The sequence below is a fragment of the Rhizobium anhuiense bv. trifolii genome (genome assembly GCF_024346605.1).
GTDB classification, from domain to species: Bacteria; Pseudomonadota; Alphaproteobacteria; order Rhizobiales; family Rhizobiaceae; genus Rhizobium; species Rhizobium anhuiense.
In genome coordinates this window covers 170919-283227 of sequence record NZ_CP098801.1, presented here as the reverse complement: position 1 = coordinate 283227, position 112309 = coordinate 170919, and the positions used below count along the sequence as shown (strand labels likewise).

117 protein-coding genes and 7 pseudogenes (2 of these 124 only partly in view) are annotated in these 112309 nt (G+C 57.4%); 49 read left to right on the top strand and 75 right to left on the bottom strand.

Going from position 1 to position 112309, the window contains the following annotated elements; translation table 11 throughout:
• Positions 1 to 91, bottom strand: partial view of an MFS transporter gene (locus NE851_RS01375; protein ID WP_097596197.1) — the start only. Its footprint begins 1184 nt before the window's first position; only the first 91 of its 1275 coding nucleotides appear in the window; the start codon lies at positions 89 to 91; its stop codon lies off the left edge, out of view.
• A gap of 80 nt (positions 92 to 171) precedes the next feature.
• The gene (locus NE851_RS01370; protein ID WP_254955834.1) at positions 172 to 981 is read right to left on the bottom strand and encodes a putative hydro-lyase; all 810 of its coding nucleotides are present in this window, start codon (positions 979 to 981) and stop codon (positions 172 to 174) included.
• 106 nt (positions 982 to 1087) lie between these two features.
• Here NE851_RS01370 and NE851_RS01365 point away from each other — a divergent pair, with 106 nt between their 5' ends.
• From NE851_RS01365 to serA, 3 genes are all read left to right on the top strand, one after another.
• The gene (locus NE851_RS01365; protein ID WP_097596156.1) at positions 1088 to 1990 is read left to right on the top strand and encodes a LysR family transcriptional regulator; all 903 of its coding nucleotides are present in this window, start codon (positions 1088 to 1090) and stop codon (positions 1988 to 1990) included.
• A 284-nt stretch (positions 1991 to 2274) separates the two neighbouring features.
• A complete protein-coding gene (locus tag NE851_RS01360) occupies positions 2275 to 3891 on the top strand; it encodes a putative bifunctional diguanylate cyclase/phosphodiesterase (protein ID WP_254955830.1) in 1617 nt (538 codons plus the stop codon).
• Positions 3892 to 4282: 391 nt separating this feature from the next.
• Positions 4283 to 5521 carry a phosphoglycerate dehydrogenase gene (gene serA, locus NE851_RS01355; RefSeq protein WP_254955828.1) on the top strand — a complete coding sequence of 413 codons (1239 nt, stop codon included), beginning with the start codon at positions 4283 to 4285 and terminating at the stop codon, positions 5519 to 5521.
• 69 nt (positions 5522 to 5590) lie between these two features.
• Here the strand turns inward: serA and NE851_RS01350 are convergent, their stop codons facing one another.
• Positions 5591 to 6364 carry an SDR family oxidoreductase gene (locus tag NE851_RS01350; RefSeq protein WP_254955826.1) on the bottom strand — a complete coding sequence of 258 codons (774 nt, stop codon included), beginning with the start codon at positions 6362 to 6364 and terminating at the stop codon, positions 5591 to 5593.
• An 88-nt stretch (positions 6365 to 6452) separates the two neighbouring features.
• Between NE851_RS01350 and NE851_RS01345 the strand changes: the two genes are divergently transcribed.
• Complete coding sequence (locus tag NE851_RS01345) at positions 6453 to 7088, top strand: TetR/AcrR family transcriptional regulator (protein ID WP_254955824.1); 636 nt, start codon at positions 6453 to 6455, stop codon at positions 7086 to 7088.
• A 158-nt stretch (positions 7089 to 7246) separates the two neighbouring features.
• On the opposite strand, the pseudogene NE851_RS01340 reads toward NE851_RS01345, so the two are convergent.
• Positions 7247 to 7546 (bottom strand): annotated as a pseudogene (locus tag NE851_RS01340) (response regulator); the annotation flags it as partial.
• Here NE851_RS01340 and NE851_RS01335 point away from each other — a divergent pair.
• Positions 7525 to 8408: pseudogene (locus NE851_RS01335) on the top strand (LysR family transcriptional regulator). The pseudogenes NE851_RS01340 and NE851_RS01335 sit on opposite strands and share 22 nt — an antisense overlap.
• Before the next feature lie 393 nt (positions 8409 to 8801).
• Here NE851_RS01335 and hutC (NE851_RS01330) read toward each other — a convergent pair.
• The 11 genes from hutC (NE851_RS01330) to NE851_RS01280 form a co-directional block, all read right to left on the bottom strand.
• Positions 8802 to 9518: a histidine utilization transcriptional repressor HutC gene (gene hutC, locus NE851_RS01330; protein ID WP_438270072.1), complete on the bottom strand. Its 717-nt coding sequence runs from the start codon at positions 9516 to 9518 to the stop codon at positions 8802 to 8804.
• A 33-nt stretch (positions 9519 to 9551) separates the two neighbouring features.
• A complete protein-coding gene (locus NE851_RS01325) occupies positions 9552 to 10328 on the bottom strand; it encodes an enoyl-CoA hydratase-related protein (protein WP_183909637.1) in 777 nt (258 codons plus the stop codon).
• Positions 10325 to 11239, bottom strand: coding sequence for a 3-hydroxyacyl-CoA dehydrogenase family protein (locus NE851_RS01320; RefSeq protein WP_254955819.1), 915 nt, complete (start codon positions 11237 to 11239; stop codon positions 10325 to 10327). Before NE851_RS01320 ends, NE851_RS01325 begins: the two co-directional genes overlap by 4 nt.
• A 2-nt stretch (positions 11240 to 11241) precedes the next feature.
• A complete protein-coding gene (locus NE851_RS01315; protein ID WP_254955817.1) occupies positions 11242 to 12447 on the bottom strand; it encodes a CaiB/BaiF CoA transferase family protein in 1206 nt (401 codons plus the stop codon).
• Between the two features lie 16 nt (positions 12448 to 12463).
• Positions 12464 to 14014, bottom strand: a complete 1551-nt coding sequence (locus tag NE851_RS01310; protein ID WP_254955816.1) for an HAL/PAL/TAL family ammonia-lyase — start codon at positions 14012 to 14014, stop codon at positions 12464 to 12466.
• A gap of 112 nt (positions 14015 to 14126) precedes the next feature.
• Positions 14127 to 15041 carry an ABC transporter substrate-binding protein gene (locus NE851_RS01305; protein WP_254955815.1) on the bottom strand — a complete coding sequence of 305 codons (915 nt, stop codon included), beginning with the start codon at positions 15039 to 15041 and terminating at the stop codon, positions 14127 to 14129.
• 11 nt (positions 15042 to 15052) lie between these two features.
• Positions 15053 to 15778 (bottom strand): ABC transporter permease, encoded by a 726-nt coding sequence (locus NE851_RS01300; RefSeq protein ID WP_183906513.1) that lies wholly within the window; start codon positions 15776 to 15778, stop codon positions 15053 to 15055.
• Positions 15779 to 15782: 4 nt separating this feature from the next.
• Positions 15783 to 16427, bottom strand: coding sequence for an ABC transporter permease (locus NE851_RS01295; protein WP_153368342.1), 645 nt, complete (start codon positions 16425 to 16427; stop codon positions 15783 to 15785).
• Complete coding sequence (locus tag NE851_RS01290) at positions 16417 to 17544, bottom strand: ABC transporter ATP-binding protein (RefSeq protein WP_254955811.1); 1128 nt, start codon at positions 17542 to 17544, stop codon at positions 16417 to 16419. Before NE851_RS01290 ends, NE851_RS01295 begins: the two co-directional genes overlap by 11 nt.
• A gap of 269 nt (positions 17545 to 17813) precedes the next feature.
• The gene (hutC, locus tag NE851_RS01285) at positions 17814 to 18524 is read right to left on the bottom strand and encodes a histidine utilization transcriptional repressor HutC (protein ID WP_183909647.1); all 711 of its coding nucleotides are present in this window, start codon (positions 18522 to 18524) and stop codon (positions 17814 to 17816) included.
• Between the two features lie 204 nt (positions 18525 to 18728).
• Positions 18729 to 18932, bottom strand: a complete 204-nt coding sequence (locus NE851_RS01280; RefSeq protein WP_254956350.1) for a hypothetical protein — start codon at positions 18930 to 18932, stop codon at positions 18729 to 18731.
• On the opposite strand from NE851_RS01280, the pseudogene NE851_RS01275 reads away from it, so the two are divergent.
• Positions 18914 to 19150 (top strand): annotated as a pseudogene (locus NE851_RS01275) (TetR/AcrR family transcriptional regulator); the annotation flags it as partial. The gene NE851_RS01280 and the pseudogene NE851_RS01275 sit on opposite strands and share 19 nt — an antisense overlap.
• A 207-nt stretch (positions 19151 to 19357) precedes the next feature.
• Here the strand turns inward: NE851_RS01275 and NE851_RS01270 are convergent.
• Both NE851_RS01270 and NE851_RS01265 read right to left on the bottom strand, forming a co-directional pair.
• Positions 19358 to 19933, bottom strand: coding sequence for a hypothetical protein (locus tag NE851_RS01270; protein ID WP_254955810.1), 576 nt, complete (start codon positions 19931 to 19933; stop codon positions 19358 to 19360).
• A gap of 76 nt (positions 19934 to 20009) precedes the next feature.
• Complete coding sequence (locus NE851_RS01265; RefSeq protein ID WP_183906517.1) at positions 20010 to 20885, bottom strand: ribokinase; 876 nt, start codon at positions 20883 to 20885, stop codon at positions 20010 to 20012.
• A gap of 259 nt (positions 20886 to 21144) precedes the next feature.
• Between NE851_RS01265 and NE851_RS01260 the strand changes: the two genes are divergently transcribed.
• The 3 genes from NE851_RS01260 to NE851_RS01250 all read left to right on the top strand — a co-directional run bounded on the left by NE851_RS01260 (position 21145) and on the right by NE851_RS01250 (position 25151).
• Positions 21145 to 22014, top strand: a complete 870-nt coding sequence (locus NE851_RS01260; protein WP_246721398.1) for an IclR family transcriptional regulator — start codon at positions 21145 to 21147, stop codon at positions 22012 to 22014.
• A gap of 648 nt (positions 22015 to 22662) precedes the next feature.
• A complete protein-coding gene (locus NE851_RS01255) occupies positions 22663 to 24348 on the top strand; it encodes an FG-GAP repeat domain-containing protein (protein ID WP_254955808.1) in 1686 nt (561 codons plus the stop codon).
• A complete protein-coding gene (locus NE851_RS01250) occupies positions 24345 to 25151 on the top strand; it encodes a shikimate dehydrogenase family protein (RefSeq protein ID WP_254955799.1) in 807 nt (268 codons plus the stop codon). Before NE851_RS01255 ends, NE851_RS01250 begins: the two co-directional genes overlap by 4 nt.
• Positions 25152 to 25383: 232 nt before the next feature.
• On the opposite strand, the gene NE851_RS01245 is transcribed toward NE851_RS01250, so the two are convergent.
• Together NE851_RS01245 and NE851_RS01240 are read right to left on the bottom strand one after the other, a co-directional pair.
• Positions 25384 to 26514, bottom strand: coding sequence for a Gfo/Idh/MocA family protein (locus NE851_RS01245; protein ID WP_183909672.1), 1131 nt, complete (start codon positions 26512 to 26514; stop codon positions 25384 to 25386).
• 44 nt (positions 26515 to 26558) lie between these two features.
• A complete protein-coding gene (locus NE851_RS01240; RefSeq protein WP_183906520.1) occupies positions 26559 to 27566 on the bottom strand; it encodes a Gfo/Idh/MocA family protein in 1008 nt (335 codons plus the stop codon).
• A 186-nt stretch (positions 27567 to 27752) separates the two neighbouring features.
• Between NE851_RS01240 and NE851_RS01235 the strand changes: the two genes are divergently transcribed.
• The 14 genes from NE851_RS01235 to NE851_RS01170 all read left to right on the top strand — a co-directional run bounded on the left by NE851_RS01235 (position 27753) and on the right by NE851_RS01170 (position 43254).
• Positions 27753 to 28583, top strand: a complete 831-nt coding sequence (locus tag NE851_RS01235) for an IclR family transcriptional regulator (protein WP_183909674.1) — start codon at positions 27753 to 27755, stop codon at positions 28581 to 28583.
• A 145-nt stretch (positions 28584 to 28728) separates the two neighbouring features.
• The gene (locus NE851_RS01230; protein ID WP_183906522.1) at positions 28729 to 29781 is read left to right on the top strand and encodes an ABC transporter ATP-binding protein; all 1053 of its coding nucleotides are present in this window, start codon (positions 28729 to 28731) and stop codon (positions 29779 to 29781) included.
• Between the two features lie 53 nt (positions 29782 to 29834).
• On the top strand, positions 29835 to 30776 hold the full coding sequence (locus tag NE851_RS01225) for a carbohydrate ABC transporter permease (protein ID WP_183906523.1): 942 nt from the start codon (positions 29835 to 29837) through the stop codon (positions 30774 to 30776).
• 11 nt (positions 30777 to 30787) lie between these two features.
• Positions 30788 to 31633, top strand: coding sequence for a carbohydrate ABC transporter permease (locus tag NE851_RS01220; protein ID WP_183906524.1), 846 nt, complete (start codon positions 30788 to 30790; stop codon positions 31631 to 31633).
• Between the two features lie 50 nt (positions 31634 to 31683).
• Complete coding sequence (locus NE851_RS01215) at positions 31684 to 32982, top strand: ABC transporter substrate-binding protein (protein ID WP_183909676.1); 1299 nt, start codon at positions 31684 to 31686, stop codon at positions 32980 to 32982.
• 239 nt (positions 32983 to 33221) lie between these two features.
• Positions 33222 to 34289: an aldo/keto reductase gene (locus NE851_RS01210; RefSeq protein ID WP_254955789.1), complete on the top strand. Its 1068-nt coding sequence runs from the start codon at positions 33222 to 33224 to the stop codon at positions 34287 to 34289.
• 134 nt (positions 34290 to 34423) lie between these two features.
• Positions 34424 to 35227: a sugar phosphate isomerase/epimerase family protein gene (locus NE851_RS01205; RefSeq protein WP_183906527.1), complete on the top strand. Its 804-nt coding sequence runs from the start codon at positions 34424 to 34426 to the stop codon at positions 35225 to 35227.
• Between the two features lie 4 nt (positions 35228 to 35231).
• The gene (locus tag NE851_RS01200) at positions 35232 to 36059 is read left to right on the top strand and encodes a shikimate dehydrogenase family protein (RefSeq protein WP_183906528.1); all 828 of its coding nucleotides are present in this window, start codon (positions 35232 to 35234) and stop codon (positions 36057 to 36059) included.
• Between the two features lie 29 nt (positions 36060 to 36088).
• Positions 36089 to 37021 (top strand): dihydrodipicolinate synthase family protein, encoded by a 933-nt coding sequence (locus NE851_RS01195; RefSeq protein WP_254955784.1) that lies wholly within the window; start codon positions 36089 to 36091, stop codon positions 37019 to 37021.
• Positions 37022 to 37301: 280 nt separating this feature from the next.
• Positions 37302 to 37949, top strand: a complete 648-nt coding sequence (locus NE851_RS01190) for a 2-keto-4-pentenoate hydratase (protein ID WP_254955782.1) — start codon at positions 37302 to 37304, stop codon at positions 37947 to 37949.
• Positions 37950 to 38177: 228 nt separating this feature from the next.
• Positions 38178 to 38987 carry a sugar phosphate isomerase/epimerase family protein gene (locus NE851_RS01185; protein WP_254955780.1) on the top strand — a complete coding sequence of 270 codons (810 nt, stop codon included), beginning with the start codon at positions 38178 to 38180 and terminating at the stop codon, positions 38985 to 38987.
• Positions 38988 to 39167: 180 nt separating this feature from the next.
• Positions 39168 to 39956 carry an SDR family NAD(P)-dependent oxidoreductase gene (locus NE851_RS01180; protein ID WP_254955778.1) on the top strand — a complete coding sequence of 263 codons (789 nt, stop codon included), beginning with the start codon at positions 39168 to 39170 and terminating at the stop codon, positions 39954 to 39956.
• A 612-nt stretch (positions 39957 to 40568) separates the two neighbouring features.
• Positions 40569 to 42233: an HsdM family class I SAM-dependent methyltransferase gene (locus NE851_RS01175; protein ID WP_254955776.1), complete on the top strand. Its 1665-nt coding sequence runs from the start codon at positions 40569 to 40571 to the stop codon at positions 42231 to 42233.
• Complete coding sequence (locus NE851_RS01170; RefSeq protein WP_254955774.1) at positions 42223 to 43254, top strand: hypothetical protein; 1032 nt, start codon at positions 42223 to 42225, stop codon at positions 43252 to 43254. Before NE851_RS01175 ends, NE851_RS01170 begins: the two co-directional genes overlap by 11 nt.
• A 55-nt stretch (positions 43255 to 43309) precedes the next feature.
• On the opposite strand, the gene NE851_RS01165 is transcribed toward NE851_RS01170, so the two are convergent.
• Positions 43310 to 43738 (bottom strand): DUF4259 domain-containing protein, encoded by a 429-nt coding sequence (locus NE851_RS01165; protein WP_183906535.1) that lies wholly within the window; start codon positions 43736 to 43738, stop codon positions 43310 to 43312.
• Between the two features lie 121 nt (positions 43739 to 43859).
• Positions 43860 to 44066, bottom strand: coding sequence for a GIN domain-containing protein (locus NE851_RS01160; RefSeq protein WP_254956343.1), 207 nt, complete (start codon positions 44064 to 44066; stop codon positions 43860 to 43862).
• 216 nt (positions 44067 to 44282) lie between these two features.
• Here NE851_RS01160 and NE851_RS01155 point away from each other — a divergent pair, with 216 nt between their 5' ends.
• From NE851_RS01155 to NE851_RS01145, 3 genes are all read left to right on the top strand, one after another.
• Entirely contained in the window at positions 44283 to 44570 is a 288-nt protein-coding gene (locus tag NE851_RS01155; RefSeq protein WP_254955769.1) for a hypothetical protein, read from the top strand.
• A 15-nt stretch (positions 44571 to 44585) separates the two neighbouring features.
• Positions 44586 to 44882: a hypothetical protein gene (locus tag NE851_RS01150; RefSeq protein WP_254955767.1), complete on the top strand. Its 297-nt coding sequence runs from the start codon at positions 44586 to 44588 to the stop codon at positions 44880 to 44882.
• Between the two features lie 771 nt (positions 44883 to 45653).
• On the top strand, positions 45654 to 45941 hold the full coding sequence (locus NE851_RS01145) for a hypothetical protein (RefSeq protein WP_254955765.1): 288 nt from the start codon (positions 45654 to 45656) through the stop codon (positions 45939 to 45941).
• A 233-nt stretch (positions 45942 to 46174) separates the two neighbouring features.
• On the opposite strand, the gene NE851_RS01140 is transcribed toward NE851_RS01145, so the two are convergent.
• Positions 46175 to 46696 (bottom strand): GNAT family N-acetyltransferase, encoded by a 522-nt coding sequence (locus NE851_RS01140; protein ID WP_368411024.1) that lies wholly within the window; start codon positions 46694 to 46696, stop codon positions 46175 to 46177.
• 150 nt (positions 46697 to 46846) lie between these two features.
• Here NE851_RS01140 and NE851_RS01135 point away from each other — a divergent pair, with 150 nt between their 5' ends.
• On the top strand, positions 46847 to 47458 hold the full coding sequence (locus NE851_RS01135; RefSeq protein ID WP_183845504.1) for a L,D-transpeptidase: 612 nt from the start codon (positions 46847 to 46849) through the stop codon (positions 47456 to 47458).
• 28 nt (positions 47459 to 47486) lie between these two features.
• Here the strand turns inward: NE851_RS01135 and NE851_RS35475 are convergent, their stop codons facing one another.
• The 7 genes and pseudogenes from NE851_RS35475 to NE851_RS01105 all read right to left on the bottom strand — a co-directional run bounded on the left by NE851_RS35475 (position 47487) and on the right by NE851_RS01105 (position 50482).
• Positions 47487 to 47711, bottom strand: coding sequence for an Ivy family c-type lysozyme inhibitor (locus NE851_RS35475; RefSeq protein ID WP_497007570.1), 225 nt, complete (start codon positions 47709 to 47711; stop codon positions 47487 to 47489).
• Complete coding sequence (locus NE851_RS01130; RefSeq protein WP_168333864.1) at positions 47684 to 47977, bottom strand: type II toxin-antitoxin system RelE/ParE family toxin; 294 nt, start codon at positions 47975 to 47977, stop codon at positions 47684 to 47686. Before NE851_RS01130 ends, NE851_RS35475 begins: the two co-directional genes overlap by 28 nt.
• Entirely contained in the window at positions 47974 to 48282 is a 309-nt protein-coding gene (locus NE851_RS01125; protein ID WP_168333863.1) for a type II toxin-antitoxin system RelB/DinJ family antitoxin, read from the bottom strand. Before NE851_RS01125 ends, NE851_RS01130 begins: the two co-directional genes overlap by 4 nt.
• A 385-nt stretch (positions 48283 to 48667) precedes the next feature.
• Positions 48668 to 48853, bottom strand: a pseudogene (locus NE851_RS01120) (IS110 family transposase); the annotation flags it as partial.
• Positions 48854 to 49115: 262 nt separating this feature from the next.
• Positions 49116 to 49517, bottom strand: a pseudogene (locus NE851_RS01115) (integrase core domain-containing protein); the annotation flags it as partial.
• 162 nt (positions 49518 to 49679) lie between these two features.
• The gene (locus NE851_RS01110) at positions 49680 to 50207 is read right to left on the bottom strand and encodes a GNAT family N-acetyltransferase (RefSeq protein ID WP_097596161.1); all 528 of its coding nucleotides are present in this window, start codon (positions 50205 to 50207) and stop codon (positions 49680 to 49682) included.
• Entirely contained in the window at positions 50204 to 50482 is a 279-nt protein-coding gene (locus NE851_RS01105; RefSeq protein ID WP_097596198.1) for a type II toxin-antitoxin system TacA family antitoxin, read from the bottom strand. The genes NE851_RS01110 and NE851_RS01105 overlap by 4 nt, the downstream gene beginning before the upstream one ends.
• A gap of 247 nt (positions 50483 to 50729) precedes the next feature.
• Between NE851_RS01105 and istA the strand changes: the two genes are divergently transcribed.
• Together istA and istB are read left to right on the top strand one after the other, a co-directional pair.
• The gene (gene istA / locus NE851_RS01100) at positions 50730 to 52250 is read left to right on the top strand and encodes an IS21 family transposase (RefSeq protein WP_254955750.1); all 1521 of its coding nucleotides are present in this window, start codon (positions 50730 to 50732) and stop codon (positions 52248 to 52250) included.
• Positions 52240 to 53034 (top strand): IS21-like element helper ATPase IstB, encoded by a 795-nt coding sequence (gene istB / locus NE851_RS01095; protein WP_152093828.1) that lies wholly within the window; start codon positions 52240 to 52242, stop codon positions 53032 to 53034. Before istA ends, istB begins: the two co-directional genes overlap by 11 nt.
• A 14-nt stretch (positions 53035 to 53048) precedes the next feature.
• Here the strand turns inward: istB and NE851_RS01090 are convergent, their stop codons facing one another.
• The 3 genes from NE851_RS01090 to NE851_RS01080 all read right to left on the bottom strand — a co-directional run bounded on the left by NE851_RS01090 (position 53049) and on the right by NE851_RS01080 (position 55156).
• Entirely contained in the window at positions 53049 to 53171 is a 123-nt protein-coding gene (locus tag NE851_RS01090; protein WP_254955743.1) for a hypothetical protein, read from the bottom strand.
• Between the two features lie 503 nt (positions 53172 to 53674).
• Positions 53675 to 54244 (bottom strand): toxin-activating lysine-acyltransferase, encoded by a 570-nt coding sequence (locus NE851_RS01085; RefSeq protein WP_168333861.1) that lies wholly within the window; start codon positions 54242 to 54244, stop codon positions 53675 to 53677.
• Between the two features lie 186 nt (positions 54245 to 54430).
• A complete protein-coding gene (locus tag NE851_RS01080) occupies positions 54431 to 55156 on the bottom strand; it encodes a hypothetical protein (protein WP_168333860.1) in 726 nt (241 codons plus the stop codon).
• 531 nt (positions 55157 to 55687) lie between these two features.
• On the opposite strand from NE851_RS01080, the gene NE851_RS01075 reads away from it, so the two are divergent.
• Positions 55688 to 56863: an ATP-grasp domain-containing protein gene (locus NE851_RS01075; RefSeq protein WP_168333859.1), complete on the top strand. Its 1176-nt coding sequence runs from the start codon at positions 55688 to 55690 to the stop codon at positions 56861 to 56863.
• Here NE851_RS01075 and NE851_RS01070 read toward each other — a convergent pair.
• Genes NE851_RS01070 through NE851_RS01045 form a run of 6 tightly spaced genes read right to left on the bottom strand, consistent with a single transcriptional unit; the run spans position 56848 to position 63007 of the window.
• Positions 56848 to 57837, bottom strand: a complete 990-nt coding sequence (locus tag NE851_RS01070; protein ID WP_168333858.1) for a Rieske 2Fe-2S domain-containing protein — start codon at positions 57835 to 57837, stop codon at positions 56848 to 56850. The genes NE851_RS01075 and NE851_RS01070 overlap by 16 nt on opposite strands.
• A complete protein-coding gene (locus NE851_RS01065) occupies positions 57834 to 58925 on the bottom strand; it encodes a GNAT family N-acetyltransferase (protein ID WP_254955737.1) in 1092 nt (363 codons plus the stop codon). Before NE851_RS01065 ends, NE851_RS01070 begins: the two co-directional genes overlap by 4 nt.
• A gap of 26 nt (positions 58926 to 58951) precedes the next feature.
• On the bottom strand, positions 58952 to 60223 hold the full coding sequence (locus tag NE851_RS01060) for a CoF synthetase (protein WP_183605012.1): 1272 nt from the start codon (positions 60221 to 60223) through the stop codon (positions 58952 to 58954).
• A complete protein-coding gene (locus NE851_RS01055; RefSeq protein ID WP_168333856.1) occupies positions 60220 to 61041 on the bottom strand; it encodes an MBL fold metallo-hydrolase in 822 nt (273 codons plus the stop codon). Before NE851_RS01055 ends, NE851_RS01060 begins: the two co-directional genes overlap by 4 nt.
• A complete protein-coding gene (locus tag NE851_RS01050) occupies positions 61038 to 62015 on the bottom strand; it encodes an NAD-dependent epimerase/dehydratase family protein (RefSeq protein WP_168333855.1) in 978 nt (325 codons plus the stop codon). The genes NE851_RS01055 and NE851_RS01050 overlap by 4 nt, the downstream gene beginning before the upstream one ends.
• A gap of 5 nt (positions 62016 to 62020) precedes the next feature.
• Positions 62021 to 63007 carry a 3-oxoacyl-ACP synthase III family protein gene (locus tag NE851_RS01045; protein WP_168333854.1) on the bottom strand — a complete coding sequence of 329 codons (987 nt, stop codon included), beginning with the start codon at positions 63005 to 63007 and terminating at the stop codon, positions 62021 to 62023.
• Positions 63008 to 63925: 918 nt separating this feature from the next.
• Between NE851_RS01045 and NE851_RS01040 the strand changes: the two genes are divergently transcribed.
• The 6 genes and pseudogenes from NE851_RS01040 to NE851_RS01015 form a co-directional block, all read left to right on the top strand.
• Complete coding sequence (locus NE851_RS01040) at positions 63926 to 64648, top strand: DUF2726 domain-containing protein (protein WP_168333853.1); 723 nt, start codon at positions 63926 to 63928, stop codon at positions 64646 to 64648.
• 90 nt (positions 64649 to 64738) lie between these two features.
• Positions 64739 to 65587, top strand: coding sequence for a PGN_0703 family putative restriction endonuclease (locus tag NE851_RS01035; RefSeq protein WP_246740173.1), 849 nt, complete (start codon positions 64739 to 64741; stop codon positions 65585 to 65587).
• Positions 65588 to 65621: 34 nt separating this feature from the next.
• On the top strand, positions 65622 to 65798 hold the full coding sequence (locus NE851_RS01030) for a hypothetical protein (RefSeq protein WP_168333852.1): 177 nt from the start codon (positions 65622 to 65624) through the stop codon (positions 65796 to 65798).
• A 42-nt stretch (positions 65799 to 65840) separates the two neighbouring features.
• The gene (locus NE851_RS01025; RefSeq protein ID WP_254955733.1) at positions 65841 to 66224 is read left to right on the top strand and encodes a transposase; all 384 of its coding nucleotides are present in this window, start codon (positions 65841 to 65843) and stop codon (positions 66222 to 66224) included.
• Positions 66221 to 66601 carry an IS66 family insertion sequence element accessory protein TnpB gene (tnpB, locus tag NE851_RS01020; RefSeq protein ID WP_168333850.1) on the top strand — a complete coding sequence of 127 codons (381 nt, stop codon included), beginning with the start codon at positions 66221 to 66223 and terminating at the stop codon, positions 66599 to 66601. Before NE851_RS01025 ends, tnpB begins: the two co-directional genes overlap by 4 nt.
• 69 nt (positions 66602 to 66670) lie before the next feature.
• Positions 66671 to 66742, top strand: a pseudogene (locus tag NE851_RS01015) (IS6 family transposase); the annotation flags it as partial.
• Positions 66743 to 66778: 36 nt separating this feature from the next.
• Here the strand turns inward: NE851_RS01015 and NE851_RS01010 are convergent.
• The 10 genes from NE851_RS01010 to NE851_RS00965 all read right to left on the bottom strand — a co-directional run bounded on the left by NE851_RS01010 (position 66779) and on the right by NE851_RS00965 (position 75898).
• The gene (locus NE851_RS01010; protein ID WP_168333849.1) at positions 66779 to 67204 is read right to left on the bottom strand and encodes a GlcG/HbpS family heme-binding protein; all 426 of its coding nucleotides are present in this window, start codon (positions 67202 to 67204) and stop codon (positions 66779 to 66781) included.
• A gap of 4 nt (positions 67205 to 67208) precedes the next feature.
• Positions 67209 to 68204 (bottom strand): ROK family protein, encoded by a 996-nt coding sequence (locus NE851_RS01005; RefSeq protein ID WP_254955730.1) that lies wholly within the window; start codon positions 68202 to 68204, stop codon positions 67209 to 67211.
• 14 nt (positions 68205 to 68218) lie between these two features.
• Positions 68219 to 68920, bottom strand: coding sequence for a ribulose-phosphate 3-epimerase (locus NE851_RS01000; RefSeq protein ID WP_254955728.1), 702 nt, complete (start codon positions 68918 to 68920; stop codon positions 68219 to 68221).
• 3 nt (positions 68921 to 68923) lie between these two features.
• Complete coding sequence (locus tag NE851_RS00995; protein ID WP_168333846.1) at positions 68924 to 69733, bottom strand: alpha/beta fold hydrolase; 810 nt, start codon at positions 69731 to 69733, stop codon at positions 68924 to 68926.
• Positions 69730 to 70566 (bottom strand): sugar phosphate isomerase/epimerase family protein, encoded by an 837-nt coding sequence (locus tag NE851_RS00990; RefSeq protein ID WP_168333845.1) that lies wholly within the window; start codon positions 70564 to 70566, stop codon positions 69730 to 69732. The genes NE851_RS00995 and NE851_RS00990 overlap by 4 nt, the downstream gene beginning before the upstream one ends.
• Positions 70566 to 71642 (bottom strand): Gfo/Idh/MocA family protein, encoded by a 1077-nt coding sequence (locus NE851_RS00985; RefSeq protein WP_254955725.1) that lies wholly within the window; start codon positions 71640 to 71642, stop codon positions 70566 to 70568. Before NE851_RS00985 ends, NE851_RS00990 begins: the two co-directional genes overlap by 1 nt.
• A 23-nt stretch (positions 71643 to 71665) precedes the next feature.
• The gene (locus NE851_RS00980; protein ID WP_254955724.1) at positions 71666 to 72751 is read right to left on the bottom strand and encodes an ABC transporter ATP-binding protein; all 1086 of its coding nucleotides are present in this window, start codon (positions 72749 to 72751) and stop codon (positions 71666 to 71668) included.
• Between the two features lie 5 nt (positions 72752 to 72756).
• Positions 72757 to 73638 carry a carbohydrate ABC transporter permease gene (locus tag NE851_RS00975; protein ID WP_168333842.1) on the bottom strand — a complete coding sequence of 294 codons (882 nt, stop codon included), beginning with the start codon at positions 73636 to 73638 and terminating at the stop codon, positions 72757 to 72759.
• Between the two features lie 16 nt (positions 73639 to 73654).
• A complete protein-coding gene (locus NE851_RS00970) occupies positions 73655 to 74536 on the bottom strand; it encodes a carbohydrate ABC transporter permease (protein WP_246740172.1) in 882 nt (293 codons plus the stop codon).
• A 108-nt stretch (positions 74537 to 74644) separates the two neighbouring features.
• Positions 74645 to 75898 (bottom strand): ABC transporter substrate-binding protein, encoded by a 1254-nt coding sequence (locus NE851_RS00965; protein ID WP_168333840.1) that lies wholly within the window; start codon positions 75896 to 75898, stop codon positions 74645 to 74647.
• Positions 75899 to 76023: 125 nt separating this feature from the next.
• Here NE851_RS00965 and NE851_RS00960 point away from each other — a divergent pair, with 125 nt between their 5' ends.
• From NE851_RS00960 to NE851_RS00950, 3 genes are read left to right on the top strand one after another with little or no spacing between them, the layout of a single operon-like run.
• Positions 76024 to 76395: a CidA/LrgA family protein gene (locus NE851_RS00960; RefSeq protein ID WP_254955721.1), complete on the top strand. Its 372-nt coding sequence runs from the start codon at positions 76024 to 76026 to the stop codon at positions 76393 to 76395.
• A complete protein-coding gene (locus NE851_RS00955; protein ID WP_168333838.1) occupies positions 76388 to 77086 on the top strand; it encodes an LrgB family protein in 699 nt (232 codons plus the stop codon). The genes NE851_RS00960 and NE851_RS00955 overlap by 8 nt, the downstream gene beginning before the upstream one ends.
• Positions 77087 to 77109: 23 nt before the next feature.
• Entirely contained in the window at positions 77110 to 78327 is a 1218-nt protein-coding gene (locus NE851_RS00950; RefSeq protein WP_168333837.1) for an ROK family transcriptional regulator, read from the top strand.
• Here the strand turns inward: NE851_RS00950 and NE851_RS00945 are convergent.
• From NE851_RS00945 to NE851_RS00915, 7 genes are all read right to left on the bottom strand, one after another.
• Entirely contained in the window at positions 78317 to 78979 is a 663-nt protein-coding gene (locus tag NE851_RS00945) for an HAD-IA family hydrolase (protein WP_246740171.1), read from the bottom strand. The genes NE851_RS00950 and NE851_RS00945 overlap by 11 nt on opposite strands.
• Before the next feature lie 40 nt (positions 78980 to 79019).
• Complete coding sequence (locus NE851_RS00940) at positions 79020 to 79454, bottom strand: RbsD/FucU family protein (protein WP_254955712.1); 435 nt, start codon at positions 79452 to 79454, stop codon at positions 79020 to 79022.
• 85 nt (positions 79455 to 79539) lie between these two features.
• Entirely contained in the window at positions 79540 to 80625 is a 1086-nt protein-coding gene (locus NE851_RS00935) for an ROK family protein (RefSeq protein ID WP_162692156.1), read from the bottom strand.
• Between the two features lie 210 nt (positions 80626 to 80835).
• Positions 80836 to 81606, bottom strand: coding sequence for an SDR family NAD(P)-dependent oxidoreductase (locus NE851_RS00930; protein ID WP_168333835.1), 771 nt, complete (start codon positions 81604 to 81606; stop codon positions 80836 to 80838).
• Positions 81607 to 81635: 29 nt separating this feature from the next.
• On the bottom strand, positions 81636 to 82397 hold the full coding sequence (locus NE851_RS00925) for an ATP-binding cassette domain-containing protein (RefSeq protein ID WP_065659035.1): 762 nt from the start codon (positions 82395 to 82397) through the stop codon (positions 81636 to 81638).
• Entirely contained in the window at positions 82394 to 83632 is a 1239-nt protein-coding gene (locus tag NE851_RS00920) for a sugar ABC transporter permease (RefSeq protein WP_168333834.1), read from the bottom strand. The genes NE851_RS00925 and NE851_RS00920 overlap by 4 nt, the downstream gene beginning before the upstream one ends.
• A 23-nt stretch (positions 83633 to 83655) precedes the next feature.
• Entirely contained in the window at positions 83656 to 84693 is a 1038-nt protein-coding gene (locus tag NE851_RS00915; protein WP_206115002.1) for a substrate-binding domain-containing protein, read from the bottom strand.
• 291 nt (positions 84694 to 84984) lie between these two features.
• Between NE851_RS00915 and NE851_RS00910 the strand changes: the two genes are divergently transcribed.
• Both NE851_RS00910 and NE851_RS00905 read left to right on the top strand, forming a co-directional pair.
• Entirely contained in the window at positions 84985 to 85905 is a 921-nt protein-coding gene (locus tag NE851_RS00910) for an AraC family transcriptional regulator (RefSeq protein ID WP_254955692.1), read from the top strand.
• A gap of 153 nt (positions 85906 to 86058) precedes the next feature.
• Entirely contained in the window at positions 86059 to 86811 is a 753-nt protein-coding gene (locus NE851_RS00905) for an SDR family oxidoreductase (protein ID WP_111800550.1), read from the top strand.
• Positions 86812 to 87040: 229 nt separating this feature from the next.
• On the opposite strand, the gene NE851_RS00900 is transcribed toward NE851_RS00905, so the two are convergent.
• The 6 genes from NE851_RS00900 to NE851_RS00875 all read right to left on the bottom strand — a co-directional run bounded on the left by NE851_RS00900 (position 87041) and on the right by NE851_RS00875 (position 91608).
• The gene (locus NE851_RS00900; RefSeq protein ID WP_111800549.1) at positions 87041 to 87430 is read right to left on the bottom strand and encodes a RidA family protein; all 390 of its coding nucleotides are present in this window, start codon (positions 87428 to 87430) and stop codon (positions 87041 to 87043) included.
• Between the two features lie 264 nt (positions 87431 to 87694).
• Positions 87695 to 88453, bottom strand: a complete 759-nt coding sequence (locus NE851_RS00895; protein WP_254955688.1) for an alpha/beta fold hydrolase — start codon at positions 88451 to 88453, stop codon at positions 87695 to 87697.
• A 107-nt stretch (positions 88454 to 88560) separates the two neighbouring features.
• Entirely contained in the window at positions 88561 to 89295 is a 735-nt protein-coding gene (locus NE851_RS00890; protein ID WP_438270071.1) for a L,D-transpeptidase, read from the bottom strand.
• Complete coding sequence (locus NE851_RS00885) at positions 89292 to 89822, bottom strand: VOC family protein (RefSeq protein WP_111800547.1); 531 nt, start codon at positions 89820 to 89822, stop codon at positions 89292 to 89294. Before NE851_RS00885 ends, NE851_RS00890 begins: the two co-directional genes overlap by 4 nt.
• Positions 89823 to 89887: 65 nt before the next feature.
• Positions 89888 to 90736 (bottom strand): alpha/beta fold hydrolase, encoded by an 849-nt coding sequence (locus NE851_RS00880; RefSeq protein ID WP_111800546.1) that lies wholly within the window; start codon positions 90734 to 90736, stop codon positions 89888 to 89890.
• A gap of 47 nt (positions 90737 to 90783) precedes the next feature.
• A complete protein-coding gene (locus NE851_RS00875; protein WP_254955678.1) occupies positions 90784 to 91608 on the bottom strand; it encodes an oxidoreductase in 825 nt (274 codons plus the stop codon).
• Between the two features lie 108 nt (positions 91609 to 91716).
• Here NE851_RS00875 and NE851_RS00870 point away from each other — a divergent pair, with 108 nt between their 5' ends.
• Complete coding sequence (locus NE851_RS00870; RefSeq protein WP_254955676.1) at positions 91717 to 92580, top strand: LysR family transcriptional regulator; 864 nt, start codon at positions 91717 to 91719, stop codon at positions 92578 to 92580.
• Between the two features lie 67 nt (positions 92581 to 92647).
• On the opposite strand, the gene NE851_RS00865 is transcribed toward NE851_RS00870, so the two are convergent.
• From NE851_RS00865 to NE851_RS00835, 7 genes are all read right to left on the bottom strand, one after another.
• On the bottom strand, positions 92648 to 92944 hold the full coding sequence (locus NE851_RS00865) for a chorismate mutase (RefSeq protein WP_111791012.1): 297 nt from the start codon (positions 92942 to 92944) through the stop codon (positions 92648 to 92650).
• 41 nt (positions 92945 to 92985) lie between these two features.
• Entirely contained in the window at positions 92986 to 93570 is a 585-nt protein-coding gene (locus tag NE851_RS00860; protein ID WP_254956336.1) for a DUF308 domain-containing protein, read from the bottom strand.
• Positions 93571 to 93621: 51 nt separating this feature from the next.
• Entirely contained in the window at positions 93622 to 93930 is a 309-nt protein-coding gene (locus tag NE851_RS00855; protein ID WP_254955674.1) for a hypothetical protein, read from the bottom strand.
• A 31-nt stretch (positions 93931 to 93961) separates the two neighbouring features.
• On the bottom strand, positions 93962 to 94738 hold the full coding sequence (locus tag NE851_RS00850) for a molybdopterin-binding protein (protein ID WP_254955672.1): 777 nt from the start codon (positions 94736 to 94738) through the stop codon (positions 93962 to 93964).
• The gene (locus NE851_RS00845; protein WP_254956334.1) at positions 94735 to 95589 is read right to left on the bottom strand and encodes a cytochrome b/b6 domain-containing protein; all 855 of its coding nucleotides are present in this window, start codon (positions 95587 to 95589) and stop codon (positions 94735 to 94737) included. The genes NE851_RS00850 and NE851_RS00845 overlap by 4 nt, the downstream gene beginning before the upstream one ends.
• Positions 95590 to 95698: 109 nt before the next feature.
• Positions 95699 to 96325, bottom strand: coding sequence for a hypothetical protein (locus NE851_RS00840; protein WP_254955670.1), 627 nt, complete (start codon positions 96323 to 96325; stop codon positions 95699 to 95701).
• 68 nt (positions 96326 to 96393) lie between these two features.
• A complete protein-coding gene (locus NE851_RS00835) occupies positions 96394 to 96984 on the bottom strand; it encodes a TetR/AcrR family transcriptional regulator (RefSeq protein ID WP_254955668.1) in 591 nt (196 codons plus the stop codon).
• Positions 96985 to 97030: 46 nt separating this feature from the next.
• Here NE851_RS00835 and NE851_RS00830 point away from each other — a divergent pair.
• Positions 97031 to 97398, top strand: a pseudogene (locus NE851_RS00830) (SOS response-associated peptidase family protein); the annotation flags it as partial.
• Positions 97399 to 97496: 98 nt separating this feature from the next.
• Here NE851_RS00830 and NE851_RS00825 read toward each other — a convergent pair.
• On the bottom strand, positions 97497 to 98063 hold the full coding sequence (locus NE851_RS00825) for a TetR/AcrR family transcriptional regulator (RefSeq protein WP_254955666.1): 567 nt from the start codon (positions 98061 to 98063) through the stop codon (positions 97497 to 97499).
• Positions 98064 to 98173: 110 nt separating this feature from the next.
• Between NE851_RS00825 and NE851_RS00820 the strand changes: the two genes are divergently transcribed.
• The 6 genes from NE851_RS00820 (at position 98174) to NE851_RS00795 (ending at position 107045) form a co-directional block, all read left to right on the top strand.
• Positions 98174 to 99583, top strand: coding sequence for an amidase (locus tag NE851_RS00820; RefSeq protein WP_254955664.1), 1410 nt, complete (start codon positions 98174 to 98176; stop codon positions 99581 to 99583).
• Between the two features lie 377 nt (positions 99584 to 99960).
• On the top strand, positions 99961 to 101763 hold the full coding sequence (locus NE851_RS00815) for an ATP-dependent nuclease (protein WP_254955661.1): 1803 nt from the start codon (positions 99961 to 99963) through the stop codon (positions 101761 to 101763).
• Positions 101760 to 103523, top strand: coding sequence for an ATP-dependent helicase (locus NE851_RS00810; protein WP_254955659.1), 1764 nt, complete (start codon positions 101760 to 101762; stop codon positions 103521 to 103523). Before NE851_RS00815 ends, NE851_RS00810 begins: the two co-directional genes overlap by 4 nt.
• Positions 103524 to 103573: 50 nt before the next feature.
• Positions 103574 to 104323, top strand: coding sequence for a DUF2971 domain-containing protein (locus NE851_RS00805; RefSeq protein WP_254955657.1), 750 nt, complete (start codon positions 103574 to 103576; stop codon positions 104321 to 104323).
• A 129-nt stretch (positions 104324 to 104452) separates the two neighbouring features.
• Positions 104453 to 105250: a hypothetical protein gene (locus NE851_RS00800; protein WP_254955655.1), complete on the top strand. Its 798-nt coding sequence runs from the start codon at positions 104453 to 104455 to the stop codon at positions 105248 to 105250.
• A gap of 1 nt (position 105251) precedes the next feature.
• On the top strand, positions 105252 to 107045 hold the full coding sequence (locus NE851_RS00795; RefSeq protein WP_254955653.1) for a hypothetical protein: 1794 nt from the start codon (positions 105252 to 105254) through the stop codon (positions 107043 to 107045).
• 45 nt (positions 107046 to 107090) lie between these two features.
• Here the strand turns inward: NE851_RS00795 and NE851_RS00790 are convergent, their stop codons facing one another.
• The 6 genes from NE851_RS00790 to NE851_RS00765 form a co-directional block, all read right to left on the bottom strand.
• Positions 107091 to 107630 (bottom strand): AAA family ATPase, encoded by a 540-nt coding sequence (locus tag NE851_RS00790; protein WP_254955651.1) that lies wholly within the window; start codon positions 107628 to 107630, stop codon positions 107091 to 107093.
• Entirely contained in the window at positions 107627 to 109165 is a 1539-nt protein-coding gene (locus tag NE851_RS00785; RefSeq protein ID WP_254955650.1) for a GNAT family N-acetyltransferase, read from the bottom strand. The genes NE851_RS00790 and NE851_RS00785 overlap by 4 nt, the downstream gene beginning before the upstream one ends.
• On the bottom strand, positions 109140 to 109931 hold the full coding sequence (locus NE851_RS00780) for a helix-turn-helix domain-containing protein (RefSeq protein ID WP_254955648.1): 792 nt from the start codon (positions 109929 to 109931) through the stop codon (positions 109140 to 109142). Before NE851_RS00780 ends, NE851_RS00785 begins: the two co-directional genes overlap by 26 nt.
• A gap of 187 nt (positions 109932 to 110118) precedes the next feature.
• Positions 110119 to 111270, bottom strand: coding sequence for a hypothetical protein (locus NE851_RS00775; protein WP_254955644.1), 1152 nt, complete (start codon positions 111268 to 111270; stop codon positions 110119 to 110121).
• A gap of 11 nt (positions 111271 to 111281) precedes the next feature.
• Complete coding sequence (locus tag NE851_RS00770; protein ID WP_254955642.1) at positions 111282 to 111701, bottom strand: ASCH domain-containing protein; 420 nt, start codon at positions 111699 to 111701, stop codon at positions 111282 to 111284.
• Positions 111679 to 112309, bottom strand: the 3' portion of a protein-coding gene (locus NE851_RS00765; RefSeq protein WP_254955639.1) for a GNAT family N-acetyltransferase. It continues 422 nt past the right edge of the window; only the last 631 of its 1053 coding nucleotides appear in the window; its start codon lies beyond the right edge, outside the window; the stop codon is at positions 111679 to 111681. The genes NE851_RS00770 and NE851_RS00765 overlap by 23 nt, the downstream gene beginning before the upstream one ends.

The following is a 112309-nucleotide window of genomic DNA, read 5'->3' as shown; positions in this document are numbered from 1 at the left end:
ACGCCCAGAACGTGCGTTTGCCTGGCTGCGTCAATTCACCATACCAGCTTCGCGGCTCGGCTCGCGTTGAGACGGCGTAATTGTCTGTCATGTCATTCCCCTTTTCGTTGTTGAGTTTGCCATGGCCCCGCAATTTTCCCAGTTCTTATTGGCGGAGCGTGATTGCCTCGGCTAGAAGGCGATGAGAGCCGCGTTCGGCTTATCCGTCACCAGCATGCAGCCGGGCGCATGCGTGATCGCGAACTTCGGGCGGGCGGTCTGGATGACGGCTTGCGGTGTTACCCCGCATGCCCAGAAGACCGGCATTTCGTCGGGCATGATGCGGGTCGGATCGCCGTAGTCCGGTCGGTCGAGGTTCTCGATCCCGATGGACGCCGGCAAGCCAATGTGAATGGGTGCGCCGTGGACGGCCGGCATTTTCGAAGTGATCTGGACCGCCCGGATGACCTCGGCTGGGGCGAGCGGCCGCATGGAGACGACCATCGGGCCGGAGAACGGCCCCGCGGGGACACATTCGATATTCGTCCGGTACATGGCCACGTTGTGCCCCTCGGCGACGTGGCGAAGCCCGATGCCATTTGCAATCAGCGCTTCCTCGAAGGAGAACGAACAGCCGATAGCGAAGACGACAAGATCGTCGCTCCAGAGGTCGCTGATGTCGGCAGGTTCGCCGATAAGTTCGCCACCTTCCCAGACGCGGTATCTCGGTGCGTCCGTCCGGATGTCGAGATCCAGACCCAGTTCCGGAATGCGCGGCGAGCCTTTTTCTGATATGCCGACGACCGGACATGCCTTGGGATTGCGCACGCAAAAGCGCAGGAAATCATCCGCCAGCGCGCTCGGCAGGATGGCGAGATTGGCTTGGACATAGCCGGGGGCGGTGCCGCTTGTTTCCTTGACCCAACTGCCGTTCCTGCAGGCGGTCCGCACGGCGAGCGGGTTGGAGAGATCCTGCCCCTGATGGTTCGATACTATGTTCATGGTGACACCTCGTTTCTTTGGACACGAGCATCCGCAAAAAACCAGATAATTTCAAATTGTCATTTTTCATAATTCTCGATAAATTCTATTTATCGGAGGCTGATGGATGGTGGATTTCAAGGCGCTTGAAACGGTGTTGTGGATCGCGCAGCTCGAGAGCTTCCGAGCGGCGGCTGAGAAGCTAAACACGACCCAGCCGGCTATTTCCGTTCGGGTGGCGCAGTTGGAGGAGGAACTCGGGACCCAGCTTTTCGATCGGTCCAGCCGGACATTGTCGGTCACGCCCGCTGGACGACAGGTTTTGACTTATGCCGACCGGCTCCTCCGGCTCCGGGCCGAAATGCTCCACGCGGTCGCCGACCGAACCCATCTCAGCGGCACATTCAAGCTGGGAGTAGCAGAGACAATCGTCCATACGTGGCTTCCGAGCTTTCTCGAACAGGTGAGCAGCACCTACCCCAAGCTTGCGCTGGAGATCGAGGTCGATATTTCGACAAATCTGCGCGAGCGGTTGCTCCAGCAGAAAATCGATCTGGCGTTTCTCGTCGGGCCATTGAGCGCTCCTGCCGTCATTCAACGCCAACTGTGCCGGTTTCCGGTGAGTTTTGTCGCCAGTCCGAAGATCAAGGCCGATCTCAAGGACGGTTCGCTGGAGGAGATCGCGCGTTGGCCCATCCTCACCTTCGCGCGCAACACGCAGCCCTATGTGCAGGTAACTGAACTATTTTCCAATCCCGCCCTGCCGACGCCCAGACTCTACGCGAGTTCGTCGCTCGCCACGCTGATCCGCATGGCTTTGGACAGTTTGGGCATTGCCGTTATTCCGCCGGCCATCGTCGCGCTCGAACTCAACTCGGGAAGACTGGTGGAACTCGATATCGCTCCAAGTCTTCCGGATCTTCACTTCGTTGCCGCCTGGCTTGGGACGCCCGACCGTCGCACTCTGGAAGAAGTGGTCGCAATCGCTTCCCGAGCCGTGCAACAGGCGGAGTTGGTCTCCGGTCGATAAATTGCCGACAGCAGAAGCGGAAGGGTAAAAGATGTACCGCTGAACAAACGGGAAGCCGTAATAAATTCAGATCGCGGTCCGCATTGATGAAGGGCTGGTCTCGATCAACGGTCTGAAGCCTTCGGATGGTCTGCTCGTGGCGCTCATGGTCGCGGATTGTTTTCCTTCAAAAAGCCCTCCTTAGTTGTCTTTTGACAACAGGCGAGACATGATTGAAGGGTCTGTCGCCATACTAGCAATTCCTCGTCATCCGAGGGAATGAAAGATTCCAACTGGCTGCGTCCATGCACGATCGAGCAGAATTTGTTTCCTTTTATGGAAATAGCCTGAAACTGGTCAAATGCTCAGGAAAGGTCGCCGAGGCCTACCAGAGCGTCGTAGCTTCGGGGGACGTAACTCTATGGCAGGTATATCCGGAGCTTCAAAAAACCAGCAGCAGGGCGTCTGTTGAATCCGTGCTGGCCGGCGGCCTTCCCCGCAATATTTCGATTGACCCAGGCCCGTCGAACGCCAGACGCAGTCTTCTCCTCTTCTCCACCGAACGGGGGCTTGGCGTCATCGAAACGCGAAACGGGAGTGCTCTTTCGCCGATTGAAGATTCCGATCGGGCCCTGCTTCTCCATCAAGCTCGGCATGATGCACTGACGGGACTCGCGAACCGTCGGCAGTTCAGCACCGACCTCGAGGCTAACTTACCTGTATCCGGGGTTCGCAAGCTTGCGCTCATGCAGATCGATCTCGATGACTTCAAGCCAGTCAACGACACCCTTGGTCATGGCGCCGGCGATATCGTACTCAAGATGACGGCGGAGCGGATCCAGGCCGTGCTTGGCGACGACGCGAGGGCTTACAGGCTCGCTGGCGATGAATTTGCGGTGATTCAAAACTCTGACGATCAGCCGGCTGCAGCAGAACGGCTGGCCGAATCCTTGGTCCGTGCTTTCAAAGATCCATTTACCATCGACGGGATAGCCGTGTTCGTAGGCGCAAGTGTCGGAATAGCCATTGCGCCCAGTGACGGCGACGACGGCGAACAGCTGATGAAGGCGGCCGACATCGCCCTCTATGCTGCGAAGAACGATGGTCGCGGCCGCGCAAGGACGTTCAACCGCTCGATGATGATCATGCTCGAACAGCGTGAAATGCTGCGGCGCAGTTTGCGTGTGGCCCTGCAGGAACAACAGTTCTTCATTGAGTATCAGCCTCTCGTCGAGATTGCGGAGGGGATCATCGGATTCGAGGCCCTGCTGCGCTGGCATCATCCTTATGCTGGCGTTGTTCCGCCCAGTCTTTTCATTCCCATGGCCGAAGCGGACGGACTGATGGGCGATATTGGAGCGTGGGTGCTCGAACAGGCCTGCCGCGAGGCATCGAGATGGCCCTCGCATTTCATCGTGGCGGTCAACCTCTCGCCGGCGGAGTTCCTGCTCGCCGGCTTCACCGACCGCATAACCGAAATCCTCGATGAGGTCGGGTACCCGGCCGAGAGGCTGGAGCTCGAAATAACCGAGACCGTCCTGCTCGAGCGCACGACCGACAATCTCGACATCCTCCACACTCTCGAGGTCTTGGGCATCCGGATTGCCCTCGACGACTTTGGCACCCGCTATTCATCCCTGAGCTACCTGCAAAACTTCCCATTCGACACGATCAAGATCGATAAGCACTTCATCAAGGACGTCGAAACAAACCCGAAGAGTCAGACGATCGTGCGCTTCATCATCAGCCTTGCGCATGGATTGGGGATGCAAGTCACTGCGGAGGGTGTCGAGACTATCGGCCAAGCGTCCTGGCTCCGCAGAAAACGATGCGACCGGCTGCAAGGAAGCCTCTTGGGCGCCCCGATGTCTGCGGAGGCTCTTCGTGAATTTCTGCGTCAAGCTTCGTTCGAGATGCTGTAATTCCAACAAGCCTGCTCGACGGCGAAATAGCGATGATCGACGAGCATTCGTTAGCATTGCGAGATCTCGGCCACCAATTGAGCGACTGCAACCGGTTCGTTCCTGGAGCAGATGAGAGTGGGAACCCCTTCAAGCCCAGTCCCCGTGCTGTCGCCACCCGTGCCGAATAAAGCAGCGACCACGAGAGGATATCCGCTCAAATGGAAATATATGCCGTCGAACCGGAAATGATCATCGGCGGCGATGCGGGAAAGGCATACTGCCCTCCGACGAAGTTGAGTTTGTTCTTGCGCTGCTCATCGGATGGTCGCTAAGTCACGCTGCCACAGCAGTGCGTCCTTGTGTCGGACGCTCTTCGGCCAGATAGAATTCGAGACTCCGAGGCACTTCAATGACCGAACAACTTTCTCTTCCTCGCGATCGAATTTCCGTGCTTCTGATGGAAGGGATCAGTCAGAGCGCGGTGGACTACTTCGCTTTATCCGGCTACGTCAACCTGACCTATTTGCCGAAGGCCCTGGATGACAAAGATCTCAAAAGTCATATAGCCGAGGCCCATATTGTCGGAATTCGTTCACGCACCCAACTGACCGAGGAGATTTTCAGCTCCGCCAAGAAGCTGATGGCCGTCGGTTGTTTCTCTGTGGGGACAAATCAGGTCGACCTGGATGCGGCCCGTCGACGCGGGATCCCGGTATTCAACGCCCCCTATTCGAATACGCGCTCTGTCGCCGAGCTTGTGATCGGCGAGATCATAATGCTGACCAGGCGGATTTTCCCGCGTTCGGCTTCCGCTCATGGAGGCGGATGGGACAAAACCGCAGAAGGTAGTCGTGAGGTGCGTGGGAAAACGCTGGGCATCGTGGGCTATGGCAATATCGGTTCGCAGCTAAGCGTTCTCGCCGAAAGCATGGGTATGAACGTTCGCTATTTTGATCCTTCGGACAAGCTTCGCCACGGCAATTCAGAATCGATGGCAACGCTCGGCGAGCTCCTCGAAATCTCAGATTTTGTGACGATGCATGTTCCAGAGACCAGCTCGACACAAAACATGATAACTGAAGCTGAACTGCGCAGGATGAAAAAGGGAGCCATTTTCATCAACAACGCCCGCGGAACCGTGGTGGATCTTGAAGCGCTCGCGAAGGTTTTGAAGGAAGGACATCTCGCAGGCGCGGCTGTGGACGTGTTCCCGAGGGAACCGGCATCAAACAAAGAGCGTTTTGAAACCCCGCTGCAAGGTCTGGATAATGTCATTCTGACCCCGCATATTGGAGGGTCGACCGAAGAGGCCCAAGAGCGCATTGGAAGAGAAGTCTCGAGGAAGCTTGTCGAATATTCGGACATCGGTTCGACGCTAGGCGCTGTCAACTTTCCCCAGGTTCAACTGCCGCCACGTCCAAACGGCACGCGTTTCATCCATGTTCATGAAAATCGCCCTGGCATTCTCAACAATCTGAATACGATTTTTTCGTCTCGTGGACTTAATATTGTGGGCGAGTTCCTGCAGACGCACGGCGAAACGGGTTACGTGGTTATTGAAGTCGAAGGCGTCGGCCAAACTGCAAATGACATACTTGACGCGCTCCGCCAGATCCAAGGAACGATACGGGCTCGATTGGTTTACTGACGCAGGTGGGTGCTTTGTCATATGCCACTTGGCATGCGACGCTGCAAAATGAGTGAGCCCCAGATTGGATCAGATCCGGGCACCACCTGTTGCATCGATCATTTGACCTGTCGTCCATCGTGCCTCGTTCGAGGCCAGGAACGCGATGACATCAGCGACATCCTCTGCACGGCCAACACGAGAAAAGACAGAGAGGGCTTCGGCGCCGGCGCGGGCGTCCGGTGAAGCCAGCCACTCGGCGTTCATATCCGTCTCGGTCACGCCCGGCAGCACGGCGTTCACAGTAATTCCGCGCCGTGCTAACTCAGGTGCCAGCGCCAAGGTCAGTGTCTCCAGTGCTCCCTTGGAAGCCGCATAGGCTGGATGCGTCGGTGCCGCAATTCGCGTGAAACCGGTCGAGACATTGATGATCCGGCCGCTGTCGCGAATGTTGTCCGCCGCAGCCTGGATGAGGAAGAATGGCGCCTTGTAGTTGATCGTCATTACCTCGTCGAATGCGGCCTCGCTCGTCTGCTTCAAGGGTATCGCAGGTGCAATGCCGGCATTGTTGACCAGAATGTCGAGAACGAGCGAACCCGTCTCGGCTCGCGCAGCGTCACTAAACTGCGCCCAAATACTGTCGGCGGCATCTTTGCCCTGTCGGAGATCCGCCTTCACCGCAACGGCCTTGACGCCGAGCGCCTCGATGTCGCGGACGGTTGCATTGGCCGCGTCCACATTGGCGGTGTAATGCACGCCGATCAGCGCGGCGCCCTCCCTGGCGAAGGCAAGGGCTGCGGCGCGGCCGATACCACGCGAGCTTCCGGTGATGAGGGCTATCTTGTTTGCGAGTCTCTGGGACATGGATCACTCCGTTGCGAATTTAAATAGTGATCCCTATAATAAGGGCCGAAAGATGCCTGTCAATATTTAAATAGGGGTCACTATTTTAATGCAGCAGCCAACGCGCAAACGAGGGAGACCGCGCGTGCTCGATCGTGACGTCGGGCTCGACATCGCGGCACGCCTATTCTGGGAACGCGGCTACGAGGGAACCTCGACCGCAGACCTCACCAAGGCCATGGGGATCAATCCGCCGACCCTTTACTCGACCTTCGGCTCGAAGGAGGAGTTGTATCGCCAGGCGCTCGACTTCAGCATTGCCCGTGAAAACAGCCGCCGGTCAGAAATCCTGGCATCCAATCTTCCGCTGCACAAGGCTCTGGGCCTCTACCTTTATGACATTGCTGACGGCGATACCCAGCCGGACAAGCCGGCAGGTTGCATGGTTTCGACGGCCGTCCTCCAGCACGCAGAAGAGAATGCATCCGTTGCGCGCATGACAGCGGCCTTACGCGAGGCGTCGATCCAAACCCTCAAGACCCGCTTCGACCGTGCCGTCGAGGAAGGCGAATTGCCGGCGCAAACCGATACCGATACGCTCGCGCGCTTCTATGGTGCGATTATCCAGGGTATGTCGGCCCAGGCCTGTGACGGTGCCTGCAATGCTCTGCTGAAGCGGCTGATTGACATCGCGCTAACGGCCTGGCCGGGAAAGCGTCGGACATCAGCTGAGCATACGGTTTGAAGACGCGTCATGTAGATCGGATCGGTCGGCACCTTTGGCGACGAACTCATCGATCAACGCATGCAGCCTCGGTTTGACCTCTTTCAAAATGTTTTGGCTTTCACTCATCGATTCCTCCCATTTTTTGCTCGTGTTGGGCCGACGTTACCCATTGCGTCTTAGCCGAACCGTTTTCCTGCATTCGCGTCTTCCGCCAGAACCAGACTTGCGGGCGGCGCACCGCTCTCGTCGCCTCCTACGATTGCGGAAATGTAAGTCAGGGCATTTTTCATTCCGTTCATAGTGTAAGGCTTTTCAATTGCACCAAGGGCACCGGCAAACCCTTCCGGGATCTTCTTAATATTGCCGCTGACAAAGACATATGGAATGCCCGCAGCTGCTAGTTCGCGACCCACGTCGATCCCGGTCGGGCCATCCATGAGGTGGATATCGACGAATGCGAAATCCGGCTTCGACGCGTTGCGGCTCGTTTCGAGCGGCGGCGCTCGATCTCGGCATGTCGACCACGGCCATCAGCAGCGCGGTGGGCAAGCTCGAGCGGGAGCTTGACGTGCGATTATTCAATCGCACCACGCGCAGCGTCTCGCTCACTTACGCGGGGCGCATCTTCGTCGCACAGATCAAGCCAGCACTCGAAGGCATCCAAAAAGCGATGAATACGGCGCGCTCCCAGCAGGAGACGCCGTCCGGCATCTTGCGCATCAATGCCTTCGCGACGGCAGCGCGCGAGATCATGGTGCCGCTGGTCCTGAGCTATCTGCAGCTCTATCCGCAGGTTCACATCGACCTCGTCACCGAGGGGCGGCTTGTTGACGTCGTGGCGGCCGGCTTCGATCTGGGATTGCGCAGCGAAGATCTGGTACCCAGCGACGCGATCGCCATACCGCTGGGTAAGATGCGACGCATGGCGGTTGCCGCATCTCCCGCCTTATTCGAAAACAGGGCGATCCCCCAAGTGCCGCAGGATTTGCTCTCTTACCCTTGCGTTCGCGGGCGGCTTCCCAATGGCCTAATGCTCCGATGGTGGTTCGAGAAGGGCGGTGAAGAACTGCAGCTCGACGTCGAGGGGCCGATCACTCTTGACGAAGCATCGCTGGCGCGGATCGCCGTGGCGAACGGCGTGTGGATCGGTTATTTCATGGAAACCGATGTCCGCGAAGACTTCGCAGCGGGAAGGCTCGTTCGCATTCTGGAAGACTGGACGCCGCCGCTGGTGCCGCTGTGCCTCTATTTTCCAATCGGCGCAATTCCTCCGCCGCCTTCCAAGCCTTTATCGCGCTTGCGCGCGACTACGCGGCCGGACGGCTCACGCAGCCTTGAGCCTGCTGCTGCGCGTAACATCACAGTATTCCCAAATGAGACCGCCGATTTTGCCTCCGGTGGAGGGCATTTCGCGTTTCTATCAAGACCGTTGCAAACATGACCATTCAATGCGACCAACGCATGTAAGGAAAACGACCGTTTACCTGACATCCTTAAACGCTTCCCAAAAAGCATTATCTTGGCTTGATATTGATGTCCGGCCCGCGTGCGGTAATCAACTGTCCGGAAATCGCTGTGAAGGGAAATCTGATGACGAAGCTCTTGAAAGGACTCGAACCACTGATCGCGCCTTGCATTCGCTAAGTATCTGATAATGCGCCCACTTGATACTAGCGAGACCTGGCTGCGGCGTAAGCTCTATTGTGGACCTTAGTCGGCTTGCGCGGCATGTCAACGGATCGCTTCAAGTCGATACCGACCAGCCGGAGAAACCAAGCGAGCAACCGAGATTACATTCCGGTTTGAAGTGAGGCGCACGTGGATGGACAAACACGGCTTGGTCGGAAGGATCGCAAGGAGCGTCTGTTCCCATCCCTCTGGCGAAACCGCTTTTATGGAATATTCGTTTCTGGCACCCTGCGCGGCCTCTAGGAGATAAGAAGTAGGCGTACGCTCGGTGAAATCCTGCGCGAGGTAGGCAGGAACGGCGCTTGGAAGTACGAAGCGATCTTCCAACTGCACCGGAACATTGTCTTTGTGATGCAGGATCACGGAATGAAAAACTGTGGAGCCGACCTCAACCCCGAGTTCATTGCCGATCTCGAAACTGGCTGGATTTTCAGCCAATGTGATAACATTGGCCGTATGAATTTCTCCACTCTGGCGAATATCTTCAGCAATATCGAGCATATCGAGGACCGCCGGGAAGCATTTTGGTTTGGCTACGAACGAACCGATTCCGGGTATCCGCCGCAGTACGCCTTCGCTTGCAAGTTCGTACAACGCGCGCTCAGCGGTGGTCTTGCTGACTCCATACGATACCACGAGTTGATTTTCGGACGGCACACGGTGGTGTGGCGGCCATTTTCCGGTACGGATGCACACAAGAATAAATTGTTTAACGTCCTTATAGGTTCGTAACCTTCCTGCCGGATTTGGACCGCTTATGCGGTTATCCTGCCCGCGCGGCGTTTCCACGGCTTACCGTCCCTTGAACTGCGGCCGTTCCTTTGCGGCAAAGGCACGCATCCCCTCCGCCCGGTCGTCGCTTGCCGCAATCAATGCGGACAGCGAACGCTCGTAACGAATGCCAGCGGACAGCGGAGTCTCGAAACTTTCGAGAACAGCGGCCTTGGCCATGGTGACTGCGATGGGGGCAGCTCGAGCGATACGCTCGGCGATCGCGCAGGCTAGATCGGCCACCGTCTCGCCATCGACGGCGATGCTGCTGATCAGGCCGCAGGCCCTTGCCTCCTCCGCGTCGAGCTTTCGCCCCGCCAAGACCATCTCCATCGCCATGGACTTGCCGACGGCGCGCACGAGGCGCTGGGTTCCGCCGGCGCCGGGTATGGTGCCGATTGCGGTTTCCGGAAGGCCGAGCACCGCCGTGCGATCGGCGACGACGATGTCGCAGATCAGCGCCAGCTCAAGACCGCCGCCAAGGGCATAGCTCGAGATCGCAGCGATGAGCGGCTTGGTGATGGCCGCCACCTCGTCCCATTTCTCGCTGAAGCCGCTGGTATAAAGCTCGATGGGAGTGGCGGCGGCTAGCGACCCGATATCGGCGCCGGCGGCAAAGCCGCGCTCGCTGCCGCTAATGACGATCGCCCGCACGGAGTGATCCGCCTGGCAGTCGCGCAGCGCATCGACAAGCCCGGTCAGCATCTCGATGTTAAGCGCGTTTCGCTTGGCTGGCCGGTCGAGGATGACGCGCGCGAAGCCGCGTTGCTTCTCCGTTTTGACGAGAGATGATGTCATGGCTTGCGCCTTTCCGTCAGCAGGCGGACGGTATCGTCGCGGCGCGCGATTGCAGCCGCGATCTCTTCAGCCGTCCAGTCGTAAAAGCCGTGGCCGCTCTTCGTTCCGAAAGCACCTTCCTCACACAGCCGGCGAACCAGGGAGGGGATGCCTTCGCTGCGATCGAGCGCCGGCATCAGAATGCGCGACACTTTCTCGACCGTGTCGAGACCGGCCAGATCCATCAGCCGCAGCGGCCCTGCCGCAGACCACCGCGGCGCAAGCGTCGTTTCGACCGCCCGGTCGACATCCTCGATGGAGGCGGCGCCTACTTCGACGAGATGGAGCGCCTCGCGCAGGATCGCGTATTGCAGCCGATTGACGACGAAACCCGCTATATCGGTCTTCACCTCGATCACTTCCTTGCCGATATCGGCGCAGAGCGCGCGGGCGCGTTGGACGACCTCATCCGAGGTTTTCTCGCCGCGCACGATTTCGACAAGCGGCATGACAGCCGGCGGATTGAACCAGTGAATGCCGACAACCCGCTCCGGCCAGGCAAGCCCCGCCGCGATCAGGGTGATCGGAACGCTGGAAGTATTCGTTGTCAAAAGGCAATCGACCGGCGCCATGGCTTCGATCTCGCCGAAGACGCGCTGCTTCAGCGTAACGTCTTCCGCGAGATTCTCACTGACGATGCCGGCGCCGGCAACGCAATCCTCCATCGAGGTCGTGTACGTGACCGCCGCTTCGCCAGCGATGGCGACGATCCGGCTCCGCGCCTTGTCAAGCGTCTCCGAGCTGCGGGAATAGACGGCGACGGGATAGCCTTGTGCTGCAAACACGCCGGCGATGCCGGCACCCATCGTGCCCGCGCCGAGGACGGCGACCTTCGGCCCGGTGCGGGTCTTGTCGTTGATGTCCTGCGCCATGGTCAGATGACTCCCCGCAACCGGAGATTTTCGATATCGGGGCCGGCCAACCCCAACTCATCGCTCAAGACTGCATCAGTATGTTGACCCAAGGTCGGCGCGGCATAATCCCCGCCCGAGGTAATGCCGCTGAAGCGAACCGGCTGCGGCATGACCTGGAATTCACCGGCATTGCGATGCTCCACGGTATGCAATAGCTGGCGGTGCTGCGCATGCGGCGTAGCGAGCGCCTGGGCGAGATTGTAGATCGGCGCGGCCGGGACACCCGCCTCATCGAGGAGCTGCGTCACCTCCTCCGTCGAGCGGGTACGCGTCCAAGCCTCGATGAGGGCTCGCAGCTCCTCCTGATGGCCCTGCCGATCCGGATCCGTCTTGAAGCGGGGATCCTCGGTCAGACTCGGATTGCCGAGCGCGCGCGCCAGTCGGGCAAAGAGCGCATCGTTGGCAACGGCGATGACAACATAGCCATCGATCGCCTGATAGGAATCCATCGGCGCACTGATCGGATGTGCGTTGCCGACGCGGCCGGGAGCGCCCTTGCCGCCTGTGATCTGCGACAGCGAGACCATTTGCAGGGACATGATAGAATCGAGCATGGCGACATCGACATGCTGACCCTTGCCGGTCCGATCGCGCTGAAACAGCGCCGCAAGCGCGCCCCAGGAGCCGTAGATGCCGGCGACAACATCGCCGATCGCATCGCCCACGCGGGTCGGCGGCCCATCCGGCCAGCCGGTGACGGTCATGATGCCGCCCATTGCCTGGACGACATGATCGTAGGCGGCACGGTGGGCAAGTGGCCCGTCCTGGCCGAAGCCGGAAATACTGACATAGATCAGGCGCGGATTGAGTGCTTTTACGGCCTCGTAGTCGATGCCCAAACGCGCTGTGACGCCCGGCCGGAAATTTTCGACGAGAATATCGGCCTGCTTGATCAATCCGAGCAGCAGTTCGCGGCCCTCGTCCGATTTCAGATCGAGCGTGACGCTCTTCTTGCCGCGATTGACCAGCATGAAATAGCTGCTCTCGCCGCCAACATGCGGGGAGAAGGCGCGGGAATCGTCGCCATGATCGGGGATTTCGATCTTAGTCACCGTCGCGCCGAGATCGCCGAGCATGGCCGAGCACAGAGGCCCCGCAAGCACGCGCGCCAGATCCAGCACCTTTATTCCATCGAGCGGCCGTACGGCCTGCGTTGTTTCGGTCACGGAAGTCTCCAAGCTCTTAAACGTTGACTGCGAGGGCACGGTCGACGGCCCCGGCGATGGTGCCGTTGTCGATGAGGTCGCGAACGGCCTGTAGTTCTGGGTACATGGCGCGGTCGCCGTCGCGTGGCGGAACGACATGCCGGATCGCGTCATACGCCGCACCCGTACCCCTCCCCGGCCGCAAAGGCCGGTGAAATTCCAGCCCCTGGGCGGCACAGATGAGCTCGATCGTCAGGATATCGGCGAGATTGTCGGCCGCTGCACGCGCCTGCATTGCGGCGGAGACGCCCATGCTCACATGGTCCTCCTGGCTGGCGCAGGTGCTCACCGTGTGGACCGAAGCCGGCGCCGCAAGGCTGCGATTGTCGCCGGCAATGGCAGCGGCCGCATAAGGCGGGATCATGAACCCGGAATTGGCGCCGCTCGCGCCCATGAGGAAAGGTGGCAGCTCGCTGATATGGCCATTGGTCAGGCGGTCAGACCTTGCCTGCGACATGGTGCTCACATGGGCGATTGCGATCGCCAGCACATCCAGCGCCAGCGCCGTTGGCGCGCCATGGCCGTTGCCGCCGGGCAAAGGCACGAGCTCCTCGTCTTCGATGACGAAAACGGGGTTGTCAGTCACCGAGTTGATCTCGATGGTCAGGACATCGCGGCAATAGGCGAGCGCATCGCGCACGCTGCCATGGACCTGCGGAATGCAGCGCAGGCTAAGCGCATCCTGAAGGCGATGATCGCGGTGCTTCGCCAGTACCTCGCTATCCGACAACAGGCTTCGCAGCCGGCTCGCCGTCTCGACCTGTCCAGGATGCGGCCGCATCCGCTGAAGGCGCTCGTCATAGCCGCGGCTGTTGCCTTTCAGCGCTTCCAGGCTCATGGCGCCGGCGACATCGGCAATCGCCACCAACTGCTCAGCCTGATGGACGGCGAGTGCGCCCATGCCGGTAATTTCATAGGTGCCACTGATCAGCGCATGCCCTTCTCGCGGACCGGGCGCCTTGATGGCAATGCCGGCGCGGGCCATCGCCTCACGTCCCGAAAGCAGCTCGCCTTCGTACCAGGCGCGTCCCTCGCCGAAAATGACGAGACCGATATGCGAGGTGGCGATCAGATAGCCGACCGAACCTTTCGCAGGCGACCAGGGGATGACGCCGCGGTTGAGCATCTCGCTCATGGTCTCGACAAGCCCGGCGCTGACGCCGCTGCAGCCCTGCAAGAGCGCCTTGATCATCGTCGCCATGATGGCGCGCACGGCCGGCGGATCAAGCGGCGTGCCCATGCCGCTCGCGTGGCTGAGCAGCATATTGAGCTGCGCACGGGAAATATCCTCGGGCTCAAGCTTCACGGTGTAGAGGTCGCCGACTCCCGTCGTCAGGCCATATATCGGCCTGTTTGCCTCAATGGCTTGAAGCAGAAGAGTCTGAACTTTGCTCATGCCGTCTACTGCATCGGGGCAAAGGGTCACTCTTGCTCCGGCGGCGATGTCCGCGATATCCTTGATCGTGGTCGGCGACGCGCCGAGCCGAACGGTCGTGGAGTTCTGTGAACGTTTGCTGCTGTGTGGCATTCCGGTTTCCTTGGGCGGACGCCGGCTTTCCCCGTCTGGAGACAAGCGGCCTCTCTACTTCCCTCTGTCCAGGTGACGGCGGCCGAACATGGCTCGGCCGCCGGGATATCGATTAATTCAGCTTGTTCTTCGCCAGCCAATCGCCGGCAACGGTGTCGAAGCTTTCCTGATTGGCGAGGCGGCCGTTCATCTCGATCAGGTCCTCGGTTGTCAGCGCGGCGGAGACGGCATTGAGCGTCGCGGTGACCTTGTCGCTGACCTTGCTAGTGGCGATTATCGGCAGGATGTTCTGCGCCGGGAACAGGTTCTTCGTATCCTTCAGCGCGACGAGCTTGCTCGCCTTCATCGCCGGATCGGTCGAGGTCATATCAGCGGCATGAACCTGACCATTGATCAGAGCCGAAAGGGTCAGCGGACCGGCCACGTCAAGGGTTTTGAAATCCATGAATACCAGGCCATAGACGTCCTTCAGACCGACGACGCCTTCCTTGCGCGTCTTCCATTCCGGCGGACCGCCGAGGATGAATTCGCCGGCGACCGGCTTCAGATCCTCGATCGATGTCAGGGAGTATTTCTTGGCGGTTTCTTCGGTGACGGCAAGCACGTCCGAATCCTGGGCATCGGATGCGGTCAGCATCGACACGCCCTTCGGCAGCACCTTGCCGAGCGCCTCGACGACATCCTTCGGGGCATGCGCGGTGGCGCTCTTGTCGAGATAGCTCAGCGTCGCGCCGGCATATTCGGGAAGAAGGTCGATCGAGCCGTCGAGCAGCGCCGGCATGTAGACTTCACGGCTGCCGATATTGAGCTTCGTGTCCACCTTCATGCCCTTGGCAGCGAGCGCCAGGGCATAAATCTTGGCAAGAAGCTGGCTTTCCGGGAAGTCCGCGGATCCGACGATGATCGTATCGGCATCCGAGCGTGGCGTGCTCGAGGACAAGGGGTCTTCAGCCCGCGCGAGCGGAGCGACCGTGAGAAGGGCAGAAATGGCAATAGCGCCGATTGCAAGCATGTTTCGCTTTATCATAATCGTTCTTCCTAGCTGTTCCGTTGTTTTTCGTTTGCAAGCTGGCGTCGGCTGGCGACGCCTTTCACAGTCCGGCGCGTCAAGCCGGGCGAGACTGCGATCCTGGATGCGAGGCCGAAGAACAGGTCGACGATCAGGGCGAGAACACCCACGAGAACGGCGCCAGAGGCCATCTGCATGTAGTCGTTTTGGGCGCGGCCATCGATGATGAGCCGGCCGAGGCCACCAAGCGAGACGTAGGCAGCGATTGTCGCTGTCGAAATCACCTGCAAGGCCGCACTGCGGAAGCCCGAAAAGATCAGCGGCAATGCACAGGGAAACTCGACGGTGAGCAGCAAGGCGAGTGGTCTGTATCCCATGCCTCTGGCCGCATCGACAGCCGCCGGATCCACCGAGGTGATTCCGGAATAGGCGCCCATCATGATCGGCGGCACCGCGATCAGCACCAGAACGGCGATACTCGGCACCAGATAGGCCAGGTCCGATTTGAAATAAGGCCCGACGAGAATGACGAGCAGGACGATCAGGCCGAGGCTCGGCAAGGCGCGCGTGGCGTTCGCAAGGCCGGCGATCAGGAAAGTCCCCTTGCCGGTATGCCCGACATAGAGGCCGGCAGGCAGGCCGATGAGCGCCGCGATGAAAAGCGAGATGAAACTATATTGCAGGTGCTGGGCAAGAAGGTTCGGGATGCCCTCCGAGCCCTGCCATTGCGCTGGATTGAGAAACCATTCGATCATGAGCTCACACCTTTCTCGGCCGCCAGGGCGTCAGCCAGCGATTGAGCAGGATGACGAGACCGTCGAGGACGACGGCAAGCAACAGGCAGAGCACGATGCCGGCGATCAGCGGCGTGACGAACCGAAGCTGAAGACCTTGCGTGAACAGCAGCCCGAGCTGCGGTGTCCCAATCAAGGCAGCGACGGAAACGATGCTCACATTGGAGACGAGCGCCACGCGCAGACCGGCGGCGATAACGGGCACGGCAATCGGCAGCTCGACCATGAAGAACCGCTGCAAGGGCCGGTATCCCATGGCGGTGGCGGCCTGCAGCGTATCCGGGGGCACGGCGCCGAGGCCATCGCTGACTGTGCGGACAAGCAGGGCCAGTGAATAGACCGTCAGTGCCACAACCACGTTGAGCGGATCGAGGATTTTCGTGTGCAGCACCAGAGGCAGAAGAACGAAGAGCGCGAGCGACGGAATGGTGTAGAGCAGGCCCGCGACCCCGAGGATCGCCGACTTGAACAGCCCGCTCTTATGCGCCAGCCATCCAAGCGGCAGCGAAAGAATGAGAGCGGCGATGACGGGAATAACGGAAAGACCGACATGCCACCAGAACAGGTTGGCAATATTTCCGGACTCACGTAGCAGCCAGTCAAACCGCATGGTCCGCTCCCTTCACCGAAGCCGCCGGATCTTCCGATCCATCCAGCAGCGCAACCAGATCCGCAACCCCGATGGAGCCCATCAGCTGGCCCTTGTCGTCGACGACGACACCGCGGCGGCTGGGCGAGCTCAAAGCCGCGTCGAGAAGCTGTCGTAGCGAGCCGTCAGCCGAAGCGAGCGTGCCACTGAGATTGAGGTCGCCCATCCGGACTGGTCCCTGCAGGCTTGCCGGTTCCGTCCAGCCAAGCGGCTCTCCGCGCTCGTTGGTGACAAGCAGCCATCGATCCTTGGTAGCACCTCGCGCTGCTTCCGGCGTATCGCCGAGGCGCACGGTCGGCTCGGTCTTGACAGCCAGTCGTCCATTGGCGCCGACGAAACCCAGGAAACGATAGCCTCGGTCGCGGCCGACGAAATTGGCGACGAAGGCATCGGCCGGTTTCGTCAGCAGCTCCTGCGGCGTCGCGATCTGCGCGAGCTCGCCGCCGACGCGCAGGACGGCGACCTGGTCGCCGAGCTTCAGCGCCTCGTCGATATCATGGGTGACCATGATGATGGTCTTGCCCATTTCTCGCTGAAGACGCAGGAACTCGTCCTGAAGCTGTGTGCGGACGATGGGATCGACCGCGCTGAAGGGCTCGTCCATCAGCATGAACTTGGGATTGGAGGCGAGCGCGCGCGCCACGCCGACGCGCTGCTGCTGGCCGCCCGAAAGCTGCCAGGGATAACGGTCCGCAAAGCTTTCCGAGAGACCGACACGCTCGAGCAGCTCCAGCGCGATCGCGCGGGCCTGCTTCTTCGGCGTGCCGTTCAGGCGGGCGGTCGTCGCAACATTGTCGATGATCGTCCGGTGCGGGAAGAGGCCGGCATGCTGGATGACATAGCCGATCCGACGCCGAAGCACCGCTTCGTCCATCCGCGATGTCGGTTCGTCGCCCAGCCGGATCGTACCGGAGCTCGGAGCCACGAGGCGATTGATCATGCGAAGCGATGTGGTCTTGCCACATCCGGACGGCCCGACAAGCACCGTCAATTTACCGGTCGGCGCCGTGAACGACAGTTCGTTCACCGCCACAACATCGCCGTGATAGCGCTTCGTCACATTTTCGAAAGTGATCAACCTGGCTCACCATACCTATATGTACTTGTATATATAGGTTACATAAAAGTGAGGGGCGCGCAACCGGGCAAGGCCAGTTTTTAGCCTTTGTGGTGCATTGCACATAAAATGTGCGATTGGAGGATGGTGGCGCTTAAAGACGCGCCACAAGCTGCATCAAATGCGCTACCACGGACGCCAGGTTTCCCCCGGTCGATGCGCCAATGCTGGGATGTGGATGGCCAGCAGCGCTCGTTCCAAGATCAAAGCTGCCGCCTTCGCGCCGGTCATCAGCGGCTATCTTGAGTGATGAAAGTATGGCGGGTCCCCGGATGGATGAACCGTGTGAATGTTGTGACATCATCACCGACCCAAGTCTTTCTCGTGACAACAAGGCAAGGATCACTCTCGTTCAGTTCGAGAAGTTGTGCTTCTCTGGCAGTTGGAAGGACGGCCTGGATCTCGTTCTCGGTGCGCGTTGGAAGCGCGATCGACTGGAGATAATCTGTCGTGGAATAACTGGTGAAGTTCTGGTTGAGATAGCCGGGAGCGAAGCCAGGAGACACAAATCGGTCTTCTAGTTGCACCGGGCTGCCGTTTGCGCAGTAGACGATAAGCGAGTGGAAGATGGGAACCCGAGCTCTTGTTCCCATTCGCTGAGCAACGTCGGGCGGGACACTTGTCTGCTCGACGGCGTGCACGCGAATCGATAGAACTTCTCCGCGGTTTCGTATGTCGTCCGCAATGTTGTGCAACAACACGAAAGTAGACGAAGCTCGGGGCGGAGCAACAAACGTTCCAACGCCGGCAATCCTCTGCAGCACACCGCTCACGGTCAGCTCACGCAGCGCGCGATGGGCGGTCAATCGAGATGATCCCAACTCAGCGGCAAGCTGGTTTTCGCTTGGTATTTTCGCGCCGGGCCGGAATGTGCCATCCGCGATTCGTTCTAGCACATGGAGTTTGATTTGTTCGTATAAAGGCTGCGGCTGCGAGAGCATGCAATCTCCATGTAAAAATTCAAGGCGAGCGCTTACGCCAGCGAGTTCTTTTCTTTTTCGCTGACAATGCAACCTTATAGCACGTGAACTTGTATAGGCGATGGCTCTTGGAGAACGACCCAAGGCCGACCGCCCCTGGTGATGTCAGATTAACTTTCCTTGAAGGCGTTCGCTATTAGCTGGCCGCCATGAACCTGAAACCGGTCAACCACAAACGGCATCGCTTTCACCCGACAGATCAAAAGGCTGTTGGGCGAAGAGGTGCACGACCTCCCCTCCCCGCTGGATCCGACCATTGATCGCCATCATGCTCGATCCCAACACGACGCGCCGACGGCGCTCGAATAACATGGGCCAGACGACGACATTTGAATGGCCGCTGTCGTCTTCAAGAGGTAAGGCGGCCATTTGAAGACGGTATCCGCGCTCACATCGAAGTGCTGAAGGAAATAATCGAGGACGCTAAGGCCTCCGGACAAGGTAGCAGGGCCATGGCGATACTTTCTCTCATGGTTGGCCCCGTCACGCTGTCGCGGATCGCAGAGGATGAGACTTTGTCGAAAGGCATTCTCAGTGCCGCGGCAGCAGAAATCCGGCGGATAGCTCGGGGCGACGGTGCCGCCTGAATGCCAAGGCGGGTTCAACGAGTAGGCGTGGCGTTGCCAGAGTGACGACTTCGTGGTCGATGGATCTGCTGACGATGCGGATGAGCGCGAGGTGCCCTAAGCAAGCTGTCATCGCGCGGTCGTCCAGACCGGGCTGAGGAATTCGATCTTGCAGCGTCAGTATTGCAGGGTGCTCAGATGCGAGCTAGACCGATCATATGCATGGTATTAGGCTGGAAAGAGCCCCGCGGCCACCGTGCAGGATACGATAACGAGCCAGATGGACGCCGCCCGCTGAAGTATCATTAGGCGCCTCTGGGTTCGCGCACCGACCTGCGTCAAGCTGCCGATCAAACCCCAAATCGCGGCAACGATGCTTGCCAGCGCGACAAAAATCCCTAGCTTTGGCAGGAAGTCCGGCGCGGTCGGCGAAGGTAGAAGAACAAGTCCGAAGACGAGGGCCTTGGGGTTAAGCGTCGTCGTCACATATATGCGTCCCGCGGTCACGCTGCGGTCCGTGATATCTTTGTTTTCCGCCACCCAAAGCTTTGTTGCGAGATACATAACCCAAATCGCCGCTGCGGCCTTCAAAATCAGGGCGGTTTCCGGCCAACGGCTGATCAGCGCTCCCCCAAGCCACGTTAGGGGCACGATCATAGTGAGGTAACCGAGCAGTTCGGCAGGGAGTAGTTTCGGAACGAGCCAAAAACTGTTGCGTGCCGATGCCAACCCCATCAGCGTATTGGTCGGCCCGGGGCTCAAGAGGAGAATGAACACCGCCGAGATAAATGCTGGATAGCTCATTGCAGGTCGTCTGTAGTGGTAGGGTCTTCAGTCAATTTCGATGGGGGTACAGGCAGGTGCTTGCCCTTGGCTTCTCTCAGGTCCAACTATCTGTCTCGTCGTTGTGAGGAATGCTCGACTGGCTTCCCGGACGCGAGCAGGCAATCGCAGCCGCCTTTGCGGCTCGTCGCATTGCCGCGTCGAGCGAGAGGCCTCGATCCAGAGCTGACGCGAGGACGCCTACAAAACAGTCGCCAGCTGCAGTCGTATCCACGACATCAACGCGCAGCGCCGGAACCCTTGCGTTCTCGCCGTTGATAAACGCTTCTGCTCCCTCTCCTCCCATTGTGCGTAGGACACCGGTGTTGAGAACATCAGACAAGGATCTCGCGCTCGGCTCGCAACCAAGCCAACCGGCAAGGGCTTCGGCCTCGTCTTCGTTCACGATTACGATATCGACGAGAGAGAGAAGGTCGCGATCCAGCCGGTAGGCCGGCGCGAGGTTGAGAATCGATTTTGCGGGATGGTTGGAAACCCGTCTGACTAGATTTTCGATCTGGGTAGCGTCGTTTTCCATCTGCATCAGGACGTAACCTGCATTTCCAAGCAGCTCATCTTCAACACCATCAGACTGGGCGACGAGGTTGGCGCCGGCTGCAACCGCAATCATGTTGCGGCCATTGGCATCGATCATTATCGCGGCGGAGCCAGTGGGTTCGCTCGATCGAACCACGCGGCTGATATCGACCTCGCCCTCCAAATTCTGAAGGGCGATGGGGGCCATGGCGTCGTCACCCACCGCCCCCGTCATGATGACTTTTGCGCCATCTCGCGCAGCCGCCAACGCTTGGTTAGCTCCCTTCCCTCCGGCCTCGGTTCGCGATCCGCGGGCTAAGACGGTCTGACCCGCCTGAGGTATTTCGTCGACCAGGTAGATGAGGTCAACATTGATTGATCCAAACGTGACGATCATAGGGTACCAATCCTCGGCTTACTTTTGGACGGCTGCGCGAAAACGTTCGGTTTCCCTGATGACCCGCCCTGTCAATGTGATCGTCGTCGGTCATCTGAATATCATCACCGGAACTCCATAATCAACACTCTCCTGAAATTGTTTTTTACTTTAGAATCGATTTCTATTTTCAGCAAGCGTGGTGAGGATGGGAGCCCTATAGCGAATACTCCCTGTCTGCCGACGACCCGATCTAGAATTTGTGGAAGCCTATTCCAAAATGGAAACAAACCTTATAGGCTGCATAAAAAAGGAGATCTCAAGTTTGACTGTCGCAGCCGTATCACGGTGCTTGACCCTTTTGGAGGTGCTGGCTGGAGAAGCAGGATCCGTCGAGTTATCCGACCTAGCTGGACGTCTTGATATGCCAGCGAGTGCAGTGCATCGCCTTTTGACTACGCTGATTAGCCACGGTTGGGTCACCCAAGACGCTGCGAGCCAAAACTATGCCCTTTCTCTTCGATTGAGCGCCTTGGCGTTCCGGAACCTTGATGCTCGGAATGTCCCCGACGTGGTCCAATCTGTTCTGAATCGGCTGGCCGCGGAAACGAAAGAATATTGCCGTCTCGCAATCCTGGAAAATGAGGATCTGATATGGGTGGCACGGGCACAAGGTGCGACAGCCGGCCTCCGATATGATCCGGACATGGGACAAGAAATTGTTCTTCACGCAACGGCGAATGGAAAGGCGTGGCTTTCCACTCTGCCCGAAGAACGCGCGTTGGAGATCGTCTATTCTCGCGGTTTCACGGCAAAACGAACGCTTGGTCCCAATTCTGCTCGATCAATTGATGAACTCAGAGTCCGACTGAATGAAACCCGGGAGCGGGGCTTTGCAACCTCTGTCGAAGAGGGTGAAGCTGGCACCGCAGCGGTTGCGGTTCCCTTTCGAACGAGTTCTGACGCTGAAGCACCGGTCGCTGGAACGATCTCCGTTGCGGGACCTCTTATGCGCATAACCGAAGATCGTTGGCCCGACCTCGTCCGTTCTCTCAATAAGGCAGCGGCAGAACTGAGCGATATCTGGCCTCTGCGAGTTCGTCAGCGAACCCTGACGCCACTGATCGTCGCCACCGGCGCAGTCCGGTAGCTGGCGTCTACAGTTTTACCTTGAAGTACAATCACGGCTGGCGTGAATCGCTGCAAAGGATCGCCGAGCTCTGGCATTGCAGACATCATCATATGCCATCACGCAGGAGGCTCTGCGCCTCCCGCGCCCTCGCTAGGGCCGTTTTGTCCACCGGGGGTCGGCTGCGAGGCAAGCTGTTTGGGAGTACATTCCCGTTTAACCTCTGGTCTCTGCCGATATTCACTCTCAGCCTCCAATTATATTGCGGTTCCCGATGTTCTGCACCCGAGACGCACTCAACCCAATTTTTCACTGGATTTGAAAGACTGTTTCGTTTTAGAAATCATTTCCAATTAAGTCTGCAAGTAGAGAGGATTTGCGATGAGCGTAACGCGATGGGAGGACGACGCAACTCTTTGGCACGGTCCGGATTATGGCTCGGAGGCTTTGAAATACCACCCAGACGTCAAATCCGCCGCAGTCGCAGGCCGGATCATCACCTGTGTCGAGATCGTCGATTGGAGCGGTACGGGTACGAAGGATATGCTGATTTCTGCGTGGGACGCATGCTATGACGGTCGCGTCTTCCTGCGTCGCCAGATCGGCACCAATCCTGACGGCACACCCATTCTGGGTGAAGAAGAGCTTGTCGAAGGCGTCCGCGGCTACGTGACGGCCGTCAAGGATGGGGATATCTTCCATCTTGTCTCCGCGTCGCGGCTGCGCAGGCAGATTTATGTGTTTCCCAACGTTGGTAAAAAAGGCGCGCCTGAATTTGGCGATCCCGTCCGCCTCGACCTCAATGCCGACTGGGTTAAGGGTAACGAATATTTCCACATGGCCCGGTTCCACGATATCGATGGTGACGGAGTGCCGGAACTGATTGTCGGTAGCGACTACTGGAATGACTACTGGCCGAACGGTCTGGAATGGAACGACGAAGGTTATCGCGGTTATGACGACGCGGGCCGTTGGCTCGGCGGTCCGCTGCGTGGCTTCCTCTATGCATTCAAGAACAAAGGTTCACTCGCAGCTCCCGTGCTGGAAAAAGGTCATGCACTCGTTGCCGGCGAAACGCCACTTGAGGTCTATGGGCAGCTGGCGCCTGCATTCGGCAAGTTCGGGACTAAGCAGCAACACGTCATCGCAGGCGAGTTCTGGAATATCCTGCATATTGCCCGACAGCGCGAAGACGGAACCTTCGAGCCGACCAGTCTTATCCGCGATGTCGACGACAAGGTTCTGGAACTTCAACAGTGCATCCACCTCCCCTGCGTCGTCGATTGGGATGGCGACGGTCGCGAAGATATCGTTTACGGCGCCGAGGATGGCTACATCAGCTTCCTCAAGAACGTCGGAGATGGCGAAGACGGACTTCCACGTTTCGAGCAGCGCGGCCGCATCGAGACCACGAAGCCATTGATTCACGCGGGTATCCTGCCAAGCCCCGCAGCCTATGACTTCAGCGGTGACGGCCACTACGATCTTGTCGTCGGAAACAGCACAGGCGAACTTCTCTTCTACCAGAGCCGGGAAAAGGACGGGATCATTTATCTCGACAAGGAAGTCATGCTGAAGGGCGGCGACGCTCCGATCCGGCTTGCAGCCGGATTGACGGGCTCTATCCAGGGACCGTCTGAAAAGATGTTCGGCTATTCCTGCCCGACCCTTGCCGATTGGACCGGCAATGGCAGCATGGACATATTGGTCAGCGACGTCACGGGCCGTCACCGGCTATTCCGCAACACCGGCGAAAAGGTCCTGCCGCCACGCTTCGGCGAGGAGGAGTTCCTAACCTTCAAGGGCAAGCTGTTGAAGACGGTCTGGCGGGTTCGGCCGGCAGTCGTCGACTGGCTCAAGGACAACGACCTCCATTATGTTGCATTGGATGAGGACGGAGTCCTCAGCGACTGGAGGAAGGCGTCCGACACGGAACTCGTCGACAAACGTTTCCTACGTTGGGAAGACGGCGAAGCTATTCGCTTTACGGTCGATGTCGGCGGCGGGCGCGGGCGCATAAAGCTGTGCTTCTGCGATTGGGAAGGCACAGGTCGCACGGACCTTATTTTTGGTACCCATGCCCGCGCCTGCGTACCACCGGATCCAACGACCGGCGCGCCACGCAATACAACGAAGCAGGCGGGCCTCTTCTACTCCCGCAATGTCGGAACACCAGAAGAGCCGCGGTTTGCCTTGCCAATCCCCATCAAGCACCGCGACGAGACCATTCAGATGGCGATGCATGTCGCCTCCCCGGAAGTCGTCGATTGGGCCGGCCGTGGGAATCTTGATATCATTGTCGGGATCGAGGACGGCAGCATCGTCTGGCTCAAACGCGAGGAACTGTCGTGGTGAGTAGTGTCAACATTCGAGGCACAACCAGGCTGGTCGGCATCATCGGCGACCCGATCGCCCAAGCCAAGTCGCCGGCGGCGGTCAATCCGCTCTTTGCGGCGCGCGGAGCAGATATCGTATCTGTCCCGCTCCATGTACCCGCAAAGGACCTGACTACCATCTGGGCCGGTCTGAAGGCGATGCCGAACCTCGTGGGGTTCGGCATCACCCTACCTCATAAACAGACAGCGATCGATCTTTGCGACAGTCTCGACCCGGTGGCTACCCGGGTCGGCGCCGTCAATTTCGTCCGGCGTGAACGCGACGGCAGCTTTCGAGGCTACCAGTTCGATGGCAAAGGCTTTGTGCGTGGCCTCCAATCCAAGGGGATCGCGATTGAGGGTCGCGACGCGCTCATCGTCGGAGCCGGTGGTGCTTCGGTCGCTATAGCGTTCGCACTCGTCGAGGCAGGTGCCAACAGTATCACAGTGTCGAATCGTACCTTTGACAAAGCCGAAGCGCTGGCGGAGACGGTGAATGCTGACTTTGGTAGGAAGGTTGCCAAGGCAGGCAAACCCGAGCCGGCAGCAGGCCAGCTCGTCGTCAACGCCACATCGCTCGGTCTTCAGGATACAGACGCGCTCCCGCTTAATCCGGATCTCCTGCAGCCCGGAATGACCTTCGCCGAAGTCATTGCCCAACCCGAGACCACCAGACTTCTCGCACTGGCTGCAGCAAAGGGTGTCGAAACCCATTCCGGCATGCATATGATCACCGGACAAGCCGACCTCACCGTCGACCATATCTGTGAGCTTTGGGCCTAGCTGCCGGCATACCCTACCCGTCAGCATGCCGTTCTCGCGGGCCATCCGGCCTCGCAGGAAATCTCGCATTATCTCACCCGCCGTCCCTCAAACTCAACGACTGGGACGTCGGAGCCAAGGCCGCGACTCTGGCACACGGTCCTCAAAGCCAGCGTTTCGATGAAAGCACCTGGGCTTCGGAACAACGTCGCCAACTATGCGGCCAGTTTGCCTCTCTGCCGCCAGCTCGTTTCTAATCCATTGCAGTGGTCACGGGCATTCCGGTTTCTGCGGATTCGTGGATTGCTAGAGTTGCCGTGAGCGTGCGCAGACCATCTTCACCATCGATCAGTGGCGCTTCTTCATGTCGGATAACGCGGCAGAAATGCTCTAGTTGAGCGATATAAGCCTCGTTCTGCTGAATAACGCGCGATTCACGGGAGATCGGCGATAGCCAGCCTGGTTTTTCCTGGTCGACGTATCGCCAGATAAAAAGGTCTGGAAATTCGAGTGAGCCTTTCGATCCTAGAAAACGAAAAGCATTTTCCCGGCCCTGGTAAATCGCCGGGTTTTCCCCTGTGGCTGAATCCCACGACCAAGGCGCAGGAGTAGCATCGGAGGCAGTAATCGTTCCAACTGCGCCGCTATTGAACTTAAACATGGCGACCACAGTGTCCTCGACCGAATTTCCCCGCCCCTCGCTGGTGACGATCGCAGAGACTGTTTCAATCTCCCCGCAGAGATGTCGAAGCAGGTCGATTTCATGGATCAGATTAATCAGGACGGGGCCTGCGCCTTTTTCCTTCCGCCAGGACACGTCGAAGTAATCGTCTGGCTTTTTGACAGCCCAGAGCACGTTTACCGCGAGCAATCGACCGATGTCACCTTCGATCAGCAGCCTTCGTGCCTCCTTTACCGCTGAGTTATGGCGCCGATGATGCCCGATCAGGATTGGGGTATTCTTTCGCTTCGCAAGGTCAACCAACATCCGAGCGTTAGCGACCGTGTCGGCTATAGGCTTTTCAATCAGAACCGCAACGCCCCGCTCGAGCGCATTCCCGGCTGTCTCAAGATGGAGTTGCGTCGGCGTTGCAATGATCACACCGTCGGGCTTGACGCGATCAAGCAGCTCGTCAACTGACGCAAAGCAGGGGACACCAAGTTCAGCCCCGACTTTCGCAGCAACTGGTCCAGGATCGCTCACGCCGACCAGTTCGCAGCTGGAGTATGAGCCGCAATATTTCGCATGACGATACCCGATCCAACCCACCCCGATCACGCCGATCCGCGGCTTGTCTACACGCTTGTTCATTTCCAGGATGCCTTCCACCGTTGAATGAAGGTTTGTGGGCAGCTTGAAGCGCCGCGGCTGACTATCCAGCACGAGACGAGAGTCATCGCGCCGCCGGACAACTGTTAAGCACCGAACTAGGTATTAGGATCGACCTGTTCAGGGGCTCCCCCGTTTGCCGCCGAACGGTACCCCGCTTCGATGACGGCCAGTGCGCGTTCCGCTTCGAGCAGGCCTGCAACGGGAGGGCGACCATTTGCGAGATCCGCCCAGCTGCGGCGAAGGAAAACCGGGTAATACTCGTCCGTATTGTATTCGATAGTCGTCGAGCTAGCCTTCTCGGTTTCACGCGACTTCGCATAGAACTGGTCAGCGTAACCGCGAATGTAAATTTGACGATGCGAGATCGAGAACGCAAAATCTCGCTGATCCTCGGCCGTGGAGGGATACAAATAGCCAGTCTCGACTACGCTGATCTGTCCTGAACCATTGCGGCAGGTGAACACAGCCTGTTCGTCGACAGTTACATCAGGTCGGTAAATCTGGACTTGGCCTGAGACATGAGTGATCGGGGATTGCGTCAAGTTTGCAATCATGTCGATGAAGTGAACGCCAACGTTCAGCATCGACCCACCTCCCGCGAGCGCCTTGTCAAGCATCCAACCGCATCCGTTTCGCTCATAACGAGCCACCGACCCTACAATAAACCTGAAGGAGAGATGCTGGAATCCTTCCGGCGTGAATCCTGCAGCCGGCGAGAGGCGATCGCCCAGGTCGCTCACGCGCATAATGAGAGGCACGCTTACAAAGACGCCATGTTTCTCAGAAAGTTTGCGGATATGACGAACTTCCTCGAGATTTGCCCCGCATGGCTTCTCTATGAGGAAGGGCTTGCCTTTGGCGATCAGCAGCTCAGCGAGTTCAGCCATGTCGGAATGACGGCTAAATACGAGCGCGAAGTCGAAGTCCTGACTGATGAGCTCATCATTGGAACCATAAAGCTTGCAGTTGAGCAGATCGGAAAAACGATCCCCAGCAAATGAAGCGCTGTCCGAAATGCCGATTACCTCGATACCCGGATCCTTCAGCGCAGGAATGTAGAGCGGAAAATGCCAGTGGCTGACGTCGAATACTGCAATCTTCATCTCGACTCCGTTTATTGCGGGTTTATCAAGGTGAGGAGCCATGATTAAACAGATCAAGTGCGTTGGCCGGTGAAAATCCAGCGATGCGCGAATTGATGTTCTAACCGCCGTTCACCCGGCTCCTTGTGAAACGCCTCTCGCAATGCTATTGGAATAGCGTTCCGATAAACCGAATATCGTGGTACCATGCGCCTTGTCAAATCCCTTCTAGACCGTTGTTTCGACGTCATCACGCTGTTGAGTGAGAACGCCACTGGACTATCGTTGGGCGAAATCAGCCGTCGGCTGGACGTCCCAAAGAGCGCAGCGCATCGCTTGCTCAACAGTCTGTGTGACCTAGGTTGGGCCGAACAGGACCCCGAGAACGGTTTCTACCGGCTTTCATTGCGCCTCGCCGTGATGGGCCAGCGCCTGCTGGCCGGGACAAGAATCCCCGATATCTGCCAACCGATTCTGGACCGATTGGCCAGCAATACCAAGGGACTTGGCAGGATTGCGATCCTGGATCCAGATGGTTTGACGTGGATCGCTCATTCGCAAGGAATGCGGTCCGGCCTGATTTACCAGCCGGAACTCGTTGCAAAGGTCCCGTTGCACACGACCGCCAACGGAAAAGCCTGGCTAGCGACGCTGGATCGGGAGGAGGCGTTGGCCAGGGCCGTTGCCAGTGGGTTGGGACGAACAGACCTGGGCGGTCCGCGTGTTATCATGTCAAAGCAGACATTTTCTGCAGCTTTGGATGAGACTGAAGAACGGGGATGGGCCACAGCGATCGAGGAAGCTGAGCCCGGCGTCGCCGCTGTTGCTGCTGTCATTCGCGTTGGAAGCCAGGTTGTTGGAACGGTGAGCATTGCAGGACCAATCCACCACTTTTCCCCGCTCGTACTCCCACAGTTAGCGGCACAGGTAAAGGCCACTGCCGAGGAACTTTCGCAACTTTGGCCGTATCGGATCGCCTCCCCTAGCCCGCAAACCAACGCTTCGCGGACTTCGCAAGTTGTTGGAAATATTATCTAATTAGCCATTTAATTAATCAGAGTGCCCCGTGCACCACTGAGGCCTGTTGACACCCGCGTTTCTTAATGGAATAACGTTCCGATAGCGATCGGGGAGATCGCGTCAGGATTAGGTGGCCACTTCGGTGGCTGGCAGGAGGAAACAGTTGGCCAGTGTTGAGCTCAAGTCCGTTCGCAAAGCCTACGGCGCCGTACCCGTGCTTCATGGCGTGTCGGTCGACATCAATGAGGGGGAATTTGTAACCCTGGTCGGGCCCTCGGGCTGCGGAAAATCAACTCTGTTGAGGATGATTGCAGGCCTGGAAAACATCTCAGGCGGCGAGATCCAGATTGGCGGGCGCACCGTCAACGATGTTCCTCCCAAGGCCAGAGATATCGCGATGGTCTTCCAGAACTATGCGCTTTATCCGCATATGACCGTTGCGGAAAACATGGGCTTCTCCTTGAAGCTGAAAAAGGCGCCCCGCGAGGAGCGGGCGACGCGCGTTCAACGAGCAGCTGAGATCCTTAGCCTCACGAAACTCCTTGACCGCTACCCTCGCGAACTTTCGGGCGGGCAACGTCAGCGTGTGGCGATGGGCAGAGCGATTGTTCGCGATCCGCAGGTGTTCCTGTTCGATGAGCCCCTTTCGAACCTCGATGCAAAGTTGCGCGTGCAGATGCGCGCTGAGATCAAGGAACTGCATCAGCGGCTCAAAACCACTACCGTTTACGTGACCCATGACCAGGTCGAGGCGATGACTATGGCCGACAAGATCGTTGTCATGCACGACGGTCATGTTGAACAAGTCGGCGCGCCGCTCGAGCTTTATGATTACCCCGCCAACGTCTTCGTCGCCGGTTTCATCGGATCGCCGTCGATGAACTTCCTCAAAGGCAAAGTCGAGCACGGCCGGTTCGTTCTTGAGGACGGGCACATGCTTCCTCTGCCTGCGGGGGTATCCGGTACATCGGAGAAGTTGATTTACGGTGTTCGTCCTGAGCATCTCATTCTCAGTGATGAGGGACTGCCCCTCACCGTCACGGTCGTCGAACCCACAGGGTCTGAAACGCAGATCATCGCCCGGCATGGCTCTCAGACCATTGTCTGCATCTTCCGTGATCGAGTTTTGCCGAAGGTCGGCGAGACCATCACCGTAGCCCCTGATCTTTCACGCGTTCATCTCTTCAGCGAGAGCACCGGCCGTCGCCTGTCCTGAGCAGGCAACGCCCTCAACTCTGCCCGAGACGCCCACACGGGATTGGAAATCGAATGTCGACACCTCCGCTCCAAGTCAGCACCAACCAAAGCGGGACGAACCTCGCGAGCGACGTCGTGGATACCACTGACAGCGCAAACCGCTTTAGTTGGGCTCCATTTCTGTGGTTTACCCCCGCAATCTTGATCCTGTTTCTTGTAACACTCTATCCGACGATCTTCGTGATATGGTTGAGCTTCCAGAAAACGAAATACTACGATCTCGTTGGCTTTGCGGGTCTCGCCAATTACGTCGAAGTTCTGAACTCGTCCGAGTTCTGGGACACGACGGCAATTTCCCTGACCTATGTCGGCGGATCTCTAGCGGGTGCCACAATACTTGGAATGGCCTCAGCGCTGGTTTTGAACCGGGCGGGCGTGACAGGTTCCGCACTGCGCGTTTTCATCCTTTTTCCCTGGACGCTGTCCATGTCGGTCGTCGGCAGCATCTGGCTTTGGCTCCTCAACCCCTCGTTTGGGCCCATACCATATGTAATCCAAAAGCTGGGTATCGATCCCGGACTTATGTTGGGGGATCCGGGAATGGCATTGCCCCTCCTCATAATCGTCACAGCTTGGTGGTCGTTCCCATATGTGATGGTGATGGCGACAGCAGCCATGCAATCCATTCCGAAAGAACTCTACGAAGCGGTAGAGATCGATGGAGGGGGCGCGTTCGTGAAGTTCCGTTACGTCACGTTCACCGAAATCCTTCCGACCCTGGGCAGCACTGCGCTGACTCTCTCCATCATGTACCTGACCTTGATGACGCTGATCATTGTCATGACTGGCGGGGGACCACTGGGATCGACGACCACGCTGAGTTTCGAAGCGTTTCGTGGAACCGTTCAGGCGGTCAACATTGGGCCGACTGCTGTCGTCTCGATCGTCGTCCTCATTATCAATGTCGCCCTTGGTGCTCTTTACACCCGGCTAACCGGCCGCGTTACCGGATAGGATTTTCTGATATGAGTAGCGCTCTCTCGAATCGCACAAGCGGACAGATGCCCGCGATCATGGGATCCTTGGTCATCGGGATTATTGTTCTCGGGCCGGTACTTTGGGCCTTTGCGACATCTTTCAAGACAGAAGTAGAAGCGGTGGTTGTGCCCCCGACCCTATGGCCCAATTCACCCACTCTGGAGAACTACGCCAAGGTCTTCCATGACCCGGCTTTCTTGACCGACCTTTGGAACTCTGTTGCCTACTCCGTCGGTGCCGTGATCATAGCTCTCCTCGTCGGAATTCCTGGAGGCTATGCCGCTGCTCGCTTTTCTTTCAGAGGCAAAAGAACTTTGATGCTGGTGATACTTGGAACCTCGATGGTGCCAGGAGTCGCTTTGCTGGTTCCCACGTATTACTTGCTGGAAACCGTTGGTTTGCTCAACAGCGGCATCGTGGTGACGATCATCCTTTGCGCGCGGATTATCCCACAGACTGTATGGTTCATCGCGAATTTCGTCGAAGCCGTTCCGATTGAGATCGAGGATTCCGCCATGATTGATGGCGCATCCCGGTTCCAAATTATCTGGGCTCTGATTTTACCGCTGATACGTCCGGGCATAGCGGCCGTCGCGACGATCGGCATTGTGACCACCTGGAACGACTACATCACGGTGGCAGTGTTCGCGCCCGAGGTAGCAAAACGGACCCTGCAGGTCGCTCTTGTCAATCAGGTTTTCGACGCTGTCGGCATTTCGTGGTCCTACATGATGGCCTTTGTGATGGTCGCATCATCACCGGTTATCCTCATGTTCGGCTTCGTTCAGAAGTGGTTCATCTCCGGCCTCACGGCAGGCGCCGTCAAAGGCTGATGACGTACACAAAACATCCACACACTTTGTTCAACCTGGGAGGAAGATACATGCAAATCACATCAAAACGCCACCTCATCAAAGCGGTGGCAGCGCTCGGAATCAGTACCGCCGCCCTGACTTTCCTTGCTCCGCAAGCCTTTGCCCAAAGCACGGAAATCATCTACCAGACGTTCCTGGATCCAAACAATTCAAAGGATCCCAGGTCTGCCGCTCAGACGAAAATGATCGAGGCATTTCAGTCAAAAAATCCTAACATCACGGTCAAACTTCTAGTCGATCCGACCGGAGGAGCCGCCGCACGCGCCATCAAGTCGGGCGCCCAGACACCAGACGTGATCCGTGTCGTCGGCTTTGCGGTTTCGGAATTCGCTGCCACTGGAAATCTTCTCCAGCTCGATGATTTGGTGAAGAAGGACGGCATTCCGGATGAAGATTGGCTCCTGCCGCTTTCCGGCACGAAGGTTGGCGGAAAGCTTTATGCCCTCCCCCAAGACTTCCGTATTCCGATCCTCTTCTATCGCAAGAGCATGTTGGAGAAGGCCGGAGTAAAGCCGCCAACGACCTGGGATGAAGTGTGTGCACTTGGAGCCAAGTTCGGCCAGTCGGACACGATCACGTTCGCCGTTCCACTCGGAGCGACCGGCGGGCTTGGTGGCGCTCAGAGCCTCGGAGAATTCTTCCTGAGTACGATGCTACCTGGAAACGGTGGTCAGTACTTCACCTCTGAAGGCAAGATCGCGTTTTCTAAAGAATCGTTCATCAAGGCCGCACAAACGATCAAAGACTTCTACACGAAGTGCAATGTAACTCCGCTGCGAAGCGCACAGATGGGGTTTAACGAGTTGCACGATGCGCTCCGGTCGGGCAGTGCAGCGACGGCAGTGTTTGGCGTTTATCGCTACAAGACGGTGAAGAACCAGGGCGGCGGTGATGACCTGGCCTGGGCTCCGGCGCCGGGGTACACGGCAAACGACAAGCAGACGGTCTACAGCTACAATATTGCGATCAACAAGAAGACCGCCAACCAGGATGCCGCATGGACATTCGTGAAGTTCATGGTGTCTCCGGAGGCGCAAGCTTTCGCTGCCGAGGGCGGGGAGGTTGTTTCGCGGAAATCGGCATACACCGCACCATACTTCCAGACCGACGCCGGTAAGGATCAAAAGCAGTGGGCTGATCTGGTAGGCCAGCGTGGCCAAACCGTGACCTACACCCCCATCCTCTCCACGTATCACACCATTTTGGGGGAGGCTTTCCAAAGAATGATCCTGAAAGACGGATCGCCGGCAGATGCCTACGATGAGCTGATCAAGCGGTATGACGAGGCACTCGCAAAGGCGCAGTAATAAGCTCGACTTGAAGTAAGACGCTGGATGGGTCCGGCCTGTTCGATCCATCCAGCCCCTGTCACCACACGGCCATCCATGAACGTCGTTAAAATGGCGACACTCGAATGGTGGTCTCGGTTTCCGAGCTCTCGCTTTTCTCCGATCGAAAAGCGGACGGCATCGTTGCGCCCATGCGACCGTAGATCGTGCGCGATCTTGCCTGGACCGAGCCACACGCGAACAAAGAGAGGCACCCGATGAGATATCGTTACCTTGGGAGAACCGGAGTTCAGGTCAGCGAGTACATGCTGGGAACCATGAGCTATGGATCAGATGGGAATACCGACAAAAAAGAGTGCATGGACATCGTGCACTGTGCCTTGGACCGCGGCATCAACTTCATCGACACTGCCGACACTTATTCCCACGGAGAGGCCGAGGAGATCGTCGGCAAAGCGATTACAGGCCGTCGGGACAAGGTGGTGCTTGCAACCAAGTTTCGTCTGGCGGCCGGTGAGGGACGCAACGAACAGGGCGGGTCCCGCTACTGGATTATGAAGCAGGTTGAAAACAGCCTGCGACGGCTGAACACTGATCATATTGATCTCTATCAGTTGCATCGGCCCGACCCTGAGACGGATCTGGAAGAAACACTTGGCGCCCTCAGCGACCTTGTGGCCCAAGGCAAGGTTCGCTACATCGGCTGCTCGACACTGCCGAGCTGGTATCTGGCAGAGACTCAATCGGTGAGTCGATTGAACAAGACGGCGCGATTTGTCAATGAAAGCTCGCCCTACTCCATTTTTCAACGGGCGGTGGAGAGGGAGACGCTCCCTGCCATTCAACACTACCGTATGGGTTTCACCGCTTGGAGCCCGCTAAATGGCGGTTGGCTGACTGGCAAGTACAAGGGCAACGGCTCGGTGCCGTCAGGATCCAGAGCCGAGCGCGTAAAAGGACAGTGGGGACAGCACTACCCAATTCTGCAAACGCGATTCGACATGCAGCGCGAGGGTAACAGGCGCAAACTGGAACTGCTTCCAGAACTTGAGCGCGTTGCGACCGACGCGGGTTTGTCCCTTATGCACATGGCTCAGTCGTTCCCACTTGCGCACGCCGCAGTGACGTCTGTGATCCTCGGCCCTCGAACGCTTGAGCAGTTCAAGAGCATGGAAGCGGGTTTTGAGACTGTTCTCCAGTCCGCGACGCTTGACCAAATTGACGCGCGTGTTCCGCCGGGATCACTCATCGAAGAAGCCGACCGTGGCTATGTTTCTCCGTGGCTCGCGCCAGAGGTTCGTCGCCATCTCGGGAAGGCCGCCTGAGTGAAAACCGACTGCGACCGGGCTTCGGTGTCAGAGAAAAAGGTCTTGCCAATCGACCGAACCGATCCTGACGCCGTTACCGCGACCGAGCCATGGTCACAGAACCATTCATATTCAAACATTCAGAGGGGCCGATGACAGACATTGTCTTCAACCACGCCACCGTGCGCGAGCGAGCGGATATGTTGACCTTTCTTCGGCTTTGCTCCGAGCGGGGGCTCCAGACCGTTTCCATCTGGGGAGACGAAATTGCCAAGGTCGGTGAGACAGACGCTCTTTCTGTCTTAAATGATTTCGGGATGACAGTCTCAGGCTATAATCGGGTCGGGCCATTAGCGGCGGATGCACTTGACCGGGCTGAGGCAGAGCTTGAGCGGGCCGCCAGATTCAAAGCTGACCATGTTTTTCTGTTTACAGGAGGCTTGCGTGAGAATGAAAAGGATTTGAGTTGCGCAAGACGGCGGATCGAGGATCTGGTTGGCAGTGTCCTTGAGCGCGCACGCAATATTGGTGTGAAGTTGGCCATCGAGCCGCTTCATCCTATGCTTACAGGCGACCGCACGGTCATCTCCAGTCTCTCCCATGCAAATTCTTTGTGCGAAGCGTTAGGGCCGGGCATCGGCGTGGTCGTCGATGTTTATCATTGCTGGTGGGACGAGCGACTGGCGGCCGAAATCGAGGGTGCGGGCAGGGCTGGCCGGCTCTTCGGTTTTCATGTCAACGATTGGCTGATTCCTACGCGCCACCTTCTGACCGATCGAGGCATGATGGGGGATGGGATCATAGATCTGCGCGGCATCCACTCGATGATGCGAGATGCCGGCTACGATGGCGCGGTGGAGGTAGAGATCTTCTCCACCGACTGGTGGGCTCGCGACCCTGCAGAGGTGATGGACATTGCGCTCGATCGCTGCCGTGGCTTGTTCAGCAAGGAATAAAACTATGCGAGTGAGTATTCCCAACCTTGATGGCAACTCGCGTGTCTACGCTGTGTTTGGCGATCCAATCCACCAGGTCCAGACGCCGCGCCTGATCAACCCGATCTTTGCCGCCGCCGAAGTTAACATCTACGCCGTGCCATTCCTGATTAGCGCAGAACATTTCACGGCGGCGTGGGATACATTCTCCGCCATTCCCAACCTCTGCGGTATCAGCACCACAATCCCTCACAAAGTGGCCGCGGCAAAGCGTTGCTCGACCCTCACGCCGACAGCGAAGGCAGTCGGTGCCGTCAACTGCATCCAGCGTGGGGAGGACGGACAGATGAACGGCGCGCTCTTTGATGGTGTGGGCTTCGTGGAAGGACTTGGACAGGCGAAATCGCGCCTGCGCGGCGCCCGCGCGCTAATTGTGGGAGCAGGCGGAGCAGGTCGCGCGATAGCATTTGCGCTCGCTGAGGAAGGCGTAGGGAAGATCGATCTGATGGATCTCTCGCCTGAATCCGTCGCTTTCACATCGGATATGGTCAATTCCTACCGCGGTGAAGAATGCGCAAGAGCTGCCGATGGATCGGCTGGGTGGGACTACGATATCGTCATCAACGCCTCTCCGATCGGCGTGAAGGGAGACAGCATATTCCCTATGCCTGCCGCAGCAATACGGCCCGAAATGCTCATCGCCGATATCGCCAGCTTAAGAAGCGAGACGCCCCTACTGCGCGCTGCCAAGGGAGCCGGCGCAACGGTGTCTGATGGGAATGACATGCTGCTCGCGCAGATCCGCTTGATGGCAGGTTTCGCGGCAGGCCTGCCGGCAGGAACTGCGCTCTAACAGTCAAGAAAACAGCGAAAGATTATATCATGAATGTCAAAGCCCAGGGGATCGTCCCCGTTATGCTTACTCCATTCACCCCGGATAACCGGATCGATTGGAAAGGCCTCGAGCGACTTGTGGAGTGGTATATCGCCAATGGTGCCGATACGCTCTTCGCTGTCTGCCAGTCGAGCGAGATGCAGAAGTTGTCCCTGGCAGAGCGAGTTGAGCTTTCCAAGAAGGTTGTCTCGTTGGCGGCCGGGCGCCTGCCGGTGATCTCATCTGGGCACATCAGTGAGAGCCGCGATGACCAGCGCGCCGAACTGGTAGCGATGGCTGAGACAGGCATCGACGCACTTGTCTTGGTGAGCAACAGGCTGGACACAAGCAATGCCGGAACCGAGGCTTTTCGTTCCAGCCTGGATGCCATTTTGAGTTGGCTCCCGAGCGACCTTGCTCTCGGTCTCTACGAATGCCCGGCTCCCTATCGCCGTCTTTTAAGCGACGACGAGTTCAAGCTGTGCCGCGACACCGGCCGCTTTGTAACGCTGAAGGATGTTTCCTGCGACCTCGAAACGGTAAAGCGACGGGTCGAGCTCTCAGGTGATTCCGGTTTTGCGATCGTCAACGCCAACGCAGCCATCGCCGCAGCCGCTATGCGCGCAGGTTCGAAGGGCTTTTCTGGCGTCTTCACCAATGTTCACCCCGACCTGTATGCTTGGCTTTTCAGGCATGCGTCAGACGACAGCGATCTGCGCCGCGAACTTGAAATCTTCCTGGCACTATCAGCGATGGCAGAGCCGATGGGCTATCCGGGTCTTGCCAAGGTTTGGCACAAGCGCCTTGGCACGTTTGAGAGCGTCCATTCGCGTGTCACAGATTATGACATTGCCGAGCGGCATTGGGCCGTGATGGATCTGCTCGACCATATCCAGCAAGGGACCGCAGAATTTCGCGAGCGGATCAAGCAGGTGGTCTAGCAAGCAGTCACGGTCGGAAAGGGCGGGGTAAAGGGACCACGCCCTCAAGAACGGGAAATATCCCGTGAGCCCGCCGCCGTCCAATACGGTCATCGTCCACGATCCCGAAACTGTCATTTAAGAGCTACGCTTTTCAGATGACCCGAGAGGCAGAATGACTCCCATGCTAGCCAGAGCCGATATAATTGCGTTGGCTCATCAACTTAGCAGCCTTCGTCATGACGGAAGCCGGGTCCTAACAGATCAGCTTGTGTCTGTGCCTTTGGTGTATCAGGACGCAATGGAAGTGCAGAGCCAGTTGTCGAAGCTTGAAGGGGTAAACACCTCGGCTTGGAAAGTGGCAAAGTCGTCCGATGGTACCCCGGTCGCCGCACCAGTTCATCCCTACTTGGATGATCCGTCAGATCCGATAATCGCTTGGCGAAAAGGCATGAAAATCGAGGTGGAGATTGCGGTGAAGCTTCGCCAGGATCTTCCTGTTCGAACGGATAGGGCCTACGATCGAGACGACGTTGAGGCCGCAATTTCTGAGGCTTATCTTGGCGCAGAGCTGGTTTGGAGCGGCATTTCGGAAGGCGGCAGTATTTCCTTCCTCGCCTTTCTCGCGGATCGCCTTGGGAACATGGGCTATGTCAGAGGGCCGGCGCTTCCGTTGGCAGTCCTTGAGCCTGGTTCGACTTTCCCCCTTCGGCTTCTGCTGAACAACCAGGTCGCCTTTGACGCTGCTGGACAACATCCGACGAAAGACGCGCTTACCTGGCTCTGTGACTACGCCAACAATCCATTCAGGCCTGCCGCGGCACTTAGAGCAGGTTCGATCGTCACGACGGGTAGCTTGTGTGGCGCAATCGAAATTACAGATCCCGGCGACGTGTCGATCAACCTCGGCGAACAGGTTCTACTAAATTTCGCGGTTCGATCTCTTTAGGTGCGGGATTTGGCGCCATCGAACTGACCCATCACGGGCGCTTTTCGGGCGAGCACCACGAGAGTTGCCGAGAGGAGGGCGACTGCAAGTCTTCTACGCTAACGACCCTTTCCGCTCGGGACCGTCGATCGCCCAGATCTCAACTTTAATTTTGCGACGACCGTTCGGCGCTTCTGAAACCAGACCATGACCAACAATACAGACCGCCAAGGCGGCAGGGAGACATCAATGATTATCAATACCTTTTCCTATCTCTGGAAATCCACTGCGATCGAAGCGATGTCTGAACTCATCGGCCACGGCTTCAAGGTATTTGAAGTGCCTGTGAGTTCCCCACACTGCTGGCCGGACGAGATGTCGACAGGCATGCGATCGGAAGCGAGGAAGCAACTGCAGGACCACGGGGCGAGTGTCAGATCACTGAATGCTGGCGGATACGATATCAATCTCGCCAGCCCCGCGGCGAATATGCGGCGCAAGAGCTCGGACCATATCAAAGATGTCATCCATCTTGCGGTCGACTGGGGGGTAACCGACGTTGTTATCTCTCCAGGAACGCGACGCCCGATGATTTCCCCCTCCATCCCACAAACTTTTGGCTGGCTATATGAAAGTCTTGACGTGCTTCTGCCGGTTGCGAAGCAAGCCGGCGTACGGCTGCTCATGGAGAATACCCCATATTGCTTCAGGCCGACGATCGGTGAACTGGTGGGTGTCGTCGAGGAGATCAAAAGCGAAAACCTCAGCATCGTTTATGACGTCGCGAACGCGGCTTATATAAGCGAAGATCCGGTAGCCAGTCTTCTATCGCATCACAAGCATATAGGTCTCGTGCATATCTCGGATACGGGGACGGACGTGTGGGGTCACGACCCCATCGGTACGGGGATCATAGACTTTGAGGGTCTGGGTCGTGCCATTGATTCAGTCTTCAGTATCGACCGCGTGGTTCTCGAGATCATTCGCGAGCAAGAGCCGCTGTTGGAAATTCAAAAAGGCCTGCAGGAGCTCAAAAAAAGGGGCTGGACCATTGGGTGATGAAGCCCCAGTGGAACTCACTCTGCGTATGCATGGACGTACCGCGACGCTCTGTTCGTGAGGATTGGCAGAGATAGTCCAAAGAGAGGCGGAGACACGGTGCGCATACATTAGAATAAAGTTGCGATTTGGAATTCAATTCCATATCTTAAACCCGGCGGAAAATTGGAGAAAGCAGCTATGAGAGTTTTAGTGAGCGGGGGAAGTCGTGGGATTGGCGCCGCAGTTTGTATCCGTATCGCCGAAGCCGCCGTATCGAGAGGCGAGCGTGCTCAAATCGCAGTGTGTGGCCTTGCGTCATCTGAGCCCCAAGAGGAAGTTGCACGTTCGGTGCGTGCGCTGGGAGGCGATGCCATTGCGTTGTCAGGCGACTTGAGCAACGTTGATGTAGCTGCAAACCTAGTAGAGGCAGCGGTATCGGAATTCGGCGGTCTTGACGCTCTTGTAGCGAATGCCGGCGTAGCAAGCCCAGGAAGCATCTGTGATTTGTCCGTCGCCGAGTGGGACAAGATGTTCGAAGTTAACCTTCGCGGTGCATGGCTTCTGGCTAAACATTCCTACCCGCATTTAAAACAGAGCCGAGGCGCGGCATGCTTCACATCTTCAATGTCTGGACAAATGCCCCATGCCGGATCAGGTGCATATAGCCCGACGAAAGCGGCTCTGACGATGCTTGCGAAAACGCTCGCCTTGGAATGGGCGCCAGACGGCATTCGTGCAAACATCGTTTCGCCGGGAATGACCCACACGCCGATGACTGAAAAAATGTACGCCGATCCAGCGATCAAGAAGGCAAGAGAGGATTTGATCCCGCTTTCGAGGATCGGCGACCCAAGAGACATTGCGAATGCCATTGAGTTCTTGATCAGTCCACTTGCGGGTTTCATAACCGGTCAGGACCTCTGCGTCGACGGCGGCTTCTCACAGTCAATCTTAAGCCATATACCTGGGCGGCCGATTTCAAAATAGTCGTAGCCAAAGTAGATCCAGTCGCTCGCCTAACTGGTACGCCAACAATAGAACTAAATTTACTCACTTTAACGACGTTCCCACGATCATAGAGATTGTGATCGTGGGAACATCGGCGACTCAATTTGATTTTTCTTTGATGTTCTGACCATATTCAGCGCTATTCAAGCCATGAAATACTAGTGCCTTACGACTTCAGAACGCAAAAACGCTGTATCGGTGCCTTTATGCTTTGCAAATTGAGGAACGAAAACGGGCAACTCGGTCGGTATTTCAGGCGAAGGTTGGACGCGGGCAGAGCGGATTGCGTCTATGCACTAATCTTGTCCAGGCCGCAGTCCGCGGTTGCATACGAAGCTCTTCATAGGAATCGAACCAGCGACCCGCGGAGCGGTAAGCACCTGAATTAAATGTGATGGGCCGTACCGACCCCTAAAGGCGCATTGTCGTTCTGGGCTGGAAGCAGGCCATTGTTACGCAACGGCTTGCCGCAATTTTTCCGCGGGATCGGCAGATTGAAAAAAGAACAAAGAGTAGACAGAAATTCATCTGTATAGGATAGGTAGGCGGCAAAGACAGCGAACCCATGCGTGCACGATTCGGGAGCTAGCAGTGACTTTCGTTACCCATCGCGACCCTATCGACACTCCCGTCCTCCGCAAGGAGAGAGGCGCGTTCTTCACGCCTCCGGCGATTACCCGTTTTATTTCCAAATGGGCCATCCGCGCGTCTGAAGATCGCGTGCTCGAGCCCGCGGCTGGCGATGCCGCATTCTTGGTTTCGGCGGTCGAGCGGCTTCGTGAACTCGGTCCACGCAGGCGCTCGTGCCCGATTGTTCATGGCGTGGAGATCCATGCGCACAGCGCAGCCGTTGCCCGCAAGCGGGTCGCTGACGTGGGGGGCGAGGCCGATATCCAATTGTCCGACTTCTTTGCCGTCACGCCTAATCCAGCGTTCGACGCCGTTATCGGAAATCCTCCTTATATTCGATATCAGGATTTCACCGGCGAAGCCCGCACTCGTGCCCGAGAAGCGGCCATCAGGGGCGGCATTTCCTTGACAGGGCTCGCGTCCAGTTGGGCTGCGTTCACCGTGCACTCGGCGTTGTTCCTGAAGAATGGTGGCCGCCTGGCCTTCGTCTTGCCCGCCGAACTGCTCTCGGTGAACTATGCCGCGCCCGTCCGCAAGTTCCTGTTCAGTCGATTCCGCGACGTGCAGCTCGTGTTGTTCGATGAGCAAGTGTTCCCGGAGGCGGAAGCGGACGTAGTGCTTCTCCTCGCTGACGGCTACCTGGAGGGGCCGGCGGATTTTGCAACGATCCGGCAAACCAAGAACGCTGCAACGCTCGACACTTTAGGCCCGGGACTGAGCTGGACACCGGTCGACCCTGCGGCCAAATGGACCAGCAGTCTCGTTGCTGCCGACGCGGTGCATCTTTTGCAGGCCCTCACTGGAACCGGCCTATACACGAACCTGGAGACCTGGGGCGACACGACGCTCGGAATGGTAACCGGAAACAACAAATACTTCACGCTTTCCCCCCAGCGCGCAGCAGAGCTCGGACTGCGCCCAGACGAGTTGCTCAGCCTTTCGCCACCAGGAAGCTCGCATTTGCGAGGCCTCTCGCTCTCGAGTGCCCAGCTTAAGAAACTTGGTGAAGAGGGCAGCGCGATCCACCTGTTCTATCCAAATGAACGGCCTTCCAAGGCTGCCGCGGCATATATCGCCGACGGCCACAGGACAGGCGTCGACACCGCCTATAAATGCCGGGTCCGCAAGACCTGGTATCGGGTGCCGCTCGTTTCACCCGCGGACCTCTTGCTGACATGCATGAATGCGGACACCCCCCGGATCACCGAAAATGCCGCCAAGGCCCGTCATCTTAATTCGGTGCATGGGGTTTACCTGAACGAGGCATATACTGCCTTGGGCCGCGAGCTCCTTCCTGTCGCCAGCTTGAACTCAATCACCTTGTTGCATGCCGAAATGGTCGGCCGCGCCTATGGAGGCGGGATACTGAAGATCGAGCCAAAGGAGGCAGACGTTTGGGCCATGCCGTCCCCGACCCTGGTCGCCTCTCGCGCCGATGAGCTTCGCAAGGTCAAGCGAAGCGTTGCAAAGCTGCTGGACAAAGGGCGGCTGCTCGATGCCGTTAATCTGGTTGACGAGGTACTGCTGGTGGACGGCGAGGTTTCCGCGACACAAATGGCAGCCGTCCGGAATGCACGCGCGGAACTGGCGAACCGTCGCAATTTGAGGTCAGCAAGTGGCCGCTAAACCAAGTTCGAAAGCAGAAGCCTGGGAAATATTCGATCATATCGTCGAAGCTGCCGCACCCAGCGGGGAACACAACAATCCATGGGTTCTTGGAACTGACGGCCAGCCGTTCATCAAGCCCGATTACGACACCCTTGCGCTATTGCTCGGTGTTCCGCTGCACCTGAAAGCGGGAACCCAAACAGGAGTTCCTGCCATCGCTCTCGATGTCTGGCTCAGCTACGAACTTCGCAGGGCCGGTTTCGGCACGGACCAAGTCTGGCCAAGGCCAGCGAACCCACGCGTCCTCCCCGCGCCCGTAGCGGCATTCGTCAAGTCACTTCCCGTGGCCGTTCGAGCCAACGCGGAATCCTATTTGCTATCGAGGACGTCCATCCCCGGGGTCACCTCCTCCTCGGCATCCATTCTGGGGAAAAACTACCTGAAACAGGTGGATGTCATCATCACCGACTGGGTCACCGGCCCCGAATTGCTGATTTCAACGAAGCGCATGGATTCCTCCTATGGGAAGAATGCGCCGAACCGCATCGAGGAGTCCTACGGCGATGCCAAGAACCTTCGCTTACGCCACCCGCTGGCGGCTCTAGGGTTCTTGTTTGGCCTACGGTCTGACATCCTGGAAAAGGAGCCCAAGACGGCCGAGTGGTTGTTCGATCTCTTGGCTAAACTTGGCCGTGAGGACGATGCGTACCACTCCACCTGCCTGGTGTTGATGGAATACTCATCTGATCCAGTACTACCGGCGGCCGACGAGGAAGAACCAACCGACGGCATATTAGAACCAGGCCCGCAGCCGATAACGGATCCGGCAGAGGCTGAGATCGCGCACCTTGCGGAAAGCACGGTCAAGAGCATCGTCAAGGCCCTGCCCAAGGTATCGATCCTCGAAGAGCGAACCCCCGATGAACTCTCGCCCGCCCGTTTTCTGACATCTTTGGTTACGCGCGTTCTCGCGACTACACCCGTCAACATGCATGAGGAGGCTAGGAGGCGCAGGTCTTCAGTGTTGGCAAAGAGATAACGACCCTCCGAAACCTGGCGCGACCAGCAATCGAATGTATAAGACGCTGGTTGATTCATTGTTGAGCGAGCACCTGGAGCACGGAATCTCGCAAACGCTTACAGTCAGCTTCAAAATCACCGCCTTCACCAGCGCTCGTCCAAAGTGTTTTCAGCTCCGTTTCCGAAGCGTCCAATCGTTCCAACGCCACCATGATCCGCTGTCTGAGATTTGGGATTTTTAATATTTTCCCGGCATCGCGCCTAATCGCTAGTTTATGATCGTCGATGGATGGAGGAGTTGGAAATCCTCCCGCGATTGCCACAACCTCACACATCGCCCAGAAGGTTTGTTCTGTCTCCGCCGGAATAGGTTTCCCTAAATCCGAATACTCAGCAATTTCTGCAAGCGGGGTAGTCACAGCAAGAAATCCCAGCCGGTCGAACAGTGCCATCCAATCACTCGCAGCATCATTTTCGAAAACGTCTTTGCCCCAAGTACCCATAGGATGTCCTGTAACTTCTGCACCAATGGGCGCGGTCTACGAAAAAATAGGAGCGACCGCAATTGATGCAAAGTTCCGCTTCAAAAGCCGCGCTCCCTTGCCGCCCCCTCGCCCTCGTGGTTCAAGGGACTTGCACAATGCGGCCGTTACCCTCGATCTCTGCACGTCGCATCGCTGGATGCCCCGACAATTCAACATTTCCGTTGCCCGAAATCGAACCATCCGCGTCTACCTGGGCGGTCATCTTTGCATTGCCGCTCCCTCGGATTGTCACCGTTGCCGATTTTGCAATCAGGCCTTCGAATTGGGCTTCGCCAGAGCCGGAAATGTTGAGCTTGATGCGTCTGCAATTCCCGTCGCAGAGGAATTCCCGCTGCCTTGATGTTCACCTCAAGCTCTGGCTGGTTGATCTTGGATAGTGTCAGGTCAACATTGTTCAGCAAATCCCATCTGGTGATCGCTGGTCCCGATAGCCTGATGTCGAGCCGGGAAGCAAACAGCCAGGATTGCAGTCCAAGCCCACTCGGCCGGATGTAAGTCGCAAATGATTGACCAACGCCAAATCGCCGCTGACGACAGCCTCCGTCTTTTCCCCTGGTTGGTAGTGGATGGCGCCGAACAGGGCGATTGCCAGCCTGCCGTCCGCAACAAAAGGCAGTTAACCTACTGCTGGGTACCGCTTGCAGGCTCGCAGGTCGATCCTCCGTTCCATAAATATGCTGCGCTGGCCCAGCCAGACCCGGAAAGAACGGTTCCGAGCGCTAGGAAGGCGGACCGGAAAAACCACGCCGAAGACAATTATTTTAACAGCAGCATCGACATGTTTACTTGATGGACAGTAGTTCATGTGAATTATGGTGTGATGAGAGACTTATGCAACCCGAGATTCATCGGCATTATCGTCGTTGCTACCTTGGTGGCGGCCCTCTTGCTGATCGACGATGTAAGCTCGTCATGGCGGTCTGCAATGCTGGTAGCCATACTGGGGCAGGTTGGAGCACTTTGGATGTTCCGCCTGCTCTGCCTACTATTTATTGGCCTAGCGCTGTGGGCGATATGGCAAGATGTGAAGTCGCAAACGCGCGTTGATCGGATCATCGCCCAGCGGAATAAGATCGACAAAGGTGTCCGGCGCGACGAGTGACGGGCTTTTCAACGATTTCCGCCAACAGCCACATCGCTTTAGTGTTTCTTTACGCTATAATGAGGAAGCTACGCGCTTCATTTCTGGCGGGCCGAATAGTCTGTATAAGTTCCTGTCATGTTGGGATCATTGCCGAGCTTCTCACATGACAGCATCAATCTTTTCATTAGGATTGTGCTTGGCATAGACGTTGCAATCTTCATCGCCGTTGGCACGTATTATTTCATCTTGAACGAGCGTCTTGCTTCAAAGGCATCGAAGTTCGGTGAGATTACCTACACGACACCGTTCACAATCCACACAGGGATCGCCTGGGGATCGCCAGAGTGCCCGCAAGCGATCAGAGACGAGTATTTCCATCTCCGCAGGCAAATGTGGAAGCACAGCGCTTTCATTGCGATCCCAATTTTAATCTACCTCATTTTCCTTCGGCCCTATTATAATTAGCGAGGCAAAGTCGACCGAACCGGTCTTCCAACGCTTTCAAACTATTCCGAGTTTTCGATCCTGGGTTACCGGAAATCTCGGGCTTTTAGGGAATGGGCTCGGCATAGTATCGGGCTCTGGATAAATTCCGTTATGCCGAATTCGGCATAAGGGTATTAATATGTCCCGCGACTGCATTCCTTGGCCGGAAGGTTCCCGGGAATCCGGCCTACCGGGGTGCCATAAGCGAATTCACTCCCCTCCCGCTCGGAAGAGCGGTAAATCTTCAGGCATTCGGAGCACAGCAATCTTGTCACCAGACAGCTCTCGAAGTAGCACGTTCCAATGAAAAACGAGCTTATCCACGAAATCTGGCTCGATCCCGAACGTGATGGTCAGATGCTTCCTGGCCTTTGTCTTGCTGGCCCCATGGGTGATGGGTTCAGGGCACTCCTTAGGCCAGGAGCGGTAAAGGCCGCCGAACTGACGGGACATAGCCATTTCGACGCCATGACCAAATATCGGAAGATTCAAGGCTGGGGCGAATACGTGGCGGAATATCTGCAAGATCACGAGCCCTATCCAGATGAATGGGCAGCAATTCAGCGCACTTTTCTCGATGGCGGAAATTGATCCGCAGTCGGCGGCTGCAGTCTGGCCCTTGTGTTCGCATTCTTTCCAATGGAGGTTGGGTCCTCACCTGGAGCTGATCGATACGAAGGTCGGGGATTCATCCCGATCCCCGATACTATGCCGAGCCCGTTCGCTAAAGCCTGATATTTCCAGTTCCAGGATCAAAAAGCTCGGCATAATTCAGAGGTGCTCGAAGACAGGGTTCGGCACGACGCCGACACCTTCGGCGACGACTACGCCTGAAATTCTTTGGAAAGTATGCCCATCATCAGGTCGTCATGCCATACACCGTCTACGAAGGCGGTTTCTCGCTCCCGTCCCTCAATCAGGAAGCCACACTTCTGGTAGGCCCTGATTGCTCGCTCATTGAAAGCAAGAACCCTTATGCCAATGCGGTGGAAATTCAGCTCCGTGAAGGCGTGGTGCAAAAGCAGGCGGATCGCCTCGCTTCCATGTCCTTTTCCAAGCTGCATGGGGTCATAGATTGCGATTGCCATTGATGCTCGGCGATCCTGAGCATTAATGCCGTGGAGTTTGATTTCTCCTATCAGCCGTCCCGCAACTTCAATAATCCAAGCGTAAGGGTTGGTCGCGTGGCCGTGAGCCCACGCTTCCGCCGCATCCATTGTCATAGGTTTCGTGTCGGAATGGCTCACGCCGAACATCCTCACAACGTCGGGGTTGTTTCCCAGCGAAAATCGGGCTGCGGCATCATCAGGCGAAGCCGGCCGTAGCCGCAAGCTTGGGCCTTCCATGCAAGTCATCATTACCTCGATTTCGAACCGATCAATGGAGTTAGTCTAAGTGAAACTGGGACTGGCACAATGACCGCTCATGCTTCCCTGCCATAGTGCTGCCACAGAATTCCGCCCAATCATGCCTGTATAACAAGCGGATGGCGAAGAATGAGATTGCTGGTTCTCCTTGCTGCGGCCCTCTTTCTGACAGCGGTGCATGCCCAAGCCCAAGTTTACGCGCCATATGATGGATACGATGAATACGACGGCTACGACTATGATGACCCTTACAGCCCGTATCCCCCTCCTCCCTACTACGAGCCAGAACCTGGCTATCGAGAACCTTTGCAAGAACGTCGGGAGCCATCGACGCGAATTGGACGGGGAACCGTTGTCATCGCCACGCGTGAGCACACTCTGATTTACACGACCGCACAGGGCGAGCAGTTCGCTTACCCCATTGCCGTCGGCCGTGAGGGCAAGCAGTGGTACGGAACAACGCGGGTCGTGTCGAAGCGATTGCATCCCGAATGGCGACCCACGGCCAGCATGCGGCAGAAGAACCCACGGCTTCCGGCCGTTGTGAAACCCGGTCCCGCAAATCCGCTTGGAACCCGCGCGATCTACCTTGCCGACGGACTGCTACGCATCCACGGCACCAACGATCCCTCCTCGATTGGAACCAACGCGTCGAGTGGTTGCTTTCGGATGTACCGCGAAGATGTCGAGGAGCTTTATGAGATGGTGCAGCCGGGAACCCGAGTAATCGTCCAGCGGTAATCGAATTTCGCTTGACCGAACTGTCCCGTCATTTCCATTTCGCTGCCCACTGGCGGAGTTCAGCCTTCGCCTTTTCAGGCCATGCTTTCACGTCGGGATTCACCTTGATCTTCTGCCCGGACGGCTTCCAAGCAAGGTAGACAGTCCTCGAAGCTAGGTGGATGATGCTCGCCTTGAAAAGATTCGAACCACCGACCCGTTGAGACTCACCATCGAGAACAAAGCCTAGCGCGTTGGCAAAGTGTCTGGCCATTCCTGCGCGCCATGGAGGACGCGAAGAATACGAACCGCTGTTTCGGTAATTGCATACGCCGCGACGTACGGCGTGCCGTTAATTGCCAGTTCGCGGGTGCCAGCAATTCTGCCAACACGACCGCTCGCGGGAAAATCCACCAACCGACGGACGGCAGCAACGATCCGTTCGTCGACCAGTATGGCGGCTGACGGATTTTCTGCTTCTATGTATGTGAAAATGGCGTCGCGATCCGATAACGCGAACGCAGACCAGATAAGCTTCACGATTTGCGCGCACCAGCGTTAAGGCGAGCTGCCGCTCGACGTTCAGCGAAATGCGCCTCGACTTCATCATCTGAGACGTCCGGTCGAATATCGTTCAGCGCTTCAAGTACCTTGGTGCGAAACCAAGCGTCGTGGGCCTCGCTGCCTGAAAGAAGCTCCAGCGGCAGCGCACCTTCGTTGGCCGTTCGGGTGAGTAAGATACGAACCGCATCAGATACGGTCAGCCCCATATTTCCAAGCACTGCGGAGGCACGATCCCGAACATCGGCATCGATACGAGTTTGTACCAGTGCATTTGCAGCCATAGCGATCTCCACTTTTTGGCGAAATGATAATGCAAATGAATGACAAACGCCATAGTGCTTTTAGGATCGCCTGCTGGATGAATAAGCAGCACGACCTAAACTGAGCAACCGAACAGTCCCGGCATTGAGCTATGTTTTTAGATCAGAACCCGGGACGAACGCGCATTGCCATGCTTTAGGCGCGAGGAACCGACCCGCCCAAACGAACGACTGTTCATGATGATGATTGCGTATGGGTGGAGGCGGAACTCAAGGACGTCGGTGATCAAGCTCAGATGCGCGGATTGCCTACCGCATTCCCGATAGTGCGTCCGGGGCTGCTCCGATCGCCTCGAATTATTTCACCCCACAGCCGGTTCTGGGGTGAGGTTGATGCATCGGATGGAATCTCTCCCTCCCGGCCGGATTCAGCGACAGCAATCGCATTCTTTAGTTTGGCAACATCGATTACGAACACTTCTCTATAATCTGCCACGGCTCGTCCTCCTGTGATGAGGATCGGCTCGGCCTGTCCGAGCAACCCTCGGAAGACCAGTGCAGGGCGAGCCACCTCAGCTACGAAGACGGACATACGGTCTTACTGACGAGAGACAGTTGATCGACATTCTGTAAATCCAGGTCGAAAGCGGGCTTCGTGCCCGAAGAAGCTATTTGGAAACAGAATGTGCGGATCTCATCAGGGCCTGGCTACAACAGCAGTCCACTCGCGAGAGGCCAGATACATTTACGCAGACTGCTATCGTCGCAACCTAAAGTCCTTGCAATGACAGGGCGGACCATACATTTTTTGACAGCACGTCCTGAAGCATCGCCTTTGACCTTGCCCCCAAGTTTTATCCAATTTTGAGTTCGCTCCAGCGGTTTTTGGTTTCGGTATTTGCGGCGGTAGCGGCGGGTTTCGGTGCGAAGCCATTTCGGCTGCGCAGCACCGCATCACGTCGCGGGTTGATTGTCTGAGCGAACTCGGCAGGTGTCATCCAGCCGAGTCCAGAGTGTGGTCGATGATCGTTGTAATCGCTGCGCCAGTTTGAAAGCGCTGATCGAGCATGGGTCAGTGACGAGAAGAGAGTTTCATTCAGGAACTCGTCTCGCAGCCGCCCATTGAAGCTTTCGATGAAGGCGTTCTGGATCGGTTTGCCCGGTGCGATGTAGTGCCATTCCACCTTGGTCAGATCCGTCCATTGCAGGATCGCGTTGCTGGTGAACTCACTGCCATTGTCGCTGACGATCATCTTCAGGAGCCTTGAAGGCCGCTTCGGCCTCTTTCCTCTCTAGACGGCTGCTGGGGCTCTCGGCTTTCCAGATGGCAATTGTGGTAGAGCTAGTCCTTAAGCTGATCGCCATGATGCAACAGTTCGCTTTCGGCGAAATCAATCGTGTCCCCGCGCCTTAGGGGATCAAAGAAGACGTTTAGCCCGCAAGTCGGCCGCGAAGGTGATGAGCGGCATCACGAGAGTCAGCGGCTTGTCCTTCAGCGGTTCGGCGCCATAGGAAGCGTACCAGTTGGCGGCGCGCTCGCCTTTGGCATCGATGATCAATAGAAGTCCCCCGCCCTCTCCTGCAAGTCGTAGGCAGCGGAGCGCTGCGGCAGCTAGGAGCTGGCCTCCCAGTCCCTGTCCGGAAACCGCTCGGTCGGTAGCCAATCGCGCGAGCTTGAAGCCCGGCACATCATGGCGGGCAAGACCGCGTGTCATTGCATCAGGCACAGTTGCGTGCTCGACTGCCGAAGGCGCGATTGTATAGAACCCAAGAATGCGGTCGCGCACTGCGTCGTCGATAGCACAGAAGGTCTTCGAGGCATTCTGCTCATGGCTTTGTCGGGCAAAGCGGAGCAGGAACTCGTTCATCTGAGCGTCGCCGCAATCGAAGGCCGCCCGACCGTGAGACTTGGCGATCGGTTCCTCATGCCATGCAGGTAAAGTCATAGGCTGTCCGGCAAACCGGCAATCGCCGCGCGCAGCTTGGCGTTGGGTTTGGGCGGATTTTCCAGAAGCTCAAGAATGCGAAGATGATCGCGCTCTGACACTTTGATCGTTTCGGCTTCTTCGATCACAGCTTCTGCTTCTCGCAGTGCGGATTGGGTTACGAAATTCGTCAGATCGGTATTACGAAGTGCCGCAGCGCGCACGAGCTTAGCCTTGGCCGTGGCAGGCACCCTCAAACTCATACGCTCACTGTTCTCGTTCGCTATACTCGGCATGTCAGCCTCCATCTCTCAATGAAATATAGGCGAAACTCCTCTCGGCGTCAATGGTGTGCGCCTTCAAGGCGTACACGTCGGATGTGAGCAGTTCTATATCTTCTTGGCTTGCCTCAGGGCTTGCAGAACGTTGGGTGTTGGTTTTCACGCGGAACGGAGCCGGTTAGGCGCATAATTTCCATTGAGAATTGAGCCATGTGAACCTTCCCCCAACGCGGTGAGCGACAGGGGCAACGGAGTGATCCACATGGGACTTTTAAACATCATCCGTCGGATGGCACTGCGCGAGAAGTTGTCGGTGCGCGAGATCAGCCGACGAACCGGATTGTCGCGCAATACGATCGCGAAGTATTTGAGCGCCGGCACGATCGAGCCGAAGTTTGCGGTACCGGAACAACCGAGCAAGCTCGATCCTTTTGCCGACAAACTGGCGGGCTGGCTGAAGACCGAGGCCGGGAAGTCGCGCAAGCAGCGCCGAACGCTGAAGCAGCTTCATGCTGATCTGACGGCTCTCGGCTTTACCGGCTCCTATGGTCGGGTCGCCGCGTTCGCCCGTGATTGGCGGGTCGAGCAGCAGACAGCGGGCCGCGGCATATTCGTTCCACTGTCTTTCCGTCCGGGCGAAGCATTCCAGTTCGACTGGAGTGAAGACTATGCTGTGATAGACGGCGAACGCACGAAGCTGCAGGTCGCCCATATCAAGTTGTCGCACAGCCGGGCGTTTCTGATCAGGGCTTACCTGCTGCAAACGCACGAGATGCTCTTCGACGCCCACTGGCACGGGTTCCGGGTGTTCGGCGGTGTGCCTGGTCGCGGCATTTACGATAACATGAAGACGGCGGTCGATCGCGTCGGTCGCGGTAAGGAGCGGCAGGTCAATATCCGTTTCCTGGCGATGACGAACCACTACGTCTTTGCGCCTGAGTTTTGCAATCCCGCCGCGGGTTGGGAAAAGGGTCAGGTCGAGAAGAACGTCCAGGATGCCCGACCTCGTCTGTGGCAGCAGATGCCGGACTTTCCGGATTTGGCGACATTAAATGCCTGGCTGGAACAGCATTGCCAGAACCTGTGGCGCGAGACAGCGCATGGCACCTTGCCAGGTACGATCGCGGACGTCTGGTCGGCAGAACGCCCGGTATTGATGGCGCTGCCTGCCGCGTTTGACGGCTTCGTTGAGCAGAGCAAGCGGGTTTCGCCGACATGCCTGATTACTTTCGAGCGGAACCGCTATAGCGTGCCTGCATCGTTTGCGAACCGGCCTGTCAGCCTGCGGATTTATCCGGAGCGGCTGGTCGTAGTGGCCGAGGGCAATATCCTCTGCGAACATCCACGCATCATAGAACGCAGTCACGACAAACCACCCCGAACGATTTACGACTGGCGGCATTACCTTGCCGTCATCCAGCGCAAACCTGGAGCTCTGCGTAATGGCGCACCCTTCCTTGAGTTACCGTTGGCCTTTCGACAACTGCAGGACCAGATGCTTCGCCGCCCCGGCGGTGATCGTGAGATGGCCGATATCCTCGCTCTTGTCCTTCATCACGATGAGCAGGTCGTTGTCAGAGCCGTGGAATTGGCCCTGGATGCGGGCGTGGCAACGAAAACGCATGTGCTGAACCTGCTGCACCGGCTGATCGACGGCAAGACGACCGACGGTCCCGATATCGACACGCCACAGGCGCTGACCCTGCTTCACGAACCCAAGGCGAATGTCGAACGCTATGATGGTCTGCGTCTCCGGATCGCAGGAGGTCGCCATGCGTCATGATCCTGCCAGTGCGGCCGTCGTCATCATGCTGCGTAGCCTGAAGATGTATGGCATGGCCCAGGCCGTCACGGACCTGATCGAGCAAGGGGCTCCAGCTTTTGATGCGGCCGTGCCCATCCTGTCCCAGTTGCTGAAGGCCGAGATGGCCGAGCGCGAGGTTCGCTCCATCGCCTATCACATGAAGGCTGCTCGCTTCCCGGCCTACAAGGACATCTCCGGCTTCGACTTCGCCGCCAGCGAAATCAACGAAGCGACCGTGCGCCAATTGCACCGATGCGAGTTCATGGACGGGGCGCAGAATATCGTTCTCGTCGGCGGGCCGGGCACAGGAAAAACACATGTGGCGACGGCTCTTGGCGTTCAGGCGATTGAGCATCATCGCCGAAAGGTCCGCTTCTTCTCCACAATCGAACTGGTCAATGCGCTCGAGCAGGAGAAAGCCAAAGGAAAGGCGGGCCAGATCGCCGAGACCCTCGTTCGCCTCGATCTGCTCATCCTGGACGAGTTGGGATACCTCCCGTTCAGCGCCTCCGGCGGAGCGCTGCTCTTCCATCTATTGAGTAAGCTCTACGAGCGCACCAGCGTCGTCATCACCACCAATCTTAGCTTCAGCGAATGGGCCTCGGTCTTCGGTGATGCCAAGATGACAACCGCTCTCCTCGACCGCCTGACCCACCGTTGCCATATCCTGGAAACCGGAAACGACAGCTTCCGCTTCAAAGCCAGCTCGGCCGCAGCAGCCCAAAAGAGAGGAGAAAAAACCAATCCCTTGACCAAAGCCTGATCAGAAAACCATATTCAAAGGTGGCTCACTTCTCGGTGGAAAAACCGGCTCAGTTCCGCGTGAAAACCAACACCAGAGGAATCGCTCATGCGAGCAAGCGTGCGAAAATTAGCTGCATCAACGATAAAATCGGTCATCTCTACGCCTCGGATGAAATAATAATTTTATGAATTCCCGAATATAGGCGCGACAAATACACAGGATCCCTTCCCTTGTACGTATCGTTTATGAATTTTCGTAGATTGATGTAATCATCAGGCACAACTATGCTAGCTGCTCTCTCGTCGTCACTTAAGCTGTAATCTTTCGGCGCCCTAGAAAGCTGCAGGGCAGCGATTCTGTAATTTTCAATCAATTCTGGTGCGTTTTGTTTTATGTACGAAAACGCATCGTTGATTTCATCTGGTGTGGGAAGTATAATCTTGGAGTCGCCCATATTTCCGCTCAACTTGGAAGAAGTAATATATTGTTGCAGTTACTTAGCGATCAGATCATAGCCATCCGCTTTCAGCACGACATCCTGAGCTAGGCGCCAGGACTGAATACTTTTCCGCTCGTCGTTAGGCGCAACAGCGACACTATAAATCGACATGCCTGTCTAGCGCCCAAAAGGATCGGGGATACTGACGCCCTACGGGCATCAGTTCAAAGTATTCGCGTGTTGCTCGCCATGGGTCGACGCTTGGGCGATTTTGGAGAGTTTCGCAAGAACCTCAGGATCAACGAGGTGCGCGACCATCGGGTGGATCTTGATGTTGTCCTGCTTCGCAACCTGGTGGAAATTCGTTAGCACCATCGTTGCCAGTTCGCGCGTTGGCGCGATCACGTCGAGCAGCCAAACGATGTCGCCACTCTTCCAATCTTCCGGCTTCAGCCGGACCGGGAACACACCCGCTTTAGCCTGTTCCGAAATTCGCGCATCAACCTCGACACTTACAGTCGCCCAGATGGCGATCGCCGGCGGCTCAACGCCGGTGACGGCCTTGGGCATCGCAATGGCGATACGGTCATTAATCAAAGGATCGACAACCAGATGGTGGAGGTCGGATAACATCTGACTGCGGTAGCGCGGCACAGAGGTCATTGCGAGAACAACCTGCCCAAAAGTCGATTGCAATGCCGCCTTTGCTCCGGCAAGCTTCTTCTTCGTCTCTTCAGAAAATTTCTCTTGGCTTAAATTAGCCGACGCTTCCGTCGCGATGTTATTCATGTATCCCCAGCCCCATGGGTTCCGAGCAAGTGAAATTGCCTCGCAATGCTCTCCCTGGGTGAATAATTTCGCCGCGTCCTCTTCCGGCCATTGACGGCCGAGACATACCCTCTCGTGAAGGTGTCAACGACCTGACACAGTCGGTTAGTCGGGCCGGTCCCGACTCGGCCGCACGAGCCGCTACAGCTAGTGTGTGCCAAGTCGTCCGAACTGACCCGGCCGTCGTTTGACCGGTGTCGGCTGGGCCAGCTTGTAACGGCCGGGTGGGCTGGGGTCCTCACCGGGAATGAAGGCAAGAACGAGAAGCACGCCGTAGAAGAAAAAGGTAATTCCCTGGATCGCGAGCACCGGCAAGGGGATCACGAAAAACCTCGGCAAGAAGACGGGCGCGAGCAGCAGCCAGAGCAGATACTGCGGCCAACCGATATCGCGAAGCCGACTCGATACCATGTAGAGCAGGCCTACAACGGTAATCGCTGTCATCGCGATCGCGGCAACCATGTACAGCGTTTCAAAGAAGGAACGGCGGGAGACGAGCTTGGCAGTCTCGGCATTGTTCGCTCCGACGCCCAACGTCATCTGGATTGCCCCTTTGGCGGCCATAGCACGTTGATTCTGCATATCCTCTGCCGTCGGCTTGCGGCCGGACGCTGCAATCTGCTTGGCCATCTCTTCCTGCCCTTTGAACATCAGCGGCATGTTTTTGCCGCTGACCTCTCCTCCGACGGCGGTCCCTGTGCCGGCTGTCGAGCGTGGCGCCATTAACTCACGCGCTGCCTGATCATGTTCGGCCATAATCAGGCGCTCGATCGGGTCCTTCGCAAAATCGAAGCAGAGCATGAGCAGAAGCAGCACGGCGTAGGTGATGCGCGTAAGCCGAGATTGGCCAAAAATGGTCATGAAGTTCAGCACCAGTTCGTCTTGGTGGGCGGACGATGCTCGCTGGAATTCAAGAATCCGCTAACGCAACATGGATGATTTTACGGATGATCGAGTTTTCCTATGGCATTCGCTGCCTGGAACTCACACCCAATCGGACTTATGGCCATGCGCGGAATGGCGATGTCGCGCACCCGAGAGGTGACGATTACCACCGGCTGTGGGCCGCGTCGAAAAACCTTGGTAGCGGGAGGCGGCGGAGGCGACTATCGCCCTTAACTGCAACTGCGCATGCTTCGCCTTGAAGGGAAACGAACCTATGTTGTCCCTGCCAGAGCCTGCTATTCCTTTGACTAAATTGGATAATTTGAAAAACGCGGAGGAATGCCTAGCGCGACTTATCCTTGGTCAAAACCTACAGTCTGCCTATTTGTGCGCCAATAGGTAGCGCCGAAATTGCCAGTGGTGCCCTGTTGTATTTAAGCGGCTGGACAGACATGAGAAGTTTGACCGATCTTAACTCGGTCATCGTCTGAAAAACGAGCGCTTCAGGATTTCGACACGATGTTAGTTTCCGTTCCACGTCAATCAATATTGATCACCGGCGCGCGAGCACCGGTCGCTCTGCACCTCGGGCGGCTTTTCCATGGCGCGGGTTGGCGCGTGCTTCTTGCCGATACTCCGGCAGTCCCGCTCTCGGCCGCCAGCAGCGCCTGCGATGCCTACGTCCGTTTGCCGCCACCGCGTTTCGAGCCGCAACGGTACGGCGATGTGGTCGAGGCGCTGGTGAAACGGGAAAATGTCACACTTGTGGTGCCTACCTGTGAGGAAGTCTTTTATCTTGCTACAATCTGGCGCGAGCGGAACGTGACTGCACGGCTGTTTGCACCAGACACAGATTTACTCCGCCGAGCACACAACAAGTTTGATTTCATCGAACTCTGCAAAAGCCTCAATCTGGCTGCGCCGCATACCGTACTGCTGCAGAACCGCGCTGACCTTGCCTCCATTCGTTCCGCGGCGTCCCAACTGGTCTTCAAGCCCGCTTGGTCGCGCTTCGCAAGCCGGGTTCTCCTTCAGCCGAAGACCCAAGAGATCGACACTCTTACGCCCACGGCGCACGCTCCCTGGGTCGCCCAGGAGTTTGTTGCGGGTGAAGAGCTCAGCGTTTATGCCATCGCACAAAACGGCCGCTTGCAGGCGTTCTCGCTCTACAGCTCTACCTACCGCGCTGGCAAGGGAGCGGGCATCTTCTTCAAGCCTATCGAGAACGACGCGGCCAAGGCCTTCGTTACAAACTTTGCCGCCGGTACCGCCTGGACGGGTCAGCTTTCCTTCGACCTTATCCACAAAGCGGATGGCACCGTGCTGCCGCTTGAATGCAACCCTCGTGCCACGAGCGGGCTGCATTTCTTCCGCAATCCTCAGGCTTTCGTACAGGCGATTTGCACCGGCGAAGGCAACGTCGAGCCGGATGTCGTGCGCGCGCAGACCGTACGCCTCGCTTTATGGATCTATGCTCTGCCGGCAGCACTGCGCGCCGGCGATCTCCGCAGCTTCCTCCGCAACCTCAAGGGCGCGGACGAACTTCTCGACTGGCCGAGAGACCCGGCGCCGAAGCGGGCGCAATGGCGTGCGCTCGGCGAGATTGCGGCACTCGCTCTGCGCCACCGGATCTCCCTGCAGAGCGCCTCCACCCGCGATATCGAATGGGACGGACCGGATCAAAGCTCAATGTAAAAAGTCTCCGGACTATCGGCAGCGGGCGGCATGGCGCCGGCTATGATGGCCTCTATGCTTCGACGCAGGAAATCCAGTGGCCCGACGATTGCGGAGGCCTCCGGCCAGTAGGCCGCGTTCTGGCTCGCCGATGTCAGCACCCGCCGGTCCTGCTCCAGGGCAAAGCGAAACATCGGTCGGAAGGCGAAGGACTTAAGGTGATCAAGTAACCCACCGCGCGGACCGATCAGGCAGCCGATGCCATCCACCTGGTTTTCTGTCGCCTGCCGGAGGTGGAATGTCGTGGCAAGTACCAGGCCTTTCGCCCCCCAATATTCCAGCTCCGCTATACCGGGGTGGCGGAAGCGTCCGATCGTCTTTACCCGCTCCCCCTCCAGCAGCCGGCTTATCAGGCCATGTTGGCGCTCTTCCCCGGTATAACAAGCCTCGACCCAGCCGGGACCGCCCGAGATATCGACGCGCACACGCTGCCGCTCGCTACTGAGCCCGCGCAGAAGGCCTTTGTGCGTGAAATGCGTGTGCGTCGCGTCAAGAATGTTCTCGGCGGTATCGACTAGCGTCGAGCGCGTGCTGCTGCCCACGAGCTTCAGGATGATCTTCTGCCCTTCCGCACAGTGCAGATAAGGTTGGGCTTCCGGATCGCCCCGCGCCACGAAAACAACACCCTCCTTCACGACCGTCTTCAACCGCGGCACACGATAGCTGGGCACCGCGCCGGTAAGCCCGGGAATGGCCGTGCAGGCACCGGTCCCCTTGAAACGCCAGCCGTGATAGGGACATTCGATCTCGCCGTTTTCGACCTTGCCTTTCGACAGTTCCACGTGCCGGTGCGGACAGCGGTCATGCAATGCGGCGATCGTCTGTCCGCTGCGAAACAAAACGACAGGCAGGCCGGCAAGCAAAATGCGCCGCGGCGTCTTGTTGATTTCGGCCGCGATGGCGACCGCCTGCCATCCATCGGGCAAAAGGTTCATAGGTTGAATGCCTCTAGAAGTGGGATGCCAATGCGTCGCAGTAGTCCTTCCATAAGCCGTACCGCAAGGCGCTGTTTTGGTGGAAGGTGGACGACATAGACGGCGTTATACTCGATAACGGGCTCAGCGCCGCGCAGGCTTTTGAAGCGGCCCGCACCGGCGCTCATGTTGAAGAACAGACCACGCTCGGCCGCAATCGCCTGCCCCGTCGCCATTATCAGCCGATAGAGCCCATCCTTCAGAGGAAGGCTCGTGTCATATCCGACGATCGGCTGCGTCAGCGTGCGGCCATTGGCGAAGAAGCCTGACACTGCCGCGAGCCGCCCCTCTCCGTCCCGGAAGCCGACAAGGTCGAATAGGCCGAGCCGGTGCATCTCTCGGATATAGAGCGCTGTGTATTGCGGATTCAGCGGGGTATATTTGTCGAGATAGAGCATTTTGTAGAGCTCGGCGGAGCGCTCGTAGTCCGCATCCGTAAAGCTGTCGCCGGGGGCAAAGCAGTAGGGTGTGCGGCTGAGCAGCGTGCGGTCGTAGCCCTGGTTCTGCGTCTTGCGCCCGTCATCGCCGGAAAAGAGATAGATGCGTCGTGCCGCGAGCAAGCGAAAGCCAGCCGCCTTGAGATCTCTGATGGAAGGACCGTCGGTCCTTTCATTGAGCGAACGGATGACAATGGCGCTGGCGGGAAATCGTTCGCAGAGTTCAACCACAAGCGCAGAGGCCGCCGAGGAGCCGATCGCGGGCACCGGATTGGTGGAAAGCAACCAGTTGTTGACCTGAACCTGCTGATCGAGACCAGTGAACCCCACCAGCGGATGGCAGGCGCGAATGAGGGTGCGCGCAGCCCAGCGCACGATGGGCGCGGCGGCAAAATTGCGTGTCTCGTCGATGGCGTAGTCGACATACGCGCTGCTCGGGCAACATATATAGCAGGTCGGCGCGTCTCTTCGGTCGTTAAGGGTGATCGGAAAATGCCGACCTTCCACTTCGATAGCATCGACCGTTGTCGTGAGGTTGCCGATGAGTTTGGACACGGGATGGGCGTTGAAAAGCGCCACGAAGCGACGAACTGCGTCCGGCTCGTTGCGCACACGCTCGCTCTCCTCCGTTAGCGTGATCATGGCCGGTCCTCCGGCCGGCACCGGTTTTCCACCCGCCGGAGCTTGCGATGTGGCTCGAAAACCATCGCCTCCCGTCGCAGGACGATTGTCGGAGAAAGGTCGCGCTGCGAAAAGACCTGGCTGAGCGCGTGCTGCGCCGCCTTGGCGTTCTCATCTGCAAGTTTCGGCTCCAGCACAAGCACGATCGTCTCCGGATCCTCCCGCAGGATGCGGAAATCAGTGATCGTGCGGGCAGCAGCAAGCACGGCGTTCCGCATCACGTCAGGCGTTACCAGAAGCCGCACGCCATCGATCCGGTCGAAGACAAAGGTGTCGTCCAGCCGGCCGACGATCTCGTCCACCGCCCTGAGCGGGGAACCGCAGGCGCAGGGGCGGTCCGACAGGCGCAGGAGGTCGTTCATACGGTAGCGTGCCATGATCTGGAATTGGCGGCGGAAGCCCGTCACGCGCGGCGCAACCAGCCCGCCCGCAACAGGCTCGAATTCGAAGACATTGGCATCCTCGGCAAGATGCAGCCGGCCTTGCGCGCAGGAGACGGCGAAAAGCCCCTCCGTCGCCATATAGATCTGCCCGAGCTTTCTGCCGAAGCGTGCCTCGATAATGGTGCGATCGACGGGATCGAGCGTTTCCGCACCGGCAAATAGTCGCCGCGGTTTCAGCCGTTCGGAATGTTTGGCAAGATGGCCCAAAACCCGAGGCGGCGCCACGATGGTGGTTGGTGCAAAACTCTCCAGCGCAGGCTGCCAGCTTTCGACACCCTGCCGCAGGTCGAAAAACTTCAACCGCAGCAAGCGCGAACGGTTGGCACCGTCATAAAGCGCGGAATTCTGCGGCAGGACGACAGCGACCCGTTCGGGTTCAATGAGGAACCGCGGAGCCGTTTTCGCGAGAATCGTGCCCAGCCAGCGGTCCTGTTCGGACGCGTTGACGGCGTACAGCGCACGATTGCCGCTGGTGCCCGTGCTGGCGCCGACGCTGACGTCACCGATCCGGCCAGTGGTCTCGACGGCGCGCCAACCCTCCTCCGCGGTGATGCGTCCTCGATTAAAGGCCGCAAAATCCGCCATAACGGTGGTCTTGTCGATGATCGGCAGCATCTCCAATCGAGGCGTCGCACCCCGGTAGAAATCGACACCGGGCAGGTCGCGCTCAAGCCAGTGCTGAAGAGCCGCGGCCTGCCAGCGTTCGAACGCAGCGCGCGAGCGTCCGCCGCGGCAGGTCCAGAGCGTTTGCGCGAAGGCCGAAGCAATGCGGAGACGTCCGGTCATGGCGCTGCTTCCGCAAGATCATGGGCGTTCGTTGCGGGATCGTGGCACAGGAGCACTTCGCCGCCTGCCCGTCGGAACGCGAAGACGCGACGCGTGCTCTCGGCAACTGCTGGAGTATCGTCCGCGATCAGGCTTGCCGGGAAGCCGGGATGCCGGTCGTCCTTGAGCGCTTCCAAGCACCATTGCACATCCACGGCATAGAGAAGTGGCGTAGGCAGGCCCGCGAAGCAGAGGCCGAAATGGCCCTCGGCATGGCCAGGAAGATCGACGGCGAGCACGCTGCCCTCACCGAAGAGATCGCGGCCCTTTCCAAGGCCGAGTGGAGCCTCGATCATGGCAAGCCCGTCGACATCAACAGTCCGCGAAACAAGACCGGATGGCAGAAGTTCGGAGAAAATGCCGTGGCGCAGGTTTCTCCGAGCAGGCTGTTTCAGGATAATTCCCAGCACCTCTGTCTTTGCGATGATCCGTGCGTTCGGGAACAGATCAAGATTGGCGACATGATCGGCGTGGAAATGCGTGATGATAACGATGCTGACGTCATCGGGCGTGTAGCCGAGCCTTTGCAGCACGGTTTCGGGCTGGCCGTCCGCCGCCAGATCAGGACCGAGGATCGCATTGTAGAGACGCAGCGCGAGACTGCGCCGTCCTCGCGTCACCCTTGGTCCATATCCGGTATCGATCAGCACAAGCCCGGCTGCCGGGTGCTGGAAGAGACCGTAGCGCACCTTCAATGGCACACGCCGCCAGGTTCCGCCACGCAGGAACAATCGTTCCGGCGCGGTGACGAAGGCGCTGTTGGCGAAAACAGGCTTCATGATGCCCGCCATTGGGTCAGCGTCATGGCGAGCCCTTCTTCCAGTGAAATCCGAGGCTGCCAGCCGAGCATCCGGTGCGCCTTGGAAATATCGAGGCTTTGTCGAAAGGCGAAAAGACCGAGCGTATAGGGCGTCACCAGCGGCTCTGTCGAGGCGAAGCGTGCAAGGCTCGCCAGTTCCACCAGGCGCGCAGCCGCAAGCGCCGGATAGAACGGCACCCGCTTCCAGCGCAGCGGAACGGCAAGCGTCGTGCAGGCACGCTCGACAATATCACGCACAGGCACGATTTCGCCGCTCGAAATATTGAATGTCTCGGCGTCCAGAGGACCGGCGGCGAGCACCGCCTCGATGGCCACGACCACGTCGTTGACATGGGTAAGATCGATGGCGGCAGCGCCGGCACGCAACAGTGGCAGAGGACCTCGGCGGGCAGCGGCGATGAGGCGGGGCAACAGCGTCTTCTCCCCGGCACCGTAGATGCCACGGGGGCGCAAGTTGACCGGGCCGACGCTTTGGCGCGCGAGGACAAGTCTTTCGGCCTCCGCCTTGGTCTTCGCATAGGCGTTGACCGGGCGTGGCAGGGGCGCGGTTTCGGGCACGGCCGTCTTGTCCTTCAGCTCGAAATAAACCGTCGGCGAGGAAATGTTGACGAAGCGGCGGGCGCCGAGCACTTCGGCAAGATCAAGCGCGTTTCGTGTGCCTTCGATATTGGCCGCACGAAAGGCGGCGAGACGACCCCAAGGCGCCGAAAGCGCGGCACAATGGACGATTGCATCCACTTTGCCGATGCTTTCAGCCAGATGCAGCATGGGATGCGAAATATCCGCACGAACGGTCGTAAAACCAGCGTCCTGAAGGTTGTAGCAACGCGATTCGTCCCTGCCGAGAGCGACGACGTCGAAACCGCAGGCGCGCAGGCGCCGGATGAGCGCGCCGCCTAAAAAACCCGTGGCCCCTGTGACAAGTACACGCATTCGGCTCAAACCTCGATGGCCATGCCGCCGAAGGAGACGCCCGCCGACGTGCCGAGCAGCAGAAGCCGCATTCCCTTCGTGATCCGCCCCTCCGCCCAGGCGATGTCGAGGGCGGTCGGAATGGAGGCTGCGATTTGGTTGCCAAAGCGCGCCACGATGTTGACCACGCGCGCACCAGGCATACCCGTTTTCTTGATCATGTGTTCCAAAGCCAGCGGACTTGCCTGATGTGGCACGACGAGATCGACATCGGCGGGCGACCACCCGGCGGCGGCGAGAAGTTCGTCGACGAAGCGGGGAAAATGGCGATGCGTGATGCGGAACAGCTCCTTGCCGTCCATGTGGAAGACGGTGTGGGCGGCAAATTCCGCCGGTTGCCGTTGAAAATCGAAGCGCGTACCGCCGGCGCCGATCTCGCAGGCCTCATAGGCCGAGGGATAGGTGCGCATGACGCTGGCACGGATTGTGCTGTCCTTCTCGGAAGCCACCGTCAGGACAACCGCGGCCGCGCCGTCGCCGAACAGGGCCGCGACGTCCGGCTGGTCCTTCCAGGGAAGCGCCCGCGAGGCGATTTCCGCGGAAAAAACAAGTGCAACCCGGGACTGTCCGACGGCGATACGACCGGCCGCCAGATCAATAGCCGTCAGGAAGCTGAGACAGCTCGCGTTGACATCGAAAGCTGCTGCATTGCCCTCGGGGATGCCGAGCCGCTGCATCACCAGCGGGGCGGTTGTCGGTAGGGGTTGATATGGAACACCGCAAGCGCCGATTACAAGATCAATTTCTCCAGGGCCAATGGTTGCCTTTTGCATAGCAAGGCACGCAGCTGCGACAGCAAGAGTGATCTGGTCGTCCTCTTCCTGGCAGACGTGGCGACTGAACACACCAGAAAGCCTCTCCAGATGACCCTGTGCAAAGCCGAATTGCCTATCGAAATCCGTCGATAAAACGACCCGCTGCGGGACGAAATGCCCCGTTCCTGCTATACGCATTCGAAGAATATCGCTGCTCCTTCAACCGAGACTCATTTTCATGGTTTACGTCGTCGTGAGTGGTTCCGCAAACATTGCCCGAATGCAACCGCTTCCGTCACGACCAAATTTCGAACGTCACGGAAAACGGGATGTTTTTGACCGACCTCGTCCCCGCATTTTCGGGAAAGTCTTAGATTGCGCGCGTTCTCCAGACCGTGCAGGAATAGGATTCCTTCAAGGCCGCTGATCTTGGATTGGAAATAGCCGTTCAGAGTCTCCTGTTCACGTTCCTCATGCGAAGTGCGCCTTTTAACGCCATCGCGGGTATAGCCTGAATGTAAAGGTTGCGCTGACTATGTGAGGTGAATGGTCTCATTGGTAAGCTTCGCCCCTATGAGGATACGTCACATAAGCCGTGAGTGCTCAAACCTTCATTGCCCTCTCCCGTTGTACTAACGGGAATTAGAGCGGGCGGTGAGGTCGCCAAAAGTAAAAGCGGTTTACAGCACGTTGCCGGTGACGAATGCCCGGGCCATTCTCAACGTCAGCCGTACCAGTTGCTCAAGAAATTTACACACTTCATGCTCTTGAAAGGATTCGAACCGTAGACCACCACTCGTGATAGCTATGTGATTGGCAGACAACACGTTCTTCTGTTAGCCGGCCGGAGAGGTTCCCTTCGATCCATTATGCGATCTTCCTGGCCTAAAACGTGAACGCTATGGCAACAAGCCAGTCGCTGGCCTCGAAGCGCTCGCCGTGCCAGAGACTAAAGACTTCCCGGCCGAAGCGGATGTCGAACGACCGCTACAACTGCTCCTCGGACTCAGGAAATCGATCATTGAAGGAGTTCGAGTAGCGACCTCAGTCTTTTGGATAACTTTTCGCGCATCGGACACGCGTTGTACTATCTTGGCGGGTAATCCGGAGAGGGGCATGCATTATCGCCAACGGTCGGTGCTGTTCGCGGCGCCTTGGCTGATCATCGGAGCTGCAGCAGTAGGCGCGTCAGGCGGCATAACGGTTGCAGACTTCGATAATCCAGAACTGCTGATCGCCGCGCTGTTTGTCGGCCTCGTCACCGGCATGGCCGTTGAGCAGCTCCTAGCCACGACGAGAAAACAGGCGCGACGGGAGAAAAACGGGTCACGCCGGGAGGAACGGCGCAGCAATGAGCACATCGTGCTGCGACCCTGGCGTCCGATGCCAGCTGCAGCGCTGAAACCCGTCGACGCCGCAGATCAGCTGCGTATCGTGATGCGCTCGGATTTCACTATTCAGCCGTTACTGAACAAGAGCGAGGCCCGCGTATTTCGCGAACTCGACAGCATCGTGATCGGCTGCAATTCATCCTGGCAGGTCATGGCGCAGGTGTCATTGGGCGAGATCCTCCGGAGCACCGATGTGGATGCCTACAGTTGCATCAACTCAAAGCGCGTCGACTTGCTGCTCGTGGACAGCAATTGCCGGCCGCGGCACGTTATCGAATACCAGGGCGGAGCACACTATCAAGGCGCCGCAGCCGCGCGCGATGCGGTCAAAAAAGAGGCGCTGCGACGCGCCGGGGTCGGCTACCACGAGGTGGTGGCTGGCCAAACGACGCCATCGGAACTCAGGCGATTGGTCGAAAAGCTGGTGGACAAACCGATTGTCAGCTAATGCGCTCCCATCACTCACGCCTGCACCGCCGAGCCGCTTCCATCGGAAGAAGCAATCGCCTTGTCTTGATGGAATGGAGGCGCAATCGAGATGAACTCCGATTTCCAGGCAGTTCGCGAAAATCTGTTTCCGGCTAGCCACGGAGCCATCGAGGACTGGGAGGCATTTCCTTGGCATCGTGATCGAACCAACCGAATTCAGGCCCATAAGGCACATTCGTCGCAAGCCATCGCAATTGATGTGTTCGGCACGGTCAAGATGAGCACAGATCGCGACCGCATCTTCGACGCCATCGCCGCAAGAGTCGGCGTGGCACCGGGCGGCCCATGGGAGATAGCACTCGAGTGGACAGACACCGATCGGCTTCTGGAAGAACCCAGGCCCACGCAAGTCGATGCACTTGCCGTCGGCTCGAAGGCTGCGCTTGTCATAGAGTGCAAATTCACCGAACCCGGCGGAAAATGTAGCCAAACGGCCGTGTTGCGCTCAGGCGAGCGCCAATGCAACGGAGGCTACGCCGATCAAATCAATCCGGGTAGCGCACCAACGGCGGATGAAGAGATCGCGTTTCTCGATACCGGGCGAAACGGAAAGGCCGCCTCTCTCACGATCGAGAAGGCGCGCGCAGCGGCGGTCGAAGACACAAGCCAGCAGCATCTCTTAGAACTCGATCGGAAGAGACGACGGATCGTCACAATGGCGGCGCCGGGCGATCTGGCGACACGATCCTCTACCTCCGAGGAAAAGTTCCTCAACTACATGCTCGGTGACCCGATCAAGACTTTGCGTGTGAACGAACCGCTCACGATCGGAGAAGCCCGCAGCGCCAGCCAGCGCGCCTTCCTCGGGCAAGATCCCGTCGGATTCCGGAAAATTCCAGCTCCCGCTGCCCAAAATCGGGGAGCACTTCAAAAACCGCTGGAGCGAACTCAAAACTGATAAAACTTGGGGGCAAGGTCAGGATGCCCGTGCCATGGCCCGCATGACGAAGGTGAACATCCAACTCGCCGTGGATGTGAAGCACAAGCTGATCGCCGAGCAGGAAGTGCGCAACCAGAGCGATCTTGCGGCGTTCATCCAGGTCGAAATGGGAGGAGGTGTGTCTCATTGTAACCGGTGTTCCGATCCCACATTGTCCTCGCCGCCCTGATCTGTGATCGCCTTTCCATGGACGAGCAACGGGAGTTTCTCCATGGAGAGTACATTGGAGTTTCTCACAACCAGGAAGTCTGGACGTGAGGTTCACCGGCAGTGGCCTGATGAGGTCAAAGCGCAGATCGTGTCTGAGAGCCTTCGGCCCGGTGCGAAGGTGAATGAGGTCGCTGAACGCTTTGGATTGCGGGCGAACCGCCTTTCGACTTGGCGGACTATGGCGCGGCAGGGCAAGCTTGTTCTGCCTGCACCCGAGAATGCTGTGGAGTTCGCAGCGGTAGTCGTCGATCCACCCGTTTTGGAGCCGCTGATCAAAACTAGCCGCCCCGAGATCATCGTCGGTTCGGTCACGATCCGCCTGGAAGAGGGCGCGTCTGCCGCCCGCATCGCTGCTGTCGCGCGTGCCTGCGCGGTTCCGGCATGATCCTTCCATCGAACCGGGTTCGGATCATGGTGGCGACCAAACCGGTCGACTTCCGCAAGGGCCACGATGGCCTGGCAGCGCTGGTCAAAAACGAGCTGCACAAGGACCCTTTTACAGGGACGGTCTTCGTATTCCGCTCGCGCAAGGCGGATCGCCTGAAGCTCATCTACTGGGATGGCAGCGGGCTGGTGATGGCCTACAAGCGGCTGGAGGAGCACACGTTCACCTGGCCGGGCATCAAACATGGCCTGATGACGTTGGGCCATGCTCAGTTCGAGGCGCTGTTTGCAGGCCTCGACTGGCGTCGAGTCCGTTCCGTAGAGGCGAGACAGCCCGAGGCCATCGGATCCGCGCTATGGCGCAATGGAAGGCCGTGACCGGCGCAACAGCCTGAGTTTAACTGAAAGCGCCTCCTCCGGCCTCAGTGAAACAACGTGACAACGCCGCTGCGACAGTTTCGGCGCCCGCATTGTGGTTCGGTCCGGATCGATGAGACCTATGTCAAGATACGCGGCAAGAGTTGGGGGATCGACGCAGTTTGCATATGGTGCGCTTTATGCCGACTGTTTGAGATACGCATCGATCGCCGCGGCCGCGCATTCGCTGTCCTGGGCTGGCGTTCCCGAACTTACGCCGACGGCGCCGACGACCTGGCCGTCGACGACAACTGGAATCCCGCCCGCTACGATGGACAAACGGCCGCCGATTGCAGTGTTGATACCATAGGCCGGCTTGCCAGGCTGGCTGGCCTCCCCGTAAGATTCTGTCGTGCGCTTTGCGCCAGCTGCGGTAAAGGCCTTGTCCTGAGCGATCACGGTGCTGGTGATTTTTCCACCATCCATGCGCTCGAAAGCAATCAACTGCCCCGACTCGTCCATCACCGCGATGCACATCGGAACACCGATTTCGTCGGCTTTTGCCTTCGCGCCGGCGATCAGCACTCGTGCATCGTCCAGGTCCAGCCTCTTGATTGTCAGCATGGCATTATCCTTTATAACTGCGGTGTATGAGTTTGGAGGTTATATCCGGCCGGCCGTTCTCCTGCGCGAGAAAGGCAAGAGCAGCGGAGCCAATCAGACCGGAATTGTGCCCCAAATTGGCGCGCACGACTTTGACGTCCTTGAACCCCGGCATTGCCCACTCGTTGATGTAATTTTGAATGCCTGGTTGGAGCCGCGCAAACTCGCTAGAGAGTCCGCCGCCCACGATAACGGTATCGGGTGAAAAAATGTGTATCAGGCTAGTGAACCCGCGACCGAGGATCTCGGCCTCCTCGTCGATCAGTTTGTTGGAAAGGTGGTCGCCGTTTCGCGCGGCGGCAAATACATCGCGACTGTGGATCTCGTTTCCATTTGCGCCAAGCGTCGTATCACCGCATTCCGCGGCTCGCATGCGGGCTCGGCGCGTGAACGCTGTGCCAGAGCCGTAGGCCTCAAAGCAACCTCTGTTTCCGCATGGGCATAGTTCACCATTCGGCATCACGGACATATGCCCGATATGGGCGGCCATCCCCCTTCGGCCGCGAAGAACATGCCCATCAGTGATCGCGCCACCACCAATTCCCGTGCTGACCGTCACATAGACAAGGTTGTCCACGCTCTTGCCGGCGCCGAACTGCCACTCGCCGATCGCCGCGGCGATGCCGTCATTTTCCAGGCTAACAGGAAAGGGGAAGCGCCCTTGAAGCTCCGCTCTCAACGGAAAGTCCGCAAAGCCGGAAAGGGTTGGAATGTTTCGCGCAACCCCGGCAACGGTGTCGATTGGGCCAGGGGCAGATACACCAATACCAACTACATTCGAAAGATCAGAGGTCGCCAGCAAGGCATCTGCAAGCCCGCGAATTTGGGAAAGAATACGATCCGGACCTCCATGTGCATCCGTTCTTTCCTCACGTCTTGCGATAACGTTACCCTGCTCATCGACAAGCGCGCCCCTGGCTTGCGTTCCGCCCAAGTCTATCCCGATGGCAATCTGCTGCATGTCCGGACCAAAATTTAGAGTTCACGAAGCCACGTCATTCGCTCATCCAGCGACGGGGCATTGAAAGCGAGCGAGCCAAGCACAACGGTTTCGGCACGGGATTGTCGGAGGAGAGGGACCGTATGCTCACGGATGCCCCCATCGGCGGCGAGAATGGTGCGCCGCTTTGTCCCAGCCTCTTCAATCAGTTGCCTCGCCTGAAGCAACCGGTCGCCCGCCGCCTCGTTAAGGCCCTGACCCTTCACGCCGATTGCTGTACCAAGGAGTGTCACAAAGCGAAGCCTCGGGATAAAGCGCTTGATCCGTTCAACCGGGGTATCCACTTTGAGCACCATGCCCGCAGCAACTTCCCGGCGGTCGAGAAGATCGAGCGCGGCATCCGCAACAGCATCGTTTTCGACGTGGAAGCTGATGAGATCACTCCCAGCGTCTGCAAATTGGTCGATCTGGGACAGGATGATATGATCGCCCACCATCAGATGAACGTGGATGGGGCGCGCGGAGATCTTCCGCACGGCCGCGACAAGATCAGGAAAGAACAACATCGCCGGCGCAAAATGGCCGTCAGCTACATCGATGTGAAGAATGTCGACATAGGGATCGACGCGGCCGAGGTCCTCGCCGAGGCGCACGAGGTCTGCCGACCATACCGAGAATTCGGCAATCAGACGATCGCGCGGCAGGTCGTCAATCCAGTCAGGTGACATAACTGACATCGGCTAGAGCTCCTTCAGAAAATTGCGCATGGCCGCATGAAAATCGGCCACATACTGGGTTCGATCGGTTACCTTTGGCGTGATCTCCACGAGGCGTGCATGTGCGATGTGCTCTGCAAGGGCGCGCGCATACGCCATCGGGTGAATCAGATCTTTTTCGTGCCCGATTACCAGCGTCGGGATGGATAGACTGGCGACCTCGTCCTCGGTAACCCCTGGACCGTCGTTCGCGATCGCCGTGAGGAGTGCAGTGGTGACTTCAATGGGCTGGCGTGAAAAGAAGCCAAGCAGGGAGGCCAGATTGTCCGGAGCGTCAAGTGCAAGGCGTTGCCCAACTTCCCCCGAAATGAAGGCTTGTTTGGCGGTCTCGGGGTCAAGAGTAGCCAGCAGACGGCCCACCTCTGCATTTGGCGCCATGTTTTGCGGCGCGAAAGCAGTTACCCAGGCCGGCCGAGCCACGATGAGTGCCTGAACGAGATCAGGACGCTGGATCGCCAGGCGCAAGGGTATGGCTGCCCCCATCGATATGCCGCCGACGATCACCGGCGCCTCAAGCTCCTGCTCGATAAGGTCGGCAATATCGTTCGCGAACGTGGCGATAGACAATTTGGCCAGATCGCCCGGCTCCGACGCACCATGGCCCCGCGCCTCGACCGTTACGCGGCGGAACCCGCACCCGGACGGAAAGGCTTCCCGGGTCTGGCCTGCGTCGCCGCAAAGTCCATGCAGGAAAACGACGGGCGGCCCGTCGCCCTCGACATCGACGTTGAGCCGGGTTCCATCTCTCGTCACGAACTGGCGGGTAAGGCTCATTGGCTCGCCCCGGTTCTCAGTTTTGAGGCAAGGAACGCGGCAACGCCTTCGGCCTCCGCGGCGGATAGACCATGGGTGATCAGGCTACCGCCGAAGCCGATGGCGGCAAGGCGACGAAGATAATGGTTGTAGTCCAGAACGCCCTTGCCGGCGGTCGCAAATCGCCCGTCGCTGGACCGGTCCTTGGCATGTGCCATCACGATCCGATCGGCAAGCAGGTCGATTGCCGAGGAAACAATCGTCTGCTGCTCTTCTGGAGTTTCGACCTCAAATAAGTTCGCCGGATCCAACACGATCTTGAGACGTGGGCTCTTTAGCTCGTCAATCAGCTGGCGGGCCTTCGCGGATGAATTAATGACATTGGCGAGTTCGGGTTCAATGCCGAGATCGACATCGTAGCGATCGGCAATTTCGATCGCAGTGCCCATTGCTTCGACAAGGTCACGCCAGGCTTCGGGCGTGTTGTTGTCCGGGTGCTCTTTCCATTGGTCGATCGGATCGCGCGTGCCGGTGCAAAGCGTGATGAGACCTGTCGACATGGCGGCACAACGCTCCGCCAGAACGGCCAACCTGCGGTGGCCGGCGTGGCGCACGGCAAGGTCTGGGTGGATCATATTGTAGGTGCCCGAGACAGCGACAATTTCGACACCGGCCACAGCAGCAGCATTCGCCACCGCGCGCGCTTGCTCCTCGCTGATCTCGTCCGGCATAGGGGCAAGACCCGAGCAGGCCATATTATACTGCGTGGCCTTAAATCCCGCGTTGGCGACGGATTTGAGTACCGGGCCCGGCTCGGTACCCTCAAAGGTTTTGGCGAAAATTCCGAGCTTCATCACACACCACCCGTTACATCGGCAAGCGCGACCGGTTTGCCGCTTTCTACGGAGCGGGCAATGGCGACCATCGCCTGTACTGATGCCAGCCCATCATTGATATCGGCCCCTTCCATCGATGCCTTATCCAGGATCGCGCGCGCAAAGCTCTCGACCTGACGGCGGTAGAAATGGCCGTCGGCGCCAAGCACGCGATGGGTCGCGCCGTCAGCTTCGCGGAAAATGTCCACTTCGCTGGATTTGTAATACCAGGGGTTATAGGTCTTTCCGAGAATGCTGCCGTTCTTGCCGTAAATCTGGAACCCTTCGTGCCAGTCCATCCGGACCTGGACGGTGAGGTCGAGATGGCCGAGCGTGCCGGAGGCAAACTCGACATCAACGAACCAGCACCAGATGCCGGCCCGTTCAGAAAGACGTGCATGGACCGAGACGATATCGCCCGCGAAGTAGCGGGCGGTATCGATCAGATGGCAGCCATGGGCCAGCATGTAGTACCGCCGCAGATCGGCCTTCGGATTTTGGGAGGGCTTTCTGGCATTGGCGCTGGTGACGATCAGCGGTTGGACCGCATCGGTCATCGGGTAGCGATGGGTGTTGTCGCAGTACCAGGCCTTCAGGGCGATCAATTCGCCCATTTCATCGCTGATGAAAGACTTTGCCGCCTGCAAACCTGCGTCGAAGCGTTTCATGTGGCCGACCTGCAATATCTTGCCGGACTTTTCGACCGCGTCCTTGAGAACGAGGCATTCCTCGACCGTAACGCCGATCGGCTTTTCGCAAAGGACATGCTTGCCGGCTTCAAGTGCTTTGATTGATGCGGGGACGTGGAAGGCGTCGGCCGTCGCGATGATGACGGCGTCAAGGTCCGGATCGGCCAGCATCGTGTCATAGTCGTTGTAGGTCTTCTGCGCACCATGTGTGATTGCCATGCGCTCCCGCAGATCGCCGGCGACATCGCATATGGCGTAGAGATCGGCGTTGACCGCTTTCGTGCAGCTTTCGAAGTGAGCGGCCTGTGCGATTTGTCCCGCACCGAGTACGCCTATACGAAGACGACGTTCCTGTTTTGCTGGCATCGGAAATTTCCTTTGATCGATGGTTAGATTGCGGCGCCAGTTTCGGCGTCGAAAAGAACGGCTTTCGAGAGGTCGACGGAAAAGCGGGCCTTTTCACCGACGCGGATCTGGGAACCTGTGGGGAGCCGGGCCATGATGTCGCGCTCACCCAATTTCGACGCCACGAAGATATCAGGACCGGTCGGTTCGACGACTTCGACGTAGACATCGATTGTCGGAAACGGCGTGGCCTCATTTCCAACCAGCGATAGCCATTCGGGTCTCAGCCCTAAAAGGACCTCCTTGCCTTGCGGGGGCTTATCGAAGACCGAAGCAGGGACCGGCAATGTCACATCCGCGCCGTGGATGGAAAGGCGCTGCGAGCCGGTGGCAATCACGGCCGGAAGCAAGTTCATCGGCGGCGATCCCATGAAGGTTGCCACGAAAACGTTTGCGGGACGGTCGTAGATGTCTTCGGGCGTCCCGAACTGCTGCAGGATGCCGTCTTTCATGACCGCAATCCGGGTCGCCATGGTCATTGCCTCGATCTGATCGTGCGTGACGTAGACGATGGTGGCGCCGAGCCGCTGGTGCAGTTTCTTGATCTCGGTACGCATCTCGACGCGCAGCTTTGCATCGAGGTTCGACAACGGCTCGTCGAAGAGAAAAATCTTCGGCTCGCGCACCAGCGCCCGTCCCATGGCGACGCGCTGGCGCTGCCCGCCGGAGAGTTGGCCCGGGCGCCGCTTGAGTAGGTGGCGAATTTGCAGCAGGTCTGCAACCTTGCCGACGCGCTCCAGCCTTTCGGGCTTCGGCATCTTGCTCATTTCAAGCGAGAATCCGATGTTTTGCTCGACGGTCATGGCCGGATAGAGCGCGTATGACTGAAACACCATTGCGATGTCTCTCTCCTTCGGCTCAAGTCCCTGGACAGACTTGCCATCAATGGTGATGGAGCCCGACGTGTGCTCGTCCAGTCCAGCAATGATGGACAGGAGTGTCGATTTCCCGCAGCCCGAAGGACCGACCAGGACGAGGAATTCCCCGTCTTCAATGGCAATATTGATGTCCCTCAGAACCGTCAGACTGCCGAAGCTTTTGTTGATATGGTTGATTGCCAGATTGGCCATCGTCGTTATCCCTTCACTGCGCCGGCCATCAGACCACGAAGGAAATACCGCCCTGCCGCCACGTAGATAATTATGGTGGGTAGCGCGGCGATCATCGCGGCGGCCATGTCTTCGTTGTAGGCCTTGGTGCCTGTTGATGTGTTGACCAGGTTGTTCAGGGCGACCGTGACGGGTTGGCCGGAGCCAGCTGCGAACGAGACCCCGAACAGGAAGTCATTCCAGACGCCGGTGAACTGCCAGATGATGGACACCATCACGATCGGCCATGAGATAGGCAGCAGTATCCGGAAGAACACTGCCCAAAAGCCCGCGCCGTCGATGCGCGCTGCCTTGAAAATCTCGGCTGGGACGGTCACGAAATAGTTTCTGAAGAACATCGTCGTGAAGCAAATCCCGTAGACAACATGGACGAGAACCAGCCCGGGTATCGTTCCGGCGAGCCTCAATTGCCCGAGTAGCCCGGCCATCGGGATGAGAACGATCTGCAGCGGTATGAAACAGCCGAACAGGATGAGGCCGAACAGGATATTGTCACCCCTGAAACGCCAGTTTGCGAAGATGTAACCGTTCAGCGCCCCGAAGCCGACCGATAGCAATGTGGCCGGTATGACAATCAGGAACGAATTGCCGAAATAACCCTTCAGGCCCCCGCAGGTAACGCCGATACATGCCGATCCCCAGACGTGCTCCCAGGCCTCGAATGTGATGGCTCGCGGAAAGGAGAGAATATTCCCGGTTCGGATCTCATCCATGCTCTTCAAGGATGTGAAAAGCATGGAGGTGAGCGGCGCCAGAAAGACGGCGGCTAGGAGGATCAGACATCCGTAGATGAACACGCGGCCAAGGATGCGCGAAATTCTTCTCACATCAGCGCCCGAAGCCAGCATTGCGGCGCTTTCGGCGTCAAGTCGTAGGCTCATGGCGCAGCTCCGAATAAAGATATGGAATGATGATGCTTGCCAGGGTGACGAGCATGACGGTTGCGCTGGCGGCACCGACCGCAAGTTCATTGCGGGTAAACGTCATCGAATACATGAAGGTCGAGGGCAGTTCGGTCGACACGCCGGGACCACCCTTCGTCAGCGCTACGACAAGGTCGTAGCTCTTGATGGCAAGATGAGCCTCGATGACGAAGACGGTTAGGAAAGCGGGTCGAAGCGCTGGGATGATAATGCGCGTGTAGACCTTGTGAATTGGAGCCCCGTCTATGCGTGCGGCGCGGAGGATTTCGGTGTCCACGCCGCGAAGACCCGCCAGGAAAAGCGCCATGACGAACCCGGTCACCTGCCAGACGCCGGCAATGACGATCGTGTAGATCGCGCGGTCGGGCTCGATCAGCCACTGGAAAGTGAAGGACGTCCAGCCAAGCGCGCGCATCATATGCTCAAGGCCGAGGCCCGGATTGAGCAGCCACTGCCAAATAACACCCGTTACGACGAAGGAGAGCGCCATGGGATAAAGAAAGATGGCGCGGAAAATGCCCTCGCATCGAATGCGTTGGTCGATCAGAATCGCGATGAACAGCCCGAGGCAGGTGGCGCCAATGATGTAAAGACAGCCAAAGATTGCCATGTTCTCAATGGCGGTAATCCATCGCGGATTTTCGAAAAGCCGGCCATATTGGCGCCAACCGACGAAGGTGAAGCTGGCAAACATCTTGGATCCGGTGAAGGAAAGAAGTGTCGTATAGGCGATAAAGCCATAAACGCAGACCGTGACGACCGCGAGCGACGGCGAAAGGACGGTTGCGGGCATGACCTTGCCAAGGCGTTTTGAAATGGACATCTGCGGGCCCGGAATCGACAGGATGGCGTTCGGCATCGGCCGAGCACACACAACCTTGCTGCAGGATACCCCCACCGCCATTCGACGGCAGGGGCAGGGAGGAGCTGATTATTTCGCAGCGTTGATCGAGCTGATCAGCGCGGTCACGGCATCCTTCGACGACATGTCCGAGTTGAAATGCTGGGTCACGACGTCGAAGATCGCGCGCTGGATGGAGGCGGGCTCCGCGTGACCGTGGGCAAGTGACCCCATGAGTGTGCCGGACTTCTCTGCTGCCTTCAGGTCGGCCATGGACTTCTGGGCGCAGGCGTCGAACTTGTCGCCTGGCACGTCTGAACGGGCCGGAATGGATCCCTTTACGAGATTGAAGGCTTCCTGGAATGCGGGTGACATGACGCTCGATGCAAGCTTGGTCTGGGCGTCGACCTTGTCGGCGCCGACCGGGAACATGGCGAGGAAGTCGGTATTGAAGAGGAACGAACCTTCGGTGCCAGGTGCGGTGACGCAAAGGATATCGACGCCAGGTGTCATGCCGGCCTTGACGATTTCGCCCTTGGCCCAGTCACCCATAAGCTGCATCGCTGCGTCACCCTTAAGCACCATGCCCGTCGCAAGGTTCCAGTCCCGGCCGGAAAAATTCGGGTCGACAAAGCCGCGGATCTTACGCATCTGGTCGAAGACCTTGAGCATCGTGTCCGAACCGAGCGCGGTCTCGTCGAGCTCGATGATGGCCTTCTTGTAGAAGTCCGGCCCGCCAAGCCCGAGAACGACGTCATCAAAAATCGTATCGTCCTGCCAAGGCTGTCCGCCATGCGCCAAAGGCGTGATGCCTTTTGCCTTCAGCTTGTCCGCAACGGCGTTGAACTCGTCCCAGGTCGTCGGCGGCGCCAGACCGTTGTCCTTGAAAATCTTGGCGTTAATCCACAGCCAGTTCGGACGATGGATGTTGACCGGCACGGCCTGCCACTTTCCGTCATGGACGGCGAACTGCTTGATCTGCTCCGGAACGACCTTGTCCCATCCCTCTTTTTGAGCGACTGCGGTCAAATCACCGAGTAGACCCTGTTCGGACCACTCGTTGACCGCCATGCCCAGCAGCTGAGCAGCTGTGGGAGGATTGCCTGCGGCAACCCGGGCTTTCAGGGTGGTCGTTGCCGCTTCGCCACCGCCGCCTGCGACCGGCATATCCTGCCAGCTGACGCCCTTTTTCTGCAAATCGTCCTTCAAGACCCCGACCGCCGCCGCTTCGCCCCCGGAAGTCCACCAGTGCAGCACCTCGACGCTTTCAGCCGCGAACGCATGGCAGCTGACCGAGGCACTGAGGGCAGCCGTTAAGGCCATCATTTTGAAAGATAGGCGCATGTAATCCTCCCAACCAACCGGCCCCATGCCGGCTTTCAAACAAACGACACTCCCTTCGTTTGTTTCGATTGAAAACAAACATAATCAGGTTTATGAGTCAAGCGAGTTTGTTGTGGAGCCGAACAATGGTTGTTGGAATTACGATTCTGCTGATATTTCAGTTGGCTGGAGAGGCCATCGCCTATTATCTGCATGGCATCGTGCCAGGCCCAGTCATCGGAATGGCGCTGATATTTGCGGGGCTGGGCGTAACGCGAGAGCGGTTTTGGGTGACGCTGTCCGAATCGGCAGTCCTCACATCCCGCGCCCTGCTGGCAAGTTTCGGGGTACTGTTCGTCCCTGCCGGCGTTGGGATCGTGCAACATTTCGACCTCGTTGCTGAAAGAGGTCTGTCGCTTTTCGCAACGATCGTCGTCTCCACGGCCGCGACGCTTATCGTCACAGTATGGTCATATCTGGCAACCAAACGGCTAGTGGGGAGAACAAGCAATGGATGAAGGATTGTGGGTCTATCTCGCAGCGTCCCCACTCTTATGGCTTTCCGTCACACTCCTAGTGTGGATAAGCGCGCTTAAGATCGAAAGCTTTCTTCCCGCCAATCCTCTCATCAACCCCGTTTTGCTCTCGGTTTCCGCAATCGTCTGTCTTCTTGCCGTCTTTCACGTTCCCTACCAGACCTATTTCGCCGGGGCGCAGTTCATTCATTTTCTGCTCGGACCAGCAACAGTGGCGCTCGGGATACCGCTCTATGAAAAGCTTCACCTGGTGAGGGCCAATCTTATTCCGATGGTCGTGGCACTGTTTGCCGGAAGCCTAACGGCAGTGACCACTACGATCTATTTGGGCCATGTCTTCGGCTTCGATCAGACAGTCATTGCTTCGCTCGCCCCAAAATCCGTCACCGCGGCAGTCGCCATGGCAATTTCGTCGGGTTTGCACGGCGATCCGGCCCTGACCGCCGCCGTCGTCATTTTGGCCGGAATTACCGGCGCCGTCATCGTAACCCCGCTGATGAATGCCATGAAGATCCGCGATTACAGCGCGAGAGGATTTGCTGTAGGGCTTGCATCGCACGGTATTGGCACGGCACGCGCCTATTCGGTTGACCCGGTGGCGGGGCTTTTTTCAGGCCTCGCCATGGGCTTGAATGCGATCGTCACTTCCTTGATTGTACACCTCTTTTTGTGAGTCTAATCGACTGGAGACCGCCAATGTCCATGCCGCGCGCCGTAAGGCATATTAACGAGGTCAGGGCGCTGGATGTTGTTTTTCGTCATGGCAGGATCAGCCGGGCGAATATCGCCAAAGAACTCGGCATGGTTCGATCGACGGCAAGCAGTATCGTTGCCAGCCTGACGGACGAAGGGTTGCTGGTGGAAGATGAATCCCAGGATGATAAAAGCGCAGGTACGGGCCGGCCCGGAACGTTCGTTCGCATCAATCCGAACTATGGAATGTTCATAGGCGCGGATATCGGCGTCGGGCGTATGAATGTCGTCGCTCTCGACATGGAGGCATCGGTTATCGCACAGTCGAGGTCGGACTTCAGCCTACCAGAGGCAAGTCCAGACCTTGTGGTGCAGCGGCTGGTGGACGTCGTCGAGGGAATCCGGGAACGGTTGGGCAACGACTATCGTATCCGGGGCCTTTGCCTAACCGCTCCAGGGGTAATTGACCGGAATGGCACGATCTTGCGGGCGCCCATCCTTGGATGGCAGGAGGAACCCATTCTGGAGAAGTTGCAGCAACGCCTTCCCGACATCCCATTGCTGATCGCCGAGAATGATGCCAACGCGTTCGCGATTGCCGAGATTTACCAGTCCAAAGATGAAAGCGTCGATACGGAAATCTACATCTATCTCGACGCTGGCGTCGGCGGGGCGATCATGAATTCCGGTCAGCTTTTCCGCGGCCAGGACGGTTACGCTGGCGAGCTCGGCCATATTATCCTTGGAGACGAAGGCTTCGTTGAGCTGGCGACGATTTCCGGGTCGTTTGAGAGTTTCATTGGCCGGGAGGCCGTCCTCGCGCGCTACCGCTTTCACGGGGGATCAGCAGGCGACATTCAAGAATTCATCCAGGCAGCGAGACAACAGGAAAAGGCCGCTCTTTCGACACTCAGGGATTGGTCATTTTATCTCGGCCGTGGAGTCGCAACGTTGACGAGCATATTCAATCCCGCACGGATTGTGCTTGGCGGCCCGGTCGCCGCACTTTTCGATCTTTGCCGGGACGAGACATTGGAAAAAGTGGCCCGGAACCTACTCGAAGGGCATCCGGTACCTGAAATAAAACTTTCGACCCTCGGCCTCGAAGGTCCCGCCATCGGCGGCGCGTCAATGCTGCACAAACAGATGTTTTCCGTGGATGAGAGCCTCGTTTTTGGCCGTCCGAAAACGGAAGCTCTACGCGAAAAAGTCAGCGATTAGTATGTAGCAGGCTAAGGCCCCCGTTGACGATTTTCGCGTTGATACGCTCGTAATTGTCGAGTTGCTTGTGAATTCCCGTCATTTGCTGCTTGTGCGTCTCAGTGATGATGACGACCTGGCAACCCGCCGCCGTCGCGGCGGCAATACCGACCTCGGCATCCTCGAATACGAGACAACGAGCCGGATCAACCGAAAGACGCTCGGCGGCAAGAATAAAGCAATCCGGGGCCGGTTTGCCCCGACGCACATCCTCGGATGTCACGATCGTCGCGGGCATTGGCAGACCGGCGGCCTCGATCCGTCTTTTGGCCAGGGCAGCAGGAGCGGAGGTTACGACAGCCCACCGGTGGGATGGGAGGCTTCTTAAAAAGCTCTGCGCGCCGCCAATGGCAATAACGCCCTTGATCTCCTCAATTTCCGCTTGCGTTATGGCCGCTGCCTCGGCCTCCGGATCGATATCCGGGAGGCCGAGGGAAGATATTGTTTCCGAGGCTCGTCGCCCGTGGATTGTCGGCAGGAGCACCTCTGGATTTAACCCGAACTTCCATGCCCACGCTCCCCAGACGCGTTCGGCAGCTGCGATCGAGTTGAGGATGGTCCCGTCCATATCGAAAAGGAAGGCATCGAAAGTGGATGCGAAGAGATCGGGCAATGCTTTACCGCCTGTGTTTGAGTTCCAGCTCGACGCCAGCTCACTCTGGTGCAATGACGCCCTTGCGTAGAATGACGCTCCCGTAGAAGCGCCTCTCTCCCGTCACCACGACTGTGTGGGCGGCGCGAACGCGGTCTTTAAACTCGTCGGGCTCCACTGCACTCAGTTCAACTGCTTTACCTTGTGTCTTCTCGAGGCCGGCGCTGTAGTCTTCGAAGACCGGCAAGATCTTGGCGGCATCGCCTTCGGCCATCATCCGCCATGCCACATGCGGTTCCTGCTCTTCCAGTGGGAAGATCTTAAGGATGGCTTCCAGCGCTCTTGGGCCAGAAATGCCATCGAGGCGAATGAGACGTTCGTCGCCTGGATCGCAAGGGAAATTTGCATCAACGATCGCAATATCGTGTCGATGTCCCATCGATCGAAGAGCGTAAAGAAGTTCTGGAGAGAGAATTGGGTCGATTAGCTTCAGCATTTGTTTCCTCCACTGGCTGGCTATTTGCGTTTGTATTATACAAATACAAATAGGCTGTCAAACATGTTTGGCGATAGGTCTGGAATTAAACGGTGGGTAGTTCCGGAAGGTCGAAAAGGCTCTCGCGAAGAAGGGCTGCAGCGCCGATGGCGGCCCCGTCACCACCGAACCTGGCAACCGATATTGGCGGTACGTTAAACCCGTGGACGAGGTTTTCGGAAAGCAGGCTCTCGACGCGCTTCGATACTCGCGGATAGAGGACGGCAAGGGGCCCCCCCAGCACGATCGCTTTCGGATCAAGGATATGAATGAGATTCAGGAAACCGGTCGCCAGCGCCAAGGCCCATTCGTTGAGTGCCTCATCGAGAGCCGAGGATCCTTCCAGCGTCACAAGTTTGGCCAACCCTTCCGGAATCGGGACATCGTGTTCGATGAAGGGAAGAAACTTCTGATAACCGGCCAAAATTTCGAAAGTGTGTGTCGCCGCCATTCCAGGCTGTCCGCCCATGACCATATGTCCGACTTCGCCACCCAGTCCGTGGGCACCCTCGACGACGCGGCCCTGACGGAGATGGGCACTGCCGATGCCCTGCGCGAGCAATAACAGAAGCACGTCGCTCAGGTCGTTTTCCGATGCGTCGGCCGCTACGGCACTCGCAAGAGCAACCGCGTCGTTGCAAATTTGGACCTTCAGTGAGGATTGCATCGCATCCGACATCGCCGACATGACGTCGACATCACGCCAACTCAGCCATGGCGCAGAAATTATACGGCCTTCACGCACGATGCCTGGAGCGGAGATACAAACGCCGCGCACGCGCGATGCCTGTACCTTCGATATGTCGATCAATTCCTTGGGCAAGGTCGCGAGCAGCTCAATGACTCGCTTCGGGTCATCATAACGGTCGGCGATCGACACGATCCGCTTTGCGACGACATGCATCGAGAAATCGATCAAAACGGCGTTGATTTCAGCCGAGGAAATATCAAGTCCGATAAAGTAGGCGCCGGCCGGGTTCAGCGACACGAGCGCGCCTGGACGCCCGGCGCCGTTGGCTTCAGCGCTCTCATTGAGGTCGATAACCAGATTTTCTGACAGCAGCTGTTTTATCGAGTTGCCGACGGTCGCCCGCGTCACGTTCAGTTCGCGTGCAATATCCGCGCGCGACAAAGGGACGTCTCTACGCAAGACGCGAAGGCACCGCACAGCATTCATGTGTCGTAAGACACTGTTCGTCGTCAATGTTCCTCCTAGAGACAACATGTGTCGGTCAGGAGCTGTTTTCGGGCATCGGCAAAGCACTCGAATCGTTGCCGAAAGTATCTGTAGAGGCAGTAGCAGATGCCCGCGTGCAAGCAAAGGTTAGGATAGACGACCCATTCATGCGATCGACCATCCACCGTCAACCAACAGATTGGCGCCTGTGACAAGAGATGCAGCAGGAGATGCGAGATAGACAACAGCGCCGACGACATCATCGGTATCGCCGATCCGCCCCAGCGGAATATGGCCCACCGTCCGAGCGTAGAAATCAGGGTCAGCGAGGACCGGCCGGGTCGAATCCGTCCAGATGAAGGTCGGTGCGACGGTATTGACCGTGATGCCGTAATGCGCCCATTCCGCGGCCAAGCACCGGCTCAAATGGTTGATTGCTGCCTTGCTCATGCAATAAAGCGCTTCACCGCGAAGTGTCACCGTCCCGGCCTGCGAACTGATGTTGATGATCCGGCCGCTTTTCTGCCCAATCATATGACGGGCGACGGCCTGCGTGACAAGAAACGTGCCTTTGATGTTGACGTCGAGAATTTGGTCAAGGTCCTTCTCCTCAACGAGTTCCGCAAGATTGCCCGGGGCGACGCCGACATTGTTCACCAGCACGTCGATTTTTCCGAATGCGGCAACTGCCTCAGCAACGGCGTCCGAAATCTGGCCGGTGTCTGAGATATCCATTGTAACTGCGAGAATGCGCCGACCAGTTGTTTTCAGTTCGGCCACCAGGTCGGCAACCGCCTCTACGTTGCGGACGCCGATGACGACATCGGCGCCGGCCGCCGCGCAGGCGAGCGCACAGGCGCGACCGATCCCGCGGGCCGCGCCGGTGACCAGCGCCACTTTTCCATCGAGACTGAAATTTGGTGCTTTGACTGTCATGTTTCTATCCATTCCGGGGTTGGTGGGCCTTATGCCATCGCGGCGGCAAGTCGGGCGGGCTTGCGGCCGAGGATGATCATTTCCAGGGCGTCGTCCTGTGTCAGCTCGCTTGTAGCGTAGGAGCCTACAACTCGGCCTGACTTCATGACGGTGATCCTGTCAGACAGCGCAAAGACATCGTGCATGTCATGACTGATGAGAAAGATACCCAGACCCTGCTTTTTGAGCTCCTGGATCAGTAGGCCGACATTTTTTGTCTCCTCAGGACCCAGAGCTGCCGTCGGCTCGTCCATAATGAGGATCCGCGCATTGAAATGAAGGGCTCGCGCGATGGCAACAGCTTGACGCTGCCCTCCGGACATCGACCTTACAGACGACGTCAGAGAAGGAATCCTCAGCCGCATGCGCTCGATCGTCTGTCGGGCGCCATGCTCCATCGCCTCGGTGTCCAGGAAGCCGAAGCGGTCCGTCTGTTCGCGTCCGAGGAAAAGGTTGGAGATCGCGTCGAGATTGTCGGCAAGCGCCAGTGTCTGATGGATTGTCTCAATACCGAGTTCCTGCGCGTCATGCGGCGAGCGGATATCGACGGTCTTGCCATCGATGAGGATCTCGCCGCTGTCTGCGGGGAAAACCCCTGAAAGCATCTTGATGAAGGTCGATTTGCCAGCACCGTTGTGGCCGAGCAGAGCGACGACTTCGCCAGGCAAGAGCGACACACTGACATTTTCCACCGCGTGAACGCCGCCAAAGGCCTTGTTGACGTTGCGGGCTTCGAGCAGTGGGGTTGTCATGATGGTCTCCTTTCGCGCCACATTGTATCAATCCAGACGGCAAGCACGAGAACCGCGGCGAGCACCATGCTCTGCAACGGGCTTGCGATGCCCATGAGAACCATTGCGCTTTGAAGGCTCTGCATGATCAGGGCGCCGACGCAGCCGCCGAGGATCGTCCCCGCTCCACCTGCAAGCGACGTCCCACCAATTACGGCGGCGGCAATGACGTAAAGTTCCATCATCGTGCCCGCTCCGCTTGCAGCGGCATTCAATCGGGCCGTCAGCACGATGGAGGCCAAACCGGAAAGGAACCCCATCAACACGAAGACCTTGAGGACCACGCGCTGGGTATTGATGCCCGTTAACCGGGCGCTCAGCGGATCGCCCCCGACTGCGAAGACATGACGTCCGAACCTGTGTCGTTTGGCGATAATCGTCATCAGCGTCGTCACTGCAATCAGAATGAGCACAGGCACGGCCAATCCCATGGACTCTGTCGTTCCCGGTCGCTTGTAGCTGTTCATGACTGCGACAAGACCGAATGCGCAGACGCACCAGAGAGCCGCCGAGACAACGTCGAATGCCGTCAACGGATTCTGAACGCCAAGCGATTTCTTGCGCTGATATCTGCGCACAAGATTGAAGACGATATAGGCGGTGACGGCGGCGGCGGCGGCCCAGCTCAATGCGGCCCCGAGAACGCCGTTCTGTCCGCCGCCGAGATTCTGGAATGTCGCGCTCAGTGGGGCGATCGTCGTGCCGTCATTCAGCTCATAAGCAGCATTGCGCAGGAAAAGCAGTCCACCGAGGGTCACGACGAATGACGGTATTCGCGCATAGGCGACAAGTGCGCCTTGGAGCAAACCGATGACCATGCCACCCGCCAGCATGACAAGGCAGGAAATCCACCAGGCGTGCATGCTGTCGGGAAGCCAGTTGCTCTGTACGAGACCACCGAGAACCCCGAGAAAGCCGACCTGAGATCCGACCGACAGATCGATATGGCGCGTAACGATCACGAGAATCATGCCCGATGCCATGATCGCCACGACGGAAACCTGCAGCGAGAGATTGAACAGGTTTCGCGGCGACAGGAATACGCCATTGGTAAGGGCATTTGCGCAAAGCCAGATCAAGGCGAGGACGATCACCATCGCCACGAGGCGAGTGTCGCGGCCACCTCCCCCGATCCCTTGTAGCAGTCGGGGGAGAAGCTTCGTTGAACTGGACGCAGGTTGGAGAATAGATGTCATGACAGAACTCCAGCTGGGACTGCTTATTCGCAGGCTTTCGGCGGGTTCTTCGTCACGCCTTTGCAAAGCACGTCTTTCGAAATCCAGTCGGCTTTCACGACGAGATCGAGATTGTCCCGAGTGATGGCGATGGGATCGAGGATGATCGCGGGCTGCGATGCGCCGGTGGACGTCTTGCCAGGCTTTACCCCTGTCACAGCGTCGATTTTTGTGCCCTTGATGATTTCGACGGCGGCATTTGCTGCGGCCAATCCAAGCGCGTTTGCGTCTTTCCAGACGGTCATCGTCTGCTCGCCCTTGGCAATACGGTTAAGGACGTTCTTGTCGCCGTCCTGCCCGGAAATGGCAACCTTGCCCAGAAGATCCTGGCTGGCGAGGGCCGCCGCCACCCCGTTGGCGATGCTGTCGTTCATGGCAAGTACCGCATCGACCTTGTTGTCGGTTGCGGTCAGTACCTGCTCCATGAGCGCTTGCGCGACGTCGGGCTTCCACTGCTCGACATTTTGCTGGGCAACGATCTTGATGTCACCTCTGTCGATCGCCGGCTGGATCGCCTGCATCTGGCCGCTCTTGAAAACCTGCTGGATCGTCTGGGCAGGATCCCCGTCCATCGAGACATAATTGCCTTTCGGCACCGCCTTCAGCAGAGCCTCGCCCATGACGCGGCCGACCGCCACGTTGTCGAAACTCGTGTAAAGGACATCGCCGGTGTCGATCGGCGCATCGTATGCGATCACGGCAATGTTGCTGCGCTTAGCTTCATCGATAACGGGAATGATTGCCTTGGCATCCTGAGCGACGACGACGAGGACTTTGACGCCGCGCGCAATCAGGCTCTCGATGTCGGCGGCCTGCTTCTGGGGATCGCCCTGCGCGTCGATGCCGACATAGGAAACACCGGCCTTGTCGAGAACGGATTTTATCGCGGCTTCATCGATTTTCCAGCGTTCGTCCTGGAAATAACGCCAGCTTACACCCACCGTGTCCTGAGCGGCAGCTACATTCGTCATCAGCGCAACAGCGGTGACGGCACCGGCGAGCATATGCGAAAACTTCGGCATTCTGTTCCTCCCTTTGAAAAAAGCGGCATGCGGTCTCCCGCCGCACGCTTTAGCAAGACCTCCCGTCATGCTATTTGTATTTGTTTAAAGCAGATACATATCGGAGTCAATTGGATTGTTGTTGAGGTTTCGCCGGCGGTCACCAGCATTTGGCCCGGCAGCAGCTAGGAGCTCATCCCATCGACAGTCTCTCATGGGTGCCAGTTTCCGGCTCGACACTGTCGGGGTCATAGACAAACAGGAAAGTCCATTTGATAATGAAATGGCATTTTTTCTTATGGATCGTACAAAATGGATGCCTTGACCGACGTAGTGCAACTGCTAAGACCTAAAACCGTCCTCATGGGCAGCATGGTGGCATATGGAGACTGGGGAGTTCAGGTTCCGTCGCAACCTGGTCCAATGTTGTATTTTATTATGGAAGGCTCGGCGCAGTTTCGTGCCGGTGACGGCGAAACGACGTCGTTGGAGACTGGCGATTTTATTCTATCGGGAAATCCCACAGCCGACATATTCTTTAGCCGGCCTGACCAAGAGATCGTCTTGTCTGATGAAGAGTTCAAGGCGCTCAACACGGTCGACGGAGAAATTAGGGTCGGCCAGGTTCGGTCGGGAACTCCGACGCGTATTATTGGCGGGTGCATACTCTGCGATCCGACGAATGCTGACTTGTTATCAGAGCTGCTGCCCACGCTTGTCCATGTCCGCGCTGAGGAGGGAATCGGAGCCCGTCTCGGCAACCTCATCGCTTACATACGTGATGAAGCGGCCAACTCCCGGGCTGGAAGCGACCTCATTTTGTCGCGACTTTTGGAGGTCCTGCTTATCGAAACGTTGCGGCGCGAAGCCTCGACACTTCCAAACCCTGGAATGTTGCGCGGCCTTTCCGATCCCCAGCTTGCTCGGGCTATCAGCGACATTCATTCAGACGTCCGCCGCGGCTGGACGATCGCCGAGCTAGCACAACGAGCCGGAATGTCGCGTTCGGCCTTTGCGCGGAAATTCTCTGCGGCTGTTGGCCTCGCGCCCGTTGAATACCTTCTCAGATGGCGGATGGCTATCGCCAAGGACACATTGCGCCATAGCCGGAGGTCGTTAGAGGAAGTCGCCGAAAAGGTGGGCTACCAATCTGCCAGCGCCTTCAGCACTGCTTTTAGTCAGAGGGTCGGCTGCCCACCGAGCGAATTTGCGCGGATGGCAGGTGCGACCTAGATCACGTTGGTGATCACCAATTCAGAGAAGAAATGAAGAGCCAACAAACAGCGAGATTAGGACGATACAAAACGGATTGAGGACGATCGATTATGGTTCGTCTTGGTTTGCAGATTTAGAAGGAACCATCCTAAAGACAAATTGGAGGTTCCAATGAAAACCATTCTAATCACTGGCTGCTCTTCTGGCTACGGCCTGGAGACGGCTCGTCACTTCCTCGCAAACGGTTGGAACGTCATCGCCACGATGCGTACGCCGCGTGAGGATGTCCTGCCGCGCTCGACGTCGCTTCGCATCCTGCCACTGGATGTCACGAGCGATGACAGCATCGCAGCCGCGGTTGCGACCGCCGGCCCGATCGACGTTCTGGTCAACAATGCCGGAATCGGCGTTGTGGGCGCGTTCGAAGCAACGTCCATGTCGCATATCCGCAAGATCTTCGATACCAACACCTTCGGCCTGATGGCCATGACCCAAGCGGTGATCCCGCAGATGCGCGAACGCCGTTCCGGCGCGATCATTAACGTGACGTCCAGCGTCACCTTGGCTGACATGCCTCTTGCAGCAGCCTACAAGGCCAGCAAGCAGGCGATTGAAGGCTTCACCGGGTCGTTGGCACACGAACTCGGCTATTTCGGTATTCGCACCAAGCTGGTCGAGCCAGGCTACGCTCCCACAACACGGTTTACCGAAAACACGTCGGTGCGCATCGAGGACATGATCCCGCCAGCCTATGCCGATTTTGCAGCTCCCATCTTTGCTGCCCTCGCAAAGCCGGCACTGACAACGAAGGAAACCGACGTCTCCGAGGCGGTCTGGGCTGCAGTGGCGGATACTACCGGTCAGCTTCGCTTCCCCGCCGGTCCAGACGCGGTCGAATTGGCACGCGCTGCGGGTATCATCTGACTTTTGGGTCAGTGGACCGGGCGGCGGAGGAACCTTTACTCTGCCGCCTGACGCCTCTCTGGGTATAACGGCCAACGACTAGGCGGAGCGCTGGAGCGGCGACGCCAGATGCTGCTCACTTCCCGCGCCTTGAAGGGAATCGAACCAAAGTCCACCACCTCCGATACACTACGCTGCTGTAACTTTTATGCTCAGCGTGGAAAGGTTCGTTCGCGACACATGGGTTCCATCATCGCTTTACGGCAACACATTTCACCTCAGCGAGGAGTCCCTGGTGCGCGAGCTCAGAGACACCTATCCGGGTCCACGCATAGGTTCCCTTCGGAAACACCTCGTTTTTGACAATCCGGAACACGTCCATGTGCTTCGACATTTCGACGTGATAGCTTGTCATTTCCACGATGTCATCGAACGTGCAATGAGCGGCTTCGAGGACAATCCGTAAATTGTCCCACATAGCTCTGAATTGCTCTGAAGGATCGTGAATAATCTTGAGATCCTTGGTCCGCCCGACTTGGCCGACGACGTAAATTGTGTCTCCAACTTTAACCGCGGGAGCATAGCCTGCTCGGCTGACGATCTCCTGCATCTCGTCGGGTATGATGATCTCTCGATCCATAGTGGTCCTCGCAATCGTTGGTGGTGCTAGCGGCACTGATACATGCGTCGCGAATTTTCAAGCGCCGCTGGATGAAAAAGTACAAACGGCCAGCGATGTCGGACAGTCCTTCACTTCGCCCGCCGGAGTGGCATCTGTACAAGGCGTCAGTGCAACTCAGCCGATGACGCTCTTCATCGTTGAGCCAGAGACGGCTGCGTCCCAGACGTGACGCAGCTAGCAAGTTCATCGAGACAGGCGCATTATGCAGAATGCATGCCGCCGCTACTTGGCAGCTTTGGCTGCTTCCTCGATAACCTTTGCGACTGCAGCAGCCTGCGAGATGTAGATAGCGTGGCTGCCCTCTACCTCTGTCACCGTTGAACCGGCACGGTTGTACATCCAGCGCTCCAAGTCGGGGTTTATCGTCATATCGTCCTTCGCTACAATTGCGTAGCTAGGCTTCACGTGCCACGCTGCGACCGAAACCTGCGCATTGGTGGCGACGACGGCAACAGGCATTTGAGACCGGGCCATGAACTCGGCTTGATCCTTCGGCAGATCTGCCCCGAAATCAGCAGCAAACTTTGCCCGGTCAACCAGCAGGAAGCCATCCTTGGACGGTTTGATATCGTTTGTGGGTGACGGCATAGACTGCAGCAATTGTGCTGTGCTTTCACCCTTTTCAGGCTGGAGCGCAGCGACATAAACAAGTGCCTTGACCTTGGGATCATTACCTGCTGCCGTGATGATCGTGCCCCCGTAGCTGTGACCGACGAGAACAACATCTCCGTCCTGCTGATCGACCACGCTCATCGTGGCTGCAATGTCCTGGTCCAGGCTTGTCAGTGGCTGCTGGACAATGCTGACATTGTAGCCGTCGCGGGTCAGGATGTCATAAACGCCGCGCCAGCCCGAACCATCCACGAGCGCGCCATGGACAAGCACGATGTTGCGCGCGCCCGCTAAGGCTGGGGCTGTTAGGGCAGCAGAAGACAAAAGCGCGGCAACAAGGCCAACGGCCGCTTTACTGGAGTTCGACATGGTCGGTAGTTCCTTGAGTTTTGTGCGTGGAATAACTGAGGCTCTGAAATCGCCTGAAGGACATGTCTCTCCTCTATCCAAGGAGAGACGGTCGTGATCGCTTGCGCTTACTGCTTGACGACAATTGGCGCCTTGATCGGCACCCGTTCATAGAGGTCGATAATGTCCTGGTTGAGCAGGCGCACACAGCCGGACGAAACGGCCTTGCCAATCGAGCGCCATTGCGGATTGCCGTGCAGACGATAGAGCGTGTCCCGGCCGCCGGAGAAGATGTAGAGCGCTCGCGCACCGAGCGAATTTTTCAGGCCCGGCTCCATGCCTCCGTTCGCGATCGAATTTTTGGCTAGCTCCGGCTGACGCGCGACCATCTCGTTCGGCGGTTTCCAACGCGGCCATTTCTGACGCCACTGAATGACACCGTTGCCCTGCCAGGCAAAGCCGTCGCGCCCAATGCCGACCCCATAGCGCATTGCGGTTCCTCCCGGCTGAATCAGATAGAGGAAGCGCGAGGGCGTATCGACAACGATCGTGCCGGGCGCCTCGCCAGTCGGGTTGAGGACCTGCTGGCGATAGTAGCGCGGATCGATCTGCTTGTAGGGAACCGCCGGGATCAGAAAGCCGGCATCCTCGATAGGACCGTACATGACGGCCAATTCGGAATCTGTCGGTGCAGGTGCGATGTGGACAGGGCCGATCGGATCCTGGAGAGGCGTCGACTGTCGCCCCACCATCCGGCCCGTGCCAGCGATAGAGGCGCACCCTGCCAGGGCCGAGGCCGCAGCGATCGCCGAAAGCGACAGGAGGCTGCGGCGGGATAACGAGGTATCAAAGCTCACGCTCAATCCTCGTCCTGCCACCTGCGCAGATCCGTCTGGTCATGATAGGCCATGCGATCAGGCGTGGTGATAAACTCAATCATCGTGCCCCACGGCGTGCGGCAATAGCAGACCTTGTTTCCAGGACCTTGTTCGGTTGCATAGGGAATAGCGCGTGGCGCCGTAAGGGCTGTTCCGCCGGCCTTCTCAAAGCGCTCAACCGATGCGTCGATGTCGTGGGTATAGACACCGAAATGCGTAATGCCGAAGTCGCTCGGTGTAACCGGCTGCGCTTGTTTGGGGCCGTGCATTTCGAAGAGCTCAATATCTGGGCCGGTTCCGATCTTAACCATCGCCTGTGCACGGATAACCGTTCCAGGGAATGCGCCCGTGGCCCGTTCGAATTCGGGTCCCTGCCGCGGAGGATCCTGAGGTCCGAAGGACTGATAGATCACCTGGCCGCCAAAAGCTTCCACAAGGAACGATTTTGCCGCTTCGATGTCGGGCACCGTGATGCCGATATGGTTTACGCCGCGAATTTGAGGTGCGGTCATTATAGTTTTCCTTTCTTGTTGAATCGATGAACGCGATCGGGCTCAATTTGCCCGGATCGCAGAGTTCACTTGGCCTTGAGGAAATCGATGAGAGCAGCGGCCACTTCATCCGGGCGCTCGTCCGCCACATAGTGACTGCAGCGGGCAATCGAGCCGCCCGTAACATCTGTGGCGAACTCCTTGAGCATCGGGACCATATGAGCACCGAAACGTTGCTCCCCGCCGAGACCTAAAACGGGTATCTCAAGCGGTCGCTTCTTGTACTCGAGCGCGGCCGCATGGTCGGCGGTCAGTGTGCGGTACCATTCCATGCCACCGCGCGTGCGGCCAGGGAGGGCCATGGCTTTCGCATAGATCTCGATGTCTTCAGGATTAAAGGTGCTGTGATCGTAAAACCGCTCCGCCATGAAGGCCGAAACATAGTCAAATTCGCGGCCATAAATCAGGCGTTCCGGCAGATCCCGATTAGCATGGAACGCGAAGTGCCAGATCTTTGCCGTCGTCGCCTCCCACTGGCTCCAGCCAGGAAGCGGAACATCGAGGACAGCAAGGTGAGTAACCGAATCTCGATAGATAGCGGCCTGCGGCAATGCGACCATTCCGCCAATGTCATGGCCACACACGGCATAGCGTTTATGCTCAAGGGCGAGCATTACTTCGTGCGCGTCGCGCGCCATCGTCGCCTTGTCATAGCCGTCAAGCGGGCAGTCGGAAAAACCCGCACCGCGCAGATCAATCGCCACCACGCTGAACTGCTCGGCCAGCAGCGGCATCACATGGTGCCATTCCCACCAGGTTTCCGGCCAACCGTGAAGCAGAAGGATCGGCGGGCCGGAGCCGCCCGTGGCGGCATTGATCTTGATGCCATTTGCCGGCACCAGCTGCTGGGCAAACCCTTCCAATGTTGGGATCATAACCTCTTTCCCGTCGATGTTGATGTTAAAGAGAGCTAACGACCAGCTCAGGGCTGATCGAAATCGGTAGCAATCGAGATATCGCGCCAGGTGTCGATATCACGGCGAAACGAAGCCAGCTTTCGCTCAGCGATCGAATGCGCGGCCGGACCGAGCGGTAGATGAAGCGGAGCGTCATCGGCGTCGACCGCCTGCAGGATCGCTGCAACCGCCTTGTCGGGATCGCCTGCCTGGTGGCCGTTATTGGTTTCGCGATAATGCCTGCGCGAACTCGCGGCGTATTCCGGCATCTCCATGGCCGCCATCGTGATCGAACGTCCAAGGAAGTCGGTCCGAAATGGCCCAGGCTCGACGATCAGCACGCGGATGCCGAACGGCTTCAGCTCGCCGGAGAGTGCTTCGGAAACCCCTTCAACCGCAAACTTGGCTGCATTGTAATATGCTGCGCCGCCGCTGCCCGCGATCCCTGCGCCAGAAGACATGTTGACGATCACTCCGCCCGAACGTCGCAGTGCAGGCAAGGCTGCCCTGGTGGTTTCGATAAGACCGAAAACGTTCACCTCGAACATCGGTCGATATTCTTCGGGCGTGCCTTCCTCGAGCGCGCCAAACAGTCCGTAGCCGGCATTGTTCACCAGCACGTCAAAACCCCCAAATGTCTCGACGGCCTTTGCGACCGCGGCATTGGCCGCCGCCGGATCTGTCACGTCGAGCGGCAAGGTGATCAGGCGCCCCTCGAATGGCTGAGCCATTTCTTCGATCGTTTTGACATTGCGGGCCGTTGCGACGACCCGATCGCCCCGCTGTGCTGCAGCGATCGCGAGCCGTTGTCCGAAGCCGCTCGAGCAGCCTGTGATGAACCATGTTCTCATGACGTTTCTCCGCTTGTTTTCGAAATATGACTTGAATCTAGATGTTTAGATTTGTACTTGAAGTGACAGTTTTGTATTTTCAATGTTCATTTTTGTAAGGGCTTGGCCGTGGAATGGAGTGACGTAAAAATCTTCCTTGCGATTGCGCGATCCGGCACGCTCGGCGGCGCTGCGCGTGCTCTTCATACAAGCCATCCGACCGTCGGCAGACGGCTGCGTGCCCTTGAGGAGGCGATCGGCCACACGCTCTTCCAGCGGACCGCGGACGGTCTCGTGCTTACCGAGGAGGGCCATGGGATCATCACTCTGGCAGAGCAGATGGAAGAAGGCGCGCTGGCCATGGAGCGCCGGCTCGCCGGGCAGGAGCAAAACCTCAAAGGCAATCTGCGCATCTCATCAGCAGACTGGTTCGGGGCCTATGTCCTGCCTCCCATCCTGGCAGATTTCTCGAAAGCCTACCCCAATGTAGACGTCGAAATCCTGACCGGCACTCGCCTGTTCAACCTCGCCCAAAGGGAGGCCGACGTCGCCTTTCGCATCGTTCCGTTCGACACTGCAGATGTCATTCAACGGCGGCTCTTCAGGCTCGAATACGGCGTCTACATCGCCGAGGAGTCGCTTGACCCTAAATATGGCGACGGGACAGGTTTCCGGCTGATCACCCACGATACTTCGACAGGGCAATTCGCCGACATAGCCTGGCTCGCCGAGAGTTTCCCGAACGCGAGACCCGTGCTGCGATCAAACAACCGAAACGTCCAGGCACGAATGTGCAAGCAGGGCGTTGGGATCGCCGTCCTGCCCCGCGTCGTGGGCAATCAGATCCCGGGTATCCGCAGACTGGAACTACCTAAGCCCCCGCCGGCGCGAGACATCTGGATGGGATATCACCGGGACCTGCGACGTCTTCAGCGTCTTCGGGCGTTTATCGCGACCGTCTCGGACCACCTCACAAATACCGCTGCATGGTAAGCCGCCCGAAGAAGATCGATTTTCCCCGCCGATCCACGGCTGCGGTAGCACACGCGCGACAGACAACTTACTTCTTGGCCGCAATCTCCCTATGCCGCTCCACCACAGCACCCACGATCATTGTCATCAGCCCTTCGACAAAGTGCCCACTGAGGCCAACATCACTGGCGATGCTCATCAGTCGATCCAATTGGCGTCGCTCTCGCTCATTATCGATCGCCGGCAACGCCTGCTTAGCTTTCAAGTGGCCGACCTGCTCGGTACAGCGAAAGCGTTCGGCCAGGATATAGAGGAGAGCTGAATCCAGGTTGTCGATGGTCCTCCGATAGGAAGCAAGTTGCCCTGCCGCATCATCTGTCATCATTTGAATATCTTCCAAGCGGTTTCATTGGCGCGAGGTAGCGCTTATGAGATGGGATGCATCCTGCGACGCGACAGGGCGACCGTCAGCCAAATTGCCGAAACCAGGAAGTAGAATGCCCCGACGCCAGCGTAGCCCGCAACCGTGGAGATGGAAGGCTCCTGCGGCATTTGCGCTTGAAAGATGAAGAGAGCACCGGCCACAGAGGATTGGCCACCGCTCAAAATCATCGCCCACTGACCTCCACTCGTTCTCCAACGCCGCACGGCAGTTCCAAGCTGCAACAGCCCCGAAAAGATCGCCCATAGACCGAAAGCGCCGAGAACCCAGTTCATGTTCATTGTCAACGCCAGGATCACGGCTATCGTCATAACCGAGCTCGCTGCGACGTTGATCGCTTGGCTCCGGCTGGCGGCAAGACCACCGCTCCTCGCGGCATCGATAACGTTCGCGATTGCATCCCAAGCGGGATAGATGATCAGCAGTGCGGCAGCCACCGCAAAGGAATGCCGTCCGGCAGTCAATGCAGCCGCGACCCACAGCACTGAGAAGGCCGCTCTGGTAAAGTAATACTGCTTGAGCCACTGGTCGTTGTCGCGTGTGGCGCGGGAGGTCTGAGTTGTCGACATTGTTTTCTTCCACTTTCTGAATTGGTTCATGGATGGTCCGCGCGAGCCTTGTCAGACGAAGCCAACATGCTTGCCAAATGGGGTGTTCTCGTCCCAATCATTTCGGCCGATACGATCGCTTTCTCCGGAGAGTTTTACGGCGTTCTGTAAGCTGTCGTGAGAGGGAACCCTTGCCCCGTCACGCTGGTCGCTCTCCCAGCGTATGCGTTTCTCGAATGCCTCGCTGATCGCCTCCTGCCGCTTTGCGACCCATCGACCGTCGGGATCGGAGAGGATCGAATTGGTTTGGCCGATGTCGACCTGGCGAGACGAAGCTGTCGCAGAAATCGGCATGACTTCCTGAACCTTGCGTCTGCTCATGAACTGTCCTCCTGCGGCTTTTCTCAGGGCCTTAGATCCCGGCGTACCATTCGTAGCCGCGGTCTTCCCAATAACCGCCGTTCCCGCCCCACAAGCCGGCGAAGCTGTCGACCAGTTCTATGCGCATGATGTACTTTGCCTGTTTGTAGCCCAGCTGCCGCTCGACCCTGAGGCGCAAGGGCGCCCCGTGGCCGACGCTAAGGTCCTCACCGTTCATCTCGTAGGCGAGGATGGTTTGGGGATGGACCGCATCGATGAGATCGATGCTCTCGTAGTAGCGGCCGCTGCCGTCGAGCGTCTTTTCAAGTTCATCGGCACAATGAAGCACGACATACCGCGCGGTTGGCTTGAGCCCGGCTAAACGGAGCAGGCTGGCAAGCGGCACACCTGTCCATTTGCCGATGGCGCTCCAGCCCTCGACGCAGTCGTGGCGTGTGATCTGGGTGCGGGAGGGAAGCGTCTTCAGATCGGCGAGCGAAAATGCCTGCGGCCGATCGACAAGGCCGTCGATCTTCAATCGCCAATTCGCAAACTTCCCTTCCAGCAATTCCGCATATTCATCGCTGTCCGGGGCGCTCGTTCCGTTGACGCGGAAGGACGGAGAAATGTCCTGTTCGTCAAACTCGCGCGCCAGTGCATCGCGTCCCTGAAGCAGTCTCTGGGCTTTCATGGTCAGTTGCTCGGCTGAGCGAAGGACATTGGCAACGTCTGCGTTCTGGTCCAACAGGTCGCAGCCCGAAAGGGTAAGGGCGCTGGCTCCAAGCGTGCCGCCGATGAGAAAGCGGCGTCGGGTGAAAAGCTTGCTCATGATTGCGGGCCTTTCTCCTGGATCGCATAGCGTCCGGTGATCATCGAGCGGATGTTGTTCCAGGTCCCGGACAGGACCACCATTGCCGCGTGCACGATGACGAAGATGACAAGCGCCGACGCTGTGATGAAATGGATCGTGCGCGCGGACTGGCGTCCGCCGAAAATATCGACAAGGGACGGCAGAGCGGCATCGACGCCCGGTGACATGGTCAGGCCTGTCAAGACCATCAGAGGCAGGAGGACGACAATGACCGCCAGATAGGTGAGCTTTTGAAGTGCATTGTAATGCCTGGCCTTCTCCCCTTCGGGGAAGCGGAGACGAGCGTGGTCGAGGGCCTCGCGGCCGAGATGGCGAGGCGATAGTTCGTGCACCTTTGGCGCCAGGTCTCGCCTGAAATGTCCGCTCAGCACGCTGAAGCTGAGATAGACAACGCCGTTGATCACAAACAGCCAGGCGAAGAAGAAATGCCAGCGACGTCCGGCCGCAAGATCCTGGAATGAAGGGATGGTTGCCCAAGAGGGAAAAGCGCGTGAGACTTGTTCGCCATCAACATTCGACACGCCGAGGACGCCTGTGGTGGGTAGTTCCAGGCCTGCAATGCGAACAAAACCGCGCGGTTCGCCGCCTTCGTCATCGGCGCCAATCGTCAAGACGGCAGGATCACCGTCGGCGCCATAATGTCCCCAGTATAGTTCGGGGTGGGCGTTGAAGATCTGCAGCCCGCTCAGAAGAAGGAAGCTAAGGCAGAGCACGTTCAGCCAGTGCGTGAGCCGGGTCACGACGGAGTGGCGGCGGATAAAGATCGTCCGAGGATATTGAACTTTGTCATTGGAAGCGTCTGCGCTCATCTCAGCGTCTTTCATCTGTGCATTTAACGGCTGCAGACCAAGCAGCGTCGATCTGTAGTCGCTGGCCGAAGCAGTAAGGCGGCTGCTCCGGCCAGTGACGGCGTGGTCTTCACATGGGAGGAACCACGCCATTCTTGCCGACGACCACCTGATGGGCGATAGGGCCTGTTGCAGCCTTTTCGGCGGTGATGAAGACAATAGCGCCAGGAACGAGATCATCCTTGGTGGCCGCAGCAATGGTCACGACCGGTGTCCCATCCGGAATGGCGATCTTCTTTTCCTTGCCATGATAGGTCACGGTGACAGTCCGGCCATCGACGCCTTTAACGGCATCCGCGACCGTCGCATTGGTCATGCTGCTGTCGGGCTTCAGATCCCAACCGTAGCTCCCCTCGCCCGTGCCTTTCATTGCCGGCGGGAAAATGAGAACCTCAAGCGCGCCATCGCCACCGTCGGCCTTCGGCAAGGATGCGATGCCGACAAAATCGCCAGGCTTGATGTCGGTGACCTTGGCATCTGCAACACTTGCCAGTTTCCAGTCGTCGGCCAGGGCGACATCGACGGTTTCGCCTTCGCGGGTCTTTACCTTCAGTGTAGATCCCGCATAGGTGACGATGCTGCCACGGACATGGACCGGTGCGGCTTTCTTATCTTCGGCATGGGCGGGTGCCGCGAGGGTTGTCACGGAAAGGATGCTGGTCAGCCCAAGGGCCACGGCGGGGAAAACATTTTTCATCTTATTCTTCCTACTAGTTGGTAGTTTCGTGGGCGCGATTTTACCTGGGTGGCATAACCACCGCAGGATTAGTGAGAAGCAGCAGGCGTGAGACGACTGAGGGCAGGTTCGAGTATCATTGAGAACACTTCCGGCTTCCCATTGGCTCTCGCCGAAAGCATTGCCCCGTATACGGATGCCAGAAATGTTTCGGCTTCAACATGCGGCGCACTGGTAAGACTCAGTTCGCCCTGCTTGGAACCGCGCTCCATGACCGAAGCCAGCCACGAGGAGATGAAGCGGAAAAAGTTCGTCACCTCGGTTGCGACTTCCGTGGGGAGGGAAGGCAGTTCACTGGCAAGCATAGCACAGACACAGTATGGCCTGCTGGAATCCTCAATGCATGCAGCCCAGTGGTTTGCATAAGCCTTGAGGATGTCCAGAGCATTCGGAACCTTCTGCTCCAGGACTGCCACGCTTGCCTGGCCATCCTCCCGATAACGCTTGACCAGCTCACGCACCAGATCGACCTTGCTAGGAAAATGATGATGAATGCTTGCCTTGCGGATACCGACAATCTCCGAGATATCGGCGTAGCTGAAGCCATTGTAGCCGCCGCTTATCAAAAGGTTTCTAGTGGACGCCAGAATGTCGTCCGAGGTGGTCGAAAGATTGCTCATGCAGCCTGTCTACCTTCTAGTAGGCAGATCGTCAACAACAAATTGGGGTCAGAACATACCCAACGCCTGGTTTGCCCGCGATGAAGCAAAATCGCTGATGTTCTTCGCCGGCATCCATGTGCCGCATGGCAAAGCGTTCGGAAGGTTCGGGACGGCCTCACGACCGACGATCTCTATGGTTTTCTGACCACGGATCCCAACGATCTCGTGAAACCGATCCACGAGAAGGCAATGCCGGTCCTTCTCCTGACAAAGGACGAGACCGACATATGGATGCGAGCGCCGTGGGACGAGGCAAAACATCTTGCCCGCCCGCTTCCGAACGATGCGCTCATCATTTTGTCGCGAGAACCATTTGGGTCATCGATAGTCTCGAAGTCAGGAGAGCCACAAGAACAAGGCAGTTTGCTGTAATCTCCACTTTATGCGGCCACAAACGAGGTAAGCAAAATTCCACCCCAAAATATTCTCGATCGACGTTGAAAATAGCTGATCTCGATCGAGCAGCTCGGCTATCCGCCTGGCAGCAGGCCTGCCTCTTGATAGCTTTGGATCATCGTGTCGAAAAGCGAGATATCAGAACGGCTCCGGGCAAGAAGCTGCGCTCCCGCGACGGCGGCGAAGATCGCGCGCGCCCGCGCCGTGCTCGCCTTCCGATCTGCCAGGCCAGCATCGACAAGCCGTTCCGCTAGCCAGGCGATATTGACGTCAGCGAAGGTCTGCACCTCTGTCCTGACCTGTTCAGGAAGATCGTCGTACTCCGCGCCGAGGAAGCTACCGAGGCACAGGCGATTGCCGTTCTCCAGCGACATCCGGAACGTCTCCGGATACTTTCGGAGAGCAGCCTTCGGATCGCCTTTTATGTCGGCGACTTCTTCGAGCCACGCCTTCGTGTCCTGCCAGTAGCGCTTTGCGATCGCGGCTGCGAGATCGGCCTTGCTTGGAAAGTGGTGATAGATGCTGGCCGCCTTGATGCCGACTTCGGCCGCTAGCTCGCGCATGTTGAGCCCCCCATAGCCGTGCGCTTGGGCGCTTAAACGTCCTGCGGCCAGTATGGCTTCCCTCGCATTCCCGGACATAATTCCCAAACTCCGCCTCATCCTAACAAATGTTAGATAGGGGTTGACGCAGGATTTGTAAAGCACTAGCTCTGCATTGCCTACCAACTGTTAGTTAGAGAGAGCGCGCCATGAGCAATGAACTGATCTTCTCCGATGCCACCAAGCTGGCAGAACTCATCCGCAATAAAGACGTATCGCCTGTCGAAGTCGTTCGGGCACATCTCGACCGCATCCAGGCGGTCGACCCCCAGGTCAATGCAATCGTGACTGTCGCCGACGGAGCGCTTGAAGCCGCCCGCCGAGCAGAAGCCGCAGTCCTTGCTGGTGAGGAACTCGGCCCACTGCACGGCGTGCCGTTCACCGTCAAGGATTCGATCGACACAGCCGGCGTCCTGACGCAGCGCGGTTCGCCGATCTTCAAGGGCCGCACGCCAGACCGTGACGCCACAAGTGTCGCCCGCATGAAGCAGGCAGGTGGCATCCTTCTTGCCAAGACCAATCTGCCGGAATTTTCCTACTGGATTGAAAGCGACAACCTACTGTCCGGGCGCTCCAATAACCCATGGGATCTGGAGCACACGCCAGGTGGGTCAAGCGGCGGGGAGTCCGCAGCAATCGCTGCAGGCATGTCGCCGATCGGTCTGGGAACTGACCTTGCAATTTCCGTCCGTGGTCCTGCTGCGCAGACTGGCATCACCTCGATGAAAGCGACCCATGGGCGCGTGCCGATGACCGGCATCTGGCCACGTGCGCCGCGTCGCTTCTGGCACGTTGGCCCAATGGCTCGTTCGGTGCGTGACATCGCACTGGCCTTCTCGCAGCTGGCAGGCCCGGACGGGCAAGATGCATTCGCCTCCAGCACGGTTCCTTTCGACGCAGGCATTGGCCGGCAGCCATATCGGCAGCTTCGCGTGGGTTGGATGGTCGGACCGGGATTCGGCCCTGTCCATCCGGAAGTTGCCGCCACAGTTAAGGCTGCTGCCGAGGCGTTGAAAGACCTGGGTGCCTCGGTCGAGCATGTCGGTATCCCCGCGCTGGAGAAGGACTTCGCGCTTAGCGTCTTCAACCGTCTCCACGTCATGGAGATGAAGCCAGCCTTCCGCGAGGCGACCGCTGGTCGTCGGGAAGACGAACTTTACAAGATGGCAAAGACAATGCTGTCCCTGCCCGACACTTCGATGGACGATTATATCGACGCAGAACAGGCCGCCGAGCGGCTGCGTGATGGCTATGCCGATTACTTCTCACGCTACGACGCGCTCATCACCCATGTCTTGCCAATTCCAGCCCATAAGCATGGCGTCGAGGAATTTGTGATCGATGGCCAGACAGTCGACGCAACTTACCTCCAGGGCGCTACCGTGCCTCTCAATGTCACGGGTCTGCCAGGCGTATCGATGCGGTTTGGAACGAGCAAGGAAGGATTGCCGATCAACGTCCAGATTGTCGGCAAGTGGCAGGCTGAATCGACTATCCTTCACATCGCATCCCTGCTTGAAAACGTCAGCCCGACACGGGCGATGCGGCCTCAGCTCTGAATGCTACTAACTATTCGGCACGGCTTTCTTAGTGGGAAGGCCGTGTTCCTTCGCCACATCGGCGATTAGAATAGGGATTGCTTTTCACGGGCATTCGCCTTGAAGGGAATCGGACCAAAGACCAGTAACGTCAATTTCTAAGATACTGGAATTATAGACACTTTTAGCTTCACGGCGCCCGCCGGTTTGCCAATTTCCTTCTTTCAGCAACCAGGGTCGCGCAGGTGGCCCTTGAGAACAAGCGTCGGCAGCGGGACCAATTCGAAGTCGGCCGCTCCCCGTATTTTTTTGGCAAGCAAGACGCAACCGATGATGAAGAAGACTACCGAATCAGCAATAGTAGCGGTTGTATATTCTTGTGAGCCGTAAGGTGCCGAATGCATTTGAGCCGTATTGTTATCAAGGGATACAGATCCTTTTCCTTCGTCGACGTCGGTATCCAGGACAAAGCGACCTGCATCATCGGTGAAAACAATACGGGAAAGTCTTGTTTCATCCAGGCGCTTCGCCTCTGTCTCGACGTCGACTTTTCGTCTGCATTCCGCGCGTTGCAGAAGGACGATGTCCATAGCAGCATCGATCAAAGCCGGCCTTTCCAAGTTTTGGTGGGCGTGGAGTTCACGGGCTACGAGGCGAGCGACAACGAGGTCGCGATGCTTCATGGGACCCAGCTTGGAGACGGTCGAGCCCGAATATTCTACAGGTTTCGTCCCAAAAACCTCGTCCGCGGTGCGCTGACATCGGGCGAGCGAACCGCTGACAGCCTCACGCTGGACGATTTCGGATGGGAGCTCTATGGCGGCGGCGATCCTAACATCGACCTTGCCGACTTCGAATGGGATACTGATAATGACGAAATTGGAGCGCGCTCTGTCGGCTTGCAATATCTTCAGGCCTACAGGGTGGTGTTCCTGCATGCGCTCCGCGATGTCGAAGGTGATCTTGCCGATATGCGCCGGTCGCCGCTCATTCGCCTGATCGAGGCGACCAAAATCGGAGCAGGTGAGCAGGCGGCATTGATTGCCGCCGTAAAGGCCGCAAACGACGCGATCGAAAAATCACCGGCGATCGAATCCGTTGCGGATGCCATTGACGGAGCGTTAAAGGACGTGACGGGCGACGCCTTTGCGCTCGATGTCGATATCGGGCTGAGTTCGCCCACATTCCAGTCGATCCTGCGAAACATCCGGATCCTCTTGAGTGGTCCATCGCTGAAAGCCTTTGAGCCGAGACGCAACGGTCTTGGCATGAACAATCTGCTCTACATTGCGATCTTGATCGAGCAGTTTCGCAAGCGCTCGGCAGAAGGCAAGGCGGCGGGCGAACTGATCCTGATCGAGGAGCCCGAGGCGCATCTGCATCCTCAATTGCAGAGCGTCTTGCTGGATGCTCTGCGCGAGTTGCCGTTCCAGTCGATTGTCACCACCCACAGTACCCAGGTGACGGCAAAGGCGCCGCTGTCGTCGTATGTGATGATGACCAATACAGGCGGCAACGCCCCTTACGTCTCGACCATCACTTCTAACACCGCACTGACACCGTACGACGTTGCCGATCTTGAACGCTATCTGGACGCAACGAAATCGAACCTGCTCTTTGCCCGCAGGATAATGCTGGTCGAGGGAGCGGCGGAGGCTTTTCTGCTTCCCGGCCTTGTCAGATCGGCCATGGGAATAGACCTCGAACGGGCAGGAATCTCAATCGTGCCCATACACGGCGTTCATTTCGGAGCCTACGCACGATTGTTTTCCGGAATCGGCCTGCCGAAGCGCTGCGCGATCGTCGCCGATGCAGATCAGGAACCATCGGACGCCAAGCTGACGGACGACGAGGACCAGGATGAAATCGATGCGCCGGAGAAAGAGGTCCTGACCGCCCTGGAAGGGGACTATGTAAAGGTCTTCCTTGGAGCGACGACATTCGAACGGGAGATCACCCTTCCCGAGAATCTGGACATGCTGCGGAAGGCAGCAGCGCGCATTGGCGCGCCCCGCATTTCCAAAAAACTCGAGATGGCCGAACTATTCGGTTTGGTTGACGACGGCTTGAAGAAGAGCGTGCTTAACACGGCCAAGCGGTTCGGCAAGGCGCGCTTTGCACAGCTCGCAGCCGAAAACATTTCGGAAAAGGCCGCCATCCCTGACTATGTTCGCAACGCAGTAGACTGGCTGCTCGAATGAAGCTGACACCGCAACAACAGCTCGCTCTCGATCATCCCGGCAATCTGCTTTTGAAGGCGTGCCCAGGAAGCGGCAAGACGCGGACGATCGTTGCAAGGCTCGTCAAGGAGGTGGAGGAGGTCCGGGGGACGCCCTATGCGGTCGCGTGCATCACCTACACCAATGCCGCGGTCAATGAAATCGACGCCCGCGTCGCTGCCCATCTCATGCCGGATGACCAGACAAACTACGTCATCTCGACGATCCATTCGTTCTGTCTCCATCATATCTTGCGGCCATTCGCGAGCCGGGTCGCGGGTTTTTCCGGCACGATGAAGGTGCTGACCTCGGAGAGAGCCGAGTTCGTCGAAATCGCCGATCTCGCCGCGGAGATGGTCGGCCGATATGATCTCCGCTTTGAAGACTATCTGCGTTTTGGTGGAATCGGCCTCGACGCCAGCGGTGCGTATATCGGTTCTGCCCTCGAGGATGACATGGTCGCTCTCGCCGCGCCGCACTTCATGCGACTGGCAGCCGATCGCGGCTTTATCGACTTCGCCAGCATTCTCTACCATTCCTATTGCCTTCTCCGGGACGATCGAGAGGTGTCCCGATCTGTCGCGACGAAGTTTCGTTCGTTTCTGATCGACGAGTTTCAAGATACGACTGAAATCCAGGTCGAGATCCTCCGACTTCTCCATGAGGAGAAGCGCTCGAAGTTCTTCCTTGTCGGCGATCCCGCTCAGTCGATCTTCGGATTTGCGGGTGCGCGACCCGAGCTCATCGACCCCTTCGCTGACGAGATCGGCGCCAAGCGCGACCTGTCCCTATCGTGGAATTTTCGATCCAGTCCGGCAGTCGTCGAACATGCCGAGCGCCTCTTTCCTCGCAATCCGGCAATGACAAGCGAGGGCAAAGTGAAGAATTGCCCAGAGCAGGTCCACCTCGTTTCGACGCGGAACGTCTTCGATGCTATAACGGACGAGTTCCTGCCGGCAATCGAGCGCATGAAGTTGCCATTGGGCCGGTCAGCGATCCTGGCAAAGAGCTGGAATGCGCTTTATCCCATTTCTCGTGCTCTTCGGGATTACGGGATCCGTGTGGTTGGCCCGGGTGCAAGGCCCTACAGACGCTCGCGGCTTTTCGCATCATTGGCGGAGCAGCTCGGGGCTGCCATTACAGATGAGCATCTGTACAACATCCGGCAGCTGGAGCGAGCGACCTTCAATGCGATCCAAGATGCCAGCGGGGAAAGCCGATTTGACGTCTATGGCTTTGACGGACGGCGAACTATGGTTGCGCTCCTACGGATCGCGAAGGATTTGGCGCGGTCGCTCGACGGCGTCGAATGGCTCGACGCGACGGCGCAGGAGGTTGGTCGTGTCCTGGTGGGGGACCAGTGGATCCCGCCGAAACATGAAGCCGACTTCTCCGCTTCCGTGCAGGAGATGGTTTCAGACATGCGGCACAACGGTATCGACGTCGATAACCTTTCAATCGATGACCTCGGCATGTTTGCCAGCCCCGACAAAGCGTTGCGGTTGATGACCATCCATGAATCGAAGGGGCGGGAATTTGCAGCTGTTGCAATAATCGGTCTGAAGGAAGGTTCGATGCCACATTTCAAAGCACGAACCCCTGAAGCGGTTGATGCGGAGCGGCGGCAATTCTACGTCGCGGTCACCCGGGCAGAAAAGCTACTGATGTATGTGTACGACCGTGACCGCTATAACAATCCTCCGAGCCGATTTCTTGGGAAGGAGGGCGTCGGGATGGTCTAGCGAGGCCGGCCGTCGATGAATTATGAAGGCCAACAGATAGGGAGTGCGCAGTGCCGCTAGATGAGAAGCTCCGCAAGCAGTGGAAATCCGCAGGCTATGAGCGGGGTCATGGCAGCGACGCTGTTTTAGCGCCCCCGCCTCCGGGATTAAAACGCTTGTACTACCTAACTGGCCCAGAACATGCGATTTCGAATATTGTCTTCGGTAGAGTGAAAATATCTCGTTTTTCAGAACTCAATGACCCTTTTGAGCTGCTGGGTCAAAATTTTGGACAGCAAGATATCCGTCAGCTTGTCAGAGCGCACAAAAGCACTTTCAACGATAGTCAAGGGGTAATATGTCTGAGCGAAGACTGGGTTGATCCGGTGTTATGGAGCCACTACGCTTCCAAGCACAAGGGTCTCGCGCTTGGCTTTGATGTGGACAGCACTTTGGTACAATCCGTGAAATACTCATCGTCACGGCTGAACAACAAAATTGCTAGAGGAACAAAGTCAATTACAAAAGAACTTGCCGATCTGCTCACCTATACAAAATATGAAAGTTGGGGCTACGAGCGCGAATGGCGTATGCTGATTTCGCTCGCTTCTGCGGAGAAAGAGGGCGGCCTTTATTTCATGCCCTTTGGCTCTGGTCTAAAACTAAAGGAAGTGATTCTAGGATCTCTCTGCGATTCCGATCTGAGGAAAGTTCGGGTGCTGGTCGACCAACATCACGCTGGTGTCAAAACTTATCGTGCGAGGCTGGCGCTGCGATCGTTTCGAATTATCCCTAATGGCAGCACTGTGCCACAGCCATAGAATTTCCACGTCTTTGGAAATTCCCGCTATATTACGTACGCCACTCACGTAGCCGTACTTTCCGTGCCATAGTCGGATCGGGTATTCAGCGCATTTGACCTGATGATATATGTCGCGACGGGGATAGGCATGCATTCACACGACAATGGTAGTAAAAGACTGCGTAAACTTGTCGCCCAGGCTGTTCCCGCTCGCCCCCAACTGCCGCTTGTTCATAGCACCGATGCGTACCTGTTTGACGAGGTCCTCACGAGCGGACAGATTGAACCGCAAGCCTGCAATGTTTTTGTTGGCGAGGCGTTGATATACACGTTCTACGGTCGCCCATCTTTCAGACCGAACTTAGCTGAACTTGCGACAACAATGGACCACTACTTGCCGGTCTGCCTGATATTCAAGCAATCATTCTCCGAGGAAATTCGTCGCGTCTTTCCTTTTGACACTGGCGCTTTCATCAATGACTTTTACCGCTCCTACCTTCACAAAAAGATGGCGCTGGGGGACTTCTCACTAGAGGCAGACCTAGAAACGCCTGGTCGGGTAGTGTCTACCTTTTTTGGAACTACTCGAAGTTATCTTCAAGCACGGCCTGATGCCTCTATCGAACTCGATGCAAGCCAATTTGAAGCAAAGAGTTATGCGGCCTTAATCGACGCTAAAGATAGTAATGCGATGGACAGCCGCGGATCTGGGATCGAAGTGCAAATTGCCGATTCGATTGCGATCGCTGATTGGGTCGAGGCAGCTGTTGTTCCTTCAACTTTTGTTGATTCAATAATGGGCAAGGAGCTTCGCCGGCTCAACATCGACGTCCTTCCTTATGACGTCCACGGAAGGATGCGCCCAAACGAGTATTTCTCTTCAATTACCGATATGTGCATCCACTACTATGCAAAAAAGGGCATGCTTCAAGAGATCGTTGGTTGATATGCCCATCCTTGATCGCACTTTACCATCATCACGCGAGGCCGTCGGTTTTGAACTGCCCATTTTTCGTAGCTACAAGGGTGCGAACTCCGACCTGGTGCAAAGGATAGCACCTGACGACTCAATCGAGTGCTTCCAATTAACTCGGTTGGACACCCAGCACGCGATCGGGGTTGGAGATTTGGAGCTATATGTTGACGACGGCGACCAAGCGCTATGGGCATTCCGGGATGAGGAACAGCGGTTAATTGTCGGAGCGAGGTCAGACCTCACCAAGTACGGTATTGAAGCCCTCACGAATGGCTACTTAGGCGATTATCCGGTGGCAGCTGCGGAAATGGCAGCTTTTTGCCAAGCGCAGACGCGCTTTCCCAAGGTACTCAAACGCGCCTTCGAACATCTCGCAGCAATTTCTCAGAACAGTGCGGCTTCATGGTTGGATGTGACTGTCCTCTTACCTGCAATCAAACAAGACATAGCTGAATATCTAGGAAGAACTACCGCTGATCGCCGCCACCTTGCGCAGCTTATTGCGGTCTCCGGCAATGAACAAATAACGATCTATGGCCCGAAACAGCTGGTTTCACGAGAGGTGCCTCTTCCGCGCTTTCGTCCTCTCGCTGAGATATTTGATATCAATAGTGTGCGGTTTATTTCTTTCGATCAGTCTCGTGTAAGCCCTCGCCAGCTAGTTTGGCGGCTTGCAGGGTCGGGCGGCTTGACGCGGGCCGTCTTAAAAGGCCGACCATTTTTTGGTAGAACGCATTTCAACCGCGCTACGGGACTGACAGAGACAACAGCGTTTGGAGATTCCAAATTAGATCTTTTCGCGAAACCCCAACTCCTTGTACGGGTACTCGGTAGCGATCGTGTAGATGTAGAATATGCCAAGCAGCAACTGGCGGCCGCTGATGAATTCAGCTACCGGCATGCGATCAACGTCCGACCGATGGGATACGGCACGCCACGAACTAGCAAGGTCAGTACCCGCGACGTGTCCAAACAACTGATCGATGCCGACATGGTTTGGCTAATCGCTACGCATAAATTACGGCAGACCGGAACACCAATGAACGGCATGGGCGGACTTCATACTGCCTCGCGAACATTGGCAGGAGCATTAAAGGCCTTGGTCGCCCACATCGATCTCAATGGCGAAATTTCATTCTTCCTTGAGGCATTGAAGAATAAGAACGCCTTGGGCATTATCGGGACATGGCGCTACAACAACAACGCCAACATCGATGACAATTTAAAACGTCTGATCTTCAATATGCTTTGTGAAGATGCTTTGCTCAACAGTGCGGAGCGTATTAGCGTTATGTGGTCGCTGAAAAAGATACCCGTTCCCGATCTACAAACGGTCACGTTTGGACGACGGCAATACAAAGTCGAGTTTATCGCGCCCAGGAACTCTAGCTTAGGCTCGACACTAGTCGGATTTGCGGTCGACATCGAGCCCTCGCGGAATTCGCCAACTGACTTCAGGGATTTCTGCGTCGACCTCTTCGCGGGTTATGGGTGGTGGCAGGCGGCGAATTCTGGCTCGAGTGTTTTAATGCAACGGAGAGACATGACGTTACGCATTTTTCCCACCACCGCGGCCGAGGACCTGCCGGGACTGTTGTCGGAGCGGCGCTCAGATAAGGAAAAATTTCTGATTTTGACGAACAAAACGGTGCCCTCGTACCTCCGTCAGAGAATTATGACGCCGTCAGTCAATGTCATTCACTATTCTGAACTTGGACGCTGGCTTGGCGCCGCTTTCGGAGAAAAGCTGATAGCTGGCCTTTAGTGCTGTCGAACTGCCCAGTTCCCTCGTTCCCTTCAAATTTCCCAGTCAAGCCGACGCGGAGGCAAAAGAGCAGAAATCCGACAACTCGCGGTGAGTGAAAATTTTAAAGGGAATTGAAAGTGTGTACGCAATCTCCATAGCTGCCGCACGCGACAAAGCTTGCTGATCCGCCAGATCTTCGATCGACAACAACGGGCGCTCCCGCGTTTGGTCTCCCATACGGTTCGCAAGTATTTCCGCCGGATCCGCCTCAACGTGAGCGATCGCATCCGGCTTTAAGGCCGCAAACACGCGCGGCCCAATAACCTCTAGTCCTGCCGCACCATGAATAACGGTATGCGCGTCAAGGATTATCAAACTACCTGCTGTCTTTTTTGCCCTTGCAAACCCTCTGACAAGCAACTCTTGATTCTCATCAATGTCCTGCAAGCGTAGGCTGTCGTGCTCGTATTTTTCTGCGCCCGCCTTGCCGATAAGTGATCCCGCAGTCAAATGCTTAAACGTGAGAAATTCACCCGCCGCCTTCAAGAAGGTAGACTTCCCGACCCCGGAAACTCCTACAACAGCGATTAGTCGCTGTGTCATACCTCGAACTCCAGATTTGCGCGATCAATTAAACGCCTCAGAATGGCGGGTTTGAGCTCGTAGATCGATTGCGGGGGATTACCGTTCACAACGCCAAAATCTCGCAACTCCTCTATTCCGATAGCCGGATCTATATAGGCTATCAAAAGGTAGTTGATCACTTTTACCGGTTTGACGGCCGTTGCATGCCAGTCTTCAAGCTGCTGTTCACTGTAGACCGATCGACCGCCCGTTAGTTGCATGAGCTCTCGCGTAGAGCTAGCGAATGTGAGGCTTTCCAGTACGCCAAGTGCGGTCATCGCTTGAGAGGGGCGTTCCTTCGATGCGCCTTTGTAGAAGAAAAGCAAAGAACCAGCGTCACCGAGATTCGAAGGTGCCCGACACAGATACACCTTTCGAATCGTGTTGCCTGGTCGCGCAGGACGGTCGGCCCTAGATGCGCCGACAAATAAATCAGGCTGCTTTGGCTTCCACAGATCTGGGTAAAGAGTGTCGTGGTAGTCCTCTTTTATCGGAATTCCGAATCCACGAACTTTATCCACGACCAAAAAACGCGGGTAATTTTTTCTAGCTGCTTCGAAGACCGTGATCGAGGCATCGTGGGTTAACTTTTTCAATGAGAAAGTCCGCTCATAGATGAGCTCACCATTCTCTTTTGTACCGGCATGGTGGAAACCATAAAACTCCAGCAGGCTCATCAAGGATGTCTGGCTTTCGTATGTTGTCAGGTAGGCAACCTCATAGCCGTTTCGCTGAGCGTACCAGAGCACCTGCTTCAGAAGCAGTTCGCCGAGCTTGACCCCGCGTTTGTCAGGTGCAACCTTGAAAGTGCAAACTTTCAGTATCTTGTCGGCCTTGGTCACCGCGTCCGTATCGATGCCGGTCTCGTCCTTTCGTACAATAAGGCCGGCGAGCTTATCGTCGTCATAGACAACCCAGCACGATCGGTGTTGTCGGACGCATTTTTCCCGCCACCAATTGTTGAACTCGGGGTAGTCATCGCGGAGACTATTGAAAAAGTCATCATCGTGGTTGATCGTATGAGCTTCGACTTCGGCCACATGCCGGATCGGAACTTCCTTCGGCTCATACGTCTGCGTTAGGAGATCGGCCGCGTCGCCAACGAACAAGACGCGTCGACCCAGCTCGCCTGAATGCTTGAGCGCGCGCTCGTGAAGCCCCTTGTCTTGGGTGACCAGGAAGTCAGCGGCATCGCTCTTAAGCGCGTGCAGAAGGGTTGCATCGACAATGTCATTCGGTCGTTTTAAAGGACCAAATTCGGCTGCTAGATCGGCTTGGCTCAGGCCGCGTCGCTTTTGAAGGATCTGGTATTTCGCAATCTTGCTGAGCGAAATTCGGCGACGCTCTGGATCCTTGTCACGGGAAATGTCATCGCGGGCCGCTTCGTGCACAAAAATTGTAATCTTGTGAGCGGCCGCCAGGCTAGAGAATCTGGCATATGCGGCTTCGACGGCGCGGTAGTCTTCTAGGCCGATCAAAATGTTCGTATCAATGAGATACGACTGTTGCCTCATGTCTCAAGGCCTTTCGAAGATCGCGGCTCGCGTACAAGAATGACTGCGGTGGCTCGAAGCCAAATTTTTCACGCAGCTCGGTGAGGGGTATGGGACGGGAGAACGGTTTGACATCGTCAAAAAGCAACGCGAAGCCGAAGTCGAGACCTTGGAAATAGCTTTCGAAATTGTCTCGATCGATAAACGCAGTGTCCTCGAACTCGGCCCAAATCTGCTCTATCGGAAGCTTTAATACTTCCTTTATCTCCGCCGCGCCAACCATGGCTCGGATCGGTGATGTCGAATAGATATAGGCGACTGTACCTCCGGGCGCCGAGACAGGAAATCTACGCCGAAGCTCTACTGTCTTGCGACCCTCAAGGATTTTGTCAGAATATTGCGGCCGGATGGAGAGCACGACATCGCGCTGTGGGCGAAAGGGCTCGTCCGCCATGAGTGGGAACACGAGCTGGTCGTCGTGCCCGTACTCGACGTCGAATGCTTCCTTTACGCGCAGAACTAGCCGGGCGTCGGCAGGGAACACAGCATCCACACGCAACGAGGCGCCGAGCGCTTCAACATAACGTTGGACAGTCGACAAATATACTTCACCGCCCTTTTCAATTTTCGAAACGGCGGCCTGCTGGATATTCAATCGTGACGCCATCTCAGCTTGGGTCAGCCCAGACAGTAATCGAAGACGCCGTAAGTCTACACCGGCCGCATGCTGCTCGAACGACTCCGCAACCGCTGATGCTTCAAAAATTTTTCCGGCTAACTTGCCCATAGACCGGCATCCCATTATTCAAGTTGCTAAGGCAGCACAACATTCCTTGCAGGGAATGTTATTGCGGGAGGCCCGGTCAAGCAAGCATTTCTTGTTGTTATCAATCGGGAGCCGAATCTGATCCCACTTGGCTTGTAGCCGCAAGGGCGCCCCACCCATGGCGGACGTTAGGAAGGTTGAGAGAAACCTAAATCTGCGCGCCGCCGCTCGGTTTGGCGAATAAGTTGGCTCGGCCGTTTCGCTGTCTTGCCCTTCGTACCGTGTTCCACCACAGAACAGCAACACCACCCCCGAATAGCGAAATCGACCAAAGTTCGCCAATGAGTGAAACTGAAAGTGTTGAAATCGTACTGCCAACCGCCCCCAAAAGCACAATTGCAAGGATATAAAAAAGAAGACCGGGTGAACTCGTACGAAAAGTCGCAAATGCTGTAAAGTCTTCGATTTCCTTTTTACCATCCCCTTCACGCCAGTGGTATATAATTAGGCGCTCGGCGATATGGCGCTCTTTCTCCGCCACATTGGATCTCACGGACTCTCCGCGGATGTAGGAAGACCACAGGTCCGGTTCGAGCCGACGAACCTTGCGAAGCGGCGCATGCTGGGTAACAAGCTCGTGGCCTAGGTCACGAATTAGAAAGTAATGAACACGGACAACGCTGAACGAATAGAGCTGCGCTCGTTGCGCGATCCGAGCCGGAAAGCTCCGCTGCTCGTTCAGACGGAGCTCGGTCAACTCCAACTTGTTCGCTGAGGAAACAAATAACTTGTCTTTCGCCGAGACCTCTTGGGTGAGAGCTGACCCTGCACCCTTTTTCAGTTCAACCCGAAAACGCAAATATTGCGCAGGTCCAGGAGCCCTTCTAAGGCGCGTGCAAAACTGCTCAGAGAATGTGAGAATGCAGTATGTCTGCGTGGCATTATCTTCAACAGGCTCAATCTTGATATCATTGCCGATGTCAATGCCATGTATGGTGACGAACGGGCGTCCTTTTGACTTCGTTTGGTAGTGTCGATCCTTGACTCCTTCTAGTTCCACGACGGTGTTGAATACCGCGTCCAAGGTCTGGCCAAACCTCATAACCTCACTGAGGTCTTTGAGATCGCTCTTATCAATCAGAAACGGAAGCAAGACGTAAAAACGGCTAAGGCGGGTGACATTCTCCAGCTTAAGGCCAAGGTCAATGAAATCGACCCCTGCGGGCGGATCACGCCATAGGTTGACATGGAGTTCCAGTTTGGGTTTGACGGTCTCGTCTGGCCCAGTTTCCTGGTCGACCGGCTTGATCTCCCCAACCTCTTCCAGTGGTTCGAACCAAAACGCTAACGTGCCGTTCATTGAATAGATCCTTAGCCGGCCATTTGCAATTGTTCGACAGACGGGCGTCCGAGTTCGTCATCGACATACATGTATGACTGGGGCGGAGTGAAATTGTCAAAGAATACAGCCGGATCAATGGGTGGATGATACCGTCGAGTAGCGCCGACAACTAGGGCGAAGCTCGTGGATCTTCCAGAGAAATAGGAATCAAAGAACTCCCTTGTGATGCCAGAATGGCTTTTTGTCAGTTGCCAAAGCCGCTCGGGCTGTTCGCAAAGGATTTCGTCTATATCGAACTCGCCAATAATTTGGCCCACTGGCCTGGTCACATAGACTACTACGGTACGGACGGCCTTGTCCCTAAACATTGACTTCCGGAATTCATACCGCTTCGTTCCCTCGAATATCTTTTCCGCAAACTCTGGCTTAATCGACAACAAGACTTTCATTAACTTCTCCGAGGTGCAGAATATCCAGGAATTGCTGATCATTTAGCGAGCGCAAATCCCATCTGGGGTACTCGCTAAGGCCGACCTGATCTAGCAGTGATTGCCGGATTGGACGTTTCGGGAAGGCAGCATTATAGGTCATTTTAACGGCGTATAACGGATGTCCATCTGCATGTCGCGCATAGAGTTCGCTCTCCGTAAAAACACTGTGATCCTTAGCAAAGGCAACGAAGTCAGCGGCCGTGGAAAAGTCCTTCCGGGACTTGCTCTCCTCTATCACGCAGACCGAGGTGGCGACGGAGCGGAATCGTGCTTGCCCAGCCCGGTCGGTCGTCCGATAAATCACCACCAAATCGCCCCGCTTCATTCGCGTCAGGACCAGCTTGGCGATGTATACTTTGTGGATAGTATTGGTGTGAGGGACGTCTTCCTCAATTGCAGGATCTTCGTTTCGTAGTATTGAGTCTGGGAAGAGACTCGTATGATAATCGGGGTATATGGCTAGCAGCCATTTTTTCTTTCCAGATGTGTGTATAAACGGAAAGTCCATCTCAATGTTACCGGTGGTCGTATCCATCGACCGAACTAGAACAAGTTCCTCTCCGTTA

What these genes read in the sequence shown, in the direction of transcription:
- NE851_RS01370 (WP_254955834.1), bottom strand. Translation starts at nt 981, where the DNA reads ATGAACATAGTATCGAACCATCAGGGGCAGGATCTCTCCAACCCGCTC.
- NE851_RS01365 (WP_097596156.1), top strand. Translation starts at nt 1,088, where the DNA reads ATGGTGGATTTCAAGGCGCTTGAAACGGTGTTGTGGATCGCGCAGCTC.
- NE851_RS01360 (WP_254955830.1), top strand. Translation starts at nt 2,275, where the DNA reads ATGCACGATCGAGCAGAATTTGTTTCCTTTTATGGAAATAGCCTGAAA.
- serA (WP_254955828.1), top strand. Translation starts at nt 4,283, where the DNA reads ATGACCGAACAACTTTCTCTTCCTCGCGATCGAATTTCCGTGCTTCTG.
- NE851_RS01350 (WP_254955826.1), bottom strand. Translation starts at nt 6,364, where the DNA reads ATGTCCCAGAGACTCGCAAACAAGATAGCCCTCATCACCGGAAGCTCG.
- NE851_RS01345 (WP_254955824.1), top strand. Translation starts at nt 6,453, where the DNA reads ATGCAGCAGCCAACGCGCAAACGAGGGAGACCGCGCGTGCTCGATCGT.
- NE851_RS01325 (WP_183909637.1), bottom strand. Translation starts at nt 10,328, where the DNA reads ATGACATCATCTCTCGTCAAAACGGAGAAGCAACGCGGCTTCGCGCGC.
- NE851_RS01320 (WP_254955819.1), bottom strand. Translation starts at nt 11,239, where the DNA reads ATGGCGCAGGACATCAACGACAAGACCCGCACCGGGCCGAAGGTCGCC.
- NE851_RS01310 (WP_254955816.1), bottom strand. Translation starts at nt 14,014, where the DNA reads ATGCCACACAGCAGCAAACGTTCACAGAACTCCACGACCGTTCGGCTC.
- NE851_RS01305 (WP_254955815.1), bottom strand. Translation starts at nt 15,041, where the DNA reads ATGATAAAGCGAAACATGCTTGCAATCGGCGCTATTGCCATTTCTGCC.
- NE851_RS01300 (WP_183906513.1), bottom strand. Translation starts at nt 15,778, where the DNA reads ATGATCGAATGGTTTCTCAATCCAGCGCAATGGCAGGGCTCGGAGGGC.
- NE851_RS01295 (WP_153368342.1), bottom strand. Translation starts at nt 16,427, where the DNA reads ATGCGGTTTGACTGGCTGCTACGTGAGTCCGGAAATATTGCCAACCTG.
- hutC (WP_183909647.1), bottom strand. Translation starts at nt 18,524, where the DNA reads ATGCTCTCGCAGCCGCAGCCTTTATACGAACAAATCAAACTCCATGTG.
- NE851_RS01280 (WP_254956350.1), bottom strand. Translation starts at nt 18,932, where the DNA reads ATGGCCGCCTTACCTCTTGAAGACGACAGCGGCCATTCAAATGTCGTC.
- NE851_RS01270 (WP_254955810.1), bottom strand. Translation starts at nt 19,933, where the DNA reads ATGAGCTATCCAGCATTTATCTCGGCGGTGTTCATTCTCCTCTTGAGC.
- NE851_RS01265 (WP_183906517.1), bottom strand. Translation starts at nt 20,885, where the DNA reads ATGATCGTCACGTTTGGATCAATCAATGTTGACCTCATCTACCTGGTC.
- NE851_RS01260 (WP_246721398.1), top strand. Translation starts at nt 21,145, where the DNA reads ATGGAAACAAACCTTATAGGCTGCATAAAAAAGGAGATCTCAAGTTTG.
- NE851_RS01240 (WP_183906520.1), bottom strand. Translation starts at nt 27,566, where the DNA reads ATGAAGATTGCAGTATTCGACGTCAGCCACTGGCATTTTCCGCTCTAC.
- NE851_RS01235 (WP_183909674.1), top strand. Translation starts at nt 27,753, where the DNA reads ATGCGCCTTGTCAAATCCCTTCTAGACCGTTGTTTCGACGTCATCACG.
- NE851_RS01225 (WP_183906523.1), top strand. Translation starts at nt 29,835, where the DNA reads ATGTCGACACCTCCGCTCCAAGTCAGCACCAACCAAAGCGGGACGAAC.
- NE851_RS01220 (WP_183906524.1), top strand. Translation starts at nt 30,788, where the DNA reads ATGAGTAGCGCTCTCTCGAATCGCACAAGCGGACAGATGCCCGCGATC.
- NE851_RS01215 (WP_183909676.1), top strand. Translation starts at nt 31,684, where the DNA reads ATGCAAATCACATCAAAACGCCACCTCATCAAAGCGGTGGCAGCGCTC.
- NE851_RS01210 (WP_254955789.1), top strand. Translation starts at nt 33,222, where the DNA reads ATGAGATATCGTTACCTTGGGAGAACCGGAGTTCAGGTCAGCGAGTAC.
- NE851_RS01205 (WP_183906527.1), top strand. Translation starts at nt 34,424, where the DNA reads ATGACAGACATTGTCTTCAACCACGCCACCGTGCGCGAGCGAGCGGAT.
- NE851_RS01200 (WP_183906528.1), top strand. Translation starts at nt 35,232, where the DNA reads ATGCGAGTGAGTATTCCCAACCTTGATGGCAACTCGCGTGTCTACGCT.
- NE851_RS01195 (WP_254955784.1), top strand. Translation starts at nt 36,089, where the DNA reads ATGAATGTCAAAGCCCAGGGGATCGTCCCCGTTATGCTTACTCCATTC.
- NE851_RS01190 (WP_254955782.1), top strand. Translation starts at nt 37,302, where the DNA reads ATGGAAGTGCAGAGCCAGTTGTCGAAGCTTGAAGGGGTAAACACCTCG.
- NE851_RS01185 (WP_254955780.1), top strand. Translation starts at nt 38,178, where the DNA reads ATGATTATCAATACCTTTTCCTATCTCTGGAAATCCACTGCGATCGAA.
- NE851_RS01180 (WP_254955778.1), top strand. Translation starts at nt 39,168, where the DNA reads ATGAGAGTTTTAGTGAGCGGGGGAAGTCGTGGGATTGGCGCCGCAGTT.
- NE851_RS01165 (WP_183906535.1), bottom strand. Translation starts at nt 43,738, where the DNA reads ATGGGTACTTGGGGCAAAGACGTTTTCGAAAATGATGCTGCGAGTGAT.
- NE851_RS01155 (WP_254955769.1), top strand. Translation starts at nt 44,283, where the DNA reads ATGATTGACCAACGCCAAATCGCCGCTGACGACAGCCTCCGTCTTTTC.
- NE851_RS01145 (WP_254955765.1), top strand. Translation starts at nt 45,654, where the DNA reads ATGAAAAACGAGCTTATCCACGAAATCTGGCTCGATCCCGAACGTGAT.
- NE851_RS01140 (WP_368411024.1), bottom strand. Translation starts at nt 46,696, where the DNA reads ATGGAAGGCCCAAGCTTGCGGCTACGGCCGGCTTCGCCTGATGATGCC.
- NE851_RS01135 (WP_183845504.1), top strand. Translation starts at nt 46,847, where the DNA reads ATGAGATTGCTGGTTCTCCTTGCTGCGGCCCTCTTTCTGACAGCGGTG.
- NE851_RS35475 (WP_497007570.1), bottom strand. Translation starts at nt 47,711, where the DNA reads ATGGCCAGACACTTTGCCAACGCGCTAGGCTTTGTTCTCGATGGTGAG.
- NE851_RS01125 (WP_168333863.1), bottom strand. Translation starts at nt 48,282, where the DNA reads ATGGCTGCAAATGCACTGGTACAAACTCGTATCGATGCCGATGTTCGG.
- NE851_RS01110 (WP_097596161.1), bottom strand. Translation starts at nt 50,207, where the DNA reads ATGACTTTACCTGCATGGCATGAGGAACCGATCGCCAAGTCTCACGGT.
- NE851_RS01105 (WP_097596198.1), bottom strand. Translation starts at nt 50,482, where the DNA reads ATGCCGAGTATAGCGAACGAGAACAGTGAGCGTATGAGTTTGAGGGTG.
- istA (WP_254955750.1), top strand. Translation starts at nt 50,730, where the DNA reads ATGGGACTTTTAAACATCATCCGTCGGATGGCACTGCGCGAGAAGTTG.
- istB (WP_152093828.1), top strand. Translation starts at nt 52,240, where the DNA reads ATGCGTCATGATCCTGCCAGTGCGGCCGTCGTCATCATGCTGCGTAGC.
- NE851_RS01090 (WP_254955743.1), bottom strand. Translation starts at nt 53,171, where the DNA reads ATGACCGATTTTATCGTTGATGCAGCTAATTTTCGCACGCTTGCTCGC.
- NE851_RS01085 (WP_168333861.1), bottom strand. Translation starts at nt 54,244, where the DNA reads ATGAATAACATCGCGACGGAAGCGTCGGCTAATTTAAGCCAAGAGAAA.
- NE851_RS01075 (WP_168333859.1), top strand. Translation starts at nt 55,688, where the DNA reads ATGTTAGTTTCCGTTCCACGTCAATCAATATTGATCACCGGCGCGCGA.
- NE851_RS01070 (WP_168333858.1), bottom strand. Translation starts at nt 57,837, where the DNA reads ATGAACCTTTTGCCCGATGGATGGCAGGCGGTCGCCATCGCGGCCGAA.
- NE851_RS01060 (WP_183605012.1), bottom strand. Translation starts at nt 60,223, where the DNA reads ATGACCGGACGTCTCCGCATTGCTTCGGCCTTCGCGCAAACGCTCTGG.
- NE851_RS01055 (WP_168333856.1), bottom strand. Translation starts at nt 61,041, where the DNA reads ATGAAGCCTGTTTTCGCCAACAGCGCCTTCGTCACCGCGCCGGAACGA.
- NE851_RS01050 (WP_168333855.1), bottom strand. Translation starts at nt 62,015, where the DNA reads ATGCGTGTACTTGTCACAGGGGCCACGGGTTTTTTAGGCGGCGCGCTC.
- NE851_RS01045 (WP_168333854.1), bottom strand. Translation starts at nt 63,007, where the DNA reads ATGCGTATAGCAGGAACGGGGCATTTCGTCCCGCAGCGGGTCGTTTTA.
- NE851_RS01040 (WP_168333853.1), top strand. Translation starts at nt 63,926, where the DNA reads ATGCATTATCGCCAACGGTCGGTGCTGTTCGCGGCGCCTTGGCTGATC.
- NE851_RS01035 (WP_246740173.1), top strand. Translation starts at nt 64,739, where the DNA reads ATGAACTCCGATTTCCAGGCAGTTCGCGAAAATCTGTTTCCGGCTAGC.
- NE851_RS01030 (WP_168333852.1), top strand. Translation starts at nt 65,622, where the DNA reads ATGGCCCGCATGACGAAGGTGAACATCCAACTCGCCGTGGATGTGAAG.
- NE851_RS01025 (WP_254955733.1), top strand. Translation starts at nt 65,841, where the DNA reads ATGGAGAGTACATTGGAGTTTCTCACAACCAGGAAGTCTGGACGTGAG.
- tnpB (WP_168333850.1), top strand. Translation starts at nt 66,221, where the DNA reads ATGATCCTTCCATCGAACCGGGTTCGGATCATGGTGGCGACCAAACCG.
- NE851_RS01010 (WP_168333849.1), bottom strand. Translation starts at nt 67,204, where the DNA reads ATGCTGACAATCAAGAGGCTGGACCTGGACGATGCACGAGTGCTGATC.
- NE851_RS01005 (WP_254955730.1), bottom strand. Translation starts at nt 68,204, where the DNA reads ATGCAGCAGATTGCCATCGGGATAGACTTGGGCGGAACGCAAGCCAGG.
- NE851_RS01000 (WP_254955728.1), bottom strand. Translation starts at nt 68,920, where the DNA reads ATGTCAGTTATGTCACCTGACTGGATTGACGACCTGCCGCGCGATCGT.
- NE851_RS00995 (WP_168333846.1), bottom strand. Translation starts at nt 69,733, where the DNA reads ATGAGCCTTACCCGCCAGTTCGTGACGAGAGATGGAACCCGGCTCAAC.
- NE851_RS00990 (WP_168333845.1), bottom strand. Translation starts at nt 70,566, where the DNA reads ATGAAGCTCGGAATTTTCGCCAAAACCTTTGAGGGTACCGAGCCGGGC.
- NE851_RS00985 (WP_254955725.1), bottom strand. Translation starts at nt 71,642, where the DNA reads ATGCCAGCAAAACAGGAACGTCGTCTTCGTATAGGCGTACTCGGTGCG.
- NE851_RS00980 (WP_254955724.1), bottom strand. Translation starts at nt 72,751, where the DNA reads ATGGCCAATCTGGCAATCAACCATATCAACAAAAGCTTCGGCAGTCTG.
- NE851_RS00975 (WP_168333842.1), bottom strand. Translation starts at nt 73,638, where the DNA reads ATGCTGGCTTCGGGCGCTGATGTGAGAAGAATTTCGCGCATCCTTGGC.
- NE851_RS00970 (WP_246740172.1), bottom strand. Translation starts at nt 74,536, where the DNA reads ATGTCCATTTCAAAACGCCTTGGCAAGGTCATGCCCGCAACCGTCCTT.
- NE851_RS00965 (WP_168333840.1), bottom strand. Translation starts at nt 75,898, where the DNA reads ATGCGCCTATCTTTCAAAATGATGGCCTTAACGGCTGCCCTCAGTGCC.
- NE851_RS00960 (WP_254955721.1), top strand. Translation starts at nt 76,024, where the DNA reads ATGGTTGTTGGAATTACGATTCTGCTGATATTTCAGTTGGCTGGAGAG.
- NE851_RS00955 (WP_168333838.1), top strand. Translation starts at nt 76,388, where the DNA reads ATGGATGAAGGATTGTGGGTCTATCTCGCAGCGTCCCCACTCTTATGG.
- NE851_RS00950 (WP_168333837.1), top strand. Translation starts at nt 77,110, where the DNA reads ATGTCCATGCCGCGCGCCGTAAGGCATATTAACGAGGTCAGGGCGCTG.
- NE851_RS00940 (WP_254955712.1), bottom strand. Translation starts at nt 79,454, where the DNA reads ATGCTGAAGCTAATCGACCCAATTCTCTCTCCAGAACTTCTTTACGCT.
- NE851_RS00930 (WP_168333835.1), bottom strand. Translation starts at nt 81,606, where the DNA reads ATGACAGTCAAAGCACCAAATTTCAGTCTCGATGGAAAAGTGGCGCTG.
- NE851_RS00925 (WP_065659035.1), bottom strand. Translation starts at nt 82,397, where the DNA reads ATGACAACCCCACTGCTCGAAGCCCGCAACGTCAACAAGGCCTTTGGC.
- NE851_RS00920 (WP_168333834.1), bottom strand. Translation starts at nt 83,632, where the DNA reads ATGACATCTATTCTCCAACCTGCGTCCAGTTCAACGAAGCTTCTCCCC.
- NE851_RS00915 (WP_206115002.1), bottom strand. Translation starts at nt 84,693, where the DNA reads ATGCCGAAGTTTTCGCATATGCTCGCCGGTGCCGTCACCGCTGTTGCG.
- NE851_RS00910 (WP_254955692.1), top strand. Translation starts at nt 84,985, where the DNA reads ATGGATGCCTTGACCGACGTAGTGCAACTGCTAAGACCTAAAACCGTC.
- NE851_RS00905 (WP_111800550.1), top strand. Translation starts at nt 86,059, where the DNA reads ATGAAAACCATTCTAATCACTGGCTGCTCTTCTGGCTACGGCCTGGAG.
- NE851_RS00900 (WP_111800549.1), bottom strand. Translation starts at nt 87,430, where the DNA reads ATGGATCGAGAGATCATCATACCCGACGAGATGCAGGAGATCGTCAGC.
- NE851_RS00895 (WP_254955688.1), bottom strand. Translation starts at nt 88,453, where the DNA reads ATGTCGAACTCCAGTAAAGCGGCCGTTGGCCTTGTTGCCGCGCTTTTG.
- NE851_RS00885 (WP_111800547.1), bottom strand. Translation starts at nt 89,822, where the DNA reads ATGACCGCACCTCAAATTCGCGGCGTAAACCATATCGGCATCACGGTG.
- NE851_RS00880 (WP_111800546.1), bottom strand. Translation starts at nt 90,736, where the DNA reads ATGATCCCAACATTGGAAGGGTTTGCCCAGCAGCTGGTGCCGGCAAAT.
- NE851_RS00875 (WP_254955678.1), bottom strand. Translation starts at nt 91,608, where the DNA reads ATGAGAACATGGTTCATCACAGGCTGCTCGAGCGGCTTCGGACAACGG.
- NE851_RS00865 (WP_111791012.1), bottom strand. Translation starts at nt 92,944, where the DNA reads ATGATGACAGATGATGCGGCAGGGCAACTTGCTTCCTATCGGAGGACC.
- NE851_RS00860 (WP_254956336.1), bottom strand. Translation starts at nt 93,570, where the DNA reads ATGTCGACAACTCAGACCTCCCGCGCCACACGCGACAACGACCAGTGG.
- NE851_RS00855 (WP_254955674.1), bottom strand. Translation starts at nt 93,930, where the DNA reads ATGAGCAGACGCAAGGTTCAGGAAGTCATGCCGATTTCTGCGACAGCT.
- NE851_RS00850 (WP_254955672.1), bottom strand. Translation starts at nt 94,738, where the DNA reads ATGAGCAAGCTTTTCACCCGACGCCGCTTTCTCATCGGCGGCACGCTT.
- NE851_RS00845 (WP_254956334.1), bottom strand. Translation starts at nt 95,589, where the DNA reads ATGAGCGCAGACGCTTCCAATGACAAAGTTCAATATCCTCGGACGATC.
- NE851_RS00840 (WP_254955670.1), bottom strand. Translation starts at nt 96,325, where the DNA reads ATGAAAAATGTTTTCCCCGCCGTGGCCCTTGGGCTGACCAGCATCCTT.
- NE851_RS00835 (WP_254955668.1), bottom strand. Translation starts at nt 96,984, where the DNA reads ATGAGCAATCTTTCGACCACCTCGGACGACATTCTGGCGTCCACTAGA.
- NE851_RS00825 (WP_254955666.1), bottom strand. Translation starts at nt 98,063, where the DNA reads ATGTCCGGGAATGCGAGGGAAGCCATACTGGCCGCAGGACGTTTAAGC.
- NE851_RS00820 (WP_254955664.1), top strand. Translation starts at nt 98,174, where the DNA reads ATGAGCAATGAACTGATCTTCTCCGATGCCACCAAGCTGGCAGAACTC.
- NE851_RS00815 (WP_254955661.1), top strand. Translation starts at nt 99,961, where the DNA reads ATGCATTTGAGCCGTATTGTTATCAAGGGATACAGATCCTTTTCCTTC.
- NE851_RS00810 (WP_254955659.1), top strand. Translation starts at nt 101,760, where the DNA reads ATGAAGCTGACACCGCAACAACAGCTCGCTCTCGATCATCCCGGCAAT.
- NE851_RS00800 (WP_254955655.1), top strand. Translation starts at nt 104,453, where the DNA reads ATGCATTCACACGACAATGGTAGTAAAAGACTGCGTAAACTTGTCGCC.
- NE851_RS00795 (WP_254955653.1), top strand. Translation starts at nt 105,252, where the DNA reads ATGCCCATCCTTGATCGCACTTTACCATCATCACGCGAGGCCGTCGGT.
- NE851_RS00790 (WP_254955651.1), bottom strand. Translation starts at nt 107,630, where the DNA reads ATGACACAGCGACTAATCGCTGTTGTAGGAGTTTCCGGGGTCGGGAAG.
- NE851_RS00785 (WP_254955650.1), bottom strand. Translation starts at nt 109,165, where the DNA reads ATGAGGCAACAGTCGTATCTCATTGATACGAACATTTTGATCGGCCTA.
- NE851_RS00780 (WP_254955648.1), bottom strand. Translation starts at nt 109,931, where the DNA reads ATGGGCAAGTTAGCCGGAAAAATTTTTGAAGCATCAGCGGTTGCGGAG.
- NE851_RS00775 (WP_254955644.1), bottom strand. Translation starts at nt 111,270, where the DNA reads ATGAACGGCACGTTAGCGTTTTGGTTCGAACCACTGGAAGAGGTTGGG.
- NE851_RS00770 (WP_254955642.1), bottom strand. Translation starts at nt 111,701, where the DNA reads ATGAAAGTCTTGTTGTCGATTAAGCCAGAGTTTGCGGAAAAGATATTC.